Origin of the sequence: Bartonella grahamii subsp. shimonis (genome assembly GCF_036327415.1) — a bacterium.
GTDB classification, from domain to species: Bacteria; Pseudomonadota; Alphaproteobacteria; order Rhizobiales; family Rhizobiaceae; genus Bartonella; species Bartonella shimonis.
This window is the reverse complement of record NZ_CP123961.1, coordinates 575840-691182: the sequence shown is the minus strand read 5'-3', so window position 1 is coordinate 691182 and position 115343 is coordinate 575840. Positions and strand designations below refer to the sequence as shown.

The 115343-nt window shown below is 37.2% G+C and carries 84 protein-coding genes, 2 tRNA genes and 2 pseudogenes (2 of these 88 running past the window's edge); 38 read left to right on the top strand and 50 right to left on the bottom strand.

Annotated features, from left to right (window positions below; all coding sequences use genetic code 11):
- From infB to truB, 3 genes are all read left to right on the top strand, one after another.
- A protein-coding gene (gene infB, locus QHG57_RS03015; RefSeq protein WP_330169433.1) for a translation initiation factor IF-2 crosses the window boundary here: on the top strand, positions 1-2284 show its 3' portion. Its footprint begins 236 nt before the window's first position; only the last 2284 of its 2520 coding nucleotides appear in the window; its start codon lies beyond the left edge, outside the window; it ends in the stop codon at positions 2282-2284.
- Between the two features lie 122 nt (positions 2285-2406).
- Positions 2407-2814, top strand: a complete 408-nt coding sequence (gene rbfA, locus QHG57_RS03010; protein ID WP_330168643.1) for a 30S ribosome-binding factor RbfA — start codon at positions 2407-2409, stop codon at positions 2812-2814.
- A gap of 4 nt (positions 2815-2818) precedes the next feature.
- Positions 2819-3781 (top strand): tRNA pseudouridine(55) synthase TruB, encoded by a 963-nt coding sequence (gene truB / locus QHG57_RS03005; RefSeq protein ID WP_330169432.1) that lies wholly within the window; start codon positions 2819-2821, stop codon positions 3779-3781.
- A 455-nt stretch (positions 3782-4236) separates the two neighbouring features.
- Here truB and QHG57_RS03000 read toward each other — a convergent pair whose 3' ends face one another.
- Positions 4237-5865: an MFS transporter gene (locus QHG57_RS03000; RefSeq protein ID WP_330168641.1), complete on the bottom strand. Its 1629-nt coding sequence runs from the start codon at positions 5863-5865 to the stop codon at positions 4237-4239.
- A 314-nt stretch (positions 5866-6179) separates the two neighbouring features.
- Between QHG57_RS03000 and rpsO the strand changes: the two genes are divergently transcribed.
- From rpsO to QHG57_RS02985, 3 genes are all read left to right on the top strand, one after another.
- Entirely contained in the window at positions 6180-6449 is a 270-nt protein-coding gene (gene rpsO / locus QHG57_RS02995) for a 30S ribosomal protein S15 (protein ID WP_330168640.1), read from the top strand.
- A gap of 251 nt (positions 6450-6700) precedes the next feature.
- On the top strand, positions 6701-8896 hold the full coding sequence (pnp, locus tag QHG57_RS02990) for a polyribonucleotide nucleotidyltransferase (RefSeq protein WP_330168639.1): 2196 nt from the start codon (positions 6701-6703) through the stop codon (positions 8894-8896).
- Between the two features lie 72 nt (positions 8897-8968).
- The gene (locus QHG57_RS02985) at positions 8969-9964 is read left to right on the top strand and encodes a class I SAM-dependent methyltransferase (protein ID WP_330169431.1); all 996 of its coding nucleotides are present in this window, start codon (positions 8969-8971) and stop codon (positions 9962-9964) included.
- An 18-nt stretch (positions 9965-9982) separates the two neighbouring features.
- Here QHG57_RS02985 and hslU read toward each other — a convergent pair whose 3' ends face one another.
- Positions 9983-11293, bottom strand: a complete 1311-nt coding sequence (gene hslU, locus QHG57_RS02980) for an ATP-dependent protease ATPase subunit HslU (RefSeq protein WP_330168637.1) — start codon at positions 11291-11293, stop codon at positions 9983-9985.
- Positions 11294-11875, bottom strand: coding sequence for an ATP-dependent protease subunit HslV (hslV, locus tag QHG57_RS02975; protein WP_330168636.1), 582 nt, complete (start codon positions 11873-11875; stop codon positions 11294-11296).
- A gap of 221 nt (positions 11876-12096) precedes the next feature.
- On the opposite strand from hslV, the gene QHG57_RS02970 reads away from it, so the two are divergent.
- From QHG57_RS02970 to QHG57_RS02955, 4 genes are all read left to right on the top strand, one after another.
- Complete coding sequence (locus QHG57_RS02970; RefSeq protein ID WP_330168635.1) at positions 12097-13086, top strand: asparaginase; 990 nt, start codon at positions 12097-12099, stop codon at positions 13084-13086.
- A 120-nt stretch (positions 13087-13206) separates the two neighbouring features.
- Positions 13207-14205: a type I pantothenate kinase gene (coaA, locus tag QHG57_RS02965; RefSeq protein WP_330168634.1), complete on the top strand. Its 999-nt coding sequence runs from the start codon at positions 13207-13209 to the stop codon at positions 14203-14205.
- A gap of 13 nt (positions 14206-14218) precedes the next feature.
- The gene (locus QHG57_RS02960; protein WP_330169430.1) at positions 14219-15592 is read left to right on the top strand and encodes a leucyl aminopeptidase family protein; all 1374 of its coding nucleotides are present in this window, start codon (positions 14219-14221) and stop codon (positions 15590-15592) included.
- Between the two features lie 159 nt (positions 15593-15751).
- A complete protein-coding gene (locus QHG57_RS02955) occupies positions 15752-16615 on the top strand; it encodes a C40 family peptidase (protein ID WP_330169606.1) in 864 nt (287 codons plus the stop codon).
- A 1623-nt stretch (positions 16616-18238) separates the two neighbouring features.
- Here QHG57_RS02955 and mutT read toward each other — a convergent pair.
- The 3 genes from mutT to QHG57_RS02940 all read right to left on the bottom strand — a co-directional run bounded on the left by mutT (position 18239) and on the right by QHG57_RS02940 (position 21096).
- Positions 18239-18652 carry an 8-oxo-dGTP diphosphatase MutT gene (gene mutT, locus QHG57_RS02950; protein ID WP_330168632.1) on the bottom strand — a complete coding sequence of 138 codons (414 nt, stop codon included), beginning with the start codon at positions 18650-18652 and terminating at the stop codon, positions 18239-18241.
- Between the two features lie 127 nt (positions 18653-18779).
- Positions 18780-20012 (bottom strand): bifunctional glutamate N-acetyltransferase/amino-acid acetyltransferase ArgJ, encoded by a 1233-nt coding sequence (argJ, locus tag QHG57_RS02945; protein WP_330169429.1) that lies wholly within the window; start codon positions 20010-20012, stop codon positions 18780-18782.
- A 130-nt stretch (positions 20013-20142) separates the two neighbouring features.
- Complete coding sequence (locus QHG57_RS02940; protein ID WP_330169428.1) at positions 20143-21096, bottom strand: peptidylprolyl isomerase; 954 nt, start codon at positions 21094-21096, stop codon at positions 20143-20145.
- Positions 21097-21530: 434 nt separating this feature from the next.
- Here QHG57_RS02940 and secA point away from each other — a divergent pair, with 434 nt between their 5' ends.
- From secA to prmC, 4 genes are all read left to right on the top strand, one after another.
- Entirely contained in the window at positions 21531-24248 is a 2718-nt protein-coding gene (gene secA, locus QHG57_RS02935; RefSeq protein WP_330168629.1) for a preprotein translocase subunit SecA, read from the top strand.
- Complete coding sequence (locus QHG57_RS02930; protein ID WP_330168628.1) at positions 24187-24687, top strand: Fur family transcriptional regulator; 501 nt, start codon at positions 24187-24189, stop codon at positions 24685-24687. Before secA ends, QHG57_RS02930 begins: the two co-directional genes overlap by 62 nt.
- A gap of 215 nt (positions 24688-24902) precedes the next feature.
- Positions 24903-25982 carry a peptide chain release factor 1 gene (prfA, locus tag QHG57_RS02925; RefSeq protein ID WP_330168627.1) on the top strand — a complete coding sequence of 360 codons (1080 nt, stop codon included), beginning with the start codon at positions 24903-24905 and terminating at the stop codon, positions 25980-25982.
- Positions 25979-26845 (top strand): peptide chain release factor N(5)-glutamine methyltransferase, encoded by an 867-nt coding sequence (prmC, locus tag QHG57_RS02920; protein ID WP_330168626.1) that lies wholly within the window; start codon positions 25979-25981, stop codon positions 26843-26845. The genes prfA and prmC overlap by 4 nt, the downstream gene beginning before the upstream one ends.
- On the opposite strand, the gene nrdF is transcribed toward prmC, so the two are convergent.
- The 4 genes from nrdF to nrdH are packed head-to-tail and all read right to left on the bottom strand — an operon-like array spanning position 26842 to position 30582.
- The gene (gene nrdF, locus QHG57_RS02915) at positions 26842-27816 is read right to left on the bottom strand and encodes a class 1b ribonucleoside-diphosphate reductase subunit beta (RefSeq protein WP_330168625.1); all 975 of its coding nucleotides are present in this window, start codon (positions 27814-27816) and stop codon (positions 26842-26844) included. The two genes, prmC and nrdF, sit on opposite strands and share 4 nt — an antisense overlap.
- 11 nt (positions 27817-27827) lie before the next feature.
- Positions 27828-29978 (bottom strand): class 1b ribonucleoside-diphosphate reductase subunit alpha, encoded by a 2151-nt coding sequence (nrdE, locus tag QHG57_RS02910; protein WP_330168624.1) that lies wholly within the window; start codon positions 29976-29978, stop codon positions 27828-27830.
- Positions 29960-30358: a class Ib ribonucleoside-diphosphate reductase assembly flavoprotein NrdI gene (gene nrdI, locus QHG57_RS02905; RefSeq protein ID WP_330168623.1), complete on the bottom strand. Its 399-nt coding sequence runs from the start codon at positions 30356-30358 to the stop codon at positions 29960-29962. Before nrdI ends, nrdE begins: the two co-directional genes overlap by 19 nt.
- Positions 30358-30582 (bottom strand): glutaredoxin-like protein NrdH, encoded by a 225-nt coding sequence (gene nrdH / locus QHG57_RS02900; RefSeq protein WP_005774163.1) that lies wholly within the window; start codon positions 30580-30582, stop codon positions 30358-30360. Before nrdH ends, nrdI begins: the two co-directional genes overlap by 1 nt.
- A 682-nt stretch (positions 30583-31264) precedes the next feature.
- Here nrdH and QHG57_RS02895 point away from each other — a divergent pair.
- From QHG57_RS02895 to QHG57_RS02885, 3 genes are read left to right on the top strand one after another with little or no spacing between them, the layout of a single operon-like run.
- Positions 31265-32017 carry an ABC transporter ATP-binding protein gene (locus QHG57_RS02895; RefSeq protein WP_330168622.1) on the top strand — a complete coding sequence of 251 codons (753 nt, stop codon included), beginning with the start codon at positions 31265-31267 and terminating at the stop codon, positions 32015-32017.
- A 3-nt stretch (positions 32018-32020) separates the two neighbouring features.
- On the top strand, positions 32021-32890 hold the full coding sequence (locus QHG57_RS02890) for a metal ABC transporter permease (RefSeq protein WP_330169427.1): 870 nt from the start codon (positions 32021-32023) through the stop codon (positions 32888-32890).
- Positions 32891-32900: 10 nt separating this feature from the next.
- The gene (locus QHG57_RS02885) at positions 32901-33818 is read left to right on the top strand and encodes a metal ABC transporter solute-binding protein, Zn/Mn family (RefSeq protein WP_330168620.1); all 918 of its coding nucleotides are present in this window, start codon (positions 32901-32903) and stop codon (positions 33816-33818) included.
- A 1950-nt stretch (positions 33819-35768) separates the two neighbouring features.
- On the opposite strand, the gene QHG57_RS02880 is transcribed toward QHG57_RS02885, so the two are convergent.
- The 7 genes from QHG57_RS02880 to QHG57_RS02850 all read right to left on the bottom strand — a co-directional run bounded on the left by QHG57_RS02880 (position 35769) and on the right by QHG57_RS02850 (position 44865).
- Positions 35769-36815, bottom strand: a complete 1047-nt coding sequence (locus tag QHG57_RS02880) for a sn-glycerol-3-phosphate import ATP-binding protein UgpC (protein WP_330168619.1) — start codon at positions 36813-36815, stop codon at positions 35769-35771.
- Between the two features lie 2 nt (positions 36816-36817).
- The gene (gene ugpE / locus QHG57_RS02875; protein ID WP_330168618.1) at positions 36818-37669 is read right to left on the bottom strand and encodes a sn-glycerol-3-phosphate ABC transporter permease UgpE; all 852 of its coding nucleotides are present in this window, start codon (positions 37667-37669) and stop codon (positions 36818-36820) included.
- 10 nt (positions 37670-37679) lie between these two features.
- A complete protein-coding gene (gene ugpA, locus QHG57_RS02870; RefSeq protein ID WP_330168617.1) occupies positions 37680-38564 on the bottom strand; it encodes a sn-glycerol-3-phosphate ABC transporter permease UgpA in 885 nt (294 codons plus the stop codon).
- A 95-nt stretch (positions 38565-38659) separates the two neighbouring features.
- Positions 38660-39994 (bottom strand): sn-glycerol-3-phosphate ABC transporter substrate-binding protein UgpB, encoded by a 1335-nt coding sequence (gene ugpB, locus QHG57_RS02865; RefSeq protein WP_330169426.1) that lies wholly within the window; start codon positions 39992-39994, stop codon positions 38660-38662.
- 1002 nt (positions 39995-40996) lie between these two features.
- Complete coding sequence (locus QHG57_RS02860; protein WP_330169425.1) at positions 40997-41719, bottom strand: glycerophosphodiester phosphodiesterase; 723 nt, start codon at positions 41717-41719, stop codon at positions 40997-40999.
- A gap of 170 nt (positions 41720-41889) precedes the next feature.
- Positions 41890-43446: a glutamine-hydrolyzing GMP synthase gene (gene guaA, locus QHG57_RS02855; RefSeq protein WP_330168796.1), complete on the bottom strand. Its 1557-nt coding sequence runs from the start codon at positions 43444-43446 to the stop codon at positions 41890-41892.
- Positions 43447-43578: 132 nt separating this feature from the next.
- A complete protein-coding gene (locus QHG57_RS02850) occupies positions 43579-44865 on the bottom strand; it encodes an RsmB/NOP family class I SAM-dependent RNA methyltransferase (RefSeq protein ID WP_330169424.1) in 1287 nt (428 codons plus the stop codon).
- A gap of 517 nt (positions 44866-45382) precedes the next feature.
- On the opposite strand from QHG57_RS02850, the gene QHG57_RS02845 reads away from it, so the two are divergent.
- Positions 45383-45529: a hypothetical protein gene (locus tag QHG57_RS02845; RefSeq protein WP_330169423.1), complete on the top strand. Its 147-nt coding sequence runs from the start codon at positions 45383-45385 to the stop codon at positions 45527-45529.
- 176 nt (positions 45530-45705) lie between these two features.
- On the opposite strand, the gene guaB is transcribed toward QHG57_RS02845, so the two are convergent.
- The 3 genes from guaB to QHG57_RS02830 all read right to left on the bottom strand — a co-directional run bounded on the left by guaB (position 45706) and on the right by QHG57_RS02830 (position 50729).
- Positions 45706-47205: an IMP dehydrogenase gene (gene guaB / locus QHG57_RS02840; protein ID WP_330168612.1), complete on the bottom strand. Its 1500-nt coding sequence runs from the start codon at positions 47203-47205 to the stop codon at positions 45706-45708.
- A 162-nt stretch (positions 47206-47367) separates the two neighbouring features.
- On the bottom strand, positions 47368-48939 hold the full coding sequence (locus tag QHG57_RS02835) for a phospholipase D family protein (protein ID WP_330168611.1): 1572 nt from the start codon (positions 48937-48939) through the stop codon (positions 47368-47370).
- 404 nt (positions 48940-49343) lie between these two features.
- Positions 49344-50729: a sigma-54-dependent transcriptional regulator gene (locus QHG57_RS02830; RefSeq protein ID WP_330168610.1), complete on the bottom strand. Its 1386-nt coding sequence runs from the start codon at positions 50727-50729 to the stop codon at positions 49344-49346.
- 253 nt (positions 50730-50982) lie between these two features.
- Here QHG57_RS02830 and omp10 point away from each other — a divergent pair, with 253 nt between their 5' ends.
- Complete coding sequence (gene omp10 / locus QHG57_RS02825; protein ID WP_330168609.1) at positions 50983-51342, top strand: outer membrane lipoprotein Omp10; 360 nt, start codon at positions 50983-50985, stop codon at positions 51340-51342.
- A 277-nt stretch (positions 51343-51619) separates the two neighbouring features.
- Here the strand turns inward: omp10 and QHG57_RS02820 are convergent, their stop codons facing one another.
- Both QHG57_RS02820 and QHG57_RS02815 read right to left on the bottom strand, forming a co-directional pair.
- Positions 51620-52612: a KpsF/GutQ family sugar-phosphate isomerase gene (locus QHG57_RS02820; RefSeq protein ID WP_330169422.1), complete on the bottom strand. Its 993-nt coding sequence runs from the start codon at positions 52610-52612 to the stop codon at positions 51620-51622.
- Between the two features lie 40 nt (positions 52613-52652).
- Positions 52653-53543: a UTP--glucose-1-phosphate uridylyltransferase gene (locus QHG57_RS02815; RefSeq protein WP_330168607.1), complete on the bottom strand. Its 891-nt coding sequence runs from the start codon at positions 53541-53543 to the stop codon at positions 52653-52655.
- 267 nt (positions 53544-53810) lie between these two features.
- On the opposite strand from QHG57_RS02815, the gene QHG57_RS02810 reads away from it, so the two are divergent.
- Together QHG57_RS02810 and QHG57_RS02805 are read left to right on the top strand one after the other, a co-directional pair.
- On the top strand, positions 53811-55073 hold the full coding sequence (locus QHG57_RS02810; RefSeq protein ID WP_330169421.1) for a lytic murein transglycosylase: 1263 nt from the start codon (positions 53811-53813) through the stop codon (positions 55071-55073).
- A 14-nt stretch (positions 55074-55087) separates the two neighbouring features.
- Complete coding sequence (locus tag QHG57_RS02805) at positions 55088-56164, top strand: SGNH/GDSL hydrolase family protein (RefSeq protein WP_330169605.1); 1077 nt, start codon at positions 55088-55090, stop codon at positions 56162-56164.
- Between the two features lie 161 nt (positions 56165-56325).
- Here QHG57_RS02805 and QHG57_RS02800 read toward each other — a convergent pair whose 3' ends face one another.
- Positions 56326-58350 (bottom strand): M3 family metallopeptidase, encoded by a 2025-nt coding sequence (locus QHG57_RS02800; RefSeq protein ID WP_330168605.1) that lies wholly within the window; start codon positions 58348-58350, stop codon positions 56326-56328.
- Between the two features lie 388 nt (positions 58351-58738).
- Here QHG57_RS02800 and mgtE point away from each other — a divergent pair, with 388 nt between their 5' ends.
- The 3 genes from mgtE (at position 58739) to ppa (ending at position 63815) form a co-directional block, all read left to right on the top strand.
- Positions 58739-60115, top strand: coding sequence for a magnesium transporter (gene mgtE / locus QHG57_RS02795; RefSeq protein WP_330168604.1), 1377 nt, complete (start codon positions 58739-58741; stop codon positions 60113-60115).
- 1263 nt (positions 60116-61378) lie between these two features.
- Positions 61379-63205 (top strand): translational GTPase TypA, encoded by a 1827-nt coding sequence (gene typA, locus QHG57_RS02790; protein ID WP_330168603.1) that lies wholly within the window; start codon positions 61379-61381, stop codon positions 63203-63205.
- A 79-nt stretch (positions 63206-63284) separates the two neighbouring features.
- Entirely contained in the window at positions 63285-63815 is a 531-nt protein-coding gene (gene ppa / locus QHG57_RS02785; protein WP_330168602.1) for an inorganic diphosphatase, read from the top strand.
- A gap of 51 nt (positions 63816-63866) precedes the next feature.
- Here ppa and QHG57_RS02780 read toward each other — a convergent pair whose 3' ends face one another.
- The 19 genes and pseudogenes from QHG57_RS02780 to QHG57_RS02695 form a co-directional block, all read right to left on the bottom strand.
- On the bottom strand, positions 63867-64181 hold the full coding sequence (locus QHG57_RS02780; RefSeq protein ID WP_330168601.1) for a DUF167 domain-containing protein: 315 nt from the start codon (positions 64179-64181) through the stop codon (positions 63867-63869).
- Between the two features lie 21 nt (positions 64182-64202).
- Complete coding sequence (locus tag QHG57_RS02775) at positions 64203-64496, bottom strand: YggT family protein (RefSeq protein ID WP_330168600.1); 294 nt, start codon at positions 64494-64496, stop codon at positions 64203-64205.
- A gap of 344 nt (positions 64497-64840) precedes the next feature.
- Positions 64841-65401 carry an invasion associated locus B family protein gene (locus QHG57_RS02770; protein WP_330168599.1) on the bottom strand — a complete coding sequence of 187 codons (561 nt, stop codon included), beginning with the start codon at positions 65399-65401 and terminating at the stop codon, positions 64841-64843.
- A gap of 100 nt (positions 65402-65501) precedes the next feature.
- Positions 65502-66023: an RNA pyrophosphohydrolase gene (locus tag QHG57_RS02765; protein ID WP_330168598.1), complete on the bottom strand. Its 522-nt coding sequence runs from the start codon at positions 66021-66023 to the stop codon at positions 65502-65504.
- Positions 66024-66062: 39 nt separating this feature from the next.
- Positions 66063-67373, bottom strand: a complete 1311-nt coding sequence (locus QHG57_RS02760) for a S41 family peptidase (RefSeq protein ID WP_330168597.1) — start codon at positions 67371-67373, stop codon at positions 66063-66065.
- Positions 67363-68644 (bottom strand): annotated as a pseudogene (locus QHG57_RS02755) (murein hydrolase activator EnvC family protein). Before QHG57_RS02755 ends, QHG57_RS02760 begins: the two are co-directional and overlap by 11 nt.
- 96 nt (positions 68645-68740) lie before the next feature.
- Positions 68741-69223 (bottom strand): 23S rRNA (pseudouridine(1915)-N(3))-methyltransferase RlmH, encoded by a 483-nt coding sequence (rlmH, locus tag QHG57_RS02750; protein WP_330168595.1) that lies wholly within the window; start codon positions 69221-69223, stop codon positions 68741-68743.
- Position 69224: 1 nt separating this feature from the next.
- Complete coding sequence (rsfS, locus tag QHG57_RS02745; RefSeq protein ID WP_330168794.1) at positions 69225-69611, bottom strand: ribosome silencing factor; 387 nt, start codon at positions 69609-69611, stop codon at positions 69225-69227.
- Between the two features lie 111 nt (positions 69612-69722).
- Positions 69723-70316 (bottom strand): nicotinate-nucleotide adenylyltransferase, encoded by a 594-nt coding sequence (locus QHG57_RS02740; RefSeq protein WP_330169420.1) that lies wholly within the window; start codon positions 70314-70316, stop codon positions 69723-69725.
- A gap of 29 nt (positions 70317-70345) precedes the next feature.
- The gene (locus QHG57_RS02735) at positions 70346-71602 is read right to left on the bottom strand and encodes a glutamate-5-semialdehyde dehydrogenase (RefSeq protein WP_330169419.1); all 1257 of its coding nucleotides are present in this window, start codon (positions 71600-71602) and stop codon (positions 70346-70348) included.
- Between the two features lie 45 nt (positions 71603-71647).
- A complete protein-coding gene (proB, locus tag QHG57_RS02730; RefSeq protein ID WP_330168592.1) occupies positions 71648-72787 on the bottom strand; it encodes a glutamate 5-kinase in 1140 nt (379 codons plus the stop codon).
- Between the two features lies 1 nt (position 72788).
- Positions 72789-73814 (bottom strand): GTPase ObgE, encoded by a 1026-nt coding sequence (obgE, locus tag QHG57_RS02725; RefSeq protein WP_330169418.1) that lies wholly within the window; start codon positions 73812-73814, stop codon positions 72789-72791.
- A gap of 172 nt (positions 73815-73986) precedes the next feature.
- Positions 73987-74715, bottom strand: a complete 729-nt coding sequence (locus QHG57_RS02720; protein WP_330168590.1) for an RlmE family RNA methyltransferase — start codon at positions 74713-74715, stop codon at positions 73987-73989.
- Between the two features lie 29 nt (positions 74716-74744).
- Positions 74745-76055 (bottom strand): Ppx/GppA phosphatase family protein, encoded by a 1311-nt coding sequence (locus tag QHG57_RS02715; RefSeq protein ID WP_330169417.1) that lies wholly within the window; start codon positions 76053-76055, stop codon positions 74745-74747.
- A 699-nt stretch (positions 76056-76754) separates the two neighbouring features.
- On the bottom strand, positions 76755-77357 hold the full coding sequence (locus QHG57_RS02710; RefSeq protein WP_330169416.1) for an invasion associated locus B family protein: 603 nt from the start codon (positions 77355-77357) through the stop codon (positions 76755-76757).
- Positions 77354-84025: a YadA-like family protein gene (locus tag QHG57_RS02705; RefSeq protein WP_330169415.1), complete on the bottom strand. Its 6672-nt coding sequence runs from the start codon at positions 84023-84025 to the stop codon at positions 77354-77356. Before QHG57_RS02705 ends, QHG57_RS02710 begins: the two co-directional genes overlap by 4 nt.
- Before the next feature lie 625 nt (positions 84026-84650).
- Positions 84651-84860, bottom strand: coding sequence for a YadA-like family protein (locus QHG57_RS09745; RefSeq protein WP_419196701.1), 210 nt, complete (start codon positions 84858-84860; stop codon positions 84651-84653).
- On the bottom strand, positions 84851-89899 hold the full coding sequence (locus tag QHG57_RS02700) for a hypothetical protein (RefSeq protein ID WP_419196693.1): 5049 nt from the start codon (positions 89897-89899) through the stop codon (positions 84851-84853). Before QHG57_RS02700 ends, QHG57_RS09745 begins: the two co-directional genes overlap by 10 nt.
- A gap of 1026 nt (positions 89900-90925) precedes the next feature.
- On the bottom strand, positions 90926-91432 hold the full coding sequence (locus QHG57_RS02695) for a helix-turn-helix domain-containing protein (protein ID WP_330169414.1): 507 nt from the start codon (positions 91430-91432) through the stop codon (positions 90926-90928).
- Between the two features lie 278 nt (positions 91433-91710).
- On the opposite strand from QHG57_RS02695, the gene QHG57_RS02690 reads away from it, so the two are divergent.
- Both QHG57_RS02690 and QHG57_RS02685 read left to right on the top strand, forming a co-directional pair.
- Positions 91711-92376, top strand: coding sequence for a hypothetical protein (locus QHG57_RS02690; protein ID WP_330169413.1), 666 nt, complete (start codon positions 91711-91713; stop codon positions 92374-92376).
- 2 nt (positions 92377-92378) lie between these two features.
- Entirely contained in the window at positions 92379-92648 is a 270-nt protein-coding gene (locus QHG57_RS02685; RefSeq protein ID WP_330169412.1) for a hypothetical protein, read from the top strand.
- Between the two features lie 307 nt (positions 92649-92955).
- On the opposite strand, the pseudogene QHG57_RS02680 reads toward QHG57_RS02685, so the two are convergent.
- Together QHG57_RS02680 and QHG57_RS02675 are read right to left on the bottom strand one after the other, a co-directional pair.
- A pseudogene (locus tag QHG57_RS02680) lies at positions 92956-94176 on the bottom strand (MFS transporter).
- Between the two features lie 782 nt (positions 94177-94958).
- Positions 94959-95111: a hypothetical protein gene (locus tag QHG57_RS02675; RefSeq protein WP_330169604.1), complete on the bottom strand. Its 153-nt coding sequence runs from the start codon at positions 95109-95111 to the stop codon at positions 94959-94961.
- A 1397-nt stretch (positions 95112-96508) separates the two neighbouring features.
- Here QHG57_RS02675 and QHG57_RS02670 point away from each other — a divergent pair.
- The 11 genes from QHG57_RS02670 (at position 96509) to QHG57_RS02620 (ending at position 103690) form a co-directional block, all read left to right on the top strand.
- Positions 96509-97708, top strand: coding sequence for an MFS transporter (locus QHG57_RS02670; protein WP_330169411.1), 1200 nt, complete (start codon positions 96509-96511; stop codon positions 97706-97708).
- Positions 97705-98910 (top strand): ATP-grasp domain-containing protein, encoded by a 1206-nt coding sequence (locus QHG57_RS02665; RefSeq protein WP_330169410.1) that lies wholly within the window; start codon positions 97705-97707, stop codon positions 98908-98910. Before QHG57_RS02670 ends, QHG57_RS02665 begins: the two co-directional genes overlap by 4 nt.
- A 23-nt stretch (positions 98911-98933) precedes the next feature.
- The gene (locus QHG57_RS02660; protein WP_330168567.1) at positions 98934-99068 is read left to right on the top strand and encodes a hypothetical protein; all 135 of its coding nucleotides are present in this window, start codon (positions 98934-98936) and stop codon (positions 99066-99068) included.
- A gap of 9 nt (positions 99069-99077) precedes the next feature.
- Positions 99078-99491, top strand: a complete 414-nt coding sequence (locus QHG57_RS02655; RefSeq protein WP_330169409.1) for a YqcI/YcgG family protein — start codon at positions 99078-99080, stop codon at positions 99489-99491.
- Positions 99431-99649: a YqcI/YcgG family protein gene (locus tag QHG57_RS02650; RefSeq protein ID WP_330169408.1), complete on the top strand. Its 219-nt coding sequence runs from the start codon at positions 99431-99433 to the stop codon at positions 99647-99649. Before QHG57_RS02655 ends, QHG57_RS02650 begins: the two co-directional genes overlap by 61 nt.
- A complete protein-coding gene (locus tag QHG57_RS02645) occupies positions 99642-99779 on the top strand; it encodes a hypothetical protein (RefSeq protein ID WP_330169407.1) in 138 nt (45 codons plus the stop codon). The genes QHG57_RS02650 and QHG57_RS02645 overlap by 8 nt, the downstream gene beginning before the upstream one ends.
- Positions 99763-99963, top strand: coding sequence for a cupin domain-containing protein (locus QHG57_RS02640; RefSeq protein ID WP_330168790.1), 201 nt, complete (start codon positions 99763-99765; stop codon positions 99961-99963). The genes QHG57_RS02645 and QHG57_RS02640 overlap by 17 nt, the downstream gene beginning before the upstream one ends.
- 756 nt (positions 99964-100719) lie before the next feature.
- Positions 100720-100890 carry a hypothetical protein gene (locus QHG57_RS02635; protein ID WP_330169406.1) on the top strand — a complete coding sequence of 57 codons (171 nt, stop codon included), beginning with the start codon at positions 100720-100722 and terminating at the stop codon, positions 100888-100890.
- Positions 100891-100957: 67 nt separating this feature from the next.
- On the top strand, positions 100958-102160 hold the full coding sequence (locus QHG57_RS02630; RefSeq protein ID WP_330169405.1) for a tRNA lysidine(34) synthetase: 1203 nt from the start codon (positions 100958-100960) through the stop codon (positions 102158-102160).
- Positions 102150-103373, top strand: a complete 1224-nt coding sequence (locus tag QHG57_RS02625) for an MFS transporter (RefSeq protein WP_330168563.1) — start codon at positions 102150-102152, stop codon at positions 103371-103373. Before QHG57_RS02630 ends, QHG57_RS02625 begins: the two co-directional genes overlap by 11 nt.
- Positions 103370-103690: a P-loop NTPase family protein gene (locus QHG57_RS02620; protein WP_330168562.1), complete on the top strand. Its 321-nt coding sequence runs from the start codon at positions 103370-103372 to the stop codon at positions 103688-103690. Before QHG57_RS02625 ends, QHG57_RS02620 begins: the two co-directional genes overlap by 4 nt.
- 162 nt (positions 103691-103852) lie before the next feature.
- Here the strand turns inward: QHG57_RS02620 and QHG57_RS02615 are convergent.
- From QHG57_RS02615 to rplU, 4 genes are all read right to left on the bottom strand, one after another.
- Positions 103853-103942, bottom strand: a tRNA-Ser gene (locus QHG57_RS02615).
- A gap of 1627 nt (positions 103943-105569) precedes the next feature.
- Positions 105570-108074: a phosphoenolpyruvate--protein phosphotransferase gene (gene ptsP, locus QHG57_RS02610; protein WP_419196343.1), complete on the bottom strand. Its 2505-nt coding sequence runs from the start codon at positions 108072-108074 to the stop codon at positions 105570-105572.
- Positions 108075-109466: 1392 nt separating this feature from the next.
- On the bottom strand, positions 109467-109736 hold the full coding sequence (rpmA, locus tag QHG57_RS02605; RefSeq protein WP_273723965.1) for a 50S ribosomal protein L27: 270 nt from the start codon (positions 109734-109736) through the stop codon (positions 109467-109469).
- A gap of 12 nt (positions 109737-109748) precedes the next feature.
- Positions 109749-110228: a 50S ribosomal protein L21 gene (gene rplU, locus QHG57_RS02600; RefSeq protein ID WP_330169404.1), complete on the bottom strand. Its 480-nt coding sequence runs from the start codon at positions 110226-110228 to the stop codon at positions 109749-109751.
- Positions 110229-110513: 285 nt separating this feature from the next.
- On the opposite strand from rplU, the gene QHG57_RS02595 reads away from it, so the two are divergent.
- A tRNA-Ser gene (locus QHG57_RS02595) sits at positions 110514-110603 on the top strand.
- Between the two features lie 320 nt (positions 110604-110923).
- Here QHG57_RS02595 and pgi read toward each other — a convergent pair.
- Together pgi and QHG57_RS02585 are read right to left on the bottom strand one after the other, a co-directional pair.
- Positions 110924-112588 carry a glucose-6-phosphate isomerase gene (gene pgi / locus QHG57_RS02590; RefSeq protein WP_330168518.1) on the bottom strand — a complete coding sequence of 555 codons (1665 nt, stop codon included), beginning with the start codon at positions 112586-112588 and terminating at the stop codon, positions 110924-110926.
- Positions 112589-112777: 189 nt separating this feature from the next.
- Positions 112778-115343, bottom strand: partial view of an efflux RND transporter permease subunit gene (locus QHG57_RS02585; protein WP_330169403.1) — the 3' portion only. Its footprint extends 569 nt past the window's final position; the window shows 2566 of its 3135 coding nt (coding positions 570-3135); the start codon falls outside the window, past its right edge — the gene reads right to left on this strand; the stop codon is at positions 112778-112780.

Below are 115343 nucleotides of genomic sequence, written 5' to 3'. Positions count from 1 at the left end.
GCCTCAAGAATCTGTAGCCAAAAGCAATCTTTCATCGACTGAAATGGAAGCGAGACTTCGCGCGTTAGAAGAAGCACATATCCAAGAAAGAATAATACGAGAACAAGCCGAAGAAGAAGCAAGACGCATTAAAGAGCGTGAAGAAATTTTACAGCAAGAAATTAAAGAAAAAGAAATACTTCTTCAACAAGAAGAAGAAATATCACCAGTGCAGACTCCACCTGCTCCTCCTCTCATTGAACAGACAGATATTCCTATTGTGCCTAAAAATACAACCGTGGTTGAAAAACGCAAAATAGATGAAAATAAAGAGGAAGAACGGCATAGTCGACGTGCTAATCCTGCTAAATCAGAAATACGTGTACCAAAAGTTGTCAAAGGAGCTGATGAGCGGCGACGCGGAAAGCTAACTCTGAATAGTGCTTTGGATGAAGAAGGAAGCGCACGTGGGCGCTCAATGGCTGCAATGCGGCGTAGACAGGAAAAATTTAAGCGTGCACAAAATCAAGAACCAAGAGAAAAAATTTCTCGCGAAGTTGTTCTTCCTGAAACGATTACCATTCAAGAGCTCGCACAACGTATGACTGAGCGTTCTGTTGATGTGATTAAATTCTTGATGAAACAAGGACAAATGATGAAACCTGGCGATGTTATTGATGCCGATGTTGCCGAACTCATCGCTGTTGAATTTGGCCATACCGTTAAACGTGTTTTAGAATCTGACGTAGAGGAAGGTATCTTTAATATAACAGATAATCCTCAAAACATGCAGCAACGCCCCCCTGTTGTAACCATTATGGGCCATGTTGACCACGGAAAAACTTCTCTTTTGGATGCTATTCGTAAAGCAAATGTTGTTTCTAGCGAAGCAGGAGGTATTACGCAACATATTGGTGCCTATCAAGTAGAACAAAACGGTCAAAAAATTACCTTTATTGATACACCAGGACATGCTGCATTTACGGCTATGCGTGCCCGGGGAGCTCGTGTTACCGATATTGCTGTTCTCGTTGTAGCTGCTGATGATAGTGTTATGCCCCAAACAATTGAATCAATCAATCATGCGAAAGCCGCTGGTGTACCTATCATTGTTGCTATCAACAAAATTGATAAACCAGCTGCAAATGCACAAAAGGTGCGTACAGAACTTCTACAACATGAAGTGTTTGTTGAAACCATGGGCGGAGAAACTTTGGACGTTGAAGTTTCTGCTAAAACTGGTCAAAACCTTAATAAACTTCTTGAAGCTATCCTTCTTCAAGCTGAAATGCTTGATCTGAAAGCAGATTCTCAACGAACTGCAGAGGGCGTTATCATTGAAGCCAAATTGGATCGCGGACGTGGATCTGTTGCAACAGTTCTTGTTCAAAAAGGTACATTACATCCTTCCGATATTATAGTTGCCGGAAATGAATGGGGTCGTGTGCGTGCTTTGATTGACGACCATGGCCGCCATGTCAAAGAAGCTGTTCCCTCTACACCGATTGAAATTTTAGGCATGCAAGGAACGCCACAAGCCGGAGACCGTTTTGCTGTTGTCACACATGAAGCAAAAGCACGTGAAATTTCTGAATACCGTCAACGATTAGCACGTGATAAAGCTGTTGCGCGGCAAACTGGTTCGCGTGGTTCTCTTGAACAGATGATGACAAAATTGCAAACGACTGGTGTTAAGGAATTTTCTCTTATTATAAAAGGGGATGTGCAAGGATCAATTGAAGCAATCGCTTCAGCATTGGAAAAACTCGGAAATGATGAAGTTCGTGCGCGTATAGTACATTCTGGTGCTGGAGGAATTACCGAAAGTGATATTTCTCTTGCGGAAGCTTCTAACTCTGCTGTAATTGGTTTTAATGTTCGAGCCAATAAGCAAGCACGTGATTTTGCTAAAACACAAGGAATTGAAATTCGTTATTACAACATCATTTATGATCTTGTTGACGATATCAAGGCTGCCATGTCTGGATTACTCTCACCAGAACAGCGTGAAACTTTCCTTGGTAATGCTGAAATTCTAGAAGTCTTTAACATTACAAAAATTGGAAAAGTTGCAGGATGTCGTGTTACAGAAGGTAAAATAGAACGGGGAGCTGGTGTTCGCCTTATCCGCGATAATATCGTTATTCACGAAGGAAAGCTGAAAACACTCAAACGCTTTAAGGATGAAGTCAACGAAGTGCAAAGTGGTCAAGAATGTGGAATAGCCTTTGAAAATTATGAAGATATGCGCACAGGAGACATCATTGAGACCTTCCGTATCGAACATATTAATCGCACATTATAAAATAATCCAATAACTTTACTCTGTTGTAAAATGAGGAAAGTTATTAGGTTTTATACACAATATCTCTTTTTCCTTATCTAAATGGTCAAAAAAAGAGATCTTGTAGCAAGGATAAAACTTTGATGAAAAATGCAAGTCCATCACAACGGCAACTTAGAGTAGCAGAGCAAGTACGTCATGCAATAGCACATATATTACAGCGTGATATTTTGCTTGATGATATCTTGAAAGATATTGTTATTTCTGTCTCTGAAGTACGCATGTCACCAGATTTAAAAATTGCTACTTGCTTTGTATCACCTCTCAGCACTCTTAAAAATGCTTCTCATACCGATGTTGTTGATATCCTCAATAAACATAGTCGTTTTCTCCGTGGAGAAATCAGTCATGCGTTACGACAAATGAAATATATACCAGAACTGCGTTTCCGACGTGATAATAGTTTTGATAATTTTTCAAAAATTGATGCTCTCCTTCGCTCGCCTGAGGTTGCACGCGATCTTCACCATAGTGATAAAGATGAGGATTAAAGATATGGCGCGGCAACACAAAAAAAAAGGGCGTCCTGTTTCTGGCTGGGTTATATTTGACAAACCAAAAGGAATGAAATCAACAGAAGCTGTTTCACAAATCAAGAGACTCTTTCATGCACAAAAGGCAGGACATGCTGGTACGCTTGATCCTCTTGCTTCTGGTCTTCTTCCCATTGCATTGGGCGAAGCAACCAAAACCGTCCCTTACGTGATGCAAGGCAAAAAAACTTACCGTTTTCATATTGCTTGGGGACAAGAACGTTCAACAGATGATCTAGAGGGGAAAATAACGAAAACTTCTCTCAAACGTCCAACACAAGAAGAAATACTTGCTCTTCTTCCTCAATATACAGGTGTTATTTTGCAAATACCTCCACAATTTTCAGCAATAAAAATTGCTGGAAATCGTGCCTATGATTTAGCACGTGAAGGGGAAGTTGTTGAAATTCCGTCCCGTGAAGTCGAAATAGAAACTTTCAAGTTATTAGAAATGCCTACCAAAGAGTACTCTGTCTTTGAAATAACCTGCGGAAAAGGAACTTATGTGCGCTCTTTAGCCCGCGATATGGGGCGTGATCTAGGTTGCTATGGGCATATTGCTGATTTAAGACGTATTTCCGTCGCACCTTTTGATGAAGAAGATCTCATTACATGGGACGAACTAAAAGCGGCCATTCCGCCAAATAAAAACACTACAGATGAAAATAATCGTTCTTTTGAAAAAAACTTCTCAACACTCGATGGGCTCTTAATTGAAACAAGCGCCGCATTGGATTGCCTCCCTCACTACATCCTTAATGAAACTCAAGCACAGAAAATTATAAAGGGTTATTCTATCCTCTTGAATCATCACAAAGCACCTCTTGATGAAAATGAGATTTTTGTCCTCTATAAGGAACAACTTCTTGCCATTGGCACCCTCGATAAAAGTTTATTTAAACCGAAGCGGATTTTCACAATTTAATCGTTTCTTTTCCACAACCACCTTTTGCGGAAAGATATTTTCCTTTATCAATTAAGAAAAATATAGTGCTTTTTATTGTTTACATTCATCGTATTCACATCAAAATTTAAGTCAGTGCTATAAGCTAACACCACCACACACTTTTCTCCCTAATGTTGCAACAATCCTTGTATTTAAAAGGATACATAAGAGGCTTTTTATTTCTTTTTCAATCATGTTTACTCATACGTTAGCCCTCGTTTGTAATGTGCAAGCGAAGATCTGAACTGATTTACTCTAAATAGATTTGAAACGAGAAAAGCTTAAAATTTTCAGGACTATCATTCAACATGAAAATAATCATTTATAAATCAACTTATTAACTATTAAAGCAGCAATTTTTTGTTATGATTATGCTAACAAATCGATCGAAATAATATTAACATATTTAATATTTTACAAAAACTGTTTTGACCCTAAGGGAGATGATCAGAGGAGACTTTTAAAAGCATCTCATTAGCTTGAGGTATTGTTTGGCGTTCAATCATACGGTGTACTCTTATACCATTAGGAGAACAATTTAAATGACGCAAACGCTTATTGACTTCTGCATCCGCTTTTGTACGACGATGATTATGGCGTAAATAATCTACCCATGTTGGCATATGATAAGCCTCTGTCCAATATTCAGGTCTTTCAAGATCTCGTAAAAGGACCCACTGACGCGCACCATCACGTAACCGAATATGGCGTCGACGCGTCATCACTTTGAGAAACTCTTCGAGATCATTTTCATGAATTTGATAATCAATCATTATCATGATCGGGCCACTTCTTGCTTTGAGGTCGAGTAATAGTTCCGGCTCTCTAAAATGATCAAGAGGATTTAAATCTATTTGAGGAATTTCTTGAATTCTAAATTTCACCCCCGCAAGAGCACCAAAAGTCAAGAATAGAGAACAAATACTCAAAGCAATTGTTGGAGAATAACCATCAGCTAAACCGCCCCAGATTGCACTTCCAATAGCCATCCCCCCATAAGATGCTGTTTGATAAAGTGCTAAAGAACGTGCAACAACCCAGCGTGGTGTAGAGAGTTGTACAGATGTATTAAACAATGATAATGCCAAAACCCAACATAAACCTGCAGGAAATAAAGCAATATGGCTTATAATCAGTGAACGGCTGATTCCCAATAAAAAGCAAGAAAAGGCGAAACCAATAAATGCACTTGCAATAATTGTTTCTGAACGAAAATGATGCCGTACAACTGCATTAATAATACCTGCTGTCATGGCACCTAACCCAAAACAACCGAGCAATGTACCATAAAGAAGGGCACTTCCTCCAAGAACTTTATGCGCAACAATTGGCAAAAGTGCTAAAATCGAAATTGCTCCTATACCAAAAAGGAACGCTCGAACCATAATACTCAGTAGATTAGGTGACATCGCAACATAACGCAAACCATCTGAGACAGCTCCTAACAGCTTTTCTCGTGGCAATGGATTGTTTTCATAATTCGATTTCCAGAAAAATAACGCACCAATAAGAGGAATATAGCTTATAGCATTAAACAAAAAAGCAGCAGATGCCCCCAAAGTTGCAATGATGGCACCACCAATAGCAGGACCAACACTCCGCATCAAATTAAAGCCGACACTATTCAAACTAACAGCAGCAGGAATATTTTCCCTGCTCACAATATCTCCTATCGTTGCTTGCCAAGAAGGATTATAAAAAGCTGTGCCACATCCAATCAAAAACGTAAAATATAACAAAAGCCAAGGTGTTAGAAATCCCATATAGGCTAAGATAGATAAACCCATGGATATGACCATCATCATAATCTGCGCACACAACATAATTTGACGCCGATTAAAATTATCAGCTAATGCCCCTGCCATCAAAGAAAACATAACAAGTGGTAATGTTGTGGCACTTTGAACAAGCCCAACCATGGAATGCGAAGAACTAATCAACGCCATTAACCACCCTGCTCCAACAGCCTGTATCAGCCCCCCTAAATTAGAAATAAGAGTAGATGACCATAAATTTCGAAATACCGAATTACGAAAAAGTTTTAATGTTGAAATGCTCTGCATCTTTTTCCTCCAAATCGGTATTTATCACTTTTGTTACCGCACACGCGCCCATAATTTTTGTATCAAAAGGATGCACAATTCTTTAAAAAACTTCTCATAAAACCCTATTTAAATCAATATTTCAAAATAAAAGCTTTTATTTAAAGAAAGACTTCAAATTTCTGTCAAGGACTAGTATTTTAACCTTCTTTCCTATATAAGGACGAAAATAGGTAAGAGTCTCAGACTTTTCTTGTTTTCTCACAGACCCTTGCTGAACGACATCTCGGCTATGGGTGACTTTATGTTTCTTCGTTTTTGGAAAGGATAATACGATGTCGATTACAGCTGAACGTAAACAAGCTCTTGTCGCAGAATACGCAAACAAAGTTGGTGATACAGGATCACCAGAAGTGCAGGTTGCTGTGCTTTCTGAACGTATTTCTAATTTAACAAACCACTTTAAATCTCACAAAAAGGATAATCATTCTCGTCGTGGTCTTTTGAAGATGGTATCTCAACGCCGGCGCCTTCTTGATTATCTTAAAGGAGTTGACCAAAATCGTTATCAGACACTTATCAAGAAGTTAGGTTTGCGTCGCTAAAAGAAAAATGGAGGTGGTGTTTAAAAAAAACACCCATTTTTTCAACGTGTTGCTTTTAATTAAAAATTTTAAAAACTGACAAGTTATTATGGGGTAGGACTGCTCATCGTTGCGCACTTAAGGCAGCTTACTTCTTTCTTCTCGCAACAAAGATAAAAAGTATGTTGGCCACCCCAGAGCTTGGAAATATGCTACGCAAAGCCAGAATGTGAGCAATCAAAAATTTAAACACTGGTCATTAAGGATAAAAAATGTTCAAAACGCACAAGATAGAAATTGAATGGGCCGGGCGTCCGCTCACCCTTGAGACAGGGAAAATAGCACGTCAAGCCGATGGCGCAGTGATTGCTACCTATGGAGAAACTATTGTCTTAGCAACCGTTGTATCAGCCAAAAGCCCAAAACCAGACCAGGATTTTTTTCCGCTAACCGTTAATTATCAAGAAAAATCCTATGCTGTTGGTAGAATACCTGGGGGCTATTTAAAACGTGAAAGTCGACCAAGTGAAAATGAAACTTTGGTTTCACGTTTGATTGATCGCCCAATTCGTCCCCTTTTCGTTGAGGGATATAAAAATGATACACAAGTTATTGTTTCCGTTATACAGCATGATCTCGAAAATAATCCCGATATCCTTGCGATGATTGCATCTTCTGCCGCATTGACCCTGTCAGGTGTTCCTTTCATGGGGCCTATAGCTGGTGCCCGCGTTGGCTATTGTAATGGGCAATATGTTCTCAATCCTCATATCGATGAAATGCCTGAATCAAAACTTGATCTTGTTGTTGCTGGAACAGACAGTGCTGTTTTGATGGTTGAATCAGAAGCACAAGAATTACCGGAAGATATCATGTTGGGTGCCGTAATGTTTGGTCACAAAGGCTTTCAACCTGTCCTTGATGCCATTATAAAGCTTGCTGAAGTTGCGGCAAAAGATCCTCGTGATTTTGTTCCTGAAGATCTTTCTGAACTTGAAAAAGCAATGCAGAAAATGGCAGAACAGGATATACGAAAGGCTTATACAATTACTGATAAGCAAGAACGTTATGCTGCAATTGATGCACTAAAGACAGAAATCCTCAATAAATTTATGCCAGAAACAGAAGAAGACTGTAAGTTTAGTGCTGATCAAGTTGCAACCGTATTTAAACAATTGCAAGCAAAAATTGTTCGCGGGAACATTCTTGAGACCCAAAAGCGGATTGATGGACGCAATCTTTCTACTGTGCGCCCTATCCAATCAGAAGTGAGTATTTTACCCCGCACACATGGATCAGCACTCTTTACCCGTGGAGAAACACAAGCTATTGTCGTTGCAACACTAGGAACTGGTGAAGATGAACAATATGTTGATTCCTTAACGGGAATGTATAAGGAAACATTTCTTCTCCATTACAATTTCCCACCATTTTCAGTGGGGGAAACGGGGCGCCTTGGTTCTCCTGGTCGTCGTGAAATTGGACATGGTAAATTGGCATGGCGGGCAATTCACCCCATGTTACCAACGAAAGAATCTTTTCCTTATACCATTCGTGCTGTCTCAGAAATCACAGAATCCAATGGATCTTCTTCTATGGCAACGGTTTGTGGGACCTCACTTGCTCTCATGGATGCTGGTGTTCCTCTAGCACGCCCTGTTGCCGGTATTGCTATGGGCTTGATTAAAGAAGGAGAACGCTTTGCTGTTCTTTCTGATATTTTAGGGGATGAAGATCATCTTGGAGATATGGATTTTAAAGTCGCAGGAACAGAAAATGGTATTACTGCCTTGCAAATGGATATCAAAATTGATGGTATTACCGAAGAAATTATGAAAATCGCGCTTGAACAAGCCAAAGATGGCCGAATCCATATCCTTAATGAGATGGCGAAAGCTTTAACCAGTGCACGTGCTGAGCTGAGTGAATTTTCTCCACGAATCGAAGTTATGAATATTTCTGTCGATAAAATCCGTGATGTGATCGGCTCTGGTGGTAAAGTTATTCGGGAAATCGTGGAACAAACTGGAGCAAAAATTAATATTGAAGATGATGGTACCATTAAAATTGCTTCTGCTGATGCTAAAACCATTGAAGCAGCAAAACGCTGGATCCATTCTATTGTTGATGAGCCTGAAGTTGGTGCTATCTACCAAGGAACAGTTGTAAAAACTGCAGAATTTGGTGCATTTATAAACTTCTTTGGTTCTCGTGATGGACTCGTTCATATTTCTCAGCTTGCATCAGAACGCGTCACCAAAACAACTGATATTGTAAAGGAAGGTGACAAAGTTTGGGTTAAATTAATGGGCTTTGATGAGCGTGGAAAAGTTCGATTATCAATGAAGGTCGTTGATCAAAAAACCGGAAAGGAAATCACCGGTGATAAAGCGATGAATGAAGAAAAGTGCGTTGATGAAAAAAAACAACCTGAAAATAAGCGCCGCCGTAAGAAAAAAGAAGAGTAAGTTTTTCCTCTTATCGTATCATGAAATGCCATCCCAACATTGGAGTGGCATTTTTCTTTGAAAGAGTCATATGTGTTATTATTTTTGCCTTTTGAAAATCATGAACTTCCATATCCTGATCCAAACCAATGTTGGCTAAGTTTCGGTTTAACAGAAATCCCAGCTCCTGAATGGGCACAAAATTTAAAAGTTATTACGCCTTGGCGACCAGATTTTTTAAAATTTGTCGATACTCAATTTCACTGCTCTCCTCAAATAGATAAAACCTTCAGCTATGATGGTGCATTTTTACGTTTGAGCAAATATCGTGGTTTTAACCAAAATTGTTTTCTTGATTTATTAGAATGCGTTAAACCAAATGGATGGATCGTAATCAGTGGGAATAAAACTGCTGGTGCTGCTTCAATGATGAAATGGGTTAAAACAATTGTTCCCATCACCAATAAATTGTCTAAAAATCATGGCCTTGTATTTTGGTTGCAAGTTCCTCAACAAATTGAGAGACATAACATTGCACAATTGCGCTCACCACCGCTCACTTTTGGTAAATTTCAAACCACTTCTGGTATGTTCTCGCACGGACGTATTGATCCAGGATCTGCTGCGCTTGCTTCTTATATGCTCCAAGTTATTTCTGGAAAAACGGCTGATTTTGGTGCTGGATGGGGCTATCTTTCTCACGTTGCACTTGAAAGCAATGTAAAACTTACGTCTCTTGATCTCTATGAAGCAGACTACAACGCTTTGAGAGCAGCAAAACAGCACCTTAAATCCATAACAACTCTTTTTCCAATTCATTTTTATTGGCATGACCTTGTGCATGAACCTATCACAAATCTGTATGACACAATCATTTCAAATCCACCGTTTCACACGCAACAAACGACAGATGTTTCATTAGGAAAAAATTTTATTATAAATGCTGCAAAGTGTCTAAAACCAGGCGGCAGTCTGCTTTTTGTTGCAAACCGCCACCTGCCTTATGAAAGGTTATTAAAAAATATTTTCCACACAGTGTTGATACATGAACAAGCCCATGGTTTCAAAATTATCGAAGCGCGCAGATAAAGAAAACAAGTGATAACTCTAAAGAATAAAACGTGAAAGATCGATATCAGCAGCAAGCTCGCCAATAGATTTTCTCACATAAGCGGCATCAATTGTAAACGATGTTCCTACTTTATCAGGTGCCGTGAAAGAAATTTCATCCAAAACGCGCTCCATCACTGTTTGCAAACGACGTGCCCCTATATTTTCAATCCTTGCATTTAAATCTACAGCAATATCTGCTAAAGCATCAATTGCATCATCAGTAATTTCCAAATGAACTTCTTCTGTTGCCATAAGAGCAATATATTGTTTAATCAAACTAGCTTCTGGTTCCGTTAGAATGCGCCGTAAATCTTCCCTTGTTAAAGGGTTGAGCTCCACACGGATGGGCAAACGTCCTTGAAGTTCCGGTAATAAATCAGATGGCTTGGAAACATGAAACGCGCCTGAGGCAATAAAAAGAATATGATCTGTTTTAATTTGCCCATATTTTGTAGCAATTGTTGTTCCTTCAACCAAAGGCAAAAGATCACGTTGAACCCCCTCACGCGAAACCGCAGCACTGACTCCACCATCCCTGGTTGCAATTTTATCAATCTCGTCAATAAAAACAATACCATCATTTTCAGCAACACGAAGCGCTTCTTGAATAATTTGCTCCTGATCAAGGAGTTTTTCAGATTCATCATCAATGAGCGGCTTAAAAGCATCCTTTACTGTCGTCTTACGGACCTTTGTACGACTACCCATTTTGCCCAAAATATCTGATAAATTCATAATACCCATTTGTGCCCCAGGCATACCAGGAATATCAAAGGTTGAAGCACTATTGCTATTATTATCGGCGACTTCAATTTCAATCTCTTTCTCATCCAATTCACCTTCACGCAATTTTTTGCGAAAACTATCACGGGTAACGGGACTGGCTGTTTTACCAACAAGGGCGTCTAAAACGCGCTCTTCAGCATTCACGTGAGCCTTTTCTTTTATTTCATCCCGTTTCTTTTCACGCACAAGAGAAATAGCAATTTCAACAAGATCTCGAATAATTTGCTCAACATCACGTCCCACATAACCAACTTCAGTAAATTTAGTCGCTTCTACTTTCACGAAGGGAGCTCCAGAAAGTTTTGCTAATCGACGTGCAATACCAGTTTTACCAACACCTGTTGGCCCTATCATTAAAATATTTTTTGGCATAACTTCTTCACGCATCGGCTCATCAAGCTGTTGTCGACGCCACCGATTGCGCAGTGCAATAGCTACAGAGCGTTTGGCATCATTTTGGCCAATAATAAAACGATCAAGTTCAGAAACAGTCTCACGAGGGGAAAATACAACACACATTTAAATAGCTTTCTCTAAAGAAGATAATTCTGCATCCAATGTTTCAATCGTAAAATGATCATTGGTGTAAACACAAATTTTAGCGGCAATAGCCATAGCTTTACGAGCAATAGTTTCTGCATCCAAATCCAAGTCCATGAGTGCACGCGCTGCTGAAAGAGCAAAATTTCCTCCAGAGCCAATTGCCATAACCCCATCTTCTGGTTCTAAGACATCACCAAGCCCTGTTAGAGCCAAAGTCACTTTCTTATCAGCCACGAGCATCATTGCTTCGAGACGACGCAAATAGCGATCTGTTCGCCAATCTTTTGCAAGTTCTACACATGCACGCATAAGCTGATCAGGATATTGCTCAAGCTTTATTTCCAATCTTTCCAGTAATGTGAAAGCATCTGCCGTAGCACCTGCAAAACCAGCAATAACCACTCCGTTCTTTCCAAGACGACGCACTTTACGTGCATTACCTTTCATAATTGTCTGTCCAAGAGAGACCTGACCATCACCGGCCATCACGGCTTTGCCACCTTTTCGTACCGTAATAATTGTTGTACCATACATTATGTCTGGCTTATGTTCTGTCATAAGGAGACTCCTTAATATTAACTTTGCTTTTTAATATTGGATTTCTTTTCATAAAATGTAAAACTCAATTACTATTACCCTATTTAAGAACATATACAGCAAAACACAATGATTCAGCATAACTCAATTTGTTGAAATTGAAAAAATGATATCATTGTTGTCAATGTAAATTACTGCTAAATAGCTTTATATGAACAGTTTGTGCCTTTTAGAGGAAAATTATGAAAAAAATAGCCATAGGAACCTTAGGTGGAACAATTGCAATGACTGCTGATAGTTTTGGTCACATGCAACCGACTTTAACTTCAGATAACCTCATAAAAAGTGTTCCTAATTTAAATAACGTTGCTGATATTCATGCACAAACATTAATGCAAATACCAAGTGGATCTTTATCGTTTCAAATTCTTTTTGAAATAATCGAGTGGGCAAAACAACAAATAAATGCTGGTGCAAAAGGTATTGTTTTAACACAAGGGACTGATACTCTGGAAGAAACAGCTTTTTTTCTTTCTCTTTATTGGAAGGAAGCTGAACCACTCATCATAACCGGCGCTATGCGCATGCCTCATGAAGCGGGCGCAGACGGCCCCGCCAACCTTTTAGCAGCCACTCGTGTTGCAGTCGCCCCACAAAGTCGTAACAGGGGCGTACTCGTTGTCATAAATGATACAATTCATTCACCTTATTGGCTCTATAAAAGCCATACCGTCAAAGTCGAAACATTTCAATCAGGTCTTGCGGGTATTTTAGGAACTATTCTAGAGGGAAAACTTATTTATTTCAATGATCAAAAATTTTTTCCGACAACGTTTGATCTTCCCCAAAACCACGATTATCAAATTGCACTCCTCTATTCCTCTTTATCATCTGATGCACAATTAATGAAACTATGCCTTGAAAGTGGATATTATGCTGGAGTTGTTATTGCTGGTTTTGGTGCAGGACACTGCAGTTTTCAAGAAGCAGACCTTGTACAACAATATGCACAAAAAATACCAATCATTATTGCTAGTCGTTGTTGTAATGGCTCAACAACTCGTATAACTTATGGCTATAAAGGCTCAGAAATCGATATGATTGCTTCTGGTGCTCTCATGTCTGGTTATTTATCAGCCGTAAAAGCGCGTCTACTTTTATGGGCTTTTTTGGCGCAAGGGCACTCACTAGCACAAATCCGTGCAAACTGGAATGACTGGACGATAAGTTAATGAAAAATGATCTATTATCTTAAAGAAGAGAGCAAGCAAAACAAAACTTATTTAAAAATCAAGCTGCTCATCTGTTCACTCTTAATCGATTGCTGCAGCAAAAAATTCTCGACCAATAAAATGATTGATACGACTATACAAAAAATTAATCAGGAAGATAATCTGGTCAAATCCGTTTCTGACCGATATTCACCCTATCGTGTTTTTACTGCACAAGAATGGTCAGAGTTTCGTGCAGACACACCTCTTACTTTGACTTTTGATGAAATTAAGCGTCTACGCTCTATTGATGATCCTATCGATCTTAAAGAAGTCCAACGCATTTATCTTTCTTTATCGCGTCTGTTATCATGCCATGTCGAAGCAGTACAGGAACTTTTTCACAAACGTCGGCAGTTTCTTCATCAAGAAGAGACTAGAAAAACGCCCTTTATTATTGGAATTGCTGGTTCTGTAGCAGTAGGAAAATCAACCACAGCTCGCATTCTTCAAGAACTGTTGAAACGATGGACATCTAGCCTTAAAGTTGATCTGATCACAACGGATGGTTTTCTCTATCCTAACGCAATCTTACAGCAAAAAAATCGTATGAAACGTAAAGGATTCCCTGATTCCTATGATATTAAAAAATTGCTGTGCTTTCTTTCGGCTATAAAAGCAGGTATCGGAAATGTCCGTGCGCCGCTTTACTCACATATGACCTATGATGTTCTAGAAAATCAGACAATTACCATTGATCGTCCTGATATTTTAATTGTTGAAGGTATTAATGTATTACAGGTCAGTGATCTTCCTAAAGATGGGAAAGCTATTCCTTTCGTATCAGATTTTTTTGATTTTTCAATCTATGTCGATGCTGAAACAGAAGTCATTCGCCACTGGTATTTGGAGCGCTTTAAACGTTTGCGTAAAACAGCTTTTCAAAATCCTGAATCCTATTTTCATCGTTATGCCCTACTCAGTGAAAAAGAAGCCTCAAAAATCGCTGAGGATCTTTGGCAAACAATTAATTTAAAAAATTTACAAGAAAATATATTGCCAACACGACCACGATCCAATCTCATTCTACGAAAAGGAAAAAATCATTTGGTCGAGTATGTCGCACTTAGACGACTATAAGGATCTCATAACTATGCAGCACTATCACATTCATTTTACCTCAACGCGTATCGATAACAGTTGCCCTATCATCTTGGTAAACCAAAGAAGTCTTACCAACTTATCACTTGATGCGTCAACAACAGCATGGATAAAAGTTAATGACTTTACAGGCAAAGCAGGACAAATACTCTTTGTTCCTCACGAAACGGGGCATTTAAAAAAAGTTTTATTTGGAATTGGCAATGGGAACGATCCCTTTATCACAGGACTGCTTGCTCAAAAGCTTCCTGCTGGTCAATGGCATTTAGAAGGTACAACCTCTGATGAAATAAATGCCTATCTTGGATTAGCATTTGGTAGCTATCAATTTAATCGCTATCGTCAAAATTCTTCTTTCAAATCATTGTCCATCCATGTCAATGAAGCCGTTGATCTTAATGAACTCCAACGAATTTATGAAGCTGTCTTTTTCGTCCGTGATCTCATCAATATTCCAGCCAATGATATGACCCCTAATGCTCTCGAAAAAGAAGCACGAAAACTAGGAAAAACCTACGGTGCTCATGTCCAAAGTATTTGTGGAGATGATCTCTTAACTCATAACTTTCCGATGATTCATGCCGTAGGCCGAGCAGGCAGTATTGCACCGCGACTGATTGAGTTACACTGGGGGCAAGAACATCATCCTAAAATAACGTTGGTGGGCAAAGGGGTAACTTTTGATACGGGAGGACTCGATATTAAATCTGCCAATAACATGTTGCTTATGAAAAAAGACATGGGGGGTGGGGCAAATGTTTTGGGATTGGCTAAACTTATCATGGATGCCAAATTGCCTTTCCGTCTACGTGTTTTGATTCCAGCTGTAGAAAATGCAATTTCTGCGAATGCTTACCGACCAAGTGATATTCTCAAAAGTCGTAAAGGCTTAAGTATTGAAGTAGGTAATACAGATGCTGAAGGGCGACTTGTTCTTGCCGATGCGCTCGCCTATGGTGATGAAGAAAGTCCACAATTCATGCTTTGTATGGCTACTTTAACGGGGGCAGCACGTATAGCATTAGGACCAGATCTTCCCGCATTTTATTGTAATGATTCAATATGGGCACAACAAATTTCTGAATCTGCTCACGCCGTTTTTGATCCTCTTTGGCAAATGCCCCTTTGGAAACCTTACCAAGAAATGTTATCATCACCAATTGCTGATCTTAATAATGTAACTGGAAATAGCTTTGCTGGCTCTATAACGGCAGCTTTATTTCTTAATTCTTTTGTTGAAAAAGCTGAACATTTTGCGCATTTTGACCTTTATGGATGGGTTCCAAAAGAAAAACCAGGATACCCTATTGGTGGATCAGCACAAACTATTCGTGCTCTTTATAATATTTTTAAAAATGAAATTTGACACAAAAGATCCACAAAGATAGACAATTTTGCAGCTTAAAGAATAATTGCTATCGCCTTAAATTGTGTTCTTAGTTTTATTTGAGGATAAAAAACCTTACCAATACAGTTTTCATAAGTTTAGTTAAAGGTAAGAAGTAACAAAATGGAAAGAAAAAAGATGATCTTTAAAGACCCAAGGCTTTATGCATTCAGAGATGATCTAGCGGACCAACGCCTTGAAACAGAAATTACAGCTCAGCGCTTTGTTCAAGGTGAAAAAAGACGTGTTAATAAAGCGGTCGCTGGACTTTTTAAAGAAAATAGCAAAAAAAGTGAAAGACAAACAGAATGCTTATTGGGAGAAGAACTTCTCATTTTTGAAGAAGGGGAAACGATGTCATGGGGGCAATCACTCAAAGATGGTTATGTTGGTTATATTGATACAACAGCTCTTTGTACATCAACTATAAAACAAACACATATTGTTTCAGTACCACGTACATTTAAATATTTACACGCTGACTTACGTGGACCAATAGTGTCTCCTTTATCTATGGGAAGCAAAGTCAGTGTTGTTGATGAAATTGAAGTCCGTGACACAATGTATTCTATTCTTGAAAATGGAAAAACAATCATTACGAGCCATCTCAGCCCCATTGGACGCGTATATGAAGATTATGTCACTGTTGCAGAAACCTTTATCCGTACACCTTACCTTTGGGGTGGTGTCAGCGGTTTTGGAATTGATTGTTCAGGACTCGTTCAGCTCTCTATGATGATGACCAATCAAATAGTTTTACGTGACACCGATATGCAGCAAGAAACTATAGGCAATCCTCTTACCGATATTGATACACTTCAACGAGGCGATTTAATTTTTTGGAAAGGTCATGTTGCTATTATGGTCGATCATGAAAATATTATTCATGCAAATGGTTTTTCTATGGACGTTATAATCGAGCCATTGGAAGAGGCAATTACGCGTATCGCTAAAAAAGATAAATATCCCATCGCAAAACGTCGTCCAATGCAAGAAACTTAATACATGCCTCCTATAAAAAATAATTAATTGAATGTTTTTTGCTATATAATGAATTGATTTATAACATTGCCGCACCTTATGCCTTTTGTTTTTTAATTGAGTTAAGCTCTTCAAGCAAAATAGAACACACAAAGCAGCTTGCAATAATACAGCAATGAATTGATTTATAATGATAATTATCCGTCATTCATTCTGTATTAAGAATTCTAAATGTCGTAAAATTCTCTCATTGCAAATCTGTTTTTATGTTGAAGCAATCAAAATCATTTACTTGTTCATCACAAATAGAATTGATGTATAAGTAAAAATGATTACGAAAAAAATATCCCTTCTGAAGGCTCTCAAATACCAAGAACTATCGTAAACATTGGGACCAGCTTACTCCTTCATAAGCGTAAAGATAGTGGCGCTCTATAGATTTTACATTATTTCTATGGGGGGCTTTAACGTTATACTATTCACTAGTGCCAGCACAAAATGGGTTTTGGAGCGTTGCGAGATGCCTCTTTAAACAGGCTCGTGAATATGCAACACAATGCCGTTCTGTATTACGTAAAGAACGTGTGCCCCTCTTAATCAAAAGCGACATCTTTTGATCTTTTTTTAAAATTCATATTCATTTAGAAGTCTTTATTAATATTTGCCTATCTTTAAATACTGTGAAAACTCATCAACAGGCTTACTGAATAACATTCATTAAAATATCATATAGTCAATCATAAATCGCATTACATAACTTTAATCAGACTTCTTCATATTATCATATTTCACTGTTTCAAATACCTTTATTACAAACCAGCAGTTTTATATTTTTTTAATATGCAAAAATAATATCTTTCTCATCTTATTTATATTTCTCATTTATATACTTACCTAGGGAGCTTTTTTCCTCATCTCTCATACCATAGAATGTATAATACATAATCCTCTAAGAAGTCTCCTGTTCATGTTTTTCTTTTATATTTAATATCATTAACCATATGTTTTATTTGTTTTAAAATTACATACCACTCTTTTTATTCGTACGTTATTGAACATTTTTTTGATTGAGAAATCGTATAACATCAAGAAAATTTATAACTATAAAAACAATATGTTATTATATAATCATGTATTACAAGGATAATTAAGCTTTTGGTCATGTAAAACAATCCCTAATAATAAACACAAAGCGTTTTTTTAAGAATTTTTTGAAATTTTTTCTATTATCTATATCTCATAAAATGAATACCCCTGATATCTCTCAGTGCATCCAATCTCATCTCACAACGATACGCATGAAAAGTATAACATACATTGTCTACCACCATCTTTATATTTATGAATCGTGCAAAGGCATCATTATACACTTTGCCAATTCTCAATGTTGCGATAACCCTTGACTATTGGAGAGTGTTCTTTCAGCACATACTTTATTTCGTTCTTAAATAATTTTTATCCACATGACTCTCCCTGCTTGGAACGTGCAAAAGAATGGTTTTGATTAATTTAACATAAAACAGATTTGAAATGAGAAAATTCTTTACGAATCTGGACTTTCTCATTCAACATAAAAATTATAAATTATGATTTTAAATCAATATATTGAATTATATTTAAACAATATTTCCTTCTTATAACACATTAAAGAAGATGATTTTTCAATACCTGAACTAATGGTTTATCAGCATCAGGCATAGGGTATTTATCAAGATCATTCATAAAAACCCATTCTAAACTCTGCCCCTCTCGTCCTTGCGCAACTCCCTCATAATGGTAACAAAGATACAACGGCATCAAGAGATGAAATGTTGCATAGCTATGGCTCGCAAACGTTAAAGGGTGTAAATTATTTGCCTGAACATACACACCAAGCTCTTCTTCTAATTCACGAATCAATGAGATCTCTGGAGTTTCCCCTTGCTCAATCTTTCCACCAGGAAACTCCCATAAACCAGCCAACGATTTTCCTTCAGGACGCTTAGTAAGCAAAACACGATTATTTTGATCTAACAATGCACATGCAACAACAAGAAGAAGGGGACTTTTTATACACATATCACTCTCCAATAAGAATATAAAGATAACTATCTCTTTCTAGTATATTCCCTTACCTCAAAAAGAACTCACATATCTCATTCTCTTTAAAAAAATAATAGATAGTTAAATATAGAGAGTGCATCCATTAACTTCTGTAATCGCTATTGATCATAACGTACTCTTTTGTTAAATCGCAAGACCAAACCGTCGCTGTGCTTTTACCCAAACCGATATCAACACGAATAGTGATGTGTTCACCTTGCATATAAGAACCTACTGTCTCTTCACAATACTCAGGATCTCGTGCGCCATTTACAGCCACACGATGCTCACCAAACCATATCGCCAATCGATCACGATCGACTTCAACACCGGCCTTCCCAACTGCCATAACGACACGCCCCCAATTCGCATCTTCACCGGCAATAGCCGTTTTTACAAGCGGTGAATTTGCAATTGATAAAGCAATCGTCTTCGCTGCATTGTTTGTTGTAGCACCTATCACATTAACCTCAATTAAATGACGAGCACCTTCACCATCACAAACAACTTGTAGTGCAAGTTCATGCAGAAGTGCACTCAATTGTTTCACAAAAACCCCATAACGCGGATCAGATTTACTTGTAATACATGGAAAATGTTCTTTTCCTGTCGCAAACAACATAAGCGTATCTGAAGTTGAGGTATCGCTATCAACAGTAATTGAATTGAAAGACCCCTCAACTGACTCTGATAACATAGATTGGAGTGCATCCGAAGAAATAGTAGCATCACTAACCACAAATGACAGCATTGTCGCCATATCGGGAGCAATCATACCAGCACCTTTTGCAATCCCATTAATGGTAACACTCTCTCCCCCACAGTCAAAAGTGCGCGTCGCAAGTTTTGGAAATGTGTCCGTTGTCATTATGGCTTTTGCAGCTTCCAACCAATTTCCCTCTTCTGCTGTCTCTGCCATATTTGGTAAAAGATTGACAATACCCGATGCATCCATTGGCTCACCAATAACACCCGTAGAAGCTATAAAAATTTCATCTTCTCTAACCTTTAAAGCGTTCGCTGCTGCACAGACGATTTCATTAGTTGTGTGCTTTCCTTTGCTTCCTGTAAAAGCGTTTGCATTTCCAGAACTCACAACAACACCCCTCGCAACCCCATGAGAAAGCGATGCACGACAATGCTCTACAGGGGCAGATGGACATTTTGAACGGGTAAAAACACCGGCCACACTCACTGGCTTATCGAATATGATGAAAAGAAGATCTGTACGATCTTTATATTTAATCCCAGCTTCAGCTGTTGCTATCCGCACACCAGATAAGGGAGAAAGCTCCTGGATCTTTTGAGGCAACAAAGGAGATATTTTCAAAACCACAATATGCTTTCTATAAAACAAATGAAATAATTGCTGATTAATAACCCCTCATAGCAAACTGCTAGGCTTTTTGAACAAAACTAACCTAGAAAATTATCTATTAAAGGGGCTATCCACTTATTTTTACTCGCTATTCCGTATCTTCTTCATCGGATGTCTCATCGGGAAGTAGCGTCCCATTTTGATGAAGCGATTCCATGATTTTTGCAACATTAGGATCAGGGTATTTCACATCTATCTTGCTACGCAAATCAACAATTAGTTCTTGATAGCGCTTTTTTATCAGCTGTGTACGCAACATCTCTTTAACATCATCAAATGCAGGCGGTTGTTTTACACGACGATCTTCTAATTTAATAATATGCCAACCAAAAGGGCTTTCAACGGGCTGTTTAGTGTATTCGCCAACTTTCAAACCAAATGCCGCATCTTCAAAAGACTTGACCATTTGACCATGGCTAAAATAACCAAGATCACCCCCAACGGCAGCAGAACCATCTGTTGAACTTTTCTTTGCAATTTCTTCAAAATTTTCGCCTTTATTTAAATGCTTAATGATAGCTTCTGCTTCTTTTCTCGTTTTAACCAAAATATGACGCGCTTTAACCTCATCCTCTTTAGGTAAAGCAGCAACTTCTTGCTTATAAAGAGCTTCCAAATCACTGTCCGAGATTTTGTCGACAACTGCCTGTTTAAAATAAAGCTGTTGAAGAACATTGTCACGCATGACTACCATACGTTTATCGTAAGCTTCTGTCTTATCAAGACCTTTACTTCTTGCTTCTTTTGCAAGTGCCTGCATATCCAAATAAGCTTTTAGGACCATCATACGGCGTTGTTCATCAGGAAAACGTGCTAAATTAGGATTTATTTCAAGCGCTAAATCATCCAATTGGCCTGCTGTAATATTTTTCCCATCAATAACGGCCATAACATGAGAAGGAGAAACGGCTTTTTCAGAAGCTTTTTCCAAGGTCTTTAAATCATTCGACGGTGAATTCAAACCTTCTTGGGCTCTCACCCCTAAACTTGTACTTGCCAATAAAGTTGATGCTAAAAAAAGCGTGATAAAGTTAAATTTCATAAATATACTCCTTAAAAATGAAGGCAGGTTCAAGATTCCAATTTTCTTTACCATAACACTTTAATCTTTAAACATAGAGAAATAAATTAGTAATTTTATTTTAAAAAGTATAAATTTGTCCTTTTAACTTAGCTTCTCCAATCCTATCTAATGCGGATGAAGAACATGATAATAGAGAAAAATGACATATTGTATCTTAAATTACTTTGTATTGTATCAGTTAAATAGCATACCTAAAGTTGACATAGAGCGCTTAGCCTCTTATCTCTACTTTACAATTAAAGTGAGAAATTGCACACCAACAAGTATAATGGTACCATCTGCATTTCGTGATGTCTCTAATGATATCAAATAACTTGAAAAAAGTGTAGAGAATGGGGAGAGCATATGAATTACCCAACAAGAGTGACAACAATTAAAAGAAAGAGCCAGAGATGGTCAGTTTAGGTGTTTTTGCCCGTAAGTTTTTTGGTTCAGCTCATGAGCGACGTCTCAAAGCACTCCGCCAAAAAGTTGCACAAATTAATGCTTTAGAAGAACAATTCGTAAAATTAAGTGATGAGCAGCTTTGCCAAAAAACAGATGCCTTTCGTAAACGTCTTAGTGAAGGTGAAAGTGTTGATTTGCTCTTACCAGAGGCTTTTGCAACTGTTCGTGAAGCCGCAAAACGTGTTTATGACATGCGTCCTTTTGACGTACAACTTATTGGTGGAATGGTCCTTCACGACTGTGGCATAGCTGAAATGCGTACTGGTGAAGGTAAAACATTAATGGCAACTCTACCAATTTATCTCAATGCATTGGAAGGTAAAGGCGTTCATGTTGTAACAGTAAACGATTATCTCGCCAGTCGTGATGCTGAAACAATGGGAAAAATTTTTAGTTTTCTAGGGCTTACAACGGGCGTGATTCTTCACGATCTTGATAGTGATGCCCGCCGAGAGGCCTATGCATGCGACATCACCTATGCCACAAATAATGAACTAGGTTTTGATTATTTGCGTGATAATATGGCCTTCGATCGTAGTCAAATGGTCCAACGTGGACATCATTATGCAATTGTTGATGAAGTTGATTCGATTCTCATTGACGAGGCCCGTACACCCCTTATTATTTCTGGTCCTCTAGAAGATCGTACTGACTTCTATAACTTTATTGATACATTTATTCCTGCCTTAACTCCAGAAGACTATGAAATAGACGAAAAACAAAAAACAACGACCTTTACCGAAGTTGGTACTGAAAAAATTGAAAAAATGCTCGAACAAGCTGGGCATCTTAAAGGTGAAAGTCTTTATGACATAGAAAATGTCGCTATCGTTCATCATGTCAATAATGCTCTAAAAGCTCATAAACTATTTGCTCGCGATAAAGATTATATTGTTCGCAATGATGAAATCGTTATCATTGATGAATTTACAGGGCGAATGATGCCTGGACGGCGTTATTCTGAAGGACTTCATCAAGCGTTAGAAGCTAAAGAGCATGTTGCTATTCAACCAGAAAATCAGACACTTGCCTCCATCACTTTCCAAAATTACTTCCGTATGTATAGAAAATTATCTGGAATGACTGGAACTGCAACAACAGAAGCCGAAGAATTCAGAAATATTTATGGTCTTGACGTTGTCGAAGTCCCTACAAATTTGCCAATACAACGTATTGATGAAGATGATGAAATTTATCGAACAGCAGAAGAGAAGTATCGGGCAATTGTGCGTGATATCCGTCAAGCACACGAAAAAGAACAGCCTATTCTTGTTGGAACAACCTCTATTGAGAAGTCTGAACAATTGGCAGAGCGTTTGCGAAAAGAAGGCATTACCGATTTTAGAGTCTTAAATGCTCGCTATCACGAACAAGAAGCATACATCATTGCGCAAGCAGGAGTTCCTAGAGCGCTCACCATCGCAACCAACATGGCAGGACGCGGTACGGATATACAGCTTGGTGGTAATGTTGAAATGCGCATCCGACAAGAATTACAGGATATCCCCGAAGGTCCAGAGCGGACAGCTAAAATTGAAGAAATAAAAAAAGATGTTCAAAAACTTAAAGAAAGAGCTTTAGCGGCTGGAGGGCTTTACGTTATCGCTACTGAGCGTCATGAAAGCCGTCGTATTGATAACCAGCTTCGTGGACGTTCTGGTCGCCAAGGCGATCCTGGTCGCTCAAAATTCTTTCTCTCTCTTCAAGATGATCTTATGCGTATCTTTGGCTCCAACCGTATGGATGGCATGCTACAAAAACTTGGATTGAAAGAAAATGAAGCTATTATCCATCCATGGATTAATAAAGCCCTTGAAAAAGCACAAAAAAAGGTCGAAGCGCGAAACTTTGAAATTCGTAAAAATCTGCTAAAATATGATGATGTCATGAATGATCAACGCAAGGTCATTTTTGAACAGCGTATGGAGGTCATGAACGCAGATGATTTATCAGAAATGATCCTTGAAATGCGTAATGAAGTCGTAGAAGATCTCGTAGAGGCTTATATTCCATCAGGAACGTATTCTGAAAAATGGGATGTAAAAACTCTCGAAGAGGAACTGCAAAAACTCTTTAATCTTGAGCTTCCAGTGGAGGAATGGGCAAAAGAAGATGGAATTGCCGAGGAGCAAATTTTAGAGCGTGTATCAGATGCTGTTACGAAACTTGAAAATGAGCGTACTGAACGCTATTCTCCAGAAGTTATGGCTTATTTTCACAAAGCAGTATTGCTCGAAACTATTGACACGTTATGGCGTGAACATCTGGTAAGTTTAGACCATTTGCGTTCTGTTGTTGGTTTTCGTGGTTATGCGCAGCGGGACCCGCTCAATGAGTATAAAACAGAATCATTTGAACTTTTTCAAAGTATGTTGAGAAATTTGCGTCGGATTGTCACTTCTAAGCTTATGCGTTTTGAAATTATTCAACACCCCACAGAAGAAACCATGCCTGAGCAAACTGATGCTGATTCTTCTGTCTTTAATGATCAAAGTCAAAAAAATGCTCCCACCTTATGGGCACGATCACAAGAAAATAGATTTGTTAATCCACAAGATCGTGACCCTAACGATATAACCACATGGGGAAAAATTGGACGTAATGAGCGTTGTCCTTGCGGTTCAGAGAAAAAATACAAACACTGTCATGGAGCCTTTGTTTGAAAAGCAAACTATAAAAATGAATAAAAAGCGAAATTATGAGCAAGAATTGCGTACAGCTGGTTTAAGAGTAACACGTCAACGACGAGTTATTCTTGATATTTTGGCTGATACAAATGATCATCCCAATGCATTTGAAATTTTTCAGCGTGCAAACAAAATAGATTCGAGTATTTCACTCTCAACGGTTTACCGAACCATGAAAACATTAGAAGAAAATGGAACAATTCATCGCCATAGCTTTAGTGGTGGTCCATCTCGTTTCGAGCAAGCAGATGGACAACATCATGATCATCTCATTGATATAGAAACAGGACAAGTTATCGAGTTTCATTCTGATGTTATTGAAAAGCTGCAAGAGGAAATTGCAAAATCCCTTGGCTATGATATTATTCATCATCGCCTTGAACTTTACGGCAAAAAAAAACTCTTAGAAAAGTGATTATCTATCATTAGATAAAATACCTCGGACAAATCAAGTTTTATAAAAATTTACCTTTAAAATGTAATAGTTCTCATTGGCAAAAATTTTCTTTTGCTTTATTACCCCTTTTGTATGATGCTATATGGTAATTTATTATCAGTATTATAATAAAAAATCGTTGCAACAAAATATTATAAAAAATTGTATTATGAAATAATTAGGCCAATATTATCATGGTTTCTTTGCCACAGGATCGTATGAGACAGCTTGAAAAGCGCTTTGAAATAATTGAAAGCCAAATGACGACTAATCCAAATGCTGAAACATATGTCAAATTAGCTTCTGAATATGCAGAACTACAACCCGTTATTGCCTCTATACGCGCATTAAATACTCTTTATGGAGAGATTACAGAATTAGAAATGATTCTCAACGATAAACAAACAGATATAGAGATGCGTAACCTTGCCCAAGAAGAACTACCATCATTATATAAAAAAGTAGAACAATTTGAAAAAGAACTGCAAATTCTGCTTTTACCTAAAGATGTTGCTGATGAAAAGAGCGCTATTGTTGAAATTCGAGCAGGAACAGGTGGATCAGAAGCAGCACTTTTTTCCGGTGATCTTTTCCGCATGTATGAACGTTATGCCCATGCTCACCATTGGAAAGTAGAAGTTATTTCACTCAGTGAAGGAGAAGTTGGCGGATATAAAGAGATTATTGCTACCATTTCAGGAAAAGGTGTCTTTTCTAAATTGAAATATGAATCAGGTGTCCATCGTGTACAACGTATCCCTGAAACAGAAACCGGTGGACGTATCCATACATCTGCTGCTACCGTTGCAGTACTTCCAGAGGCTGAAGAAATTGATATTGATATTCGTCCTGAAGATATTCGTATCGATACAATGCGTGCATCTGGAGCAGGAGGACAGCATGTCAATACAACAGATTCAGCTGTTCGTATCACGCACATTCCAACGGGAATTATGGTCGTACAAGCAGAAAAATCACAACACCAAAACCGAGCACGAGCACTTCAAATCTTACGAGCACGCTTATTCGATATCGAACGACAAAAAGCGGAAAGTGAACGTTCAGCTTCTCGTAAAAGTCAAGTTGGCTCTGGTGATCGTTCAGAACGTATTCGTACCTATAACTTTCCACAAGGACGTGTCACGGATCACCGTATTAATCTAACCTTGTATAAGCTTGATCGCATTCTAGAGGGAGATCTTGATGAGCTTATTCATGCTCTTATCTCAGATCATCAAACAACACTTCTAATGGAAATGGATGATAATAATTGAGCCAATATTCTTTCAAGAATGTCATCCAACAAACGCAAGAAAAATTGCGCACGAAAGGAATTTTGGAAGCTGCTCTCGATGCGAAAATACTCGTTGAATGGATAACAGGGATAAATGCTGCTAAAAGAATTTCTAAACCAGATATGCATCTATCTTCTGAGCATATTATACAAATAGAACAGGCTGTACGGCGGCGTATTGCAGGCGAACCCATCTACCGTATTATAGGAACACGAGAATTTTATGGTATACCCTTTACATTGTCTCAAGAGACGTTAGAACCTCGTCCTGATACAGAAACGCTGATAGATCTTGTCCTTCCTTTTCTCCAAAAACAGGTCGAAAATTCGAGAAGAACAATATTCCTTGATATGGGAACAGGAAGTGGCGCCATTGCCATTGCACTCCTTAAACAAATCCCCCAATCCTATGCGGTGGCGGTCGATATTTCTGAAGATGCCCTTAAAACAGCGAAAAAAAATGCAAAAAATGCTGAAGTAGCACATCGCTTCACACCTCTTCTTAGCGACTGGTTTGATTCTGTCACAGATCGCTTTGATTTCATTATTTCCAATCCACCTTATATTCCTGCAAAAGATATCAAAAAACTTTCAAAAGAAGTGCGCCTACATGACCCTTTACGCGCTCTGATAGGGGGGGAAGATGGACTTGATTTTTATCGAAAACTCGCTCATGAAGCAGCCAACCACTTAAAAGAAAACGGCTATGTCGCTGTTGAAATTGGTTACTCTCAAGAAAAAGACGTCTGCGATTTATTTGAAAAAAATGGTTTTCAATGTTTAGAAATACGCAAAGACCTGTGTGGAATACCCCGCGCACTTCTGTTTACATGCAAGCATTAAAATTCCCAATCATCATCCGTGGTCGCAACTGCCTTGCCAATAACATAAGAAGAACCTGCCCCTGAAAAAAAGTCATGATTTTCATCAGAGTTTGGTGATAAAGCTGCCAAAATAGCAGGATTAACACGACAAACCTCAGGGGGAAAAAGAGCTTCAAAACCTAAATTCATTAAAGCCTTGTTAGCATTATAATGAAGAAAAATTTTAACATCTTCTGTCAATCCAAGTGTATCATAAAGATCTTCAGTATATTTGCATTCGATGTTATAAAGGTCAAAGAGCAAGTTAAAAGCAAAATCTTTAATTTCTTGTCTTTTGGCTTCATCAAGCTTTGCAAAACCCAATTGAAATTTATAACCTATATAATAACCATGGACTGCTTCATCACGAATGATTAATCGAATGAGATCTGCTGTATTGGTCAACTTAGCGCGACTGGCCCAATACATGGGCAAATAAAAACCAGAATAAAATAAAAAGCTTTCCAGCAACGTCGAAGCAATTTTTTTCTTAAGTGGATCATTTGCTTCATAACGCTCAAGTACTAATCTAGCCTTTTTCTGCAAATGAATATTTTCTTCTGACCATCTAAACGCATCATCAACTTCTACTGTCGAACAAAGGGTTGAAAAAATAGAGGAATAAGAACGTGCATGAACCGCTTCCATGAAGGCAATATTCGTCAAAACAGCCTCCTCATGCTCTGTTATCGCATCAGCCAGAAGTGAAATGGCTCCGACAGTGTTTTGAATTGTATCTAGAAGCGTTAATCCTGTAAAAACACGAATTGTCAGTTTACGTTCTTCATCCGTTAAGCTTGACCATGAAGGAATATCATTGGAAAGTGGAACCTTCTCAGGTAACCAAAAATTCCCAGTTAAGCGGTTCCATACTTCAAGATCCTTCTCATCATGTAATCTATTCCAATTAACAGCGCACACAACAGGATTTTTGGTTGTAATCTTTGTCATATGATGATCTCCTATAAACTACACGAAACACAGCCATCAACTTCTGTTCCACTTAATGCTACTTGCCGTAATCGTATATAGTAAATACTCTTTATACCCTTTTTCCAGGCATAAATTTGTGCGCGGTTAATATCACGTGTGGTAGCGGTATCAGGAAAAAATAATGTTAATGAAAGACCTTGATCAACATGCTGTGTTGCAGCAGCATAGGTATCTATAATTTTTTCAGGACCAATCTCATAAGCATCTTGGTAAAAATTCAAATTCGTATTATCCATATAAGGAGCGGGATAATAAACCCGCCCAATTTTTCCCTCTTTGCGAATTTCAATTTTTGAAGCAATTGGATGAATAGAAGAAGTGGCATGATTAATATAGGAAATAGATCCCGTAGGTGGAACTGCCTGCAAATTGCGGTTATAAAGACCATACTCAATAACTAATTTCTTGAGTTCCTGCCAATCCTTTTGATCTGGAATAATAATATTATTCCGTGCAAAAAGCTCTTGTACAAGCGCAAATTGCGGTTTCCATTCTTTTTCAATATATTTTTCAAAAAAACGTCCATCGGCATAAGCTGATTTTTCAAACCCTGCGAACATTTCTTGACGTTCGCGCGCAATTAAATTGGAAGCCCGTATAGCGTGATATGTCACAATATAAAAATAGATATTGGTAAAATCAATCGCTTCTGGAGCCCCATAATAGATCTGCTCACGCGCTAGAAACCCATGCAAATTCATTTGTCCCAAACCAATCGCATGACTTTCAGCATTGCCTTTCGCAATGGAAGGCACACAAGCAATATTACTCATATCCGAAACTGCAGTAAGAGCGCGAACAGCAGATTCTACAGTCTGTCCGAAATCAGGACTTTCCATTGCTTTGGCAATATTCATGGATCCAAGATTACAAGATATATCACTTCCAATCGTGCGATAAGTTAAATCTGTCTCCAGTTCACTCGCCTCACTCACCTGCAAAATTTCTGAACATAAATTGCTCATACTTATGCGCCCAGCTATCGGATTTGATCGATTAGCCGTGTCTTCAAATAAAATATAGGGATAACCCGACTCAAATTGAATTTCTGCTAATGTCTGGAAAAAAACGCGCGCACTTATTTTCTTTTTACGAATCTTTGCATTATCAACAAAAGAACGATAATGCTCCGTTAAAGAAATATCGCTAAAGGGCTTACCTATCACACGCTCGATATCATAAGACGAGAAGAGATACATATCCTCATTATTCCGTGCAAGCTCAAAAGTAATATCAGGAATAACCACCCCAAGCGAAAGCGTTTTGATTCTAACCTTTTCATCAGCATTTTCACGCTTTGTATCCAAAAACTTCATAATATCTAAATGATGAGCATGCAAATAAACAGCTCCAGCCCCCTGTCGTGCCCCCAGCTGATTGGCGTAAGAAAAAGAATCTTCCAAGAGTTTCATCACCGGTAAGACTCCTGAGGATTGATTTTCTATTTGCTTAATTGGTGCCCCAGCTTCCCGCAAATTCGTTAAACAAAGCGCCACACCCCCACCACGTTTTGAAAGCTGCAAAGCCGAATTAACCGCACGACCTATCGATTCCATATTATCTTCAACACGTAGCAAAAAACACGAAACCAATTCACCACGTTGTTTTTTCCCAGCATTTAAAAATGTCGGTGTTGCCGGTTGAAAACGTCCTGTAATAATTTCATCCACAAAACTTTCAGCAAGAGCTTTATTCCCTTGTGCCAAATATAAAGCTACAAGACAGACACGATCTTCATAACGTTCAAGATAACGTTTTCCATCAAAAGTCTTTAACGTATAGCTGGTATAGTACTTAAATGCGCCTAAAAAGGTAGGAAAACGAAACTTAAATGCATAAGCACGTTTAAAAAGCTTTTTAATAAAAGAAAAATCATAAAGCTCAAATAAAGCTTTTTCATAATAACCTTCTTCTATTAAGTAATCTATTTTTTCCTTCAGGTTATGAAAAAAAACTGTATTTTGATTAACATGCTGAAGAAAATATTGCCGTGCGGCAAGCCGATCCATATCAAATTGAATATGGCCATTTTCATCATAAAGATTAAGCATTGCATTCAGCGCATGATAATCAGTAATCTGATCCGATTTCTGCGATTGTCCTATACCAATTGTTTCCAAAATCTTTCCAATCCCTTTTTTACATAAATAACGTCTTCATCAGTTCCACGCAGCTCAAAACGATAAAGGCAAGGTACACAACATTTTTCAGCAATGATTTTACTTGCTAAATTATAATAGCAACCAAAATTACGATTCCCACCGCCAATGACACCACGAATTAATTTTCGGTTCTTTGCTTCATTAAGAAAATGGATAACGGCTTTCGGCACTGCTCCTCTTCCTTCACCATCTGCATATGTAGGAACAACCAGTACATAAGGTTCATCAACCAATGCAGAAGGCTTTCTTTTATCAATTTTGAAAAGTCGTTGACCAAGCTGCGAGACAAAATGCTCTGTATTACCCGTTGCACTCGAATAATAAACAATAAGCCCCATTAAGCACAAAGACCACTAATCATATCTGGTCTAAAACCAGACCAATGATTTTCACCACAAACAACGACAGGAACCTGACGATACCCCAGAGATTGAACAAAACTGTATGCTTGTTCATCACAAGAAATATCAACAACACGATAATGAATGCCTTTTGCATCAAAAGCGCGACGTGTAGCATCACATTGAACACAAGATGGTTTGCTATAAATAGTGATCGACATTTTCTTCAACTTTCACAATTCCAAACAATCAACCCTAAAAGGTCAATCTAATAATTTTATAGGTACTCAAGAATAACAAAAAACAGAAATTGTACGCAAAACATGTGGTTATTTTCAAACAGTACACAGCTTCCTGAACATAACAGAATTTCTCATCAAATAACTTCAAAGACTATGATGAGAATAAGCGATTATTCTATAACTTAAATGGCTAAGCCCCCCCAGTTATAAACAATCTTTTGCTTGCATTACAATTCCCTCCTGCTGTCTAAAAAAACTAACGTTCTAAACTACCGCTTTTCAAGAGCTCTGTTTTACTCTTTTACGGCAAAAATCAATTACAAAAACGAAAGGGAATCCTTCCAAAAGAGATCCTTCAGCAAAAATACTGCTATACCTTTGGTCAATAAACTCTTTACAATAATGGAAATAACTTAGATACCAAACGAAACACACTAACACCCTCTCTTGTGCTTATTTAGAATCACCAATCATTTTGATACTATATATAGTATATACTCTCTCTCTTTCGTCAAGGTGAATTCAATTATTATTTTTAATTTTCCACGATCTTCCCACTAAAACTTTCAGCCCTCAAAACTATGTAATAATATAACGTTTTATTGACAAACGTTATATTATTACATAGTTTCTGAAATAATAAGCAACGATGGTGAAAAATATGGATCTGCACTTCAATAAGATAACATTAGGCTATAGAAATAGAATAGCCATAAAGAACTTTTCAGCAAAGTTAAAAGCTGGTTCATTGGTCGCAATAACAGGTGATAATGGCGCTGGAAAATCGACACTGCTAAAAGCCATCGCCGGATTGATTAAACCTCTTAAGGGAAAAATTACAAAACCAAAAAAAAGCCACATTGCTTATCTTGCTCAGCAATGTGATGTAGATCAAACATTTCCAATTGATGTGAAAACGCTTGTAAAAACAGGACTGTGGTCTTTTTGTGGATTATGGAAAAACCAGCGCCCTTATGATTCTAAGATTCAAAATGCACTTGAAATGGTTGGGCTTACAGAACTCGCACCCTGTTCGCTTGAAACATTATCAGGCGGGCAATTACAACGCGCTCTTTTTGCACGTATCATTGTGCAAGATGCCAATGTTATTTTGCTTGATGAACCTTTCAATGGTGTAGATCATAATACCCAAAAAGACCTTCTTGCACTGATCACATACTGGCAACAGCAAGGACGCACAGTTCTCACCGCACTCCATAACCCTCTCATCGTGCAAGAATTTTTCCCCCAAATGATTCAAATTAATCAACAAAACGCCTTTTATGGAGAAACAACACAGTTTTTAAACAACACCATTCATCACGTTATGCCACCTCTCACATCCAATTCTTTTCCTATTAGCGCACAAAAACAAAATCTTCCCATCAATGACCCTCTCTTTCTTAGGTTATAAGACGTGTATGCATTCTTTCTTGCCCCCTTTGTTGATTTCCAATTTATGCAAAACGCCCTTATCGGTTCTATTTTCCTGTCTATTAGCGCTTGTCCTGTTGGTGTGTTTTTGATGCTCCGTGGAATGAGCTTGACAGGAGATGCTATCTCTCATGCCATTCTTCCTGGTGTTGCAACTGCTTTTCTGATTTGTGGCTTTTCCCTCATATCTATGACACTTGGTGGCATCTTTGCTGGTGTTATTGTTGCTTTAGCAACCATTTTAATTTCACGAAATAGCTTTCAGAAAGAAGATGCATCCATGACTGTCTTTTATCTTATTGCACTCGCAGCAGGTGTCGTTATTATCTCACTGAAAGACTCAACAATTGAGCTGCTTCATCTCTTATTCGGATCGGTTCTTGCACTTGATGCACAAGCCCTTTGGTTAATCACTACTATAATGCTGATTACACTATGCAGCCTTTGTATTTTTTGGCGTGCACTCGTTTTAGAAAGCTTTGACCCCCTCTTTTTTAAATCACTCTCTCCATTGAGTAAATATATTCATATTTCATTGCTTGGACTTGTGGTGTTGAATCTGGTTGGAGGCTTTCAATCACTAGGAACATTACTTTCCGTTGGTATTATGATGATTCCAGCTATTACAGCCCGTTTTTGGTTTTCACGGCTAGGCCCTATTTGCGCGCTTTCCACTCTTTTTGGAATCATTTCTAGCGCATGTGGTCTCCTGCTTTCTTTTCATCTCTCACTTCCCTCCGGCCCTGCTATTATCATTGCCGCAGGATTTATTTATCTTGTTTCCTGCTTGATAAGTCCACGTGGCTTTATTGTAACATGGTTTCCCCACCTCTTTTATACCTCCTCACTTTAAGGAAAAAAATGTGCCTAAGTTTACTCAAAAATTTGTTCTTCTTGGAATTTTATTGCTTGCCCTTTCTCCATTTTCTGCTTCTGCACACAATAAAATCAAAGTTGTTGCGAGCTTTTCTATTCTCGCAGATCTCGTAAAAAATGTAGGAGACAACCATATCTCTATGACCACTTTTGTAGGTCCCAATGCGAATACCCACACTTATGAACCTACCCCCCGCGATGCTCAAGCTCTTAGAAATGCTCAAATTATTTTCATCAACGGACTTCATTTAGAGGGCTTCATGGATCGCCTCATTACAGCAAGCGGTACAAAAGCACTTCTTGTCGAAGTTAGCGCTAACATTCCCTCCCTCAAAATGAAAAATCAAGAACATAATGCCCATCACCACCACGGCGTTATTGATCCACACGCTTGGCAAACAATTCCCAATGTCAAAATCTATGTGAAGAATATCGCTGCTGCTTTTTGTAAAATAGATCCACAATCCTGCACCAGCTACAAAAAAAATGCTGAAACCTACATCCAAAAACTTAAAATAGCACAAGATGCCCTAAAAACAAAAATTGCTACCATCCCTAAAGATAAACGTATCATTATCACATCTCATGACGCCTTTGGCTATTTTGCCAAAGAATATGGTTTTACTATCCTTGCCCCTCAAAGTGCTTCAACAGAAGCTGAAGCAACCGCAGCCGATGTTGCTAAACTTATCAAACAAATTAAAGCAAATAAAGCAGCTGCATTATTCGTTGAAAACATCTCCAATCCCCGTCTCATAAAACAGATTGCAAAAGAAACAGGTTTAGAAATTGGTGGGACACTTTATTCTGATGCATTGTCAAACAAAAATGGCCCTGCAGCAACTTATCTCGATATGATGGAACATAATGTGAATACCATCATTGACGCCATCACAAAACATTAAGATCCTCTATAGAAGAGATAAAAAAGCGTTCATAAAATCATAAGTCTGTGATTATGTTACTAATGATACCCAACATCTATAATTGATAACATTGACATGAAATAAAGTTACTTTTACAGAGAGATTTATACTCAATAAATGCTAGGATAGATAATTTAAGTGGATTTATTGCCTCATGGTACCCAAACCATCAGCAGCATCATTCTATTTTGCAACGCTTCTTTTTACAATAACTCTCGACATTTGAAACGATTCATAAGAAGCATTTGGCGTCTCTTTCTTAAAGTATTTTTATCTACCCAACTCCATTTATAACATGCAAGTAGAATTAGTGTATGAATAAAAACCACTTGAAGAAAAAATGCCTCCGATTTAGGGATTGATATCACCAATTTGGGCAATACATTACAAGCAATGTTGGAGACTGGCAGAGAGTATAATAATGGCCCCTGCTTGCATTTTTATAAACATAAAGATGGTGATACACAATGGATTTTATGTTATACTACTTACAAACGACTGCGTGAAAAAATAATTGGAACAACCTTGCAAGACATTTTTTAAAACGAGTGCGTGAATTGGCAACCTAATAGCCTTCTGTTTAGGTATTCTGTTTTGTATGAAAGATGCAATTCTATTCAAAGAACATAATAAAAAGATGTGTTCGGCAATGCGTAATCTCCATTATGTAAGAGACATTGGCTCAGATGTTTTTGAAAATCGCAATACTAAATTAAAAGATGATACTAAAGATAGAAACTATTTTTTATCTTTATGCTTTCATATTCCCCCTAAATTAAGCTATCTCCTCATTTTAGAAATTACATAAGACGATAAGTTTATTCCACTCTGATATACAAAAACTAAATATAGCACTGAACCGTCTTCATATTTGTCTCAAACATACTGCTGTATAAAGTTTAGGTTGATTTATAAGCAACAAAAAAGCACGCGCTTTATAAGAAGGCAATATCATAAAACCATTAATAGACTGGCAATATATTGAAAAAATATACCAGCTTTTATAAAATGCTTTGCAAAACAACAATATAATTGTCTTTGTTCCTGCTGATTCTTATAGGTGTTTGCACCAATCCCTTATGTCATATTCATAAAGATCTCTTTGAGGATAATCTATAGGCAATTTTTAACTCAAGAATATAGAAAGATCGATGGAATATTACAGATGTGTTTCATCTGCTTTTATCATTAAAAGTAATGAAAATTGTAAAACAAGCGCGCCTTCTATCTCTCAGTGATTTCTTTTACAACTGATCGGATACCCTCGCTGAGAATTGCACAGTGATTTACATGAGAAAAAATAAACTTGCAGCATACGTGCACAGGTTTCTCTCTAATTTATGTGATTGGTAGAAAAAACAAATGCTTCTTATAGGAGCTCTGAAACCATTTTAGATCATATGGTCAGCGGTAAAATAGAATGTGCCTATTCTTGTACAGACTATTTAGAACAGCGTCGTATTTTGTGGATAAAATAGACTTCTTATGTTAGGAATCAAAGCTAAGATATGGGACGCATCCCCCCTCATCTGTGGATCATTTTTTCTCTATTTTTCTCATTTACTTTTTATAAGATAAATAAACTATTACATCAAGAAACATGTGATAATATATTGTTTTTTATGAAAAATTTCTAAATGAGCAAAAATATGATTAATAAATGGTTATTCTATATTGATATTTTTTTATAATGAAAATGATTTTACTATGTTTGAAAATAATATTCTTCTTACAGACCGTGAGAGTGCAGAATTTCTTCATATAAGTGATTCTTGGTGTCAGGGGACAATGGATCATTACCAAAATTTTTAAAATTTTGTTTTTAATCTCATTGGTTAGAACCTGATTTTGTAAATGTAATTGAGAAAGTCAAAACACAGCGTTATCATGACGCAGAATAAAAGGAAGTCGTGTCATATCAATTAATGCTTACTTATTATTTGTGCGCTTTCCAGTGTTTTTGTTAAAAGTATGAAAATTCTGATGAGCGACAGTGAAACTTAGTTTTTGACCATAGTCGTGTGTCAAGCGTTCTTTTATTTCAATCGTAAAGATAATACCATTCCAACACGTTAAAACATGGCAACCTGTTCCTATAGGCTTGATAAGCTCAATTTTTGTGTGAAAAACAGGTCCTTTATCTGGATGTTCACCCAATAAGATTATTTCAGGTCTGAATGCTAAAAGATCAGTTTCTTCGCCATAAGAAAATGAATGCCCTAAATGTTGTTCTAAGGCATGGCGATCAAGAAAATTCATAGGAGGAGAACCAATAAAATCAGCAACAAATGTTGTTGCTGGAATGTCGTAAATTTCCATTGGTGTTCCAATTTGCTCGATAGCTCCTTTATTCAAAACAACTATTCTATCAGCTAGTGTCATAGCTTCTAGTTGATCATGGGTAACATAGAGACTAGTTGTTCCTAATGAACGCTGTAGTGTTTTTATTTCAATACACATTTGCGCCCGTAATTTTGCATCAAGATTTGAAAGAGGTTCATCAAAGAGAAAAACACGGGGTTGACGTACAATCACACGCCCCATTGCAACACGCTGACGTTGTCCTCCTGATAATTGTCGTGGCTTACGATCAAGAAATGCTTCTATCTCCAAAAGTTTTGCAGCATGTGCAATGCGTTTTTTAATTTCTTCTTTAGGAGTTTTACGATTTTTGAGACCATATTCTAAGTTTCCACGAACTGTCATATGGGGATAAAGAGCATAATTTTGAAAAACCATAGCAATATCACGATCAGCTGGTTCACGATCATTAATACGTTCGTTATCAATACATAATTCACCTGAGGTAACTTGTTCAAGTCCTGCTATAATACGTAATAAGGTTGATTTTCCACACCCTGAAGGGCCGACAAGAACAAGAAGTTCTTTATCAGCAACAGTTAAGTTTAAATCATCAATGACCAAAATGCCGTTGTCATACCGTTTTTTTATATTTGATAACTGGATTATGGCCATAATTACTTCTCCGTTTCAATAAGGCCTTTGATAAAAAGCCGCTGCATGAAGATAACAACAAGAACAGGAGGAACCATGGCAACGACCGATACTGCCATGAGTATATTCCATTGAGGATCATGTTGAAGTGATTCGACAATAAGCTGCTTTAAGATAATAAGGATCGTTTGATGATTTTGGTCCGTTGTGATGATAAGAGGCCAGAGATATTGTATCCATCCATAAATGAACATAATGATAAATAAAGCAGCGATATTGCTTTTACTAAGAGGAAGAAGAATATCCTTAAAAAATTTAACCGGACCAGCACCATCAACACGTGCAGCCTCTAAGAGCTCATCTGGAATAGTCAAAAAAAACTGGCGAAATAAAAATGTAGCGGTTGCAGATGCAATAAGTGGAATAATCATTCCACTATAGGTGTCGATCATCCCCAATTTTGCAACAACCTCATAGGTTGGAAGAATACGAACTTCGACAGGGAGCATCAGTGTAACAAAAATAAGAACAAAAGCAGTTTTTCGGAAGGGAAAACGCATGTAAACAATTGCATAAGCAGACAAAAGTGAAATAATAATTTTTCCAATACTAATCCCAAGAGCCATAATGAGTGAATTCATTAAGAGTGGCCAGAGGTTGGGCAGACCGAGTTGTGCAAGGCCATCACCAAAGATTGTTTTATAATTTTCCAAAGCATATTTACCAGGTAAAAGAGGAAGTGTTCCTGAGTTGAATGTTGCTGAACTATGGGTTGATGCAATGATAGCAACATAAACTGGAAAGCAAATAATGATAATGCCAACAATGAGAGTAATATGGGTTAGAAATTTCAAAACAGGGCGATTTTCAACCATAATTTACTTCCTAATATTGTACACGACGCTCAATCCAGCGAAACTGGATAAAGGTTAAGACAATAACCATCAACATCAATATTGTTGATTGTGCTGCTGATACACCGATTATTTGATTTCTAAAGCCATCATCATATACTTTATAGACGAGGATGCTCGTTGCACGCGCAGGACCTCCAAAAGTTGTATTATCAATAATACCAAAAGTATCAAACATAACATAATTGACATTGACAATAAGAAGGAAAAACGTCGTTGGTGAAATTTGCGGAAAGACCACGGTCCAAAATCGTTTAAAGGGACCAGCACCATCAATGGCGGCTGCTTCTATTTGAGAACGCGGAACAGACTGAAGACCTGTAAGAAAAAAGAGAAAATTGTAAGAAATTTGTTTCCAACTAGCCGCAATGACAATAAGAATCATTGCTTGAGTGCCATTAATACGATAATTCCATAGCACCCCTATTTTCTCGAGAAGAAAGGGGATAATTCCGATGGTGGGATGAAAGATAAACAGCCATAATATACCTGCCAATACTGGAGCAACAGCATAGGGCCAGAGCAAAAGCATTGTATAAGCCTTTTTTGCACAGATGACACGATCAACACAGACAGCTAAGAGAAGTGATATTGTCATTGAAGCAACAGTAACTGAGATGGAAAATATTGCGGTTGTAAGAAGTGATTGCAGATAAGTAGGATCAGAAAGAATGGTTAGATAATTTTCAAAACCAACAAAGGTTGTTGTAAAGCCAAAAGGGTCTTCACGCTCAAAAGATGATTTTATCGCTTGAGCAGCAGGCCAAAAGAAAAACAAAAAAGTCACAAGAAGCTGAGGAAAAAGCAGTCCGTAAGAAAGTAGACTATTTTTAAAATATGCATGTTTTTCTTGCATTCGTAGGGCTCTTTAAATGTAGAGACTTTAAAAAGATAAACAAAAAGGACTCAACTGTTTTTGTTGAGTCTTTAGTGTTTAACAATAAAACGAAATTAATGATTAGATTTTTCAAATTCACGCAAGAGTTTATTTCCACGTTCAACGGTCTCATCTAAACCATCTTTCGGTGTTTTTGAACCACTAAGAACAGCTTCCAACTCTTGATCAAGAATGGCACGGATTTGTGGTAAATTACCAAATCTTATGCCTTTCGAGTTAACTGTTGGTGGATTAAGATTAATCTGTTTGATAGCTATATCCGCACCTGGCGTTTTTTCATAAAAATTCTGTCTTTTGCTCAATTCATAAGTCGTTTTTGTGGTTGGAAGATAGCCTGTTTCCTGGTGCCATCTTGCTTGATTTTCTGTTTTTGAAAGAAATTTAAGAAAAGCGGCTGCCCCTGCATATTCCTTTGGAGTATGGCCCTTAAATGCCCAAATAGAAGCTCCCCCAACAACTGAATTTTGTGGTGTTCCTTCTGCATCCTTATAGTAAGGTAACATACCAACTCCCACATTAAACTGAGCTTCAGAAACAATTCCAGCATGTGATCCTGAAGATTGCATAAAAATTGCACAATTTTGTGCCATAAACATTGGTGTTGAATCTAACGCGCCTGCTGGACCACCATAACGAAAAATACCTTGATCAGACCATTTTTTCAGGTCAGTCCACATACGCACTTGTAAAGGTCCATTAAATGTAAGTTCTGAATCAAGTCCTTTAAAGCCATTTTCCTTCGTTCCAAAAGGGACATTATGCAGCGCTGAAAAATTCTCTATACCAATCCATTGAGCAGCATAAGCCATCGTAAAACCACAAGTTGCCGCTTTAGTCTCAAGAATTTTTTTGGAAAAGTCTTCTATATCTTGCCACGTTTTAGGGGGCTGTTCTGGATCAAGCCCTGCTTTTTTAAAGATATCTTTGTTATAATAAAGAATGGGAGTTGAAATATTGAATGGCATAGAAACGATACGACCCTGCTCATCGGAGTAATAACCACTAATAGCAGGGAAATAATCTGTAGGATCAAATTCTTGTTTTGTATCAGCCATAAGTTGATAAAATGGATAGATTGCACCTTTTGCAGCCATCATAGTTCCAGTACCAACGTCATAAATTTGGGCAAGCACTGGCTGTTTCTTTCCACGAAACGCTGCAATGAGTGAAATCAACCCCTCTTCATATTCGCCGCGAAATGAAGGAACAACTTTATACTCAGATTGACTTGCATTAAAATCGTTAATAAGATTTTCAGTTTGCTTTCCTAATTCACCACTCATAGAATGCCAAAAGCTGATTTTCGTCTGTGCGAAACTCGTTGTTATTCCCGCTGTAGACATTATGATAGCAAACGCAGCCGCTATGGAAAGATAAAAACGACTCATGGCTCACCCTTTCTGAAGTGATGGAATACAAACTACCCCTGAATTTATAGTATCACACATAAACATGCTGTGACAGTTTTATTTCAGAAATATATTCTCTCATTTAAACAGGAACCACCAAAAGGTCAAATGAATTTGTTCCGATTTATTCGTTTTCTTTTATAAGCTTTCTTATGTATTAACGAGATACACGTTTGTAACTATCTGAAAAAGTAAGATGGCTTAAATAAGCAAAGTCAATTGGTAAAAAGATATAGATCGTAAATGTCATTCAATGACTATTTTAATATTGGGGACTATTTTAATATTGGAGACTATTTTAATATCTGTATTTACTTTTTAAAAAAATTGTTTATTTTTTTGTTATTGTCTTATAATTTTCGGCTTATAACTTTAACATGATCTTGCTATTGAATTTAACGAAGAGACAAATTAAATTTTCCTGAAAATTGAGAAAATCATTTTGAGGCGCTTAATAGTTTTCTTCCTTGTAATGAAATCACGCCCCTCACGCAAAATAAAATGACATTGTATGAGAAATTTCCATGCTGTTAAAAAATCTTTCAATACATCTACATTTCATGATAGCTCCTATAAAATAAGCCATAAAACCTCTCCACTAAAGTATATAAGACTTTTTGTATGCCATCATTTTTACACTTCAAAAAGTGCAAACAGCACCATCATATGAGACCCTAATGCTTCAACAAGTCCTGCATTTGAATGAAATACGTTAAATGAATATTTTTACTCTTTTCTCAATAATTTTTTACCCACACACCAACCCTGCTTGTAATGTGCAAATGAATGATTTTGATTGATTCATTGTAAAAAGACTTGAAATTAAGAGAATCTTACGTATTAAGGTCTCTTATTCACATAAATACACTATTAAGTATTATTATAAATCAGGGTATTATTGTTATATATTAGATAATTTTTCTTTTTTCCATTACGCTAGCTTTATGAGGATATATAGTTCCTTTTGCGTTGATGTATTTTTTACCTTTGTGCACACAATTGCAATGCGAGATCAGGTTGATCTGTCGTAATATAATGTACAGGCATATCAAGCCAATATGATAACCGAGCTTTTCCATTAATTGTCCATACCCCTACAGTAAAACCAGCCTCAAGAGCTGATTCAATAAAGTCCTGTGAAACAATAGAGCCATCTAAACTTAGATCAGAATAACCTAATCGCTTCCATTCAGAAAAATGACAGTACATATCACCTTCAAAATTATCAACACATGGACCAGATGGTATTCCTGCTTCAATAAAAGGGCGAAGGACCGAAGGATCAAAACTAATTGCAGAAACCCGTTCTGATAAATTTCGGCTTTTTATTAACGCAAGCGCTTTTTGGGATAATATTGTTTCACGCTCCACTTCACCACATGTCTTGATTTCAAGATGCAAACCAACATTAGTTGGTGCTAAAAGATCAAGCACCTCTTCTAATAAGGGAGGTGCTTCTTGGCTTCCTTTTACACAGAGTTGTTTGCGTATTTCATTATCAATGTCGTGAATATACCCTTTTTTTCCAACCAATTGGTCTAGACGGAAATCGTGAAAGACAACCACTTCACCACTTTTCAGCAAATGAACGTCGCATTCAACTTCATCAACACCTAACGCTATAGCATTATTAAATGCCGAAAGGGTATTTTCAGGATAAAGATGAGCTCCACCACGGTGTGCAACAATTTTTTTCTCAGACATGCAAAATTCCACACTTCTCAATTTTAAACGACATTAACGTACAGATTGCCAGATAAAGGCTTGTATCATATGAAAATACACAATCATTTTTAAATGATTTTTTCTAAACCTTTCGAATATCAACCCCTTAGTCATATTTTATTTTTAAAAAGACTTATCCTTCATTATAATTATTCCCATTCAATAGTACTAGGAGGCTTTGAGGTTACATCATATACAACACGATTAATCCCTCTAACTTCGTTAATAATACGTGCTGCCGTCTTACTTAAAAACGCCATATCATAGGGATAAAAATCAGCAGTCATTCCATCTACAGATGTGACGGCGCGAAGAGCACAAACAAATTCATAAGTGCGACCATCCCCCATCACGCCAACAGTTTGAACAGGAAGAAGAACAGCAAAGGCTTGCCAAATTTCGTCATAAAGACCGGCTTTACGGATTTCCTCAAGATAGATAGCATCTGCTTCACGTAAAATTTCTAATTTTTCACGGGTCACAGTACCCGGACAACGAATTGCAAGACCGGGACCTGGAAAAGGATGGCGACCAATAAACTGCTCTGGTAATCCTAACTCTCGCCCTAGCAAGCGAACCTCATCCTTAAAGAGCTCACGCAACGGTTCTACAAGTTTCATATTCATCTGTTCTGGTAGCCCACCCACATTATGATGGCTTTTAATGGTTACCGTTTCACCAATAGCAGACACACTCTCAATAACATCTGGATAAAGTGTTCCTTGTGCTAAAAATTCTGCACCTCCTATTTTTTTAGTTTCTTCTTCAAAAACTTCAATAAAAAGGCGACCAATCGTTTTGCGCTTTTTTTCTGGATCTGTCTCACCTTCTAAAGCATTAAGAAATATATCGGCAGCATTAACGTGAATAAGCTCTATATTATAATGATCACGAAAGAGCGTTAGAACTTCTTCTGCTTCATTCTTGCGCATCAGCCCATGGTCTACCAAAATGCATGTCAGTTGATCTCCTATAGCTTCATGAAGGAGTACCGCTACAACAGATGAATCCACTCCCCCTGAAAGACCACAAATCACACGACTTTCCCCAACTTTTTGTCGTATCGTAGCAATTGCCTGCTCACGATAAGAAGCCATTGACCAACTACCTTTGATAGCAGAGATCTTATGAATAAAATTTTGCAAAAGTTTTGTACCATCTGGTGTATGGATAACTTCAGGATGAAACTGTACCGCATAAAAATGTCTTTTTTCATCAGCAATAGCCGCATAGGGAGCTCCGTTTGAGGTCCCTATGACACGAAAACCTTCTGGTAAAGATGCCACACGGTCACCATGGCTCATCCATACTTGATAACGAGAACCTTTTTCCCACACTCCATCAAAAAAGGCACTCTCTTCTTGCACTTCCAAAAAAGCACGCCCAAATTCACGCTCATGTCCAGCTTCAACCTTTCCTCCAAGCTGAACACACATAACTTGTTCACCATAGCAAATACCCAGAATCGGAATACCCACCTCAAAAATTTCCATTGGAGCACGCGGAGAACCCTCATCAATAACGGAATAAGGACTCCCTGATAAAATAATAGCTTTAGGGTTTATGCGGCGCACAGCTTCTAAAGCCAATTGAAAAGGAGCAATTTCACAATATACCCCCATTGCTCGTACCCGTCGTGCAATAAGTTGTGTAACTTGTGAACCAAAGTCAATAATAAGAACAGTGTCTGGATGTGATATGCTCATAGAAAACCAATCAACAATTATAAAAGAAAACTCATGAGAGTTATGATTCAATCTTTCTCTTTTCACAAGCCTGTTTTCTTAAGAAAAAGATTATTCTCGTAAAATTTATGATAAAAAATGCAAAAATATGGATCAATGTTTTTTTTGTAACACAGACAAAAAGAACCCATCTGTTTGTGTTGTGGCCGGAGACAAAGTAAGCCCATAATTTGAAAAAACTGGTTGCACAGGAGAAAAGCTAAAATGTTTCTGCCAAAGCGCTGGCATATCTATTGGAGAAAAATGAGAATGTTGTTGAAGGAAATGGGAAATTTGTTCCTCATTTTCATCTGTAAAAAGAGAACAGGTAATATAGACTAGGCGCCCATTTGGCTTAAGATAAGCTATTGCTTCATTCAAAATAGCCCTCTGTTCTGTTTGGCGTTGGTTCACCTGTTCTAATGTTAAACGCCATTTTGCATCTGGACGACGACGCCATGTTCCTGTCCCACTACATGGTGCATCTAGTAGAACTCTATCCATCTGACCTATTAATGGTTTTAATTCTTCTTTGTGCACTCGTATTTGTGCATTACGAACACCAGCGCGTCTAAGACGATCAAAAATAGGAGCTAGGCGCACTTTATCAAAATCATAAGCGTAAATTTGCCCACGGTTGTTCATATCGGCAGCTAAAGCTAATGTCTTCCCACCCGCACCTGCGCAATAATCTAATACCTGCATGCTTTCTTGCGCTTCCACAAGGCGAGCAACAATTTGAGATCCTAAATCCTGTATTTCAAAGTGTCCTTTTTGAAAAGCTGGTTCCACTTGAACATTGGGATGACGGTTAAACTTTTCAATCGGTGCAATTCTTAAAGCTTGCCCAAACCATGGCAAAGATTTAAGTTTGGTCTTTGCTAATTCTTTCAGCACCTTTTCTGATGTTGCTTTTAGTTTATTTACCCGTAGGTCTAAAGAAGGACGCGTTGCTAACGCAGCCGCTTCCACAATCCAATTATCACCAAATAAAGGACGTAGATGCGCTTGACACCATTGCGGAATATCACCACGTATATAGTCTGGAGCATCCGCTAATTGCTGATCTTGCCACGATTTGCGCTGTTTAGCCCCTAATAACTGCGGCGCAAACCGATCTTCTGCCAACTCACCGTCAATTTGCTCCAGCGTCATTTTTCCAGAATCTAATAAAGCACCAAAAACGATATCTTTGATATCATCACTCTCCATACGCCATTGTAAAGAATAACGTCGTCTTAAAACATCATAAACGATTGTACCAATAGCTGCGCGATCACCTGCTCCAGCAAAGCGATGAGAAAGACCCCAATCCTTTAAAGCTTCTCCTACTGGGCGATGCTTCATTTCTATCTCTTTGAGAACATCTATTGCTGCTTGCAAACGCCCACCTAACCGCATTCATTTCTCCCATTAAAATAATAAAACTTTAAATCATCTAAAAAAATAATATTATCTTCTTCTTGCCAATGAAACTTTCTCAAAGCCATAAAAAATTTACATTCAATATTAAAATGATCTGATCATACTCTTTTATAAGATCCAATTTAGTGTATCTAGATCTTTCCTTTCATCTTCTGCCCATTCGCTTTCTATCCTTCTATCTCTTGTACTAAAAGATACACAGCCATCCATAAAGAACTTATTTCCGCCATGAATTACAAAAAATCAAACTCTTTAATTATTGCGTAAAATAAAATTTACGGGGATTATCTGAATAACAGAAAAAATAAAATATCTCCCATCTTTTGATGGCTGTCATTCTGAAAAAAAATAGAAAAAATCTTCTCATAAAATTAAACAAGTTCATCGTATATTCAACAAAAAATTAACTTTTTAGAAAATGCTTGGAACCACTATTTGGCATGACCGTTTTTACTCTACTGGCAACTGCCAGACAATTTAAAAGGAGAAAATAATGACTTATAATAATGGAAAAACAACTTTATCTAAAAGCCGTCATAACACAATGCCCTCAAACAACGGAAAGAAATCCGTCCAAAGTGATCAGACAAACTCTCGCCAACGTGCGTCAAAGACAGGACGGAAGACAACAAAAAGTTAATTCTAATTTTATATAACTTATTTCACATAGTCACAGAAAGAATTAGAGTTTTGACCTCTAATTCTTTCCTTTTTTGGATTATTATACCAAATCACAAACAGAAAAGAGCGCAATCTCTCTTTGCTTCTTCTCGGAAGATTTATATTTATGCGATATGACATTAGGCTCTTATATCTTTAAACTGGCCCACGGTAGTTTGGACTCTCCCGTGTGATAGAAACATCATGCGTATGACTCTCATGGAGCCCCGCATTAGTAATACGTACAAACGTTGCTTTTTTACGAAACTCTACGAGGTCTTTTGCTCCAACATACCCCATCGAAGCACGAAGTCCACCAGCAAGCTGATGCAAAACTGATGCTATAGGACCTTTGTAAGCCACCTGCCCCTCCACACCTTCAGGAACCAACTTAAGTTCATCCCGAACATCATCTTGAAAATAGCGATCTGCCGATCCTCGTGCCATAGCACCAACAGATCCCATACCGCGATAGGCTTTAAAAGATCGACCTTGATAAAGATAAACTTCACCAGGACTTTCTTCTGTACCTGCTAAAAGAGATCCAATCATTGCTGCACAAGCCCCACCAGCTAAAGCTTTAGCAAAATCACCCGATGCTTTGATTCCACCATCTGCAATGATGGGAATGCCTGCTTTTTCAGCAACTTCTGCAGCATTCATAATGGCTGCAAGTTGAGGAACACCGACACCAGCGACAATACGCGTTGTGCAAATAGAGCCAGGACCAATACCAACTTTTACTGCATCTGCACCACTGTCAATCAATGCTTGCGTTGCTTGAGCGGTTGCTACGTTCCCAGCAATAACAGCTGGAGAGGAAGTCATTTTTTTAATTCGTTCAACAGTTTCTAGTACACGTTGAGAATGTCCATGCGCTGTATCAATGACCAACACATCAACACCTGCGTCGATGAGGCGTTCAGCACGCTCAATCCCATCATCCCCAACACTACTGGCCGCTGCAACACGCAAGCGCCCTTGAGAATCTTTAGCAGCATTTGGATTTAATTTTGCTTTTTCAATATCTTTAACTGTTATCAGTCCTACACAACGATTTTGTTCATCCACAACTAATAATTTTTCAATACGATGGTGATGTAAAAGATATTTTGCTTCATTAAGTTGGACATTTTCACGCACTGTGATCAAATTTTTATGCGTCATTAATTCATAAATTTTTTGTTTTGGATCTGATGCAAAACGGACGTCTCTATTAGTCAAAATGCCAACAAGTCGTCCCGCTGTACCACCTTCAACACTATTTTCAACAACCGGAATACCTGAAATGCCATGAGAGCGCATCAAAGATTTAGCTTCTTCAAGTGTTGCATCCGGTCCAATTGTAACTGGATTAACAACCATACCAGATTCAAACTTTTTTACTTGGCGGACTTCTTCTGCTTGCTCTGCAGGAAACATATTACGATGAATAACCCCAAGTCCTCCAGCCTGTGCCATAGCAATTGCCAAACGCGATTCTGTTACCGTATCCATTGCGGCAGAAAGCAATGGCAAATTAAGCTTAATATCCGCTGCAATGCGCGTACTGAGATCCACTTGGCTAGGCATAACAAGAGAATGACCGGGCTGTAAAAGTACATCATCAAAAGTCAGTGCCAATGCACCCGTCCCCGTTTCAACAATCTTTGCCATAGCAAAATTCCTTTTATAACAAAATATTATAATAAAACACCGCAAAGAGCTTTAAAATACAACTGCGGTTCTCATACATGGTAGATTGGCGAGAAATTATGCCACGCTACAAACAAAATGAAAAGAAAAATAAACATTTTTTAAAGTGTGGTTTATAAAAATTTACAATTGTGATTCAATAGGTAACCAACTTATTATTTTTGCAAATGCGCGACGCCAAAAATTGCTTTCTGGCTCAGAGTCAATGCTATATTTTTTTTCATTTTCAATAAAATCCCAATAAATACGATTATTATCACCAAGACGCAGATGATAACTCATTTCCCCCGTGGTTTCTTCAGAAAACAACAAATCTAATCTTGCTGTAATGGGAGCACATTCAAAAAGAATACCCATTTCTGTATTTAACGCTGCTGATCTGGGATCAAAATTTAAAGATCCAATAAAAGCTGTTTTACGATCAATTAAAAAAGCTTTGGCATGTAAACTTGCCTTACTCGATCTAAACAATCGTAACCCATGGGTGTTGCCCTCCGCTTTTAATTCATAAAGCTTAACACCACTTTTCAACAGCGCCTTACGATATGGTACATAACCACCATGCACCAATGCTACATCAGTAGCTGCTAAAGAATTCGTTAGAATTTTGACATCAACACCCTTTGAAACCAAATTACTAAAATTCTGCGTACCAGCCTTACCAGGAACAAAATAAGGTGACGTAATCTGAACCGTTTTTTGGGCATTTCCAATAACCTTTGAAAGTGCCTTCATAAGCCAATTGCTTGATTTTTTACGCAATGCTTTTTCTGGAGGGTCAGAAAGAACAACAACTTTGTCTGCTAAAAATAACCGCTTTCCTGTTTGGATAAAACAATCAAAATTAATGTGCTCTTTGACATAATCTAAGTAAACTTTTGCAACCTTGGAATCCCGAAATTTTTGTAATTTATCCTTCCAATAGCTAAGATCACTTGCGCTTTTAGGAACAACCAAAGTATGAATTGGCAAAACAACAGCACTATTCCAAAAATCATCAAAAATACTTTCCACCTTTTTAACAGAAGGTCCGATTAACATTAAATCCAAATCTCGAAAATGGGATTCTTCACCAGCATCAAAATAAGAATCTGCAAGATTACGCCCCCCTACAAAAGCGATCCTACCATCAACAATAAAAGCTTTATTATGCATTCTACGTGTAACAGTAATTGCCCGTAATATAATCTCTAAACCACGGCGTAATCCACCTTTACGCGATCGCCCTGGATTAAACATTCTCACCTCAATATGAGGATGTTTATCTAGCGCAATATAAGCTGGATCACGTGCTTGAGCATTAATATCATCCAAAAGAAGCCGTACCCGAACACCCCGATCAGCTGCCTTAACTATTTCACTTAATAATAGACGCCCCGTTAAATCATCATCCCAAATATAATACATCAGATCAAGGCTACGCCCAGCCTCTGCAGCTCCTATTGCACGAACACAAAACGCATCCAAATTGCTGATAATGAGGGAAAGGGCATCTTTATCAATCCCCAATCCATTTTCTTCCTCAGCTAATTGACTGACGATACGATCAAGCTTGGTTTCATCTTCCTGAATAGGCAACGCATAAGAACATTGCCCCCTAGCACTTTTTACAAAACGCCCATAGGTGTAAATTGCCAACATAGATGCAATAAAAAAAAAGAGGACAAAACCAATAATAATCTGTAAAAGAGTCAAAGAGGATAAACTTTCTATTTTAAGCTATCGCATCATCAGTAATGTAAACGATAATACTAATCACTTTATCTTAATCGTGTAGCAGATAAAATGCCACTTTTTGCTTAAGAGAGTATAAATTTAATATTGATGATACAAAAATTTTAGCGGTAGTATTTAAAAGTTTTTTAAAAGGCCTCTCTGCTTTAATAAATGTAAACTACTAAAATTGTATAAATTGAAACAAAAAATTAAGATAGTCACATAAAATTTATATTTGATTTAAATCTATAAAATTATTCTCTATAGATAAATTTTACAATAAATGATTGTTTTCTTAAGCCTCCTCCCCCCACGGCCTTTATCAAAAGCCACTCTATTTTTTGAAATTCGTGCTTGTCATGAAGAGAGACTTGTTATGAATTTTACTTTCGTTCTTGATTTCTTATTGCTCTCAATTCTTCCATTTTTCTATAAAGTGTAGAGCGACCAATATGAAGGCGGCGCGCAATCTCACTCATATGTCCTTTATAATGTTTAACCGCTTTCTCGATAATATCATGTTCCATCTCCGCAAAAGTACGCACATGGCCATCAGTATTCAAAAATTGTATCGATTCTTGTTCATTATCTTCTTGCATATTACACTCAATGATATTTGGAACACTCATTAATGCATTTCCCATTAATTGCGGAAAATCTCGAACAGTTAATAACGGTCCTTCACTGAGTAAAATCGCACGAAATAAAAAGTTTTCAAGTTCATTTCTATTGCCAGGCCAATCATACTGCATAAGCAAGGAAAGAGCCGATCCTGCTAAACCATGGACATGTGATCGCCCTGTTTCTGTGATAATGCGATCAATCAAACGTTGTGTTATCTCTGGAAAATCATCCCTTAATTCTCTTAAAGCAGGAACGTTAATAGACAAATGAGAAAATTGTTCAAACAAACTATCCAAAAAAAAGTTCTCTTTAACTAAGTCCTTTAAACGCGATGTTGAAATAGCAACGATCCGAAAAGGAAAAAGTTTTTCTTTTGTATTCCTTTCCCTTTCTTTAAGATAATGAGCAAGCCGTTTTTGCTGTATGGGCTCAAGTCGGTCAATATCACAAAGACAAAGTGTCCCTTTTTCAAGCGAAGAAACCAATGGGAGAAATTCTTTAAACCACTGCTGATTTTCTTCTTCTGGCTCAACGATGGCTGAGCATTGAAAGCGAATAAAAACGCCCTCCGAGAATAAACCCTCATGATGAATAATCCGAGCTAATGTCTCACGTCCTGTTCCAACTTCCCCCTCTATCAAAAGATTCTGTGAGGAAGTTGCTGCTTGTCTCGATTGTTCTAATACTATCTGCATAGCTCTACTTTTTATGCAAAGATCAGAAAACCGTAAATGATTCTCTTTTTTTCGCCGAATATCTCGAACCTCATGCTCCAAGGCAGAAATAAGAGCAAGAATATCCAAAGTAACTCTTACGCGTAATAATGTTACTGGATGGATCCAATAATCAATAGCTCCAGCTGTTAAAGCTTTCTGGAGTAAATTCTGATTCTCTTGTTGTGCTATAACGACAATAGGAACAGAAACACCAGCAACTCTAATCATTTTAATCAAATCGTTCACACTCAAATCACTCATAACGACATCAAGGAGTGCAAGCACAATGTTTTTACGCCTATGTAAAAGATCAATCGTACGGAGACCATTTTCTGCTTCAATGACACGATAACCAAAACCTCGCAGCATAGCAGAAAGTTCTACACGTCTTCCATAATCTTCACTCGCAACAAGAATAGGACCAACCATAATGTCAATAATCTCCTTTGAGACTACCCAGAAGCTTAATATAAAAATTGTTGTAAACCATAAGAAATATTTCACCTCTTGTGTTTCACTTACGAACTTCATCAAGCTGTTAATTAAATACAACATTAAGGCATTTTTTTCCATTTTTTTGCTTTTTCATTGATTTTCATCAAATTTTTCATATTGACTCATGAGGTAATTTAATAATGTTATAGAAACTAGAGAGCAAAATAATCTAAATAGAGTGCAATAAATGAAACATACCTATCATATTTTATGTCTTACAATCACCACCTTGCTGTTAAGTGCCTGTAGCTTTTCGCAATATTATAACTCAAGTATGCCAACTGGAATTGATGGAAAATGGGTTGATGAGAATGGTATTATTTCTTCTTTCCACAATGGTGTTTTTGAAACACGTGCAGCAGATACAGAAGAAAAATTATCAGAAGGGGCGTATAATTATCTTAATGCCCAAAATATAGAAATTGAAATACGCTCTATTCTCCGTGGAACAATTTCTAGAGTTAATTGTACAGTGTCATATGACGCCACACAACTTCTCTGCACTTCACATACAGGATCACAGTTTTTCCTTAAGCGGAAATCTTAAACACAGTACAAGGGAAGTCCCTCTTAAGAACAGAGGGAGCACATACATTAAGCAGGAGGCGATCCTTTCTCCTCCTGATAGAAAATCCTCTCTAAAAATATGCAACAAAACTGATATAACCTTTATCCTGAGAATTTTCTAAACATTATGAAATGCGTAAAATAATCATTTTTTTCCAAAAAACATCAGTAATGCCACCTCACAATAAAATTGTGACTTTGTATCATTCAATATATTTTAACCTAAAATAACATTTTATTTGATAGGAGACTTTAATCTAAGCAGCGCCAATGCGCAAAAGATCATGAAAATGAACAATTCCTATCGGCTTTTTATCTTCAACCACGAAAAATGCACCAATATGATGATCATTAATAAAAGCTGTTGCTGCACCAACAAGTGTATTTGGCTTTACAACTTTAGGAGCTGTGGTCATCACCTCGTCAACATTAAATTTTGATAAATTAAAATGAATGTTACGTGCAAGATCGCCATCGGTTACAATTCCGATTAGTTCACCTTCTTGATTCACAACACCAACACAACCAAAATGTTTTTTCACCAAAACATTCATCGCTTCAGCCATAGATGTTCCCTGCATAACCAAAGGAATATTATCACCCTCATGCATAATATCACACACGTATTTAAGGCTTGCACCAAGAGAACCACCAGGATGATATATTTTGAAATCCGTTGCAGTAAAACCACGCATTTCTAAAAGAGAAACCGCTAATGCATCTCCCATTGCCAATTGCATAATTGTTGAAGTCGTAGGAGCTAAACCATGGGGACAAGCCTCTTCTATCTTTGGTAATAATAAAACAATATTAGCTTGTCGTCCTAATACAGAGTGCTCATTTGATGTCATCGCAATAAGGGGGATACGAAAACGCGCTGCATAACTCATAATGCCACTTAACTCTTGAGTTTCACCAGACCATGATAAAGCAAGAATAACATCATCAGATCCAATCATACCAAGATCACCATGATTGGCTTCTGCAGCGTGAACAAAAAAGGCAGGCGTTCCAGTTGAGGCTAAAGTTGCTGCAATTTTTGTCCCTATATGACCACTTTTTCCAAGACCAGTAATGACTACATGTCCACGAGCATTTCTAATAGTTTGAACAGCCGCTTCAAAAGAAGAAGAAAGAGTTCCCAGAATAGATTTTTCAAGGGCTTCAAGCCCCTGCTTTTCACTGGCAAGTGTTTTAAGCGCTGATGCAACAGCACCTTGCAAAGCCATATGAGGAGACGGTATTATCATAATCAAATTCGATCAATAAAATTAAATGAGAGATCTATAATCATTTTTCAACATTAATGGTTTCCAGTAAATTTTTCAATGAGGCAGAAACGTGGCTATGCATATCAGCGCGTGCCAAAGAAAATGCGACGTTGGCTTCAATAAAACCAGCTTTAGAACCGCAATCAAAAGTGCGCCCTTCCACTTGCAAACCCCAAAAATCTTGTTCATTTGAAAGCCGTATCATAGCATCTGTTAATTGAATTTCATTTCCTGTTCCTCGTTCTTGAGTGGAAAGAATATTAAAAATTTCTGGCTGCAAAATATAACGTCCATTGATGTACAAATTTGATGGTGCCGTTCCTAGCACTGGTTTCTCTACCATTTTTGTGATTTTAAAACCATTTGCAATCTGTTTACCTTTACCAACTATACCGTATTTATGTGCTTCCTCAAGATCGCATTCCTGAACTGAAATAATATTTCCCCCACCCACCTTTTCATAAAGACTAATCATCTCAGAAAGACATCCCTTTTTGGCTTGAATCAGCATATCGGGTAATAACAATGCAAAAGGTTCCCCTGCAACTAATTCACGCGCACACCAAAGAGCATGCCCTAATCCCAAAGGTTGCTGTTGCCGAGTGAAAGAAGTTGACCCTGGTAATGGTTGTAAACGGTATAAATGTGCAAGATCTTCTTTCTTTCCACATTCAGCAAGTGTCGTGTATAATTCAACTTGTGCATCAAAATAATCCTCAATGACTGCTTTGTTACGTCCAGTCACAAAAATAAAATGCTCAACCCCAGCCTCCCGCGCTTCATCCACAACATATTGAATAACAGGCTTATCAACAACTGTTAGCATTTCCTTAGGAATCGTTTTTGTCGCAGGAAGAAAACGCGTACCAAGACCTGCTACTGGAAATACTGCTTTCCGGATTTTACGCACACTCATCCTCCTCAATGAATTCATATGTCTTTTTTGTTTTATTTATCATATGTTTTTACGAAATGGTAAAAAAGATATCTTATTGTTTTGATTATCATTATAATGGGCATTCAAAAATGTGAAAGAGAATATGAGAATTTATTGAAAGAATTAAAACGAATTATTTATTTTAGCTTTCTCCTCTTCTTGATCATATTATCGATTAAACTAAATACAAAATAAAGTTATTGCACATCTAATAAATTGAATATTAATGGGGATTTCAAAATGCAAAAAACAGAATTGAAGACTTTCTCTTTTTTAGAGAAGTCAATAACAATAACTTGGAGAACTCTTCTCACTGGCTCTGCCGTTATTTTTTCTGTTTTTTTAATGTTTTTTGCATCCCTTTCATATGGTGATAGCGGATTTAAACACTGGATTAAAGAATTTAAAAAAATAGCTATTGCTCACAATATTACCTCTTCTACGTTTCATATGGCATTTAAAGGTGTTAATGCCATTGATCCAGAAGTTCTAAAAAGCGCCGCATACCAACCGGAATTTGTTGCTCCTTCATGGAACTATTTCGATAATCGTGTCCATGATATTGCAATTGTGGAAGGACGGCGCCAAACTCAAAAATGGAACAAATGGCTTCTTCAAATTGAAAAACGTTTTGGTGTTGACCGCAATATTCTACTTGCTATTTGGTCAATGGAAAGCAATTATGGGAAAATTTTAGCCAATAAAAGTGTAATGCGTGATACCATCCGCTCTCTTGCAACTCTAGCCTATGCTGATAAAAAACGTGCAAAATATGCATATACACAGCTGATTTCTGCTATGAAAATTCTACAAAGTGGCGAAATTAAACGCTCTCAACTCACTGGATCTTGGGCCGGTGCATTAGGGCATACACAATTTATTCCAAGCAGTTATCTCGCCTATGCAGTTGATATGGATCAAGATGGACGGCGTGATATCTGGAACTCTGTTCCAGATGCTCTGGCTACTGCTGCTAATCTTCTCCACAAAAATGGCTGGCAACCTAATCTTATTTGGGGAGTAGAGGTAAAAGTGCCGCAGGGGAAAAACCTTCCTGAAGGCTTCTATTCCTTTGAACAATGGAATAAATTAGGTGTAAAACACGCAAATGGGCATCCTCTTCCTACATCAGCTGAACAAGCAATATTAAAATATCCAGATGGAGCAAAAGGACCTATATTTTTAGTCACAAAAAATTTCTTTGTTCTGAAACATTATAATAATGCAGATCGTTATGCGTTTGCTGTTGCCCTTCTTGCTGATCGCATCGCTGGACATCCTGGATTGGTGCATGATTGGCAAAGACCTTTTCAACCTCTTACTTTCCAAGAATGTAAAGAACTGCAATCTCGCTTAAGTGCACTGGGCTATTATAAAGGGAATGTTGATGGAAAAATCGGAACAGCTTCTCGCAAAGCAATTAAAGCTTTTCAACTGCGTCACGGTCTAAAAGCAAATGGATATCCATCATCTCAAGTGCTTTTTCTCCTTCGCAAACAATAATGGAAACTAAGGTTTTGTCCTCTTTTCGCCTTATATATTTGATATTATTTCTATTTTCACTTTCTATTGCGGGGATCATACAACCATCCCCAAGCAAAGCAACGAACTTCTTCAAATGGCTATCACAGCATAACAAACAGACGCAACAACCACCGCAAATTATAGAACAAAAAATAAACAAGTCTCAAAAAAAAATCGTAACACAAAAAAACATACAAAAGCTAAAAAATGAGAATGCAAAGCGCATTCTTGTTATAGGGGATTTTACAGCTTCTGCTGTTGCCGATGCACTGAAGAAGTTTTTTATAAATAATAGTGATATCGTGATCATGAACAATACAATACCAGCTTCCGGCTTAGTTCGAACGGATTATTATTCTTGGCAAAGCAATATTTCTAAACTCATTGATCAAAACAACCCCGATGTTATTATCATGATGATCGGTGCAAATGATAATCAACCAATCACAGACTCTTATAACACAATTAACACAGATCAATCAAAATGGATGCACATCTACAAACAAAGAATTATCGAAATTGCTGAAAGTCTTCATGCCTCTGGAAAATCATGGATATGGATAAGCCAACCTGCCTTTAGAAATGACCTTTTGACACAAAAAATGAAAATTTTTAATGCGCTCTACAAACAAGAAACAGAAGCAGCAGGAGGACATTTTCTCGATATCTGGAGCGGCTTTAGTGATGAAGAAGGAAATTTTTCTTTTTCAGGCTATGATATTAATGGAAAAATAACCAAATTACGCACCAATAATGGTATGCATTTCACCCCTGAAGGGAAGAAAAAACTTGCCTCTTATTTAGAAAAACCATTGAAAAATATTTTAAAATTTTATGCCTTTTCTCATGAAAATCCTTACTCAACCGATCAAGCTATTCAAAAACTTATACAAGAATCAGGGAATCAAGAGCGGAGTAATATTATGCGTCAGCCTCCAATGAGCCTCGATGATATGGCACAACAAAACACTCATCTTTTAGGCAAAAGAAAGTCAAGTTTTATAAAAAAATCATGGTCTCCACCAAATGGGTATCAAAAAGACCGAGCTGATAATTTTTCTTTCCTATGAGGTCTATTTAAAATATAAAATCTAATTTCCTCCTTAAACAAAAAGCGAATAAGGTAAAAGAGCTCTGTTTACAGAGCTAATGAAAAGAAATTTTGCATAAATCGCAACTGCATCTTGCAAATAATATGAAAACGGCATGGTGCTAACCATACCGTTATATCTTATAATCCACGTTTGTTAATCATTGCCTCTGGTAAAGGCATCCGTCCCCGAAAAGCTTTATACAGTTCCTCTGGATCACGACTTCCCCCAGCAGAGTAAATAAAACGTTTCAACTTATCAGCAAGCTCTGAATTAAAAACATCTCCCGTTTCTTCAAAAGCCTGAAAAGCATCGGCATCAAGGACTTCCGACCACATATAAGAATAATAACCAGCGGCGTAACCATCACCTGAAAATATATGCGTAAAATGTGGAGGACGATGGCGCATAATAATTGTATCAGGCATTTGCAGCTTTTCTAATTCTTGGCGTTCAAACACTGTTGGATCAGTTACCTTTTGTCCTTTATGAAAAGCCATATCTACGAGAGCTGATGAAGTAAATTCAACTGCAGCAAAGCCAGCATTAAATGTCTGTGCTGACAAAACCTTATCCATTAATGCTTGCGGCATAGGATGTCCCGTTTTTGCATGCGTAGCATAAGTCTGTAAAATCTCTGGTACAGTTAACCAATGTTCGTAAAGTTGAGAAGGCAGCTCAACAAAATCACGCGAAACCGATGTTCCCGAGACAGATGGCCATGTGACATCAGAAAGCAAACCATGCAATGCATGCCCAAATTCGTGGAAAAGCGTACGCGCATCATCAAGTGATAAAAATGCAACCTCCCCTTTGGGTGGTTTAGCAAAATTACCAACATTGTAGATAATAGGCTTTTGTCCGCCATCCAATTTATGTTGTGATTGCAATTGGCTCATCCACGCACCGGAGCATTTTGAAGAACGTGCAAAATAATCACCAATGAAATGCCCAAGTAGACTTCCATCAGATTTCTTTACTTCCCACAAACGTGCATCAGGATGCCAAAGTGCAACAGTGTTTTTTTCTTCAAATGTAATGCCAAAGAGTTTTTCTGCTACTCCAAAAGCCGCCTTAATCATACGATCAAGCTGAAAATAATATTTAATCTCGGCGCTATCGAAAGAAAGTTTTTCAGTGCGGAGTTTTTCAGCATAATAACGCCAATCCCAAGCAGCTAAAGATTCATTGCTGCCCTGTTTGTTGGAAAAATTTTGTAATTCAATTTGCTCAATAGAAGCCTTCGCTCTTGCGCGCTCCCATACAGGCATAAGCAAATCCATAACGGAATCAACACTTTTAGCCATGGTGTTATCGAGTTTCAAATCTGCGAAAGATTTATATCCCAATAATTTAGCCTGCTCATCTCGAAGCGCAACAATCTCTACAATAATTGTTTTATTATCATTCTTGTTATTATTTTCACCACGTTTAGCCCAAGCTTGGAATGCAACCTCACGCAAGTCACGACGATCTGAGAATTTTAAAAAAGGTTCAACAATCGAACGTGCTAGTGTTAATGCATAGGCTTCTTCATTGCCTCTTTCACACGCAATTTCCTTCATTGAAGCAATAAGATCTTCCGGTAAACCAGATAAATCCGTTTGTTTTAAAAATAGAATCCATTCAGCTTCATCATTTAAGACATTTTGTCCAAAAGTAGCATTTAAAAAAGCAAGTCTTTCATTAATTTCCAAAAGCCGTTTCTTAGCTTTTTCATCGAGTTTTGCCCCATGACAAACGAACTTTTTCCACCATAATTCAAGAACACGCGTTGTTTCACTCTCAAATATGCCCAGCTGCGACTGTTTATAAAGCACATCTATTTTCGCAAATATCCGCGCATCCATCATCATTTTTGAAGAATAACGAGAAAGTTTTACAACGAACTCTTGCTCAAGCTGTTGGATTAATACATTCGTATGAGCATTGGTGCGCAAGAAAAATATTGAACAGACACGATCAAGCGCTTTGCCACATAGCTCAAAAGGCTGTAAAAAATTCTCAAGCGTTGGTGGTTCTTGCACCATCGCAATCGCCTCTAGTTCTTCTTCGGCTTCTTGAAGTGCCTGTTCAAAAGCGGGCTTAAAATCTTCATCATTGATAGAAGAAAAATCAGGAAGACCTGAAAATCCCTTCCAGTCCAGCACTGCTGCTTTTGTCATAATACTTTATGTCTCCATTATAAATTTAAGCTTTAACAATTATCTTTACGACACAAATTGATAATATACTAAAACTATTTCGTGAGTTTCAAAATGCTATTGAATAAAAAATCCGAAAATCATAAAACTGCATTAAAGAAATGATGGTAAAAATCAAAACTGATTTTTACATTTGCGCCTTTATATTATCCTCAAATTAATCTGTATTCTTGTTTTAGTGATTCAGAAACTTGTTTATAACTTATAATTTATCCTTGACTTTACTTCAAATGTTAACAATTGGGAATTATAGTTGGGGAGGTTTTTTCAAATCTTCCATAAACTTTTGCTTTTATCTCATCTATTATCTAGATTTACAACTCTCCAACTCTTCAGGAGGTACTTTATCATGACTGAAATCAAAACGGCCTTCGACTTCAAAAATTTTTCTCCTGAAGTTCTCGCTGAAAAGTTAAAGAACCAGCATTTTGCAGACTCTATTGATATCATTAATGACCTCGATATCATAGAACGTGTAACTATTCTTAGTCTTCTGCCTCTTGATTATGTTATCGAACTTTTTGATAAACCAGAACTTGAGCAACCTGCTGCCATCCTAGAACTTCTCCCTATAAATCGTGCTGTTGAAATTCTTGATGGCATGTCTGCCGATGCTGCTGCAGACGTTTTTCAAGAAATGGATAAAGAAACCCGCACACGACTTTATGCCTTGCTTAAACCCTTAACGCGCACTGAACTTAGAAAACTCACCAGTTATCCTGATCATACAGCAGGGGCACTGATGACAACAGAGTTTATAGCCGTTCCTTCAAACTGGACCATACAAAAAACTTTGGATCACATTCGCGAGGTCGAACGAACACGTGAAACAGTTTATACCAGCTATGTCATTGACCCTAAAACAGGTACTCTTCTCAAAGCTGTTTCACTGCGTAATCTTATTCTTGCCTCACCTGATGAACAAATTCTTAATGTCCCTACCCATGACTCGCCCATTACAATATCGCCCTTCACACATCATGAAGATATCGCACGCCTTTTCCAGCGCCATGATCTTCTCTCTGTGCCTGTAGTCGATGAAAGTAACCATGTCATTGGCATTGTAACCGTCGATGACGTGCTTGATACTATGGTTGATGAGATGAATGAAGATGCCTATAAATTTGGGGGTATGGAAGCGCTTAATAAGCCCTATATGCAAATTAAGTTTCCCGAAATGATGAAAAAACGTGGCGGATGGCTCGCTTTACTTTTTATCGGTGAAATGCTGACAGCAAGCGCTATGCAACATTTCGAAACAGAACTCGAAAAAGCGATTATTCTTACACTGTTCATACCTCTCATTATGAGCTCAGGAGGAAATTCCGGCTCGCAGGCTACATCCCTTATTATCCGTGCATTGGCTTTACGTGAACTCACGTTGAAAGACTGGTGGAAAGTGTTCATTCGTGAAATTCCAACCGGACTCTCCCTTGGTCTCTTACTCGGAATTATTGGCATTACGCGCATTGCTCTTTGGCAACAATTCGGTATCTACGACTATGGGCAACATTGGATTGCTGTTTCGACAACAGTAGGTACAGCTTTAGTCGGAATCGTTACCTTTGGTTCTCTTTCTGGATCTATGCTGCCTTTTATTCTTAAAGGTTTAAAATTTGATCCAGCAAGTGCTTCTGCTCCTTTTGTAGCAACTTTAGTAGATGTCATGGGCATTATAATCTATTTTTCTGTAGCTTCCCTCATTTTGTCAGGAACTCTTCTTTAAACATGTAAAGTAAAAACTCTTTCTTCTGGAAAGATCTTGTCATGTAACCTAAGATCTTTCCATAAGAGAATAAGCTCTATTACTTTGTTTTCTAGCACACCGCTCCATAGATAATTTATTATTTTTTATTGAATAACAGCTTCGAATATCGTAAATTTACCTCATCATAAAGCATCCCACATTAGATCAATTAAAGTCATCTTCTTGCCTATCACAAACGAGATTGGTGTATGGCTAAAAGCTATTCAAAAAAAATTAAATACTTCTTATATCTTCTTTCTCGTATCAAAATCTGTCGCAATATTGACAGCTCAGAAAGAATAATAATGATGATGCTCAATAGGCGTTATATTTCTTCACAAAGGCGTTGATAGTATACTATTCGCGTATATTATATCATTTATGAGCCCTATCATGGAATGGATGTAGTGTACGTTAAGAAATCTCTCTTAAATACATGAGTATGCAAGTGTATTCTGTTTAAAGTGCTCTGTTTGGCATGAAAAGCATACTCTTATTAGAGAATGCGATAAATAAAAGTGTGAAGCAATGCGCACTATCTCCATGGTTTAAAAAATATTGCTTAGATGCTTTTGAAATCATAAATTGGCTTAATGGCAAAGATGGGAATTTTCTTTTGATGCCTTCATATTCTTTCTAAATAAGACTGTATTCCGGTTTCATAAATAAATCAAACAGATATAACTTTTGTCGCAATCTGGCATAAAAAAGCTAGAACTTTTTATAAAATTCTTAATCGTCACAATATTTGCCTCAAATACACGGTTGCATTAGATCTGGATTTTGATTGGCAAGTTATAGAATAAGCAAAAGATTTATTAGAATAAAAATATTGTACAGCTGTCAATCAATTGGCTATGAATTGAGAGGTGTTCCAGATTTTTACAATCTTTTTTGCAAAACAATAACAATAATACAAGCTAGCTTTATACTTACTTATTCTTACAAACGTTTATATAAATTCCTTGCGTCATATTGATAAAAATCAAATTGACGGTGATTTTTATGGACAATTCTTAGCTCGAGAATAGAACATACGTACTATAAAAATACTTTTACGAAGCTCCAGCAATTGAAGCTTTATAGAGCCTTAAAGACTTGGATGAATAGTTTTGCCATAAAAATATTGCCTCCATCTTCCAAAATTATAAAAAAACATGTAAAAGGTTTTGTAATAATCAGGCAAAGAATGTAAAGACTTAGCCTCAAATGAAATTTCATTAAACGAAAAGAAGAAAATTTATGCAATTGCGTAACATTGCCATCATTGCCCACGTTGATCATGGGAAAACAACGCTTGTAGACGGACTTCTCAAGCAATCCGGAAATTTCCGTGATAATCAGCGTACAAGCGAACGTATGATGGATTCAAACGATATTGAAAAAGAACGTGGAATTACAATCCTAGCGAAAGTGACATCTGTTGTTTGGAAAGATACTCGAATTAATATTGTTGATACACCAGGACATGCCGACTTTGGTGGAGAAGTTGAACGCATTCTAAATATGGTTGATGGAGCCATTGTACTTGTTGATGCTGCTGAAGGACCAATGCCACAAACAAAATTTGTCGTTGGTAAAGCATTGAAAGTGGGTTTGCGCCCTATTGTTGCTATTAATAAAATTGACCGACCTGATGCACGCGTTGATGAAGTCATTAATGAGGTTTTTGATCTTTTTGCTGCTCTTGATGCAACCGATGAACAGCTTGATTTTCCTATTCTTTATGGATCTGGACGCGATGGATGGATGGCTGAAGCCCCCGAGGGACCAAAAGATCAGGGATTAGGTCCTTTATTTGATCTTGTGACGCAGCATGTCCCTTCTCCTAGTGTAGCAGAAGGACCGTTTCGCATGATTGGAACTATTCTTGAAGCAGATCCGTTTTTGGGACGAATTATTACAGGGCGGATTCATTCTGGCTCTCTAAAACCTAATCAAAATGTTAAGGTTCTTGGACAAGATGGAAAACTTTTAGAAACGGGGCGTATTTCAAAAATTTTAGCATTTCGTGGACTAGAACGACAACCTATTGAAGAAGGAAGTGCCGGTGATATTGTTGCGATTGCAGGTCTACAAAAAGGTACCGTTGCTGATACTTTCTGTGATCCTACTGTTAATGAACCCCTTACTGCCCAACCAATTGATCCTCCTACTGTCACGATGAGTTTTCTTGTCAACGATAGTCCCCTTGCTGGAACTGAAGGCGATAAAGTAACAAGTCGTGTCATTCGTGACCGATTATTAAAAGAAGCAGAAGGGAATGTCGCTCTTAAAATTGAAGAATCTGCCGATAAAGATTCTTTTTACGTTTCAGGACGAGGAGAATTACAGCTTGCAGTTCTCATTGAAAATATGCGCCGTGAAGGATTTGAGCTTAGTGTTTCACGTCCACGTGTTGTTATGCAAAAGGATGAAAATGGAATAACTCTTGAGCCAATCGAAGAAGTTGTTATCGATGTTGATGAAGAATATTCCGGTACTGTTGTACAAAAAATGTCTGAACGTAAGGGCGAAATGGTGGAATTACGTCCTTCTGGGGGTAATCGTGTCCGACTTGTTTTTTATGCGCCAACCAGAGGACTCATCGGTTATCAATCTGAACTTTTAACGGACACACGAGGTACAGCAATTATGAATCGCCTTTTCCATGCTTATGAACCTTATAAAGGAGACATTGCTGGTCGTGTTAATGGTGTTATGATTTCAAATGACAACGGTGAATCTGTCGCTTATGCTCTTTTTAATCTTGAAGATCGTGGGCCTATGATCATCGATGCGGGTGTGAAAGTCTATCAAGGTATGATTATTGGCATTCACTCACGGGATAATGACTTAGAAGTTAATGTGTTAAAAGGAAAAAAACTCACCAATATGCGCGCTTCCGGAAAAGATGAGGCTGTAAAGCTAACACCTCCCATTAAAATGACATTAGAACGTGCCTTATCGTGGATACAAGATGATGAACTTGTGGAGGTAACCCCTAAAAATATTCGTCTCCGCAAACTCTATCTTGATCCTAATGAACGTAAACGTTTTGAAAAAACACGTGCATCAATTTCAAGTTAATTTCATAATCTCTTTGGTAAAATATTTATAAAATATTTAATTGTATTGAGCCTCACTCTATCCCAGAAAGGATGTCTCTATGAATGTTAAGGAAATACCCGTAGGTAAAAATCCACCAGAAGATATTAATGTTATTGTGGAAGTCTCCCTTGGTGGTCAACCAATAAAATATGAGATGGATAAAAAGTCGGGCGCATTATTTGTTGACCGTTTTCTTCATACATCAATGGTTTATCCTGGAAATTACGGTTTTATCCCTCATACGCTTTCAGATGATGGTGACCCTATTGATGTCCTTATCTGTAATACCCGTCCACTTTTGCCTGGTTGTGTTATCAATGTTCACCCCATCGGGGCTCTGATGATGGAAGATGATGGTGGTAAAGATGAAAAAATTATTGCCATTCCCACTCTAAAATTAACAAAACGCTATATCAATATTCATAACTATACAGACTTGCCCGAGATTACGCTCAAACAAATTGAACATTTCTTCAAGCATTACAAAGATCTGGAACCTGGGAAATGGGCTAAAATTGAAGGATGGCGTGATAAAAACTTTGCTTATGAATTAATTAGGCAAGCTGTTGAGCGCAATAAAGAAATATAACGATTTTAATAAATAAAGCCTGTTTTTTAATAGGCTTTATTATTTATTTTTCTACGAAATGCGATCTCTAAAGGATTGCCATAACTGCTTTAGCTCTTCTAAATGTGTTGAAAAGAAAAGTTGTTTGTAGCGAGATATTGCGCCGCTTTTCAGAGAAATAGAAGAAGATGGTATTCTCCACTGCTTCGCAAGAAATTTAATGAGAGCTTTATTCGCTTTTCCATCTTCAGGAACAGCACGAAGGCGTATAACCAGATATTGTTTTTCACCATCCCTACATTCAACTCCTATTATTTTGTCAACAGATGATTTGGGAATGAGATATACAAACAAAACCAAGCTATTTTTATCAACTTGATAAAACATGTATTTGCCTCAAATAATATTTTATAAGTACATGTTTTCGTAAGCGTGCCACATAAAAGTACGAATAAAATAAATAATAATGAACACCACAATAGGTGAAATATCAATTGTTCCAAAATTTGGTAAAATTTGCCGGATACGGCTTAGAACGGGATTTGTAAGACGATACAGAAAGCTTCCTATCAAAACAACAAAGCGATTGCGCGAATTTATGATATTAAAGACATAAAGCCAAGAAAAAATGACACTAGCGATTAAAATATCAATATAAATATCAAAAATCAAATCAATCGTTCGAAGCAATGCATAAATCATGCGTCATCCCTTTCAATCAAAGAAACAGAAGAGCGTATAGAAAACCTTCATTAAAGCAGGTCTATGTATCAAAAAATGGCTTTATATTCCCAATACTCTTTTTTCTTGAATAAAAACCAGACATTTGAATTCTTCATTTCTCTATCTAATGACGATGCTGCTAAAAAACAAATATAAAAATTAAAAATAGTACGTGAGAATAGAAGAAACAGTAAAGAATCTGAGAGATTAAACAAAACTCTGAATATTCCTTATAGGATTAATCTTAGATCTCATCATTTTAATTATTAATAATACCGAACAAATTAAAAACGGCCTTTTAAAGGCCGCTTTTAGTTTTAAAACTATTTCTGCAAAGCGGTCAAACGGTTAAGAGCATTGCTAAAACCATCGAGCTGAACAAATAAATCATTCAAAGCTGGTTCACCTGCAGCAGCAATTGTCATTGCCAGCTTTAACTGTTTTCCAGAACGTAAAGCTGCTACGTGATTTTTGTCAAAAACGACAGGAACCATGCAGCCTGCTGGTACACAAGTCCGAATACCGGTTTCGATAATAGCTTTTCCCTCATCAACTTGTAAACGAACAGGCTTAGAAACCAAAATGCCAAAAGGAACTGTTAAATTACCAGATACAACACCCTCAGCATTGAGAATAAGGCTCATAGCCACAACAACACGCCCCTGCTCATTCACTTCTTGACGGTGCATAAAACAAATTCTTTTCCCTTCTTGTATACCACAGTTAATAGTCCACAAACCGTAGGTTTCAGTCAAAGAAGAAGCTCCATTTGGCAACGTCGCTGCCGCATCTTTTGACGCAGGAGGCTTGGCACTTGTTGCAAAAGCAACAGATGAAATACTCAAGAGAGTAAAAACTATAAGTAAATTAAATAACTTTTTCATTTTATATTCCTGTTCTTTACATAAAAGAGAAACATGTTTATTATTTATAAATGATATAAAGCATCTTAATAAAAAAAGCTTTCTCATAATCATATAGCTTTTATAGTGATCTAAGGCTACCTCGAAATTCGCTGACAACTTTCATATAAACATGCTTTTTAAAGGAAACAGCAATCAACGGAAGGGTTTCTAGATCAATCCATTTCCATTGATCAAATTCCGCTTTATTGCCATCTGGTGGCGGATTAATCGCAATTTCGGAAAGCTTTCCCGTAAACTGGAAAGCAAACCACTTTTGTATTTGCCCACGATATTTATTGCTTAATGTGCACCCAATAAGTTCTTGTGGAAAATCGTAGTGGAACCAATTTTGTGCTTCTTTAATCAACTTTACAGATCGAATACCTGTTTCTTCATAAAGTTCACGATATGCTGCATCTAATGGTTTTTCATCTTCATCAATCCCTCCTTGAGGAAGCTGCCAACGATGAGATATTTCAATATCTGCATGAATAGGCGTCATTAAACGACGTCCAACCCAAACTTTACCCTCATGATTAAAGACAACAATCCCAACACATTTGCGATATGGAAGAATCTTCAAATTAATACCTGCACCCATTTAATATTCCTCAAAATCGCAAGCTATAGATATCATTTCTCACTTTAACACATCCTTATTGGGATCTGGTGGAAATGCTGCATTTGCCATTTCACCTCGTAACAGTTTATAAGCCTCATTCAATTGAATATCATCTTTAGGATCTTTCGGAACAAAAGCAGCTGAACCAGATCCTTTATTATTCTCTCGTTTTCCTTTGATATGTCCTTTTAATGCTGATTCACCAACTTTTACATCATAACCCTTATATTTTTCAGGGAGTGGTTGTTCTACAATAATATCAGGCGTGATTCCTGTTCCTTGAATAGAAGTGCCAGATGGCGTGTAATAAAGTGCTGTTGTTAAGCGTAAAGCTCCATTTTCACCCAAAGGAATAATTGTTTGAACAGATCCCTTACCAAAAGACTGCGTCCCTAAAATTGTTGCACGACGATGATCTTGTAATGCACCCGCAACAATTTCAGAAGCACTTGCCGAACCACCATTAATAAGGACAATGAGCGGTTTTCCATTGATGACATCACCTGGTTTCGCATCAAATCTTGTCACATCACTCTTTTTGCGTCCACGGGTCGACACAATTTCACCTTTATTGAGAAAAGCACTCGAAACATTAACAGCTTGATCTAAAAGCCCACCAGGATTAAGCCGCAAATCAAGGACGTAACCTTTTAGCTTATCTTCAGGAATTTTAGATTGGATATCTTTAATCGCCGCCAGAAGATTACCCAATGTCTGTTCAGAAAACTGGATAACTCTCACATACCCAATATCGCCCTCAACCCGATATTTCACCGCTTTTACCTTGATAATATCACGAACAATCTTAACTTCAAACGGCTTATCAACGCCAGAACGAATAATTGTTAAGGTAATTGGTGTTCCAGGAGCACCTCGCATCTTATTAACAGCTTCATTCAATGTTTGACCATTCGTTTCTACATCATCAATTTTTGAAATCAAATCTCCTGCTAGAATACCTGCTTTTGAAGCGGGAGTATCATCCATTGGTGAAACAACTTTAATTAAGTTTTTTTCCATAGTCACCTCAATACCAAGACCGCCAAACTCTCCTTTCGTAGAATCCCGCATATCCTTGGCTTCTTCAGCATTCAAATAAGATGAATGAGGATCCAGTGAAGTGAGCATGCCATTGATAGCATTTTCAATAAGCTTTTTATCATCTGGAACTGTAACGTATTGCATACGCACACGCTCAAAAACATCGCCAAATATAGCTAGCTTTTTATAAGCATTATCTTCACTATTCGCAGCAACAGACTGCACCATAATCATTGAACAGGCGCCGAGAAATACCCCAGCGACCAAAAAAATAACTTTACGAATCATTTTGGCTCCTTCTTATTTTTTTCAGTCTGCCACCAAGGAGTTGGATTTACAGGTTTCCCCTGCTTTCTAAACTCAATGTAAAGCATTGGAGAAGTTTTTCCTATATCCAATGCAACACTGTTTGAAATAAATTGCATCTCCATTATACCCAGAGGCTCACCTGAAAGAACAAACTGCCCCTGTTTTACATTAATTCTCGACATTCCAGTCAGAATGATATGATAACCATTTCCAACATTAAGAATAATTAACTGTCCGTAAGAACGAAATGGCCCAGCAAAAGCAACAAAAGCATCCACAGGTGAGATAACAACAGCTCCTGACTCTGTTTCTATCGCTTCACCAAAGCGCGTAATTTGCGAATTTTTGTTAGAGTGACGTATTCTTTTTCCTGAAACAGGAAAAAGTAAAGAACCTTTTCGGCTTTCAAAATTGGACTGTTCTAACAATTGCAAACTTTTCCGTACCTGTACTGATACATCAGAGCTAAGTTTTGACTGACGGTCAAGCTCTAAAATCAACTCTTCCAAAGACTGTGCTTTTTTAGAAAGAGCAATATTTTTTTGTTGCTGTTCTGTAAGTTCTTTTTCTGATTTTTTTTGTAGTTTGTTTTTTTTGTCTAATAAAAGTTCTAGACGTTTTCGCTGTTCTGCTTGATTTTGCAGTTTTGTCTTTAATGCCGCATACTCCATAGTAATGGAATTACTTAAATTGGTCAACTCCTTGAGTTTCTCTGTTAAATCTCGTGTTCTATCTTGCATCTGAGGAATAACAGTACCTAATAAAACAGAACTACGTATAGAAGCCAACGCGTCCTCTGGCTGTATCATAAGAGCAGGAGGCGGATTCAATCCCATACGTTCCAAAATTGCAAGAACTTCCGCAAATTCAGCACGACGATTTTTTAAACTTTGATAGACTTGTACCCGCTTTTCTATCATTTTTTTTAGTTTTTCTTCCCTTTTAGCAATATCATCTGCTATTATACGCTCTTCTTTAGCCGCCTTTATGAGTGCATCACTCAAAACACGTTGATCTTTTTTTAAATGCTCAACTTGACGCGTAAGAAAAGCAACACGTTCACGCGAAAGTGAAATATTTTGGCGAATTTCTCCCAATTCTTTATGTGCTTGCGTACTACTCATTGTATCTTCCGCATGCGATACAGAAAAGCAAAAAAATATACTCAAGAACAGGATGACAAATATCACGCATTCCTCATATAAATATCGCATCTTTCTATGAAGAAGCTTTTTCATTTGCCCAACCATGACACATTATTGTATATATTAGAGATGCTTTAAATGGTGTCAGCTAAAACAATATTAATAAATATATAAATAAGTGCTAAAAATTGCACAAAAATATTAAAAACGATGATATGGATGATTATTTTCAATTGTTACAGCGCGATAAAGTTGTTCTGCAAGAAGAATACGTGCAATCTGATGTGGCCACGTCATAAAACCAAAAGATAAAAGAAAGTCAGCACGATTCCTTATTTGTTCACTATGCCCATCAGGTCCTCCTAAAGCAATGACAACATCTCGAATGCCTTCATCACGGTAACACCCCAATTTTTCAGAAAAAGCAGTTGAAGAAATCGTTTCTCCACGCTCATCCAACACAATTAATCGACATTTTTCAGGTAAAAATTCAATAAGTCTCCTACCCTCTTCCTCTATACGCTGACACGCTGTTGGAGCACGACTTTCTGGTATCTCCTGTAACTTTTTTAAATGAAAGCCTACAGCTCCAGAAATTTTAGAAAAACGATCCAAATAATGCTGAACTAATTTTTGCTCCGCTCCACTTTTCATACGACCAACCGCAAAAATAGAAATTTGCATTTTAATGATCTCCGAAGAGAACTGAAGCTGTATCGTTTAAATCTGGAGTCATCCATATCTTTTCTAAATTATAAAAAAGACGAATTTCTGGACGAAAAAGATGAATGATAACATCACCTGTATCAATCAATACCCAATCACCCCCAGCAAGCCCTTCTACACGCGCAAGACCTTGCCCACTATCTTTCCAAGTATGTAATAAATGATCGGCAATTGAAGATACATGACGCTGCGAATTTGCTGAAGCTATGACCATATAATCAGCCAAAGATGACTTCCCTTTAATATCAATAGCAACAATATCTTCTGCTTTTGTATCTTCTAAACTCTTGAGAATAACCTCAAGACTGTCCTTAACAGAAAAAACTTTTTTTTCTGTTAAGGACATAATATCGTAAGAGTGTTTGTGTGCCACGTTTTTCAGATCAATATCCTTTCTTATCGTTGTGGAATGCAAAAAAGAAATTTCTCTAAAGAGAAGCAGAATCTTATGAAATGTTCAAGAAAAATCATTCTTCTTCAAACGAAGGTTTGTTGAAGATTGAAAAGATAAAGGTCCATGCAAATAAGTCCAAACTGGTGGCTTGATAAAAGGTAATCGCTTACTTTCTCTCTCATCCAAACGAAAACGGCGATAAATATGTGCCATAGGAGAAAAAAGTGCCGACCGATTGCCTAAAGGACGATTAATAATCGCAATAGGAAGCATGGAGACGATATCATGCCATCGATACCAATGATGTATTGTCGTAAAACTATCTGCACCCATAATCCATACAAAATTTACGCCACTGTGATGAGTAAGAATATGAAAAATCGTATCTATGGATACTTTGCTTCCTATAGCCTGTTCAAAACCTGTTAAGCGAATTTTTGGATGGTCAATAAGTTTAAAACTTAATTGCATTCTCTCCTCTAAAGAGAGCAACTGTGTACAATCCTTTAAAGGATTCCCTGGAGTGACCATCCACCATAACTGATTGAGACCCAAACGCCGAATGGCAATTTTTGCAACAAGAAGATGCCCTGCATGCGGTGGATTAAAGGAACCACCAAAAAGACCCACAACATTGGATCTTTCAACATGTGGCATACAATTTTTCCATGGAAAAAATGGCGTTTTCAAGCTCTAACCTGACCATTTCCTTTAACATGATATTGAAATGAAGTTAGCTGTTCAACACCTATCGGGCCACGTGCATGCATTTTTCCTGTTGCGATACCAATTTCCATTCCAAAACCAAATTCACCTCCATCAGCAAATTGTGTGGACGCATTGTGCAGCAAAATAGCTGAATCTAAATGATTAAAAAATTTCTTTACCACTTCCAAATCCTCAGCAATAACCGATTCCGTATGTCCTGATGAATAACGCTTGATATGAGAAATGGCTCCCTCAACACCCTCAACCGTTTTAACAGAAAGAATAGCATCAAGATATTCATGCGACCAATCTTCTTCAGAAGCTAATTTGACATCTGGCATAAGAAAAACAATATCTTCTGTAGCACGAATTTCACACCCCTTCTCCTGTAAAGCAGTTAAAACAGGAAGAAACTTTTTTAATGCCTGGCTGTCAATGAGAACTGTCTCAACAGCACCGCATATCCCTGTCCGCCGCAACTTTGCATTTAAAACAATATTGCGTGCCATATCTAAATCTGCCGATTTATCAATATAAATATGACAAAGTCCCTCCAGATGAGCAAAAATTGGAACACGTGCATCAGACTGAACGCGGGCAACAAGGCTCTTTCCACCACGTGGTATGATCACATCAATCGCTCCATCCAATCCTTTGAGCATTTCCCCAACAGCAGCGCGATCTGTCGTTCCAACCATTTGGATAGCATCTTTAGGTAAACCAGAGCGTTCTAAACCTTGTACCAACGCACAATGAAGAGCATGTGAAGAATGAAAACTATCCGAACCACCTCGCAAGATCGCAGCATTGCCCGATTTTAAGCACAGAGCACTTGCATCAACTGTAACATTCGGGCGACTTTCATAAATAATACCAATCACACCAAGAGGTGTCCGTACACGACTTATATGAAGCCCATTGGGACGTGTCCACGCACTCGTGACCTGCCCAACAGGATCAGATAAACGAGCAACTTTGCGAACGCTATCTATCATTGCACCCAAACGCAATTCATCTAATTTGAGCCGATCGACCATTGCAGCTTTCAAATTATTCTGAGAAGCCTTCTCTAAATCCAGACAATTCGCCCGTAAAATTTCATCTGAGTGAGCCGCTAGACTTAAAGCAATCATTTCCAATGCATTGTTCTTTTGCTCAGAAGGGGCAACAGCCAACGCTGCAGCGGCATAGCGTGCTTTTTGCCCCATATCTTTCATTTGTTCTTCTAAAGTCATCGTATCATCCACTCTGCCAAAACAATAAAAACAAAAGTAACTTTTTTAAACAGAATTGGTCAAGCAACGTACAATCATATCATTACGATGCACCATAGCGGAGCGTGCCTCGTACCCAAGAATAGCTTCAATTTCTTCACTTTTATGTCCTATAATGCGTACAGCCTCATCTTTGTCATAGCTTACAAGTCCACGTGCAATCTCAACTCCATCTGTACCAACAATTGCAACCGTATCCCCACGCTGGAAATTTCCCTCAACGCCAATAACCCCTGCTGCTAATAACGATTTTCCTGTTTCAAGAGCCCTAATGGCTCCTTGATCAATCGTCAAAACACCAGATGGATCTAAATGACCAGAAATCCATGTTTTCCAAGCATTGACAGATTTCTTACTTGCCGCAAAAAAACTCTTGCGTTCACCTTTGTCAATTGCAGCAAGGGGATTCATACGCTTGCCTGAGGTGATAATCATCGCCGTTCCAGCAGCATTAGCTATTTTTCCGGCATCAAGCTTAGTCTTCATTCCTCCCCGTGAAAATTCTGAAGCAGCAACATCTGCCATTTTTTCGATATCATGCGTAATAGATGCAACAAAAGGTATAAATTCAGCCGTAGGATCACTATGGGGAGACTTTGTATAAAGACCATCAATATCGGATAAAAGTATTAAAAGATCTGCCCTCACCATTGTTGCCACACGTGCAGCTAAACGATCATTATCACCATAACGAATTTCAGTTGTTGCAACAGTATCATTCTCATTAATAACAGGCACAGCTCCCAAATATAAAAGCATCTCAATCGTTGCACGTGCATTGAGATAACGCCTTCTCTCCTCCGTATCAAATAAAGTGAGCAAAATTTGTCCTGTTTTGAGCCCATGTTGAGCAAGCGCATCACCATAGGTTTTTGCTAACTCAATTTGCCCCAAAGCAGCACATGCCTGACTTTCTTCCAATTTCAAAGCGCCCTTAGGAAGCTGTAACAATGTCCTTCCTAAAGCAATAGCGCCTGAAGACACCAATAATATCTCTACACCTCCTTTGTGTAATTCAACAACATCATTGATCAAGCTTTTAAGCCATTCAACGCGTAAACCCGTCTGTGGATCAACCAAAAGTGCAGATCCAATCTTGACCACGATACGTTTATAGTGTGTAAGTTTTTGCGATCCAACAGCCATCTCAATCAACCTTGCTATCCTCACTAATCTCCTCTTTGCGTGACATTTCAATAATACGTGCACCAGCACGCAGCACATTTTCTAAACCTTCGCGGCTAACCGCAGAAAACATCATAACAGGTTGATCCGCTACTCTTTGCAAAGCTTCCCGTTTAGCTTCACGCTCTTCAGTTGTCAGAGTATCTATCTGGCTTAAAGCAACAATTTCAGTTTTATCACTTAGATTATTTCCATATGCCTCAAGTTCATGACGCACAATTCGGTATGCTTTTGCTACATCTTCTTCTTGAGAAGAAATCAGATGAAGCAGTACGCGACAACGTTCCACATGTCCTAAAAAACGATCTCCAATTCCCACACCTTCATGCGCTCCTTCAATTAATCCTGGAATATCAGCCAAAACAAATTCACGACCATCAATACGTACAACACCAAGATGAGGATGCAGAGTGGTAAAAGGATAATCTGCAACTTTTGGTTTTGCAGCCGTTACAGAAGCTAAAAAAGTTGATTTTCCAGCATTGGGTAAACCAACAAGCCCGGCATCAGCAATTAACTTCAAACGAAGCCATATTGCGCGCTCTTCTCCAGCCAAACCTGGATTTGCATGACGCGGTGCCCGATTTGTCGATGTTGTAAAATGAAGATTCCCAAAACCGCCATTCCCTCCTTTTGCAAGACGATAGTGCTGTCCCACTTTCGTTAAATCACAGATTAACGTTGTATTATCTTCTTCAAAAATTTGCGTCCCAACCGGAACTTTAAGGATGACATCATCACCCTTTTCACCCGTCATATTACGCCCCTTGCCATGCCCCCCTGTCTTTGCTTTAAAATGCTGTTGGTAGCGATAATCAATCAACGTATTAAGCCCATCAACAACAAGAGCCCAAACATCACCACCCCGTCCTCCATTCCCCCCATCAGGTCCCCCAAATTCTATAAATTTTTCACGACGAAATGATACTGCTCCAGAACCTCCATTACCAGAACGAATATAAACTTTAGCTTGATCAAGAAATTTCATTGGAAGCACTCACTGAGGAATCAATCTCTCTACCTCTATAGGTAATACATCAGTTTTACCAGTTTTTCATCATTGATAACAGAAAAACTGTCAATATCGCCGATAACTCTTTGAGAAAAAATCATCACATCTAAATAGATTAACTAAAGTTAAGTCTTCTTAAAAGAAGGCGCTATTCTTGTATTTTTGTTTTTCCCTTAAATTCAAGTGCTAGAAGATAAAGCTCTACTGATTCTGATCGGCTTGCGGGTGGTTTAACATGATAGACTTTTTTAAAATGCTGTTTTAGTATCATGAGAAGAGTGTTTTCTGCTCCTCCTTGAAAAGCCTTGGCTAAAAAATGTCCCCTAGGCTTAAGAACCGAAAGAGCAAAATCAGCCGCAACTTCACATAAATAAATCGTTCTTAAATGATCCGTCTGACGATGACCTGTTGTTGGCGCTGCCATATCAGAAAGAACCACATCCGGTTTTGTCCCTAAAGTTTCAATTAATTTCTGCGGTGCATCTGTATGCAAAAAATCCATTTCCAACATGGCAACTCTAGGCAATGGATCAACATGTAAATAATCAATACCAACAACGCTAGGGTCTTCATTGCTTGACCCTACTATACGCTCAGCCACCTGGCACCACCCCCCAGGTGCTGCTCCTAGATCAATAACCTTTTGACCTTTTTTCAAAAACCTATAACGCTCATTAATTTCAATGAGTTTATAAGCTGCACGCGAACGATAACCATCTACTTTTGATTGATGGACATAAGGATCATTCAGATGCCTCTCTAACCATCGTCGTGATGAAGCTTTAATGGTTCCTGCTTTCTTTTTTACGTGCTGATATAATTCATGTGATCCTGAACCGCCATAGCCACCCCTCGGTGTTTTTGTTGTTTTTTTCATCGTTATTCATTGGCTCCATATTTAATTCTCTAACGCTTGAAGTCTTTACTCTTTCTATGACGGCACCATACCCCATCGCGTAACATCAGCTCTATCAAAATTCCTTCCCTTAATCCACGATCAGCAACTCTTAAACGCTGACTTGGCCAAACTTCGCGAATAACATCTAAAATTGCACAACCAGCTAAAACTAAATCTGCTCTCTCGCGCCCAATAAAAGGATTTATTACACGTTTTTCTATATCCCATGATAATAGGCGTTGTGTCATAAGAGTAATGTCTGCATCATTCATCCAAATGCCATCCACTTTTTTCCTATCATAACGCTCTAAATTAAGATACATTCCTGCTAAAGTCGTAACTGTACCGGAGGTTCCCAAAAGATGAAACTTCGAACCTTGCGCTAACTCTCCTAATTTATGACGATCTGAAAAATTATTTAATAACTCTCGCACATAGCTTTTCATTTTTTCAAAATCGTCTAAGCTAACATCATTCCCTCCAAAACGTTCAGCAAGCGTAACAACACCAACAGGAAGAGAAGTCCAGGCGATAATTTGTCTAGCTAAACGAAAAGAACGTTTTTGAGAAACATCAAGTAGCACAATTTCTGATGATCCTCCTCCAATATCAAAAAGCACAATTGCGTCAGTATTTGGTTCAACAAGTGTACTACACCCTGTAACAGCAAAACGCGCTTCTGTTTGCCGATCAACAATTTCCAATTCAAGACCTGTCTCCTCCAAAACACGCTGAATAAAATATCTACCATTTTCTGCAGACCGACAAGCTTCCGTTGCAATCAAGCGATAACGCTTAATATGCCTTTGTTTTAGCTTTACATGACAAATCTTTAATGCTTCAATCGCACGATCCATAGCTTGTGTATTAAGAAAACCGTTATTTATTAAACCTTCTCCCAATCGTACAATACGAGAAAAAGCATCAACAACACGAAAATATCCAGGTTTACTGGGAGATGCGATAAGAAGACGACAATTGTTCGTTCCGAGATCAAGTGCCGCATAAAGAGGTGGAGATTTTACTGGAAGGAACCGTCGAAGAAAAGGTGCTTTGAGTTTTTTTGTTTTTTGAGTACCTGTCATTATCTGACTATGAAACTCAAAAGCTGTCTCAGATTGAACAAAAGCCTGTTTCTGTTCATAATGTTTTTTGCTCTGTTGTCTCTTTATATCAACAAGGACAGAAGATGCCTCTGTTCGTGACAATGCAGAACGATTATTTGTATTACTACCGCACTGATCATACAACTGATCTGCTTTTGTATCGTATATTTCTCCTCGCTTTAACTCTTTTGAACCATAATTTAACGGGGTCATTTCTCTTATCCCTTGAGCGTTCCCCCCAATAAACAAACGCAAAAACTTTTCTGCTTATTCCTAAATAAAGCAATAATGTAGCAATAAATGATAAATACAAGAAATCATTCTTCTCTTTATGAACTTAAAACGATAAATTAATCGTTTATGTTCACATCAATTTTTATAAATTATGCTCTTTTCCGTATATCATTTAAACGAAGCACACCTCTATTGTAATAAACCTACACTATCGTACTATTTGCTGTCTCTTAAGGTCACAACAACCTATACATTAGTACAGTTTATAAGAAAAAATTTTTCTTTTTTTCAATTTCGTTATCCACACACAAGCCTCGTTTGTTGTATGCAATGAAATGGCTTTGTTTATGCTGAAATAAAAATTCCGTAGTACTACAAAATGCAATTACAATAGCTGTTATTTTGTGAATACTAATAAAAACTATCGTTCAAAAAATTCTCTAAGATTATAATTTATCTATTATTATAACTAATTAAAAAATATTAACTTGCTTTTCTATTACATATAAAGAACTTACTGTGACTTTACATTCATAAAATTCTCACTTTTTCTAATAAATCCCCTCGATATCATATTATATAAAACTTCTTACTTATTTGACCTTATAATTTACACTCAAAAAATATAATACAATGATTTATGAAAAAATGACTCTTGTTAAAAATACTCGATGGATTCTAAGGATGTAAAGAATTAAGTGCCGCATTTAACCCTTTAAATGGTACAGTAAAAGAAAATACTTTTCCTTCTTTAATTTTATAGGAAATACGTACTTTATTGTCCTGCTCTATTTGTTTAGTCAAAAGCGGCCCTACAGGCGATTGTGCCAAACAAACGGTTTCATTACATTGCGTATAATGAATAAGAACAGGTTTTTTTACACCTTTTATAAACATTTGAATCGGAACATTTATATCAGAATTTGGCAATGTTCGAAAAAGCATCACTGCTTGACCATTTGTCGTAGAGACAAGAGACCAACTAAAAACGGTGTTTCCTTCTTGATCATGAACAGTCTGTGTCACATTACATATACCTTGCTTATGTTTAAGCTTTTGTTTTTCGTCACAAATCAAAGTCCAGTCATAAAACTGCATAATAATTCGACGTGTTTCGCCAGGTTTTCCCTTAGGTATCGATAAGTGCGGTGGATGCACTGTATAAATATTATTATTCTCGTTAGCAAAGCTTTCGCTCTTGCCTATTAAGGCAAGAACGAACAGAACCTTCACTAATATGCTTCTCTTTTTTATAATAATAGCCGCTTTTTCTATTATCATCTCAACCTCAGAGTAATTCCAGCACCTACCCCCCAGTGACCTCCAGCACTCGTAATAGATACATTTGAGCGAATATTTCCATCTTCAGATGTATAACCAGCCCCAATAGCAAATGCGGATTGACTACGCCATAAACCCGTACCAAATGAAACACTTAAAGATCCTGGTATATCATAGTAACGTAAGTTGGATACCGCCAAACCAATCGCTGCTGCTTGTCTTGCTTCCTTGCGAACATCCTCAACAGCATAATTTAACGTCTCAAACTTCATATCTGTATACGAATTAGCCTCACTAACTCCATCTTTAACAAGATGAGAAACTTGCTCATCTGTATACTTTTTCGCATCTTCAAGAACCGTCTTCATCTGCTGCTCTGTATAATCATGTAACTGACCGCCATTAACAGCTTCTTTCGAACCATTCTCTATCTTTCCATCCGCTACATTGTTTATTAATACTGGAGAACTTTCATCCCCACCAACCAACGTAACTTTATTGGTCTTTTTACCTGTTTCATCTTTATCATATTGTACAGAACCCTCCGTAACTTTAGTTTCAATATCCTTGACCTGATCTGTAATCATCTGCTGAGTTTCCCAAAGCTGACCTCCATTAACAGCATCTTTGGAATCTTTGTCTACCTTACCATCTTCTACATTGACAATCTTACTGGGACGCTTAACGCCCTGATCATCAGCGTGAGAGGCATCATAGCTTCCTTCTTCTTCATTCCAATTCAGACCATTCGAAGCAACATCCTTTTCAACCTCTTTTATTCGATCGTTGATAGTGCTCATGCTGTCATTAACAACATCAAATGCTTCAGAGACACTCTCACGCTCTTCTTTATCACCTTTCGTACCATCATCGTTGAATGATTGAACATAGAATTTGGGGGCTTGCCAGTTTCCTTCCTTATCATAACCAGCTCCTCCACCAAAATATGAGGCAAATGTCTGCTTAAGAGTATAAATCTGACCACCATTAATTGCATCCGTTGAATCTTCTGATATCTTTCCTTCCGAAAGGAACGTGATCTTGCTGTTTGTCTTCTCTCCGTCTTTTTCTCCATGCAAGGCTACAAACGCACCGGCATCATCACTCCACAACAACGCATTTTGCTCAATGTTGTCTGAAATCTCATTATGAAGATTCTTGAAGACCTTATTGACACCAGCAAACGCCGCTGCAATGCTATCATAATCCTCCTCTTCAAAGCTTCCATCTTCTTGGAAAGTCATTATCTTGAAACCTGGGAGGCTCCATTCCCCATCAGCATACTTAGCATCACCACCAAAATACTTTGCTAGCGACTGATTCAATGAATAAATCTGTCCGCCATTAACCGCATCACTCGAGCCTGATGCTATAGTGCCATCCGCAAGTGATGTGATCTTGCTGTTTGTCTTCTCTCCGTCTTTGTCTCCATGCTTGGCTACAAACGCACCGGCATCATCACTCCACAACAACGCATCGCCTTGCACAGATTCCGTGATGTTTGTGACTTTTTCATTAAAGTCTTTAACGATGTTCTGCACATTCTTATCAATTCCTGCAAAGGCTTCCGTTACATTATGATGTTCCTGTGGATCACCTTCCGTACCATCCGCATTGTAGGTTTTAAGCGTGAAAGTGGGTTCGCTCCATTCGTCATTTTCATACTTCGTCTCACCACCAAAATACTTCGCTAGCGTCTGATTCAATGAATAAATCTGTCCGCCATTAACCGCATCACTCGAGCCTGATGCTATAGTGCCATCCGCAAGTGATGTGATCTTGCTGTTTGTCTTCTCTCCGTCTTTTTCTCCATGCTGCGCTACAAACGCACCGGCATCTTTGCTCCATGATAAAGAATCTTGTGCAACGCCCTCTGAAACTTCCTTAATGCGAGCATTCACATTCTTGATGTTGTCATCAAGTCCTTTAAAGGCAGAACCAACATCGGTATGCGGTTTATCTTCTACAGCACCATCTTTATCAATACTCGATAAATTATAAGTTGGACCTTTAAAAGCACCATCCTTAAATTCAGCATCTCCACCCAAAAATTTTGCTACATCCGTTGAAAGGATGTGAACCTGTCCTCCATTAATAACATCCGTTGAGTTTTCCGCAATCGATCCTGCAGCTACATTATGCAGTGCAACAGGTGCAGCATCCTTCCCTTTACCAAAAGTTACATTTGTATAATCAATTTGATCATCTTTTGTTTTATCGTAAAGAACAACAGAAGAACTATCAGACAGAAGGGTATCAGAAAGATCCTTTAAGCCTTTATCAAATTGTTCTTTGTTCACAGCTTCATTGTCTTTTTCTGCCGCTTTTACACCAGAAAGGGTTCGATCCTTACCGCTCTTGTTTGCGATATTGATTTCACTACCTTCTACTCCTTTACCAACGTTGATAACATCTTCATTTTTCGTAACAAGAAGATTACTGATTACATCGCTGATCGCATTTTGAACCTTTGTGAAAAGTTCACCCACACCTGAAAATGCATCTGATACATTCTTATAGCTTGATTCAGCTTCAGTGCCATCATCATTGATAGTTTTGAGCTTAAAATCAGGAACTCTCAATTCCCCATCCTTATATTCAGCGTCATCAGAAAAATATTTTGCAACCTTATCGCCTAATGAATAAATCTGACCTCCTGTAACTGCATCACTCGAGCCTGATGCTATAGTGCCATCCGCAAGTGATGTGATCTTGCTGTTTGTCTTCTCTCCGTCTTTTTCTCCATGCTGCGCTACAAACGCACCGGCATCTTTGCTCCATGATAAAGAATCTTGTGCAACGCCCTCTGAAACTTCCTTAATGCGAGCATTCACATTCTTGATGTTGTCATCAAGTCCTTTAAAGGCAGAACCAACATCGGTATGCAATTTCTCTGTTACAGCACCATCTTCAGCAATGTGCGATAAGTCATACTTTGGTCCTTGAAAGTTTTTGCCATCAAAAGATACTTCACCACCTAAAATCTTTGATAAATCATCTGTGATAGTACGAAGCTGACCACCACTTACAGCATCAGCTGAGTCTACAGAAATGTCACCGTTCGCAAGATACTTAATTTTGCTGTTGCTTTTTGCATCTTCTTTTCCATGCGTCGCTACAAACGCCCCTTCTTTTTCGTTCCACATCAACGCATTCTGCTTAATGTTTTCAGTAACTTCCGTAGTGTTTTTCGTAATCTCATTATGAATATTCGTAAAAGAGGCACCTACACCTTCAAAGGCAGCTGAAACACTACTATAGTCCTTATCTTCAACTTTAGTACCATCCTCATTAACGATTTTAACCTTGAATGTAGGAGCTGTCCATTGACCATTCTCATAGCTAGCACCACCACCTAAATACTTCGCAACCTCGGTGCCTAATGTATGAAGCTGAGAGCCATTAACCGCATCTGTCGATTCTTTCGTAATATCTCCTGCGGCAAGAAATTTTATCTTGCTGTTTTCCTTTTTACCTTCTTTCTCATGCTGCGCTACAAACGCACCTTCAGCCTTGCTCCATGATAAAGAATCTTGTGCAACGCCTTCTGAGACTTCCTTAATGCGAGCATTCACATTCTTGATGTTGTCATCAAGTCCTTTAAAGGCTGTTTCAACACCTTCATACGATTTATCTGTTACATTACCCTCTTTAGAAACTATCGATAAGTCATAGCTGGGAACTGTAAAAGTGCCATCAGCACTAAACGATGTTTTTCCTCCTAAAATTTTTGCTAAACTCACAGCTATGGTATTAATCTGACCACCCGTAACCGCATCGCTCGAACCTACTACAACAGAACCATCAGCCAGCGATGTAATCTTGCTCTTTGTTTTGCTATTTTCTTCTCCATGCGTTGCCACAAAAGCGCCTGTAGTCTTGTCCCACAACAAGGCATCACCTTGAACTTCTTGCGTGATATTCGTGACTTTTTCATTAAAGTCTTTAACGATGTTCTGCACATTAGTATTCACATTTTGGAAATTATCATTAATGCCTGCAAAAGCTTGTGCTACATCGGGATAGTCTTTTGAACCACCTTCTTTACCATCAGCTGTGAAGGTTTTAAGCGTGAAATTTGGACCTGTCCAAGCGCCACCTTCATAGCTAGCACCACCACCTAAATAGGTAGCAACCTTATCATTTGTCTCAAAAAGCTGAGAGCCACTTACAGCATCTGTCGAATTTGCGTTAAGATCTCCACCCGCAAGACCTGTTATTTTTTTATTCCCAGCCTCAATACCGTTCGCTGCTATTTTGGGGCCATTTTCAATGGTTAAGCCCGTTGTATCTAAAGTGACATCCTTTAATTTTACACTGTTTAATGTGACATCTTGCGCCAAATCAAATGTTATTTCTTTGCTTATACTGTCTTTTTTATCGCTACTTTTAATCTTTAAATTATCACTTCCAGAAGCCAAGTTTAACTTATCACCCGGCTGAAAATCTGAAACAGCCTCATCATTAAGAGAAAGCGTCCACCCTTGTGCTACAAATTCTCGTAATTTTTTCAGCTGCGCAACGTTGACGGCATCAGTGTCTGCATAACCCGCTGCCACACCTGTGAGCTGTCGCGTTATCTTATTCGGAGTATCACCAATACTAAAAGCACCTTGGGTGCTTTTCCATATCACACCATCATCTGTTGACTTGCTCCCTATGAAAGGATCATAGCCAACAGTGGACACTGAGTTACGAGAAAAAGATTTATAGCCCACCGCCACACCACCAGTAATACCAGCTTGTACTTGTGCATTTGAGCCCAATGCTATACTATTTTCACCAGATGCATTTGAAAGTCCACCTAATGCTATACTATTTTCACCAGATGCCGCTGAAAAGCCACCTAATGCCATACTATTTTCGGCAGATGCCGCTGAAAAGCCACCTAAGGCAATACTATTTTTACCAAAGGCACTTGAAAGCTTACCTATAGCAATACTTCCTTGCCCACCTTTTTCCTCACTAGCAGCAATAGTAATGCTCTCCGTTTCGGCATGCCATTTAAAGACACTCCCATCGGCGGCTTTTTTAATCTCATTGTGAAGGTTTACATAAGACTTACCCACGCCCTCAAAGGCTTTTGCTACATCTGGAAAACTTTCTTCTTCAATCTCATTCTTCTCAGGATTAAAAGTTTTAATTTTGAACGTTGGATCATCCCATTGGCCATTTGTAAATTTAACACCACCACCTAAATATCGAGCTATATGGGTAGCTACAACATTCAACTGACTACCATTTACCGCGTCTTGTGAATCTGCACTAAGATCACCAGGCGCAATCCCCGTTATCTTTTTATTTCCAGCATCAATGCCACCCGTTGTTATTTTCGGACCATCAGTAATGACTAAGCCAGTGGCATCGAAGGTATTTGTTCCTGCCTTTAAGCTCGTTAATGTAACATCTTGAGCCAAATCAAATTTTACATTATTATCTTTATCACTTTTGGTAATTTGAAAGTTCTTACTTCCAGCAGAAAAATCTACTTCATCGTCTATAAGAACGGTCTTGCCATTTTCACCGCCAACAGACAATTTCCAACCGTTCTCTGTTACGAATCTTTTCATGTCTACCAACTGCGTAACATTCACTGCATCGGTAGCACCCTTCCCAGCTGCTACTCCGACAATTTGTCGTGTTAATCCTTTATTAAGATCACCAACACTCACTGCACCTTCCGTACTTTTCCACTGAGCTTTATCACTTGCTGCAACCTCACTCTTTACCGAAGGAGCATAACCAAACTCACCAGCAGCCCTATCAGCTACAGAATTGCTTCCTAGAGCAACCCCCCCTGCCACCTTCACCTGCGTTTTAAAGCCTAAAGCTGTACCGTCACCCTCCTCCACCCGTACAAAACGACCAACAGCAACCGCGTCATTCTTTAGTGCCACTATATCTGCACCAACAGCAACGGATCCACCTCTATGGATCTCCGATTTAGAACCTATGATAACAGATGCCGCTAGTTTTTTATCTCCTTCAGCTAATACCGCCTTTGCTTTAGAACCAATAACAACACTGTCCGTGGTTTTCGCTTCAACGTCTTCACCAAAAATGACATTACTTCCCGATACATCACGCTCTACTTCTCCACTACGTGTCATGCTTTCGATGTGATCTTTTCGTGAGAAATCAGATGCATCAATAGTTACTGTATCCTGTCCATTTTGAGTGAAAGATTGAGTTACAGAGCTACTGTCTATAAAAAACTGTGGATCGACGATAAATTTCTTATATTGGTCTTCTGAACTTAATGTGTTTTTTGATAACTCATTGCCATCGATTTTTAAGGTATTCGCAATAGAATTATTGTTACCTACCCCAGTAAGGGTTCTGGTTAAGAAATTTTTGTAGTCGCTTAAAGCATTAACTTGTGATGTCAGTGCTGTATTCAACATTCTTATATAATCATTTTTTGATCCATTGAAAGAACCCAAATTACTTCTAGATTCATCGTAAACAGAGATAACACTTTGTGGATATATCCCAGCAGTGTTTCTTATGTTTGCAGAAATTCCTTCTCTTGAATCACGATCTTTCGAAAGAGCAGGAGAAATACTGGATAAAAGTGCCGCTATTGAAGTCAAGGTTAGAACTTTAATCAAAGGAAAATGGGAAAATTTTAAATCGCTTCCTGCTAATTTTGTATATAATTTTTTCATAATGAACTCCCCAATGAAAAAATAACTATAAACACAAAAAAGACACATTTAAATGCTATGAAGCTCTCTAAGTTTTTTCTAAATGTATAAAAATTTAGTATCCGGTTGATAAAGATAGAGAAGTTGCGTTTTTAGGTTTATGGTTAACGTGTTTTGCTCTTTTATATCCCCTAAGAAGGTGGATTTTTTGTGGTGATTGGTTTTTTAACCTTTAAACTTATTGGTTATTTTTTGCAAGGGGTAGAGTTAGTTTAGTATATTGTTTTTATAACTTCCTCCAGTAGAATTGAAATGCGTTTAAATATATACTTCTGCCTTACTAGAAAGTTTTTTAATAGATTTCTAGAGAGTGAGAGGGTTTTTTCTATCTGTGTAGTACTATAGATTTTTTATATTTAAAGATTAAAGCAGAAAATAATGAACTTATAATTTATGAAAAAACTCATTATCTTATTTTGAAATAAGGCGTTCACTTTGTTAAACGTGTGTGGTTTTTTTGTTTTTTTAAACCTGTATTTATCATTTAGCGCTTATCAATTTGTATATATTTTTTACATACGTAAAAAATTCACCCCTGACTCATGAGACAGGGGTGAAAAAAAGTTTTTATGTATTTTGTTTATTATCAATTCAATGTCATATTGAATCCCGCACCTACACCCCAGTGTCCTCCAGAAGTTGTTGCGGATATGTTAGAGCGGTATTTTCCATTTTCTGAGGTGTAACCTGCACCAAAGGCAAATGCAGACTGACTACGCCATAAACCAGTACCAAATCCAACGCTTAATTTTCCAGGTGTATCATTGTAGCGTAAATTAGATACTGCTAAACCAATCGCAGCTGCTTGTCTTGCCTCTTTTTCACACTCTCAATACTATAGTTTAAAACATCAAACTTCATATCAGTATAGTGCTTAGCCTGATCAACGGCATCATCAATCGCATCAATCACAATATTATTAACCCGTTGATCTGTATAGTGCTTGGATTGATCAAGAATAATATTCATCTGTTCTTGAGTATAGTCATGGAGTTGTCCACCATTTACAGCTTCTTTCGAACCTTTTTCAATTTTACCATCAGCGACATTATCAATCATAACAGGTTCACCAGGATCGCCACCCGCTAATGTGATTTTATTGGTTTTTTTGCCATTTTCATCTCTATCATAACGAACAGCGTCCTCAGCAATATCGTTAACTTTATTATCAATATTATCAACTTTGGCATCAATATTGAGAACTGTATCACCAATATCAGCAATCGTATTAGAAATGTTATCAACTCTATTTGTAAGATGCTTCACATCTTTTTCAACACCAGTGACACGTTCATTAGTCTCCCAAAGTTGTCCACCATTTACAGCTTCTTTCGAACCTTTTTCAATTTTACCATCAGCGACATTGATAATCTTATTCGGCTTACCGTCGCGACCAGCATCATAGGCTTTCTCTTTATCATTCCACTTCAAAGCATCTGAATCGACCTTGTTGATGACATCATCAATACGGTTATTAATATTTGACATTCCATTATTAATATCACCAAAAGCATCAGCGACATTATGGTGCTCTTTCTCAACAGTCGTACCATCAGCATTGACTTGAACAATCTTAAAAGTAGGATCTGTCCATTTGCCATTCTCATATTTAGCACCGCCACCGAAATAATTAGCAAGCTGGTTACTCATGGAATAAAGCTGGTTACCCGTAATGGCATCTGTTGAACCTTTAGCAATCTCACCATCCAAAAGATACTTCAATTTGCTCTTTGTCTTCTTGCCATCTTTTTCATGACGTGCAACAAATGCTTCTTCTTCATCATCCCACAGTAAAGCATCTTTAGAGATACCTTCAATTTGTTGATTAAACTCATTGGATACATTTGTTAAACGTTGATTCACATCTTGAACATTTTTATCAAGACCTGTTAAAGCTGAACCAACATCATAAAAATTAGCCTTCCCTACCTTACCATCTACAATAGCCGATAAAGTATATTTCAGCCCTTCAAAAGCACCGTTAATGAACTTTGCACCACCGCCAAAAAACTTTGCAATATCTGCTGATATTTTACTAATCTGACTACCATTGATTGCATCGTTGGATCCTTGCGCAATTGTGCCATCATTGACATTATGAAGAGCAACGGGACCGTTGTTCTTATCGCCGCCCAAAGTGACACTACCATAATTAACGGCACCATTTTCTTTATCATAGAGAACCGCAGCAGCAGTTGCTGTCTCAATATCTTTAGTAATATTCTGTATGCTTTTATCAAGTTGATCTTTGTTAACAGCTTCATCGCCTTTCTCTGCTGCCCTAACACCAGAAATCTTGCGCCCCGAACCGCCAGAACCTGCGATATTGATCTCAGTCCCAGCTGTATCCTTACCTATGGTAATAGGCGATGACACACCTCCCTCTTGTTTAACAAGACTATTTTTTACAACATCGGAAATCTTCTTATCAATATTTGTGATAGAAACATTCACACCAGTAAACGCATCAACAACATTATGATATTCTTTATCCTGAATAAGGAAAGATGGTTTGATACCTTCAAGTACATCTGTACTGCCACCAAAATATTGTGATGTATTTTGAGCAACTTTTTTGAGATCATTGGTAACAGTAGTAACATTTTCATTTGTCTTAAAGAGCTGTGAACCATTTACCGCTTCCGTTGATGTTCGAGAAAGTGTTCCATCTTTCACACCGGAAAGTGTACGGTCCATACCACTTTTATTTACAATGCTGATTTCAGTACCACCTTTTTCCTTACCAATGGTAATAAGCTTTTCGCCCTCATCCCATTTCACAAGACTATTTTCTGTCACATTATTAATCTGATTATAGATATCTGTGATAGAACTATCGACAGCAGCAAAAGCATCAGTTACATTATTATGCTTCGTTTTCTGAACCGTAAAAGTTGGTTTGATACCATTAAGTACATCTGTCTCCTCACCACCAAAAAAATCCACTATATTAGTAATATAACTAAATAACTGATGACCATTTATTGCTTCTGTTGAATCGGAACTGACTTTTCCAACTGCAACACCAGAAATAATTCGATTTCTGTTTTCATCGTTTGTAATATCGATTTCGATACCACCTTTTTCCTTACCAATGGTGATAAGTTTCTGTTCTTCATGCCATTTAACAAGAGTGTTTTTTGTTATTTGATCTTTTACTTTGTTCAACTGAGAAACATTTACGGCATCATTCTCATGAGTACCCTTTTGTACTCCTGTAATTTTTTTATCGTCAGCATCAATACCATTCGCTGTTATTTTTGGACCACCATCAACAAATGAAAAACCATCAGCACTCATAATACTGTTGCCTGTCGTGACACTTGTCAACTTAAGATTATTATTCAAAGCAAATGTAACTTTATTTTTTTTGTCTTTTTCAATTTTAATATTCTTGTTACCGCCTTCATTCTCACTCGCAACAAAATCTACTGTACTCCCAGCTTTAACATCTGTAGCATTGTTACCATCAACAGAAAGCTTCCAACCATTTTCTGCAAGTGTTTTTACATCTTTCAACTGTTTATAATTTACAGCATCAGTCTCTTGCTCTCCCGCTGCCACTTTTGTAATCTTTTTATCGCCAGCATCAATACCATTCAAAGTTATGCTTGGTCCATTACCATCAATAAACTTAAAGCCCTCATCACTCATAATGCTGTTGCCTGTCGTGACACTTGTCAACTTAAGATTATTATTCAAAGCAAATGTAACTTTATTTTTTTTGTCTTTTTCAATTTTAATATTCTTGTTACCGCCTTCATTCTCACTCGCAACAAGATCTACTGTATTTCCAGCTTTAACATCTGTCGCATTGTTACCATCAACAGAAAGCTTCCAGCCCGTTTTCATCCCTGCTGTAAAATCTTTTAACTGTTTATAATTCACAGCATCGGTATCTTGCTCTCCCGCTGCTACTCCTTTAATCGTTTTATCACCAGCATGAATGCCATTAACAGTTATGCTCGGCCCAGTACCATCAGTAAACATAAAGCCAGCAGCACTCATAATGCTTTCTCCTGCTGTGACAGTCATTACCTCAATATCATCAGCTAGATCAAATGTAACATTGTGATTTTCGTCTTTTTCAATCTTAATATTCTTTTTGTTTTCATTGCCGGCTGCTTGGAGATTTACTGTGCCATTTGGTCCAATAGCTGTAGCATCTTCACCATTAACAGCAAGCTGCCAACTCGTTTTGGTTGCTTTTTCTATAGCTTTTAGTTGTTTATAATTCACTGCATCGCTATCTTCAGTCCCCTCTGCTACGTTTGTGATCTTTTTATCGCCGGCATCAATACCATCCACAGTCATACGTGGACCATTATCATTAATAAAAAAGCCATTATCATTCATAGAGCTTTGCCCTGTCGTGACTTTTGTAAGTGTAAGAGTATCACTCAAAGTAAATTCAATTTTATGCTTATTATCTGTAGTGTTTTTTGCAATCTTTAAGTTGTCTCTTCCTACTTCTGTATCTTTCACTGAAAAATCTACGATATTGCCTGAATTCACATCTGTAGGATCTTTATCATTAGCAGAAAGCTGCCAAGCTCCTCCCCCTGCTATGACGTTTCTCAAAGCTTTCAACTGTGCAACATTCACAGCATCAGTGTCTTTACTCCCAGCTGCAACATTTGTAATCTGTCGCGTTAAATTCTGGTTAGTATTACCAACACTAAAATCACCTCCTGTGCTTTTCCACGCAAGATCACTCTTTTCTGTTTCATTATTTGTTACAGGATCATAACCAAAAACTTTCCCATCAACACGAGAGACAGATCCTCCCCCCACAGCAACACCATCTATAACATGTACTTGTGCATTTATACCAATTGCAACTGAATGAGCCGTATCAGCATAAGTATGGGAACCTATGGCAATCGAATTTTTACCTTTTGCTATTACTTTTCTTTCCTGCCCGTTGTCTGCAGGTTCCCCACCACCTATTGCAATAGACCCAAGAGCTTGAGCTTCAGCCTTCGTGCCTATAGCAACCGCGTACTCCTTAGTTGCCTGTGTCTTCAACCCTAATGCAATACTATTGTAACCAGATGCAGATGCCACCTTACCAATCGCAACACTATTTATACCGCTCGCTGTTGCATCTGAACCAACCGCAATCGCATCGTCCAGCGTAGCTTTGGAACGCACACCTATAGAAATGCTATTTTTACCAGAAGCGGTCGCAAGCCCACCGATAGCAACCGTAGATATCTCCGATGCTTCTGAGCCCACACCCATAGCAACACTTGCTTTACCACTTGCAAGTGCGGAAACACCAAAGGCTTGCGCACCACCAGCCTTTGCGGTTGCGCCTGCACCAAATACGGTTGAATAATTACCTGTCGCAGCAGATCCACAACCAGTAGCAAAAGAATAAACACCATAAGCTTCAGGCATAATATTCTCAGATCCCCCAGTGTTTGTTCCCATATAAGTAGCATTTTTGGTCAGAATCCCAGCACTCTGCCAAGTAACCTGTTCAGTGGTTGTACCGTAAGGACTACGACTACTAAAAACTTTCTCATCAATAAATCTCTCATATTGCTGCTCTGCGGTTATTTGTTGATTACCAGAAATTCCCTGCTGTTGTTTGCCACCACGACCGATAACGTTGTCTGCACCACAGAAATCATCATCACCAGATAAAACAACACTCCCATGACTACCGTGTGTATAATAAACACCGGCACCACTTGTACTATTATTATTCCCTCCTACGAAGGCAAAATTAGCAGCAAAAACAGGAGAAACACTCGATAAGAGTGTGGCCATCGCCGCGCTAAGCGAGACAGCTTTAATTAAATTTGGTGTGGAATATTTTTTTTTCATAGGAACCTCCTCCAACAGAGTTCAACATCATCACAACATTACAACGCGCAAAAACACACATGGCAAAACCCTTAGTTTGCGCACCTCAAAAACCAATAAATCAAGACAAAACCCTCCCATCGACACCGCTATTTATTACGGCATCGCCCTAAAATCTTTGCAACAACATCGAATCCAGAAAGGTCCCCAACCCTTTTAGCTAGAGGGATTCAAGCTAAAAAAATAAATAAAAACACAAGACTTTGAAAATATACCGTTATCTCCATTCAAAAACACTGTGATTTATCTCTTAACAAAAATAGTTTCACTAAAGAGTAATTCTACTTTTCAAATAAAGCGCATCAGAAGAATGGCAAGAGTGTAAAAATAATTTTTTATAAATTTGTCAAAATACTTCTCAATAAAATAGCTGTTCTTATAAGTACAAATTTATGATTTTTTTAACTTATAGCATAATGTAATGGATGACGATTATCATAATAACCCCATTCTTTTCTGCGAGGTAAGCTATTTCAATATATGATACATATCTTTGAACGAAATCTTTCTTAATATAATGATGCACGCTCTGTAAAAAGTTTCAACGTGCTCATCTCATCATCTTCATAAAAAGACAAAAGCGCGCCTATAAATAAGTCTTTCGTTCTTCTCTCTTATATGTCTAGAAACCTTTTATAGGAACAAAACATCGTCATTGTACTTTCACTGTTGTATAAATTTTTTAAATATCACAAATCGAAAAGAAGCTATTTTTAGCTTTTCTTCCACATAAGCCATTATATTTTCAATGTTATCAATATCCTTTTTCATCAATAAATATTTCAGGAATGGTATTATAGATGCTATATCAGCTTCTTTTTGAATAATTTTTTTGTATTACTAACTGTAATTCTTTTTATAAACAGTTTTATCTTTATTAGAGCAATACATTAATTATAATGATAATTTGTCATTTTTCACGTTGAATAAGAGACCAAAAAAGTTTTATTTTTTAAAAAGGCTGTTCGTTTGTATCTTATGAATTTTCTAGATGTGCTTTTCAGTTTCGATTTTACGCTTTAAATGTAATTTTAAAAGTGGCAAAGTGGCTTCAACTTCTTCCATATCATTGAGATTTTGAATAAGCTCTTGCAATTTTCCATAAAGTTCTGCTGCTAATTCCGCAACATCTTCAGAAGAAAGATCTATTTTTGCATTATGATAGGTCGTATAAGCTAAATGTCCAAGCTTTTTCATCAGTCCAACAGGAATTGCTTGCGGTTTAAAACCAACTGCTTTCGCCTTTGCCCTATCTGAAAACATCTCGCCATCGCCCGTTACAAGCCAATCTAATGAAACGCCACAAATTTCTTGATATTTGGAGAGCGCAGAGGCTGTAGGCTCACTTATACCAGTTTCATAAGTTCCTATAGAACCAGCAGTGATACCAAGATGTTCAGCAAACTGCTTACGCTCTGTAAAACCAAGAACGTGACGCACTTCACGAAAACGTTTTGCCAACTCAGTTTTAGGTTTTGCTTCCGGACGAGCCAAAAAAACACTTCAAAATCAATATAATTGCTGATTAAATAATTATATTGATTTATATCTATCGTTACTGCCCCTTATGTTGGGCAAAGATCTACATACATAACCCCACAAAAACGGAGATTACAGCATCCATTTAAGCAGGAGCGAAAATGATGACAATTACACAAAAAATGCAATCGCCATAGTATTTTGCTGATCTGCGCCCTTGTAATATAACCTTGGAAAAACTCTAGCCTATCAGAGGTTATTTTCCAGAGTCAAAAACATTTGGACACAGCCCAATGAAAAAACTAAATGCGCCACTGCCAACTCTATCAGAGTTGCACGCCAAGCCAATTCTTGCCAACTGCTTTCTCAAAAGTCGCAGTCATATTCTTTCAGAAACAAAAAGCCTAATACGATTCTCTTCATTCCATGCTGTACAATATACCACTGAAATCTTATTACAAAAATATGCAAATGCATTTCCCATAGGTTTTTATAAGGTAAAAAGTTTATCAATGTCTAAAAATCAATATAAAAGTGGCAAAGTAATTGGTATTCTACAAAAAATGAGATCATCATTCGTTATTAAAAAATCAGACGTTTACAAACCATGTTTGCTTATTTTATATGTTAATGGCACTAATTTAGCTGTAATTAGCAATAGAGATTTCAGGGTGTTTGGTTTATCATCAGAATACTTCTCCTCTATGCACATTAAAAGCCTTTTGGCAATGTATTTTAAATGCTATAAGTTCTACAGTAAACATATTGCCATCCATATTTACAAGTGGGCGCTTAAAAATCTTGGCGTAATAAAGTCTTTAATAGACATTGATTTAAAAACACGTATTTTGCAGAAAATTGACAAAACCATGAGGTTCGTATACATGGCAATTCTAAGTGATGATAGTGGAGTGATACTTAAAAAAGCTACATGGAAAACCGCAACGCGGAGGAATTAAGCATGACCTCTTTATGCGATAAAGAATTATCTGATACACTGGTCGGTCTTTATGACGACTATCAACGCGGTTGCGACATTGGAGAAGAGCTTAAATTGTGCGTGGATTTGGCGTTATCTCTTGAATTGGAACTTAGTATTTACCGTTTAAGTGAAACAGATGCTGTTTTTAAAAAAGAGATTGTGCAAACTTTGCATCGTCGTAGAAATGCCCATTCCAATGAGGATGAAATTGATGCAATTTTTCATATGAATTTTGAAAAACAAAAATAATGTAACACTCTCCCCGTATGATAGATATTACCTCATCGCTTTACTTTTTACTGCACTTAAACAAAAAAACTTTCAAGAAGATTTAAAGTGTTGCGTTTTCGTCTTCTTAACAAGAGTGAGATGGATTAAAGAAACGCAGCAATTCTTTTGGGTCATTTTTAAAAAATAGAGAGTATTCTTTAACATACATCAATTTATACTTTATTCATTAAGCACCAACTTTTACATTTTCTCACTCCCCTTTTAAAGCAAAATATGAAATATGCTGCAGCGTAAATGTCTATAAAATAGCGTATATTTACCACACTTAAATGTAATTTATTGTTTTTCGTCTATAAAACAGCACTATGAGTATTCCAACAGGCGCAAAAATGCTTTGAAAAAAATATATCGATTGAGGTGATATACTACTGCTATCGTTTGCCATAATGAGATAGACTCCGAGGATAAAGCATCCAGAGATACCATTAAAGCTTGCCTGCAATCTTCCTTGGTATTCAGGATCACAAGAGAGTTGCGATAAAGAAATCACAAGAGCCCAACTCGAAAGTCCAAATCCAATCATAAAATAAACAGGAAAAACAACAAAATTGTGTGTATTAACAGATAGAATAGCGAGGCAAATAGCCATAAAAGCTAATAAAATGGCTAATGTTTTCCTTATGGATAAAATTTTACAAAGAAATGGTGAAAAAAACGCACCTGTCAATACGCCCATAGAATAAAGCACCTCAAATATTGCAAAGATCCTGCTATCCGCTTTTAAAACTTCCTGTATATAAGGAACGAGAATAACAGGAATAGTCATCAAAAGCGTCATAATAATCATCTGGCTTATATAAGGCATAAAAAGAACTGGATTCTGCTTAAGATAATGAAGGGACGCTGTATAATTTTCCCACCAATTTTGCTGATTTTGATTTTTAGATCTTCAGTTTTTAGGTACCTTCATTGCAAAATTAAATAAACCAGCAATAATAAAGAATATACCACCTATTAGAAGAGTTCCTTTTGTTCCTGTATAGGCAAGTATAAATCCACTTAACCCCATACGGATAATAGTGCCAAGTTCATAAATCATATCGATGATCGTATTTGCATTGATGAGCTGTTCCTTCAGCACAATACTTTGAATTAAAGAAACAGCTGATGGCATATAAAAAGAGATAAAAATACCCAAAAGAGCAGATAAGACTATCAATTCAATTTCTATACCAAAATGCCAAAGTATTACCCAGCCCACAATTACCAAACCTCTCACAAGATTTGAAATAATAATCTGCGTTTTACGATTATATTTATCTGCTAATATGCCAAAAATAGGCGCAAAAATAATGCTAGGTGTCCAAAGAAAAAGCACCATCAACGTTACACCACGGATTGAACTCGTCTGATTGTAAGCAAGCCATGATAATGCAATATAATTTAGTCCATTTCCAAATGTAGCAAATAAGCCGCTCAAAGTAAAATAGAGAAAAGTTCTATTTTCAAATAAAGCAACGCATTCCTTCAAATTTGAAGTGAACATAAATTATCCTCTAAAATAAATACCTGTCGATATGCATCGATATATTCTGTTTAAAAACATGCATTCTTAAAATTTTCATTTTAGATCATTAAATTTAAGAAAGCGAAATTCCTTTTTTGAGGCTTTTAAAATCTTTGTGCTGGGGTATGATTAATTCTTCTATGAAAACAAAACATTTATGCACAAAAAACAATAAAATTAATATCTTATGTGCATTTTATTCAGAAGCTACACCTTTATACATATGTAGAACAATTTTACGGTATGGAAGCTTCACGCACATCATTGTCCTTATTATTCCGTGCACTAAAATATGCTCGAGTATATCTATCCATGTCATTCTTCTATTACCACACTTCGTCTCTAAAAGAATAAACATACTATTATCCTCACGATAAATATTGCTAACTTTTCTACTCCCCTTCTCTAAATCTTTTAAAATAAGCCCATTACAGTTAGTTTTCCAATTAAAATATATAACGTAATATTTTTCTTGAACGTTTAAATTACTGTAATTACATCCCTAAAGTTTCAGATTTAGAGTACGAATACATAAAGAAGGATTTATCGTGGATAAATTGATTAATAAATTATTTTATTCATAATTAAAAACAAACTTCATCTATATGATGTCGTATTTGATGATGAGTTAAAGAAACAGAAGAAGTTCCATCAAGTGTTATAAACCGCTCATCTATTTCTGATAAAACTTGGTATACTTCATAAACTTTTTCAATAAACGAGAGTTTTTCTTCGTATTTTAAGTTTAAACCACCCCTTTTCTACAACCCTTCCAGTATAGTAGTGGGCGGTAAATAAAGATAAAATATAATATGAGGTCTTGGAATAGATTGATTTAATTTAACTACACTTTCAACAGAAAGCCCCCGAGCATAAAAACAAGCAAGACTAGAATAAACATATCGATCACTGATTAATAAGTTTTATGATGACATTAAGAAGGTTCAATAATTTCAAGCGTATGTTTGCGTCTATCTGTCGCTGATAAGAGTGCTAAAAGCAACGGATCAATTGCTTTTCCATTATCTCATTAATCTCTAATTTCTGGATTATTTCTATACCAATAACTGGGTTGAAAAGTGTGTCTTATATGTTTTTCTGTTGAGTAATGGCGAGCAATTTCTTTTGTTTGTGTTGTCTTTCCACTCCCATCAAACCCGCATAAGACAATAAAAGAACCAGAAAATTTCTTTGGAGACCACATGGAATTATAAACTTTTTTATCAAGATACATTTTGTCTATATACTTTCCATAAGTTAAATTGTTTTATGTCTGAAATCTCTTAATGTTTTATAAGGTGTTTTTTAACTCGTCTCTAAACAGAAAACCACAATATTCCCGCATTTGTATAACTTAATGATAAATAGCAGTATATAGACTTATTTTTAAGATAAGTTTATATTTTAGACAACTTAAAATGAGATTAAGTATTTTTTAAAAATATATTTTTTGTTCACATTATGCCATTTTTTAACGAATTCTAGTAGAGTTTCTGAGGATTACTCCTATAACGTCGTGTAAGCGCATAGAAATGAGTTCAATCTAAGTATAAACTTCCTCCTAAGAGCTGATACTAGATTGAACTACATAGGAATCTAATGAAATCAACTCAATCTTTTCTCAAACCACTGCCCACGCTATACGCATTTGATATTCGATTCCGTCAAAAAGCAGCAGAGCAATTCTCGGAAAACATCGCTGAAATATTGAAATATGCCTTGCAAAAGCGTTTGAATCAAATGTTTCACTATATTTTCAATATATTCATAAACTGAAACTAAGAATATTATAATAAGCCCTCAAATCACAACGTCCAAATCAGCCGTAACAAAGCCTCCTAAAACTGAGCCAATAATACCTTGCTATGAAAAAGATTACCATGTAAAGGCTTTAATACAACCGCATACCTTAGCGCTAATGCCATAAATGTTTCTGTTAGATAACGAAGTTTGTTGTCACAACAACATCTAACAACGATCAATAGAAAAACCTCAACCTTGAGTATAAACAAAATCAACTTGAAAGCGCAAAATATATCTCTAGGACATAGTTATGTTCGTTATCTGGCTTTCCCCTTATTGGCAAGCCACCTGCCAAGAGACGCAGTGAAAATACCAGCCTCCATCGCTACTCATTCTCATGAAAATAAGCTATCACTACCATAAACATCAGCGTTCAATTTTTCCCGATCAAAAAACTTGACATGCTCAGTAATGTGTGTGTATTCATTATTTGTAAAAATGTGTGCTGATTTATAATACTGCGTGTTTTAAGAGATTCCGAAATGGGGGGGATGTGTGCAAACAACGGATGTTTCGGTTTTATGGGCTTGTTGTCCTGCTTTATCTCTCTGATATGGTTCTGTTCTTAAGTAATCTTTGGAATGCTTATCGCATAACATCCTCATCGGTTTTCCTAGGCATAACCATGGCTTTGGGCACCCTTATGCCCTATCTTTTGAAAAAAAGCGGACTTGTGCGCATTAAAGCCTCACTGCGGTTGGTCGATTTATACAAAAGGCGGATCATTATCTATAGCCTTCTTTTATTGATTGCACTTTTCCATTACGCTGATTCCCCCTTTGGTTTTATCGCTGTCTCTATCTCTATCGGCTATCTCTCTTTGATTACCTTAAGCACTCTCGAGACTTATAATACTAAACTCGCGCTTGGTGGTTATATTAGCGCCCAAAAGGCTTCCCGCATTATGCAAACAGTGGTGCAAATTGGCGCCTTTTTGGGAGCAGCATTGAGTGGTTATCTCTTAGAAGCGACCAGCCCACGAGGGGCAGCAGCTGAAATTGGCTATAATGGTTTGATTGTGGCACTTTGTTTGTTTGACATCATTATAAGCCTTATAGCCGGATATATTATCTTTTGCGATGAATACGATGAATATAACGCTACAGATACCACAGCACCTGCAACTGATAAGAAGGCAGCACCGACACCGCAAGCGGATGGCCTCTCCCGTGAGCTTAAACTTTTATGCGTCTGCATAGGACTTATTGGCTTTCATATTTGCGCTTATAATACGCTGGCAACCATTCTTTTTCAGAGTGTGAAAAATTTTGGCTCTGAATATTATGGGCTTTGCAGTGCGGTTGCGGGCATGGGCGCTTTTTTGGCTGCTTTTATCAAAATCCCTCGCTTTGAATTTATTCTCCCAGCCCTTATGTTGAGCGTGGCTGATCTTATTTTTAGCACCACACAATCGCCCTATTTGGCTGTGGTCTTTTGCTTTTTTATTGGCTTTTCAATGAATACCATGCGAATTAATGCCCGCAAACATACAATTGAAGCGACTAAAACAGAGGCTCAAGCAGAGCTGGTGGGAAGCTATAGCGGCATGCTTTATACTCTCTCCCAATCGGCAGGTTATGTTATCCTTGGTCTTCTTACAAGCTCTGCCCTTATGGGTCCTCAAGCAGCTGTTTATCTTCTACCCCTTATAGGCTTAATAATCTTTATTTATGTTCTTTTCCTTTTATCGCAGCGGAACAAAGTATGAGAAAAACTATTCTTATTGTCGACCCTTTCTCCACGGGCGCCCTCTATGGTCCTGCTTTGCAAAAATTAGGCTATGCTTGTTATGGGGTTGTCTCTCAACAAGCTCCTTTTTCACACTATATGCTTTCTTATCAGGGAGAGGGCATGGCAGAAGCGAAACTTCATAATGTAGATGAGATAAAGACACGCTTTCCTATCGGCGCAATAGAGTCTGTGGTAGCAGGCGCCGAGGTAAGTATTTATTGTGCAGATCAATTGGCGGCTTATTATAATTGCCCTGGGAATAATCCCTCAACCACCGATTGGCGACGGAAAAAGGCAGCAATGCAAAAGCGCCTTTGTGAAAATGGTTTATCTTACATCCGATCAAAAATTCTTACAAAAGACAATTGTACTCTCGATGGTTTTGAAAGTCCCAGCGGCTATGTGGTAAAGCCAAACGATTCTGCTGGAAGCGATGGTGTTTTGTTTTTCTCTAGCCGTGACGAAGTAGCAGCGTGGATTTCTGAGATTGACTGGACGCAGAAAAATATTTTTGGCACACCTAACGAGACTTATTTGCTCCAAGAAAGATTGGAGGGAGAGGAATACATCATCGACGCCGTTGTAAATGGAGAGGCTATAAAGATATGTGCTTTATCACGATATAAAAAAGGTATTCATAATGGAAGTGCCTTTGTTTATGAATCGCTTGATGTACTTGATGCTCAAGATCCCTCTTATGCCCCTCTTATCTCTTATGCAAAACAATGCATTCGCGCGCTGGGGATTGAATATGGACCCGCGCATATGGAAATCATGCAAACAGCTCGTGGTCCAGTGATGATCGAAGTAGGAGCCCGCCTCCACGGAGGAATTGCGCCAACTTTATTCGCGCATTGCTATGAAGATGATTTACTTGAAAGCTCCGTTAACCTTATTGCGGGCGTGTTTTCGCAAACACCAAGTCGCCTTAAGAAAAAAGGGCGTATTATCTTTCTTATCAACAAAATCGACGGTCATATCATAAAAGATGTTAACGTATGGCGACAAAAACTTCATTCTTGGGAAAATATGGTTCATTTTATGCTCTTTTTTAAAGAAAACGAGCCCCTCCCCCTAACCATCGATTTAAATACCTGCCCGGCCATTATAGCAATTTGGGGACACAGTGATGATGAACTATCAGCTTTGGAAAGGATCATTCGTAGCAATTTCTTATAAAATACAACAAGTGGGAGGAAAACATGGATTCAGCAGCGCAAATAATTGAAAATATAGACAAATATGAAAAATGGAAGCAGGTCATTTTCAAAGAATTCGATGCAACCATGAATAACGCCATTAGGCCTTTTCCCTGCCTATTCGGTGTAAATGGATAATCAAAAAATATGCTTAGATTTGGATTCTACAATAAGTTGACCGCAAAAAATATGATGGAAGACCTGATAAATTATTGCGATAACTATAAAAATTTTGGAAAGAACACATCTTTTGTTGCATTCGAGGAACCTGCCCCCATACAAAGTATCGAAGTTTATAGAGAAAAATTCTGGTCTATACTTAAAGATTTGAGAATGCTTGATGACCGAGAATGGCCTAAGCATATACCAAAAAATATGGACGACCCTCTATGGGAGTTCTGCTTTCATGGCGAGCCTATGTTTATAGTTTGCAATACCCCATCCCATATAAACAGAATAAGTAGAAAAAGTTCTACATTTATGTTAACTTTCCAGCCAAGATGGATTTTTCTGATCTGCTCGATACAGAACAAAAAGCAAAAAATGCATTCTCCGCTGTAGGAAAAAGACTTGAACCTTTTGACATTATCACAAAATCCCCCTTTTTAGGAAAATATGGCGATCCTCAGAATAGAGAGTGGATGCAATATTTCTTGCAAGATAATAATATTGAATGCCCACCTTGCCCATATCATATAATGGAGCACGATAATGGCTAAATTTTCTAAAATTAAATTAAATAAAGATATCTATGATATATTAAAAATGATGATGCCAAAACAAGGATCAATAGAGATACAAAGAGACTTTTCCAAAAAAACACGATTGGCATATTCACAAGGTCGATGAAACTCTCTTAATTATAGAGGGAGAGTTAGATTTTTTCTATAGCGAAAAACGTATAACCTGTACACCAGGAGATATTATACATCTACCTGCTAATACAAGACATAAATCAATTGCAGCAGATGTAGGATGCATATATGCAATTGCTACAGAAAATCTCACTATTGGAAATATTAGAGATGGGTAACCGCACGCTCTTTAATGGATTCTTTCTCATACAGGATTTTATTCTTTTACTCCTGCTTCCCATAATGTGCCCCTAGATTCTGCGGAAGATAAGGCTATGAAATTTACGGACTCTACCCTAAACCAACGTAGAAACTTTTTAGAAACCGCATTTTACAGCACAAAATAGAACGTTGGAGGGTATTTGCATTCAAACTTATAGATAAAGGGGGCATAGGTATTAAGCGAACCATCAATTAGTGATACATCTTGGTAAATATGAATTCGCTTTTTACAAAACTAAAAACAATCTATATCAGTTAAGCTTCTTCCTAACAATAAATCGTCAAGAGCGTTATTCTTTAGGAATAATAATGGATCAAGCTTAACTGATTAAACAATAAGGAAATAATTTTGTTTACAGTTTTATTATCGAGCCTTCACGAATGGATTCTGATATTATCTCTATATGGAACTCCCTACAACCATGAAGCGGAAAAGTTAACAAGCGTACGTATTTAGTATACCGGCAACTGCTATTACCATGCGTGGTGACTCTAAAATGTAGATGAATTTGAACTTTTAGATAATTTTTTTAACTCTTTCATCACTTTATTTTCATACTTTTTAAATAATATTCAATAACTTAAGCAAAATAAATATTTTTTTGGTTTTTGTGTGTTGTTAATCTAAAGCATATGGAAAGAATATACTAAAGAATTAAAATATTTATATATTGAGATTGAAGCAGCCCTATTTGACCAAAAGAAGAACTATTATGACACAGGCAAATTTAGCTATTTATCCATTGTTACAAGTAAATGAAGAAATAGTACTAAATGAAGAAAAAGTAGCACTAGAACTTTTAACAAAAATGGCTGAAGCAAGGATGGGATTACAAGGCGAGGATAAAATTTGTTCTATAAGCTCTTCAGTTTTTTCTGGTTAATTCATTTATTATATAGATATCATTAGGGCTTGTCCTAATGATATCTTATATCGTTAGGGGGAGACAAATGATTGTTTTTCGAGTTGTGACAGCACATGAGTTTCGTGATTTATTTTGCCCATCAGAAGAGTTATTAGTTGAACAAGTTTTAAAAATACATGGTATTCCATATAATGCAGTGTGTGCATATAAAGTTTTTCAGGATGGCAATGTTGAAGTATTGCCATTTCTTGGAAAAACTGTACAGCAACTACTAGCAGATCTTGGAGAAGAAGAGCTTATTTTTAGAACAGATAGAAATATTGATTATAACAGTTTATTAGACCGAAGGAGAAATATTTATTCTAAAGTTGATGATCAAATTGTAGCGGAATATATTTTTGATAATCATAAAGGAAAAAACAAAGAACATGTTTTTTTTAGTAAGGAGGAATGTCGTTCCTTTGTCTCACTAGAAGTGAGTAAATTCAAAGATAACTTTTTTAGTTTTTATAGTGGTGAGAAAGTAATTGTCGGAGTCAGCGGAGGTGGAGATTCTAATACATTATTACAAAGTTTAATAGAAGTTGGAATACCTAAAGATTCTTTAGTTCCTGTAATGATGTTAGGAATACCAGATTGGGATACAGGAGTTTCAAGAGCTCAAAAACTTTGTACTGATATTGGTTTAGAATTGCACCTTGTTCATTCAAATGAAGTTGGACAATTATTGGGGGTCACAGAGACAGATTGGGCGGGAAATTTTAGAAAAGCTTATCCAGAATCTGACTTAGAGGTCATTGGAACTTTAGCAGTTCGGCTAGCTTTATCTCATGTTGCTAGAAAATTAGAAACCAATCTTGTTGTGGTTGGGCTGAATTTAGAAGATCTGCTTGCTGAAAGTTTTTATAATATCATGAGAGGAAAGAATATTTCTCCTTTTCCTGTGCGTGAAGTAGATGCTATTCGTATTTGTTATCCATTATATCGTTGTCCAAAACGTATTTTAGATGGTTGTTACCCGAAATATGCTTTAGAAAATTATTTAGCAAGAGATCGTAGCCATATATATTGGAGAGCAGTTTCTTATTATTTGTCTCAATCTATGAGCACAATATTGCCTGGTATAGAATTCATGCTAATAGATGGCTTGCAAAAAATGAGTACCCGTAATGCATTTGAATGCAAATTTTATGAAAAACTAGGATTTAGTGCCGAACCACATTTAACAACAGAAGAAATTACAAAATGGCTTAACGCTTTATCTGGAAATAAGAAAAGTGTTGCGTAATTCTGTTTTTCTTATGATTTTGATTGGATGTTTAACAAGTTTTTGTGCTGGTAGTATATTATCTATTGGCCTTTCTTTATTACAATTGCAAGATACAACAGGAGAAGCATCTGCTACTCTAAATGTTGTTAATTTAATTGCAATTGGAATTGCAGGCTTATGTTTGGGAAACGTGTTGTCGCACTACCAAGGCTTTATAATTGGATTTTATAGTCAAATTATTTGTGCTGCCTTGCTATCTTCCTTATTATTTATAAACAACTCAGTACTTATTTTATTTGTGTTTTTTTTACTTGCTCTATTGATGGGAGCTGATAACCCAAATAATAACACTGCTTTAAATCAATTAATTTCAGACCCAAAACAAAAAGCTAGTATTTTTGCATTTTATACGAGTTGCTGTCAGTTTTTTATTATTGTGTCTCCATTACTTATATATTTTATAATTGCGCATTTGGGGCACAAAATAGCTATAGCCTTTGTTGTCTTTTTTTATCTTTTAAATGCCAGCTTATGGTTTTATATGAAGTCTATACAGAAAATAAATAGGATAAAAGAACCATCAAAAAGAACAATTCAAAGATCTTATGGTGTTGGTTTTAGGTGCCTTTGGCAAATTTCTGCTTTGCGGTTTTTGACGATTAATCGTATCTTGAATAATTTTCTCTATACAGGCGCTATCGTTTTATTGCCACTTGTTCTTGCATCGATAACATCAGATAATATAAAATTTACAGCCATTCAAAATTCTGTTTTTGCTTTGTCAGCACTGGGTTTTGTAATCAATGGCTTCGTTTCATCCTATTATTTACGGAAATTTCCATCTTTAGTTCGTTTTTTCGTATGGGGTGCACCAGCTTTCGCAATAATTGCTATCTCTTTTGTTTTATATTTAAACTTTACCCAATACTCTCTCTATATCATGGGTTTTTTATTAGGAATTGGGCAATTTTATTTTAGGGTATCTGGGATAACAATTGGTCAAGCCGTTACACCTAGTGACAATTTGGCTGAGGTAATTTTGGTAGGTGATGCCAGCGTGCGCATTATAACAGCTTTATTTTCTATTGTGCTTTTATATGCAGCAAACTTTTTTTCATTTCCTACATTATACGGCCTCTGTATATTTATAGGTTTTTGCGCCCCTTTATTTATTTTACATGGACTATCTATTTACTTAAAAGGTTTAGAAATAAAAAAGAGTGCCTCATGAATGATATTCAATTACTACGTCAATCTTTTTTTGATTATGGTATAGATAAAAAGTTTGTACAAATACTCATCACATTAATTTTAAATGAGCATATTTCATGGAAAAAACCTAGATGTCTGTTAATATCAGGTGCTTCTGGCGTTGGGAAAACATACTTAGTCCGTTTAATCAACGAAATTGCAAATAAAACTATGGTAACCATTGATTCCAAGACTTTATCCGAAGTTGGTTATAGTGGTAAAGATCCTTCAACGATATTTGAAGAGATCGTTTATGCTAGATCAGGTTATCTAAAGATCGAAAGGAGAGAAGCTTAGAAATTATAAAACTCATGGAAATCCAACTGCAATTTCTAGGTATATATAATGACAGGCATAGACTAACGCGAACTGGTCAATCGCAAACAGCAAAAAATCCTGAAAATACTGAGCTTTTTAAGCTATTTTATATCAAGCATATGAAAGTTCGTTTTAAATTAATGGCGGAGAGAGAGGGATTCGAACCCTCGATATGGTTTCCCATATACACGCGTTCCAGGCGTGCGCCTTCAACCACTCGGCCACCTCTCCAGAAGTCTCGCACTATACCCAGAAAGAAATAACGTGCAAGCTTAAATTATACATTCAAAATTCAAAAAACAAACTCATTTATGAAAGTAAGAGCTTATATCTGTTGAATAACAAGCACATCCTTTCTTTTTAAGAAAAAACTTTTCCGTGGATAGATTTGTATAATACAATAATGGAAATAAAAAGATTGTCACCAGTTATAAACTTTCATGCTCATTTACGTACTTTTTGCTTCACAAAAAAATACTTCTCTTAAAATTGGCATACAGTCCATGGTTTTACACAACCAAATAATTAAATATCTCTCGCTTAACACTATTGATTACCCTAATAATAAATAGGATAATAACGATATAAACTTCTTATATCCCTAATATTAAAATTGTTTATCCAAATAATAAATTTCATTTCAATAAAAATCATTTTCAATCTCCTTCTTACCTCCAAGGATGAAAATACTTAATCACTATAACTTTGATTACAAACAACTCTCTCTTGAAATGAGATCTACCTGCTAATCACTTTTATGTTTTAGATAATATGCAAGATATTAATTTATAATAATAAATTATCGTTTATACATCATAAAAACCTTCGAATATTGTAAATTTTTCTCATCATAACTCCTTTCATATTGAATTAATTAAAATCACTTGCTTATACGCCATAAGCGGGGATGGTGTGTGGGGAAAGAACATTTTGAGAGAGGATAAGTGCCTCTTATGCATTTTCTTAAATAGCATGAATTTTTGCAACATTGAGGGCTGTAAAATAGTGTGATGGTGTCAATTTTCTCCTTCATAGGATTACAGAATAAGCCCTACTCTAAATCTTTTATTCAATTTCACACTTTTATATTTAGTTGATACTAAAGAAAATAAAATTCAGACAAAAAAGACCTTTGCATTTTTAATTTAATATGTATGAATATATCTTATTTTCTGAAATGAAAAAATAGTCTCAATGTTGATCAAATACAAAATCATAAAGATGCAAACCTGTTTTCATTTTGACCATATACTTTTAAATTCAGCTTTACCGTTTTCAAAATATCTAAAGTAATCTCTATTATTTAAAAGATATTACGTATTACTTCATAGTTTTGATTATTGCATTCTTTAAGTGGGATATGTTCTCATAACAAAACAGAATACTCTAAGAATACTATTTTCTTTCTCATCTACACGTTTGTTTTAAAAAACATCTCTTAAAGCTTGTCACATCTATTTCATACGGTGTCTATGAATAGTATAAAATCTATTGGATAGCTTCATCTTTCCTTAAATAAAAAGTATAAGCCAAGTACCATCACGCTATTTATCCCCTAATGTTGCAACATCCCTTGCTATTTAAGAGAATGCATAAAAGGCTTTTATTCTTGCTTAAAGTGTTTTTATCCACAGATTGCTCCTCCTTGTAACGTATAAAAAAATAATTTTATTAATTCACTATAGAGAAATTTAAAACGAGAAAACCTTAGGATATTCAGGGTTTTCATTATGTAAAACGATAAATTATTATTATAAATTAATATGCGCCTATAATCGTCCTAAAGGATAATGTTTTACAGTACTAAAGATCTGATTACTCTGCAAAATGAGCTAGATCGTTCCCTTAAGGTTCTTTATCACCTTATATCCTTGCTTAGAGCGCGTACAGCTCGTGCAGTTTCACATTGTAATGCTTTTTGTGCTAAAATTTTCATATCTTCAAAACTATGAGTCTGTAAACACGCCTTTACTGGAGAAATATCGCAAGATATCATAGAAAGCTCATTAATTCCCAACCCAGTCAAAATCATTGCACCAAAAGGATCTCCAGCCATACCACCACATACACTAACCCAACACTTATGTTGTGCAGCTCCCTGAATAGTCTGATAAATCATACGCAAAACTGCTGGATCAAGGCTATCAGCTTCAGACACAAGGTACGGATTTTGCCGATCAACAGCCATTGTATACTGCGTTAGGTCATTGGTTCCAATTGAGAAAAAATCAACATGGGCGCTCAACACATCTGCCATAATGGCGGCTGCTGGAACTTCGATCATAATACCAAGTTTTAATTTTGGTGCATCAATATCATTGCGGATTTCTTCTGCAATCTTTTTTATAGTGACAATCTCTGAAACAGACATTACCATCGGGAACACAATCCATAGATCTCCGCCCTCTTTTGCCGCTCGATACAAAGCACGTAATTGAGGCACCAAAAGATCACGTCGACGTAACAAAAGCCGCGTTCCTCGAACACCTAAAAAAGGATTGTCCTCTTTAGATAAATGTAAATGCGTAACCTGTTTATCCCCACCAATATCGAGCGCTCGAATAATTAATGGCTTATCTCCTACAGCTGTAATCATCGCCCGATATATATTAAATTGTAGCTCTTCATCCGGAATATGTGGATTCTCTAAAAACAAAAATTCCGTACGCATGAGTCCAACACCTTCAGCCCCCAAATCAAGCGCAATAGGAATCTGATTTGCGTAGTTGACATTAGCCATGATACGAATTCTTTGACCATCTGTCGTTTGCGCTGGTAATCTACACACATTTATTTCACTGACACGTTTTTGCGCAACAGTATCAATATGCTTTTGAGCATCTTCAACGTCTTCAAGCGCAGGATCAAGGTAAATAAACCCGTTATCACCATCAATAATAGCCTGAATATCAGACTGGATCGCTAAAATATCATCACCTGCTGCAACAATCATTGGAATACCAAGAGTACGCGCCAAAATAGCTGTATGAGATAATGGACCTCCCCATGCTGTTGCTAATCCTTTTACCCTTGTACAATCAAGTTGTGCTACATCAGAAGGAGAAAGGTCATTTGTAACCAGAATTACACCATGTGGAATATCATTTAAAAAGAACGATCTATAAGATGGATTTATTTCAGCTAAAACACGTCGACCAACATCAACTAAATTAACAGCACGTGCTGCTAACAAAGGATTATCTACCTTAAAAAACATATCTGAAAATTGACGAACCGCTCTATCCCAAGACCAAGCGACACCATGACCTTCTGCTATAAAACGACAAGCTTGAGCTATTAAATTTTCATCTTCAAGCAAAACCATTTGCGCAGAAAAAATCGCGGCAGAATCTGCTCCCATACGCACTGTAATATCAGAAATCACAGATGCCATTTTATGTTTTGTTCTTGTAAGAGCATTTTCAAGACATGCTGCACCAGCTGCAAAATCAATTGGTTGGTCTATTATGGAAATATCATTTTCTCTTAAAACAAAAATCTTACCAAATGCTAATCCTGAACTTGTCCCAACACCAGAAATGCCTTTTTGCATAGAACGTGGATACCAACCATGAAAAGCCTTTGTTTGAGATTCCATTGCTCTCATCAAGCATTTTTCACTAATACTCACTTTTTTTGCAATAGCAATGGCATCATTGAGAAGTTTTGCTCCTTCTGCAGCATCTGTAGAAAAAATTAGAACATCACCGTTTTTTGCTCCTAATTGCAATAAACCAACCAAATTTTTCATTTCAACGGTATATTGACCATGGCGAACCCTGATAGAATTTTGAGCCTTTTTTGCAAAATCAACCCAAAGAGAAGCTGGTCGTGCATGAAGACCACTTGGATAATCTAAAGTCCATTCCTGACACACCGAAAGATCACCAATAAAAGTTTTTTCTATCTTCATATCTTGATCAAACAAAGTTGTAACAATTTGCTGTTTGTCCATAGTCGTTGCAAGTACTTCAAGCTGTTTTTTATCAAATAAAAGAGACGTCAATTTTTTACAAATTTCTCTATAACGATCTGGACACGCTGCAATGGCAATAATCAAATGCGCTTTCTTACCATCCTGCCACTCAACACCAGCAGGAACCTGTATAACAGCAACAGCGTCCTTGATAATTAAATCACGGTTTTCAACCATACCATGAGGAATGGCTATACCATTTCCAAGCCAAGTATTGGTCGTTTCTTCACGTGCGAGCATGCTTGCCAGATAACACTTATCAACTGCACCAACCTGCACAAGCAATTCAGCAGCAGCATAAATTGCATCATTTTTATGATCAAACGCAGCTGCAAGTTGTACAGATCTTATAGACAAGATTTCACCCTCGGTAAAATCTACATTCATTGCTTCTGCTTTCTCACATCTCGTCATAAATTCAAATTGCCTCACATTTGAACACAAATATCTCTGATAAATTCCTCTTCAAAGCTGTATTTCCAAAAATACAAGCTATAAATACCACCACAGCTCTCTTTATATTTTACGGAATATAGCTAAGTGAGGTGCTTAAATACCTCAATATAACCGATAATACAATTGGATATTACCATCTAAAGAGGTGCTTAAAACCATCACACGCAAGTCTGCCTCTTACTCTTTTACTTTACAAAGACAAAACCCTGATTTTTACAGCACCAATCACCTGAAAAACTATGTTTTAAAAACGCTCTCATTATCCCAAGTTATTCAACATAACTTTTCATTATTCTCCCTACAAGAAAGCATCCTTCCCAATTATCTGTAACTTCAGCTAATATTTTAACTGATTCCTCAAAGTTTATTTAACCTATTATCCCCTTTATAAATTCATTCCATAATTACAAGTTGCTCTATGCAACGTATCATTTTTAAAATTTCGTGCAGCTCATCCTATGATACCAACCCCTCAATATATAATTTAATATAACATTTATATATTTTAAGCTACTCCTTTACTTCAATCAATATCGCAAACACATAATGCTCTCTGTCGCACATTTACAAAGTATGAACATCTAAGATAAATAAAGTAAAAAATGAAAAGCAATTATTGCCTTAATCCTAGCTCTTATGATTTTCAGCAATGTACAATAATAGTGAAATTAGAAAAAATATTCTTGAAGGGCGCTGATTGCACGTTGGTTATTTTTATATCTTTAAATACCGCCCTCCTTAAAAATATAATTTCACTCTTGATTTACCTAAAATTCCTTAATGCAAGCCACTTTCAAAGTAATTTTAACTGCCATCTTATGGATTTTTTATCCCGACCCTATGTCCTTTTAAATGAATAGCCTCACCTATCCACACCACCACCTAAAAACGGTATGACAACTCATCAATACCACAATGCTGATAAAAAGATCTATCTTTATCAAAATGATTACATAAATAATGCTTTCATTAAATTTCTCATAATTTCCTGAAAACAAACTGCTTCTCTTATAAAGAAATTACTCGACACTTTTTCATGTATAAAAAGAAAGTCTCTTCTCACTATTATTATACAGAAATCTATCAACAAATTCTATCATAATATCAATACGTTCAGTACTCAATACTAATGTAGCACCGCACAAACTTCTTCCTTCATTGAGAAAAGCCATTTCCCCAATTCTACCTTTTTTGTATATCTTCTACATTTATTATAGTATCAACGCAAAAAGGGAAAGATCAGATTCTATCTTTCCCTTTTAATACTTATAAAAACAACTACAACTCAATGAAATCCTGTTGATTTCTAGAGAGTGTTATAGATTACTCTGCTGCCTCTACCATAGGAATGACTGAAACATAGGAACGATTACCCGCTTTGCGTTGAAAAGAAACCTTTCCATTTGATAATGCAAAAAGCGTATGGTCTTTTCCAATGCCGACATTGTTGCCAGGATGCCAACGTGTACCACGCTGGCGAATAATAATATTTCCGGCAATAACGGTTTCACCACCAAATTTTTTAACGCCTAGACGTTTCGATTCTGAATCGCGACCATTACGCGAGGAACCACCAGCTTTTTTATGTGCCATAGACGCTCTCCTTTAATCTTTCTTACTCTTTGATGCTACAGACGCTTTCTTCTGCAACGCAGTCTTTTTTTCAGCTGTTTTTTTAGCCGCCTTCTCAGCAGAAGCAGCAGCTTTTGTTTCTTTTGGTGCAGTTGCTTCTTCTTTTATCGGTTTCGCAGCTGCTTTTTTAGGTTTTGAACCACCCATTAAAATTTCTAAAACACGCAGCTTCGTAAATTCTTGACGATGACCACGTGTGCGTTTAGAATTTTGACGACGGCGCTTCTTAAATGCGATAACCTTGCGCCCACGTGCCTGTTCTATAATCTCAGCTGTCACTAATGCATCAGCAACGACAGGGGTACCAATAACCGCATTACCTTCTTGCCCAACCATCAATATGTCATTGAATTCAACAACATCACCCGCATTTCCACTAACTTTTTCAACTTTAACCACTTGATTAGCAACAATGCGGTATTGCTTACCACCAGTTTTAATGACTGCGAACATTTTTTATCCTTCCGTTCACTCCAGCTCTTATTTAATTTCTGCCTTGAAATAAGGGAAAATAGGCTGCTTTTTATCAGTCGTAATAGATTTTAAAGAAGGATAAAACCTTCTTCAACACAAATATGCGCAGATTTCCCCACGCTCATATTCTGTATATATGAAGGAATTTCTATTCTCTGTCAATAAAGTCCCATAAAAAAGAAAAAAAGGTTGTACCAAAAACAATTGAAGGTTATCTACCCCTTATACACTCAAATAGTGCTAATTTTTGTTTCACTTTATTATGGAGAGATGGCTGAGTGGTTGAAAGCACCGCACTCGAAATGCGGCATAGGGGTAACTCTATCGAGGGTTCAAATCCCTCTCTCTCCGCCAAAATTTATAAAGCGATATTATTAAAGTGTCTTTAATCGTAACTTGCCGATGGATTCTGTATATTTTTCTTAGTATAGCTTGTCAGTAGGTTTTGTACCAATCCATTTTCAAAAGGTCCTTAAACCCATTCAAAGCTCTTTATCGTTATCGTTTTTGCGAATAAATTCTCATTTTTACATTTTTTGCACTTTTTTGATTTTCTGTTACATAAATCTAGTTCAGATAATAAAAGAATGCATAGTAAAATTGAAGAATTATCTCATATTTCTCTTTCATTCTACTTTTGCTTAGTTAGTACAAAACCTACTGACAAGCTATATTTATTTTGCACGTCTTGCTTGAATATGTGCTAGCAACCCTAATGTTGAACTATCGCGATTATCCGCTTTACTTTCTCCACGAAGAATTGGTAGTAACTCGTTTGCTAACTCTTTACCAAGTTCAACGCCCCATTGATCAAATGAATTAATATTCATTAAAATCCCTTCAACAAAAATACGATGTTCATAAAGCGCAATAAGACGACCAAGTGCAAAAGGTGTTAATAAATCTTGAACCAGCGTAATGCTGGGACGGTTTCCTTTAAAACTTTTATGAAGTGCTAAATGATCTGCTTCAGCCTCATCAACTCCATTTTTTATCAAGATATGCCGTGCATCTTCAATACTACGCCCCTTCATCAAGGCTTTTGATTGTGCTAAACCGTTTGCTAGCAACATCTCATACATAGAATGTAAATTTTTCTCATGCCCTTTTGTAAATAAAATAAATTCTACAGGAATAATATCTGTTCCTTGATGCAGAAGCTGAAAAAAAGCATGTTGACTATTTGTTCCTGAATCCCCCCAAACAATCGGACCACTTGAAAAACTTAATGGTTTTCCATCCAGCGAAACTTGCTTACCATTTGATTCCATATCAAGCTGTTGTAAATAAGCTGGAAAATGTATTAAACGCTGTGCATAAGGAATAATAGAACGTGATGAATAACCACAAATAACACGATGCCAGAATCCTAAAAGAGCAAAACGAATAGGAATATTTTTATGTAAAGGCATAGTTTTAAAATGCTGGTCCATTTGCAAAGCACCATTGAGAAATTGGCGAAAATTTCCACAACCTATTGCAAACATAACAACAAGTCCAATAGCTGACCAAATTGAATAACGTCCTCCAACCCAATTCCAAAATTTAAAAACTCTTGTGGAATCTATGCCAAATTCTGCCACTTTATCAAGCGCACTTGAAACGGCAACAAAATGCCTACAAACGGCTTCTTCTCCTAAATGTGAACAAATCCACTGACGTGCAACTTGAGCATTTACCATTGTTTCAGCCGTTGTAAAGGTTTTAGAAGCAATGATAAAAAGCGTTGTGGCTGGATTCAAAATAGAGAGAGTATCAGAAATATGGGCACTGTCAGCGTTAGAAACAAAATGACACTGTGGACCATCATGATAAGGTTTTAAAGCATATGTGACCATTGCAGGGCCAAGATCAGAACCACCAATACCAATATTGACAATATCACTTATTCTCTCACCACTGTTTCCCTTATAGCTACCATCCCGCACCTTTTCAGAAAATCTTTCCATATCTTCAAGAACGTCTTGAATATCACGAATAAGATTATGACCATCTAACATGAAAATTTCATCAGCAGGTAAACGTAATGCAATATGAAGAACTGAGCGTTTTTCAGTTGTATTAATCGCCTTACCAGAAAACATTGCATCACGCCAGCCTAACACATCTGCTGCGACAGCTAACTCATCTAGAAGTTGCAATGTTTTAAATGTCACACCACATTTTGAAAAATCAAAAAGAAAATCATCAAGTCTGAGGGAAAAATGGGAAAACCGCTGTTCATCTTCTACAAAATGCCGACGAATATCATAGACCCCATCCTTTGCGGCATGGTTTCTTAAAGCCTTTAATGTGGCTTCAAAAGCCCTTTCATTTCGAATCGAAAAGCTATCTCCCATAAGCTTATCCTATACGATTATTGATAATGAAATCTATGCTCAAACAATAACAAAGCAGAAAGCACCTCCTTTATTGCTCGCTATTTTCACTGCTCACATAAAAATAAAGGAATATACAAAATAAAAGGATAAGATCCGAAAATGATATTTTTACAAGAATAAACTTTCAAATCTTTTCTATCAGATACATCATTTAACTTGATTGAGTTCTTTTGTTAAGCGTAAATCTTCTTCTGCTTTTGGTCTTATAAAACGCCCCAAAAAAAGATAAACAACCGGTGTGACATAAAGCGTAAAAATAGTTGCTAAACCTAAACCACCAACGATAACCCAACCTAAAGCTATACGAGCTTCTGCACCAGCACCTTTGGCTAAAACCAAAGGAATACCTCCTAAAATGGCACAAATCATTGTCATACAAACTGGACGAAGTCGAATATTTGCTGCTTCTTCTACGGCTTCACGCACGTTTCTTCCCTGATCCCGTAATTGATCTGCAAATTCAACAATGAGAATACCATTTTTTGCCATAACACCAATTAATAAAATTAATCCAATTTGGCTGTAAATATTAAGACTCACACCACTTAATAACATAGCAATTACAGCACAACCAATCCCTAATGGAACCGTGGCCATGATAATAAACCCTGAAATAAAGCTTTCAAACTGAGCAGCCAAAATCAATAAAATAATCAAAAAGGCAATGCCAAAAACAATCATAAAATTAGAAGATGTTTCATTAAGCGTTTCAGCTTCCCCTAAGGGAACTACGTAGATTCCTTTCGATAACAAAGGAGAAGAAATTTTCTGTACAGTTTGGTAAGCTTCCCCTAAAGCGATACCTGGAGCAAGATTTGCGCTTAAAATAACAGCGCTCATGTGTTTCTCCCGTTTTAATTGGGGAGCGATAGCTTTTTCATGTAAATGCGCGATAACCGATAAAGGGACATATCGATTGTCTTTAGTCTTTAAGAAAATATTTTCTAAATCACTAGGACTCTTCATAGGATTTTTACGCGATATCAATTTAACATCGTAAGAATGATCATCCACGTTAATGGAACCAATCTTTTTACCATCCAACATTGCTTGTAATGTATCGCCCAAATTGGTGATATCAATCCCTAAATCGGAGGCTTTTTTTCGATTGATTTCAATAAAAAACTGTGGTTGTGTTGCGTCAACAGTAAGACGTGGACGAATAAAACGCCGATCATCTTGTAAAGCACTCACCAGCTTATCAGCAATGGGTTGTAGTGTTGCGTAATCATTACCAAGAATTGCAAACTGTAACCCTTGCCCAGTTCCTCTCACTCCTAGAGAATTTCCCTGCGCAGCAAACACAAAAACTGCCGGAAACTGTCTAACCTTTGCATTAACATCCTTCACAATTTCTTGCTGACTACGTAAACGTTCATCCCAAGATGAAAGCAATAAAACTAAAAAAGCAGTATTGGGTGAACCACCAATACCCGCGATAGAGTAACTGTTAGCAATCTCCCCTGCATCACGTAATGGCTGTAGACTTGCTTCAATTTTCTCTACCTGCTCGTTCAAATATTGTGTTGAAATACCTTGTGGTCCATTAATGACCAAAAAGATAAGAGCTCTATCTTCTGCTGGGGTTAATTCCTGTTGCAGCTTCATATAGCCTCCAACACAAAGACACGCAAAAATAAGTGAAGCAAAAACAACAGACCAAGGCTTTTCTAAACACTTATGCAAACTGTAAGTATATGCCTTATGAAAAAAAGTACCTAATTTATATAAAAAAGTAAAATGATGGGCCTTTTCTTCTTTCTCCTCAATATGTTCTTTGAGAAAACGTGAAGCCAACATGGGACAAAGCGTTAAAGCAACAATTGAAGAAAGCAAAATAGAAATTGCCAAAACAAAACCAAATTCTCTAAAAAGCCCTCCAACTTGCCCAGGAAGAAAGGAAATAGGAACAAATACAGCCACTAAAGTCAATGTTGTTGCAACAACAGCAAAAAAAACTTCACGTGTTCCTATCACCGCTGCAGCTCTAGAACCTAACCCCATATTGCGCCATCGAACAATATTTTCCAGAACAACAATGGCATCATCCACAACAAGCCCTGTTGCTAAAACAAGTCCTAAAAATGTGAGAATATTCAATGAAAACCCTACAAGATAAATAGCTGCAATGGTACCAATCAAAGCAACAGGAAGAGATAAAGCAGGTATCAGTGTTACACGAATGTCTCTGAGAAAAAGAAAAATGACTAAGATAACACTCAAAATAGCAATGACCAACGCAACCTCAACCTCATGAAGGGCACTTTTAATAAAAATTGCATCGTCATTAATAACGTCTATATGCACAGAAGAAGGAACAGTACTTTTGAGATTATCAACAACGGCTCTTACACCTTGAGAAATATTAAGAGTATTGGACTGCGCTTTACGCACAATACCTAATCCAATACCTGTCTTTCCATTGATACGAAGAATAACCGTTTCTATATCCGGCGATAAAGTAACATGCGCAACATCACCAAGATGCACATGAGGCTTTAAAACAACTTGTTCAAAAGATTCTGGTGTTGTTAAACGTGCAGTAGCACGGACAACTAAAGTTTGCTTAGAATTGCGAAATGATCCTACTGGCACATCCGTTGTCATATCAGCAAGAACACGTGAAATATCTGCTACAGTTAATCCATAACTTGCAAGTTTTGCTTGATCTATATCAATCTGAAAAATCTTTGTGCGAGCACTATCAACCTGT

Excerpts from the sequence above, each read along its gene's own strand:
- rbfA (WP_330168643.1), top strand. The coding sequence starts at position 2,407 with ATGAAAAATGCAAGTCCATCACAACGGCAACTTAGAGTAGCAGAGCAA.
- truB (WP_330169432.1), top strand. The coding sequence starts at position 2,819 with ATGGCGCGGCAACACAAAAAAAAAGGGCGTCCTGTTTCTGGCTGGGTT.
- QHG57_RS03000 (WP_330168641.1), bottom strand. The coding sequence starts at position 5,865 with ATGCAGAGCATTTCAACATTAAAACTTTTTCGTAATTCGGTATTTCGA.
- rpsO (WP_330168640.1), top strand. The coding sequence starts at position 6,180 with ATGTCGATTACAGCTGAACGTAAACAAGCTCTTGTCGCAGAATACGCA.
- pnp (WP_330168639.1), top strand. The coding sequence starts at position 6,701 with ATGTTCAAAACGCACAAGATAGAAATTGAATGGGCCGGGCGTCCGCTC.
- hslU (WP_330168637.1), bottom strand. The coding sequence starts at position 11,293 with ATGTGTGTTGTATTTTCCCCTCGTGAGACTGTTTCTGAACTTGATCGT.
- hslV (WP_330168636.1), bottom strand. The coding sequence starts at position 11,875 with ATGACAGAACATAAGCCAGACATAATGTATGGTACAACAATTATTACG.
- QHG57_RS02970 (WP_330168635.1), top strand. The coding sequence starts at position 12,097 with ATGAAAAAAATAGCCATAGGAACCTTAGGTGGAACAATTGCAATGACT.
- coaA (WP_330168634.1), top strand. The coding sequence starts at position 13,207 with ATGATTGATACGACTATACAAAAAATTAATCAGGAAGATAATCTGGTC.
- QHG57_RS02960 (WP_330169430.1), top strand. The coding sequence starts at position 14,219 with ATGCAGCACTATCACATTCATTTTACCTCAACGCGTATCGATAACAGT.
- QHG57_RS02955 (WP_330169606.1), top strand. The coding sequence starts at position 15,752 with ATGATCTTTAAAGACCCAAGGCTTTATGCATTCAGAGATGATCTAGCG.
- mutT (WP_330168632.1), bottom strand. The coding sequence starts at position 18,652 with ATGTGTATAAAAAGTCCCCTTCTTCTTGTTGTTGCATGTGCATTGTTA.
- QHG57_RS02940 (WP_330169428.1), bottom strand. The coding sequence starts at position 21,096 with ATGAAATTTAACTTTATCACGCTTTTTTTAGCATCAACTTTATTGGCA.
- secA (WP_330168629.1), top strand. The coding sequence starts at position 21,531 with ATGGTCAGTTTAGGTGTTTTTGCCCGTAAGTTTTTTGGTTCAGCTCAT.
- QHG57_RS02930 (WP_330168628.1), top strand. The coding sequence starts at position 24,187 with ATGAGCGTTGTCCTTGCGGTTCAGAGAAAAAATACAAACACTGTCATG.
- prfA (WP_330168627.1), top strand. The coding sequence starts at position 24,903 with ATGGTTTCTTTGCCACAGGATCGTATGAGACAGCTTGAAAAGCGCTTT.
- nrdF (WP_330168625.1), bottom strand. The coding sequence starts at position 27,816 with ATGACAAAGATTACAACCAAAAATCCTGTTGTGTGCGCTGTTAATTGG.
- nrdI (WP_330168623.1), bottom strand. The coding sequence starts at position 30,358 with ATGGGGCTTATTGTTTATTATTCGAGTGCAACGGGTAATACAGAGCAT.
- nrdH (WP_005774163.1), bottom strand. The coding sequence starts at position 30,582 with ATGTCGATCACTATTTATAGCAAACCATCTTGTGTTCAATGTGATGCT.
- QHG57_RS02895 (WP_330168622.1), top strand. The coding sequence starts at position 31,265 with ATGGATCTGCACTTCAATAAGATAACATTAGGCTATAGAAATAGAATA.
- QHG57_RS02880 (WP_330168619.1), bottom strand. The coding sequence starts at position 36,815 with ATGGCCATAATCCAGTTATCAAATATAAAAAAACGGTATGACAACGGC.
- ugpE (WP_330168618.1), bottom strand. The coding sequence starts at position 37,669 with ATGGTTGAAAATCGCCCTGTTTTGAAATTTCTAACCCATATTACTCTC.
- ugpA (WP_330168617.1), bottom strand. The coding sequence starts at position 38,564 with ATGCAAGAAAAACATGCATATTTTAAAAATAGTCTACTTTCTTACGGA.
- ugpB (WP_330169426.1), bottom strand. The coding sequence starts at position 39,994 with ATGAGTCGTTTTTATCTTTCCATAGCGGCTGCGTTTGCTATCATAATG.
- QHG57_RS02860 (WP_330169425.1), bottom strand. The coding sequence starts at position 41,719 with ATGTCTGAGAAAAAAATTGTTGCACACCGTGGTGGAGCTCATCTTTAT.
- guaA (WP_330168796.1), bottom strand. The coding sequence starts at position 43,446 with ATGAGCATATCACATCCAGACACTGTTCTTATTATTGACTTTGGTTCA.
- QHG57_RS02850 (WP_330169424.1), bottom strand. The coding sequence starts at position 44,865 with ATGCGGTTAGGTGGGCGTTTGCAAGCAGCAATAGATGTTCTCAAAGAG.
- QHG57_RS02845 (WP_330169423.1), top strand. The coding sequence starts at position 45,383 with ATGACTTATAATAATGGAAAAACAACTTTATCTAAAAGCCGTCATAAC.
- guaB (WP_330168612.1), bottom strand. The coding sequence starts at position 47,205 with ATGGCAAAGATTGTTGAAACGGGGACGGGTGCATTGGCACTGACTTTT.
- QHG57_RS02830 (WP_330168610.1), bottom strand. The coding sequence starts at position 50,729 with ATGGTTGGTCCTATTCTTGTTGCGAGTGAAGATTATGGAAGACGTGTA.
- omp10 (WP_330168609.1), top strand. The coding sequence starts at position 50,983 with ATGAAACATACCTATCATATTTTATGTCTTACAATCACCACCTTGCTG.
- QHG57_RS02820 (WP_330169422.1), bottom strand. The coding sequence starts at position 52,612 with ATGATAATACCGTCTCCTCATATGGCTTTGCAAGGTGCTGTTGCATCA.
- QHG57_RS02810 (WP_330169421.1), top strand. The coding sequence starts at position 53,811 with ATGCAAAAAACAGAATTGAAGACTTTCTCTTTTTTAGAGAAGTCAATA.
- QHG57_RS02800 (WP_330168605.1), bottom strand. The coding sequence starts at position 58,350 with ATGACAAAAGCAGCAGTGCTGGACTGGAAGGGATTTTCAGGTCTTCCT.
- mgtE (WP_330168604.1), top strand. The coding sequence starts at position 58,739 with ATGACTGAAATCAAAACGGCCTTCGACTTCAAAAATTTTTCTCCTGAA.
- typA (WP_330168603.1), top strand. The coding sequence starts at position 61,379 with ATGCAATTGCGTAACATTGCCATCATTGCCCACGTTGATCATGGGAAA.
- ppa (WP_330168602.1), top strand. The coding sequence starts at position 63,285 with ATGAATGTTAAGGAAATACCCGTAGGTAAAAATCCACCAGAAGATATT.
- QHG57_RS02780 (WP_330168601.1), bottom strand. The coding sequence starts at position 64,181 with ATGTTTTATCAAGTTGATAAAAATAGCTTGGTTTTGTTTGTATATCTC.
- QHG57_RS02775 (WP_330168600.1), bottom strand. The coding sequence starts at position 64,496 with ATGATTTATGCATTGCTTCGAACGATTGATTTGATTTTTGATATTTAT.
- QHG57_RS02770 (WP_330168599.1), bottom strand. The coding sequence starts at position 65,401 with ATGAAAAAGTTATTTAATTTACTTATAGTTTTTACTCTCTTGAGTATT.
- QHG57_RS02765 (WP_330168598.1), bottom strand. The coding sequence starts at position 66,023 with ATGGGTGCAGGTATTAATTTGAAGATTCTTCCATATCGCAAATGTGTT.
- QHG57_RS02760 (WP_330168597.1), bottom strand. The coding sequence starts at position 67,373 with ATGATTCGTAAAGTTATTTTTTTGGTCGCTGGGGTATTTCTCGGCGCC.
- rlmH (WP_330168595.1), bottom strand. The coding sequence starts at position 69,223 with ATGCAAATTTCTATTTTTGCGGTTGGTCGTATGAAAAGTGGAGCGGAG.
- rsfS (WP_330168794.1), bottom strand. The coding sequence starts at position 69,611 with ATGTCCTTAACAGAAAAAAAAGTTTTTTCTGTTAAGGACAGTCTTGAG.
- QHG57_RS02740 (WP_330169420.1), bottom strand. The coding sequence starts at position 70,316 with ATGCCACATGTTGAAAGATCCAATGTTGTGGGTCTTTTTGGTGGTTCC.
- QHG57_RS02735 (WP_330169419.1), bottom strand. The coding sequence starts at position 71,602 with ATGACTTTAGAAGAACAAATGAAAGATATGGGGCAAAAAGCACGCTAT.
- proB (WP_330168592.1), bottom strand. The coding sequence starts at position 72,787 with ATGGCTGTTGGATCGCAAAAACTTACACACTATAAACGTATCGTGGTC.
- obgE (WP_330169418.1), bottom strand. The coding sequence starts at position 73,814 with ATGAAATTTCTTGATCAAGCTAAAGTTTATATTCGTTCTGGTAATGGA.
- QHG57_RS02720 (WP_330168590.1), bottom strand. The coding sequence starts at position 74,715 with ATGAAAAAAACAACAAAAACACCGAGGGGTGGCTATGGCGGTTCAGGA.
- QHG57_RS02715 (WP_330169417.1), bottom strand. The coding sequence starts at position 76,055 with ATGACCCCGTTAAATTATGGTTCAAAAGAGTTAAAGCGAGGAGAAATA.
- QHG57_RS02710 (WP_330169416.1), bottom strand. The coding sequence starts at position 77,357 with ATGATAATAGAAAAAGCGGCTATTATTATAAAAAAGAGAAGCATATTA.
- QHG57_RS02705 (WP_330169415.1), bottom strand. The coding sequence starts at position 84,025 with ATGAAAAAATTATATACAAAATTAGCAGGAAGCGATTTAAAATTTTCC.
- QHG57_RS02700 (WP_419196693.1), bottom strand. The coding sequence starts at position 89,899 with ATGAAAAAAAAATATTCCACACCAAATTTAATTAAAGCTGTCTCGCTT.
- QHG57_RS02690 (WP_330169413.1), top strand. The coding sequence starts at position 91,711 with ATGAAAAAACTAAATGCGCCACTGCCAACTCTATCAGAGTTGCACGCC.
- QHG57_RS02685 (WP_330169412.1), top strand. The coding sequence starts at position 92,379 with ATGACCTCTTTATGCGATAAAGAATTATCTGATACACTGGTCGGTCTT.
- QHG57_RS02670 (WP_330169411.1), top strand. The coding sequence starts at position 96,509 with ATGTTTCGGTTTTATGGGCTTGTTGTCCTGCTTTATCTCTCTGATATG.
- QHG57_RS02665 (WP_330169410.1), top strand. The coding sequence starts at position 97,705 with ATGAGAAAAACTATTCTTATTGTCGACCCTTTCTCCACGGGCGCCCTC.
- QHG57_RS02660 (WP_330168567.1), top strand. The coding sequence starts at position 98,934 with ATGGATTCAGCAGCGCAAATAATTGAAAATATAGACAAATATGAAAAA.
- QHG57_RS02655 (WP_330169409.1), top strand. The coding sequence starts at position 99,078 with ATGCTTAGATTTGGATTCTACAATAAGTTGACCGCAAAAAATATGATG.
- QHG57_RS02650 (WP_330169408.1), top strand. The coding sequence starts at position 99,431 with ATGGATTTTTCTGATCTGCTCGATACAGAACAAAAAGCAAAAAATGCA.
- QHG57_RS02645 (WP_330169407.1), top strand. The coding sequence starts at position 99,642 with ATGGCTAAATTTTCTAAAATTAAATTAAATAAAGATATCTATGATATA.
- QHG57_RS02635 (WP_330169406.1), top strand. The coding sequence starts at position 100,720 with ATGACACAGGCAAATTTAGCTATTTATCCATTGTTACAAGTAAATGAA.
- QHG57_RS02630 (WP_330169405.1), top strand. The coding sequence starts at position 100,958 with ATGATTGTTTTTCGAGTTGTGACAGCACATGAGTTTCGTGATTTATTT.
- QHG57_RS02620 (WP_330168562.1), top strand. The coding sequence starts at position 103,370 with ATGAATGATATTCAATTACTACGTCAATCTTTTTTTGATTATGGTATA.
- ptsP (WP_419196343.1), bottom strand. The coding sequence starts at position 108,074 with ATGAATGTAGATTTTACCGAGGGTGAAATCTTGTCTATAAGATCTGTA.
- rpmA (WP_273723965.1), bottom strand. The coding sequence starts at position 109,736 with ATGGCACATAAAAAAGCTGGTGGTTCCTCGCGTAATGGTCGCGATTCA.
- rplU (WP_330169404.1), bottom strand. The coding sequence starts at position 110,228 with ATGTTCGCAGTCATTAAAACTGGTGGTAAGCAATACCGCATTGTTGCT.
- pgi (WP_330168518.1), bottom strand. The coding sequence starts at position 112,588 with ATGGGAGATAGCTTTTCGATTCGAAATGAAAGGGCTTTTGAAGCCACA.